At 65.1% G+C, this 115,343-nt stretch carries 94 protein-coding genes (2 of these 94 running past the window's edge); 58 read left to right on the forward strand and 36 right to left on the reverse strand.

Annotated elements, in window-relative coordinates; genetic code table 11:
- The 9 genes from GWQ44_RS18355 to GWQ44_RS18395 all read left to right on the forward strand — a co-directional run.
- On the forward strand, positions 1-657 hold the 3' portion of the coding sequence (locus GWQ44_RS18355; RefSeq protein WP_016962798.1) for a serralysin family metalloprotease. It extends 792 nt beyond the left edge of the window; the window shows 657 of its 1,449 coding nt (coding positions 793-1,449); its start codon lies off the left edge, out of view; the stop codon is at positions 655-657.
- 93 nt (positions 658-750) lie between these two features.
- The gene (locus GWQ44_RS18360; RefSeq protein WP_016962797.1) at positions 751-1,134 is read left to right on the forward strand and encodes an AprI/Inh family metalloprotease inhibitor; all 384 of its coding nucleotides are present in this window, start codon (positions 751-753) and stop codon (positions 1,132-1,134) included.
- Between the two features lie 211 nt (positions 1,135-1,345).
- Complete coding sequence (locus GWQ44_RS18365; protein ID WP_275927970.1) at positions 1,346-3,127, forward strand: type I secretion system permease/ATPase; 1,782 nt, start codon at positions 1,346-1,348, stop codon at positions 3,125-3,127.
- Positions 3,124-4,458: an HlyD family type I secretion periplasmic adaptor subunit gene (locus GWQ44_RS18370; protein WP_275927971.1), complete on the forward strand. Its 1,335-nt coding sequence runs from the start codon at positions 3,124-3,126 to the stop codon at positions 4,456-4,458. Before GWQ44_RS18365 ends, GWQ44_RS18370 begins: the two co-directional genes overlap by 4 nt.
- 2 nt (positions 4,459-4,460) lie before the next feature.
- Positions 4,461-5,822, forward strand: coding sequence for a TolC family outer membrane protein (locus GWQ44_RS18375; RefSeq protein WP_016962795.1), 1,362 nt, complete (start codon positions 4,461-4,463; stop codon positions 5,820-5,822).
- Between the two features lie 30 nt (positions 5,823-5,852).
- On the forward strand, positions 5,853-7,535 hold the full coding sequence (locus tag GWQ44_RS18380) for a polyurethanase (RefSeq protein WP_179596170.1): 1,683 nt from the start codon (positions 5,853-5,855) through the stop codon (positions 7,533-7,535).
- A 522-nt stretch (positions 7,536-8,057) separates the two neighbouring features.
- A complete protein-coding gene (locus GWQ44_RS18385; RefSeq protein WP_275927972.1) occupies positions 8,058-11,150 on the forward strand; it encodes an autotransporter serine protease in 3,093 nt (1,030 codons plus the stop codon).
- 108 nt (positions 11,151-11,258) lie between these two features.
- Complete coding sequence (locus GWQ44_RS18390; RefSeq protein WP_275927973.1) at positions 11,259-13,112, forward strand: polyurethanase; 1,854 nt, start codon at positions 11,259-11,261, stop codon at positions 13,110-13,112.
- A 188-nt stretch (positions 13,113-13,300) separates the two neighbouring features.
- Positions 13,301-13,684: a hypothetical protein gene (locus tag GWQ44_RS18395; RefSeq protein WP_042941242.1), complete on the forward strand. Its 384-nt coding sequence runs from the start codon at positions 13,301-13,303 to the stop codon at positions 13,682-13,684.
- A gap of 14 nt (positions 13,685-13,698) precedes the next feature.
- On the opposite strand, the gene GWQ44_RS18400 is transcribed toward GWQ44_RS18395, so the two are convergent.
- Entirely contained in the window at positions 13,699-13,923 is a 225-nt protein-coding gene (locus GWQ44_RS18400) for a YgdI/YgdR family lipoprotein (protein WP_047304259.1), read from the reverse strand.
- A 202-nt stretch (positions 13,924-14,125) separates the two neighbouring features.
- Here GWQ44_RS18400 and GWQ44_RS18405 point away from each other — a divergent pair, with 202 nt between their 5' ends.
- Both GWQ44_RS18405 and GWQ44_RS18410 read left to right on the forward strand, forming a co-directional pair.
- Entirely contained in the window at positions 14,126-15,778 is a 1,653-nt protein-coding gene (locus tag GWQ44_RS18405; protein WP_103740203.1) for a VRR-NUC domain-containing protein, read from the forward strand.
- Positions 15,775-18,087, forward strand: coding sequence for an ATP-dependent DNA helicase (locus GWQ44_RS18410; protein ID WP_275927974.1), 2,313 nt, complete (start codon positions 15,775-15,777; stop codon positions 18,085-18,087). Before GWQ44_RS18405 ends, GWQ44_RS18410 begins: the two co-directional genes overlap by 4 nt.
- Before the next feature lie 46 nt (positions 18,088-18,133).
- On the opposite strand, the gene GWQ44_RS18415 is transcribed toward GWQ44_RS18410, so the two are convergent.
- The 6 genes from GWQ44_RS18415 to GWQ44_RS18440 form a co-directional block, all read right to left on the reverse strand.
- The gene (locus GWQ44_RS18415) at positions 18,134-18,547 is read right to left on the reverse strand and encodes a TIGR03067 domain-containing protein (RefSeq protein WP_103740201.1); all 414 of its coding nucleotides are present in this window, start codon (positions 18,545-18,547) and stop codon (positions 18,134-18,136) included.
- A 23-nt stretch (positions 18,548-18,570) separates the two neighbouring features.
- A complete protein-coding gene (locus GWQ44_RS18420) occupies positions 18,571-19,218 on the reverse strand; it encodes a response regulator (protein ID WP_275927975.1) in 648 nt (215 codons plus the stop codon).
- Positions 19,219-19,292: 74 nt separating this feature from the next.
- A complete protein-coding gene (locus GWQ44_RS18425; protein ID WP_275927976.1) occupies positions 19,293-22,502 on the reverse strand; it encodes a hybrid sensor histidine kinase/response regulator in 3,210 nt (1,069 codons plus the stop codon).
- A 109-nt stretch (positions 22,503-22,611) separates the two neighbouring features.
- A complete protein-coding gene (locus GWQ44_RS18430; RefSeq protein ID WP_016965604.1) occupies positions 22,612-23,802 on the reverse strand; it encodes an EAL domain-containing protein in 1,191 nt (396 codons plus the stop codon).
- Positions 23,789-26,623, reverse strand: a complete 2,835-nt coding sequence (locus GWQ44_RS18435) for an ATP-binding protein (protein WP_016965605.1) — start codon at positions 26,621-26,623, stop codon at positions 23,789-23,791. Before GWQ44_RS18435 ends, GWQ44_RS18430 begins: the two co-directional genes overlap by 14 nt.
- A 203-nt stretch (positions 26,624-26,826) precedes the next feature.
- Entirely contained in the window at positions 26,827-27,648 is an 822-nt protein-coding gene (locus GWQ44_RS18440; protein ID WP_016965606.1) for an aldo/keto reductase, read from the reverse strand.
- A gap of 245 nt (positions 27,649-27,893) precedes the next feature.
- Between GWQ44_RS18440 and GWQ44_RS18445 the strand changes: the two genes are divergently transcribed.
- The 5 genes from GWQ44_RS18445 to GWQ44_RS18465 are packed head-to-tail and all read left to right on the forward strand — an operon-like array spanning position 27,894 to position 31,671.
- Complete coding sequence (locus tag GWQ44_RS18445; protein ID WP_275927977.1) at positions 27,894-28,109, forward strand: TOBE domain-containing protein; 216 nt, start codon at positions 27,894-27,896, stop codon at positions 28,107-28,109.
- Between the two features lie 42 nt (positions 28,110-28,151).
- Positions 28,152-29,189: an isopenicillin N synthase family oxygenase gene (locus tag GWQ44_RS18450; protein WP_275927978.1), complete on the forward strand. Its 1,038-nt coding sequence runs from the start codon at positions 28,152-28,154 to the stop codon at positions 29,187-29,189.
- A gap of 30 nt (positions 29,190-29,219) precedes the next feature.
- Positions 29,220-30,029, forward strand: a complete 810-nt coding sequence (locus GWQ44_RS18455) for a MetQ/NlpA family ABC transporter substrate-binding protein (protein ID WP_275927979.1) — start codon at positions 29,220-29,222, stop codon at positions 30,027-30,029.
- Positions 30,026-31,003 carry a methionine ABC transporter ATP-binding protein gene (locus GWQ44_RS18460; protein ID WP_275927980.1) on the forward strand — a complete coding sequence of 326 codons (978 nt, stop codon included), beginning with the start codon at positions 30,026-30,028 and terminating at the stop codon, positions 31,001-31,003. The genes GWQ44_RS18455 and GWQ44_RS18460 overlap by 4 nt, the downstream gene beginning before the upstream one ends.
- Complete coding sequence (locus GWQ44_RS18465) at positions 31,000-31,671, forward strand: methionine ABC transporter permease (RefSeq protein WP_345894547.1); 672 nt, start codon at positions 31,000-31,002, stop codon at positions 31,669-31,671. The genes GWQ44_RS18460 and GWQ44_RS18465 overlap by 4 nt, the downstream gene beginning before the upstream one ends.
- A gap of 18 nt (positions 31,672-31,689) precedes the next feature.
- Here GWQ44_RS18465 and GWQ44_RS18470 read toward each other — a convergent pair whose 3' ends face one another.
- The gene (locus tag GWQ44_RS18470; RefSeq protein ID WP_199009278.1) at positions 31,690-32,601 is read right to left on the reverse strand and encodes an AraC family transcriptional regulator; all 912 of its coding nucleotides are present in this window, start codon (positions 32,599-32,601) and stop codon (positions 31,690-31,692) included.
- Between the two features lie 104 nt (positions 32,602-32,705).
- On the opposite strand from GWQ44_RS18470, the gene GWQ44_RS18475 reads away from it, so the two are divergent.
- From GWQ44_RS18475 to GWQ44_RS18495, 5 genes are read left to right on the forward strand one after another with little or no spacing between them, the layout of a single operon-like run.
- A complete protein-coding gene (locus GWQ44_RS18475; protein ID WP_047304281.1) occupies positions 32,706-33,266 on the forward strand; it encodes a carboxymuconolactone decarboxylase family protein in 561 nt (186 codons plus the stop codon).
- 48 nt (positions 33,267-33,314) lie between these two features.
- The gene (locus GWQ44_RS18480; RefSeq protein WP_275927981.1) at positions 33,315-34,391 is read left to right on the forward strand and encodes an acyl-CoA dehydrogenase family protein; all 1,077 of its coding nucleotides are present in this window, start codon (positions 33,315-33,317) and stop codon (positions 34,389-34,391) included.
- Complete coding sequence (locus tag GWQ44_RS18485; protein ID WP_016965219.1) at positions 34,388-35,227, forward strand: ABC transporter ATP-binding protein; 840 nt, start codon at positions 34,388-34,390, stop codon at positions 35,225-35,227. The genes GWQ44_RS18480 and GWQ44_RS18485 overlap by 4 nt, the downstream gene beginning before the upstream one ends.
- On the forward strand, positions 35,193-36,392 hold the full coding sequence (locus tag GWQ44_RS18490) for an ABC transporter substrate-binding protein (RefSeq protein WP_275927982.1): 1,200 nt from the start codon (positions 35,193-35,195) through the stop codon (positions 36,390-36,392). Before GWQ44_RS18485 ends, GWQ44_RS18490 begins: the two co-directional genes overlap by 35 nt.
- Complete coding sequence (locus tag GWQ44_RS18495) at positions 36,392-37,156, forward strand: ABC transporter permease (protein WP_275927983.1); 765 nt, start codon at positions 36,392-36,394, stop codon at positions 37,154-37,156. The genes GWQ44_RS18490 and GWQ44_RS18495 overlap by 1 nt, the downstream gene beginning before the upstream one ends.
- 69 nt (positions 37,157-37,225) lie before the next feature.
- On the opposite strand, the gene GWQ44_RS18500 is transcribed toward GWQ44_RS18495, so the two are convergent.
- Positions 37,226-38,005 carry a type 1 glutamine amidotransferase domain-containing protein gene (locus GWQ44_RS18500; protein WP_275927984.1) on the reverse strand — a complete coding sequence of 260 codons (780 nt, stop codon included), beginning with the start codon at positions 38,003-38,005 and terminating at the stop codon, positions 37,226-37,228.
- 36 nt (positions 38,006-38,041) lie between these two features.
- Positions 38,042-38,440, reverse strand: a complete 399-nt coding sequence (locus GWQ44_RS18505; RefSeq protein ID WP_179596139.1) for a DUF3224 domain-containing protein — start codon at positions 38,438-38,440, stop codon at positions 38,042-38,044.
- A gap of 151 nt (positions 38,441-38,591) precedes the next feature.
- Between GWQ44_RS18505 and GWQ44_RS18510 the strand changes: the two genes are divergently transcribed.
- Complete coding sequence (locus tag GWQ44_RS18510; RefSeq protein WP_275927985.1) at positions 38,592-39,365, forward strand: helix-turn-helix domain-containing protein; 774 nt, start codon at positions 38,592-38,594, stop codon at positions 39,363-39,365.
- A 31-nt stretch (positions 39,366-39,396) separates the two neighbouring features.
- On the opposite strand, the gene GWQ44_RS18515 is transcribed toward GWQ44_RS18510, so the two are convergent.
- From GWQ44_RS18515 to GWQ44_RS18525, 3 genes are read right to left on the reverse strand one after another with little or no spacing between them, the layout of a single operon-like run.
- Entirely contained in the window at positions 39,397-40,236 is an 840-nt protein-coding gene (locus tag GWQ44_RS18515; protein ID WP_275927986.1) for a metal-dependent hydrolase, read from the reverse strand.
- 42 nt (positions 40,237-40,278) lie between these two features.
- A complete protein-coding gene (locus GWQ44_RS18520) occupies positions 40,279-41,178 on the reverse strand; it encodes an SDR family NAD(P)-dependent oxidoreductase (protein ID WP_199009269.1) in 900 nt (299 codons plus the stop codon).
- Positions 41,175-42,731 (reverse strand): NAD(P)/FAD-dependent oxidoreductase, encoded by a 1,557-nt coding sequence (locus GWQ44_RS18525; RefSeq protein ID WP_275927987.1) that lies wholly within the window; start codon positions 42,729-42,731, stop codon positions 41,175-41,177. The genes GWQ44_RS18520 and GWQ44_RS18525 overlap by 4 nt, the downstream gene beginning before the upstream one ends.
- Before the next feature lie 267 nt (positions 42,732-42,998).
- Here GWQ44_RS18525 and GWQ44_RS18530 point away from each other — a divergent pair, with 267 nt between their 5' ends.
- From GWQ44_RS18530 to GWQ44_RS18575, 10 genes are all read left to right on the forward strand, one after another.
- A complete protein-coding gene (locus GWQ44_RS18530) occupies positions 42,999-43,994 on the forward strand; it encodes an alpha/beta hydrolase (protein ID WP_275927988.1) in 996 nt (331 codons plus the stop codon).
- Between the two features lie 293 nt (positions 43,995-44,287).
- Complete coding sequence (locus GWQ44_RS18535; RefSeq protein WP_275927989.1) at positions 44,288-45,580, forward strand: alkane 1-monooxygenase; 1,293 nt, start codon at positions 44,288-44,290, stop codon at positions 45,578-45,580.
- A 130-nt stretch (positions 45,581-45,710) separates the two neighbouring features.
- Positions 45,711-46,202, forward strand: coding sequence for an alkane oxidation protein activator PraA (gene praA, locus GWQ44_RS18540; protein WP_016964026.1), 492 nt, complete (start codon positions 45,711-45,713; stop codon positions 46,200-46,202).
- A 205-nt stretch (positions 46,203-46,407) separates the two neighbouring features.
- Positions 46,408-46,899, forward strand: a complete 492-nt coding sequence (praB, locus tag GWQ44_RS18545; RefSeq protein WP_016964025.1) for an alkane oxidation protein activator PraB — start codon at positions 46,408-46,410, stop codon at positions 46,897-46,899.
- Positions 46,900-47,022: 123 nt separating this feature from the next.
- Positions 47,023-48,465 (forward strand): outer membrane protein transport protein, encoded by a 1,443-nt coding sequence (locus tag GWQ44_RS18550; protein WP_016964024.1) that lies wholly within the window; start codon positions 47,023-47,025, stop codon positions 48,463-48,465.
- Between the two features lie 265 nt (positions 48,466-48,730).
- Complete coding sequence (locus GWQ44_RS18555) at positions 48,731-51,280, forward strand: acyl-CoA dehydrogenase (protein ID WP_275927990.1); 2,550 nt, start codon at positions 48,731-48,733, stop codon at positions 51,278-51,280.
- A gap of 30 nt (positions 51,281-51,310) precedes the next feature.
- Positions 51,311-52,663 carry a 3-oxoacyl-ACP reductase gene (locus GWQ44_RS18560; RefSeq protein WP_275927991.1) on the forward strand — a complete coding sequence of 451 codons (1,353 nt, stop codon included), beginning with the start codon at positions 51,311-51,313 and terminating at the stop codon, positions 52,661-52,663.
- Between the two features lie 3 nt (positions 52,664-52,666).
- A complete protein-coding gene (locus tag GWQ44_RS18565) occupies positions 52,667-53,560 on the forward strand; it encodes a MaoC/PaaZ C-terminal domain-containing protein (protein ID WP_047304316.1) in 894 nt (297 codons plus the stop codon).
- Positions 53,557-54,855 (forward strand): acetyl-CoA C-acetyltransferase, encoded by a 1,299-nt coding sequence (locus tag GWQ44_RS18570; protein ID WP_275927992.1) that lies wholly within the window; start codon positions 53,557-53,559, stop codon positions 54,853-54,855. Before GWQ44_RS18565 ends, GWQ44_RS18570 begins: the two co-directional genes overlap by 4 nt.
- Positions 54,856-54,874: 19 nt before the next feature.
- Entirely contained in the window at positions 54,875-56,578 is a 1,704-nt protein-coding gene (locus tag GWQ44_RS18575; protein WP_047304320.1) for an AMP-binding protein, read from the forward strand.
- A gap of 176 nt (positions 56,579-56,754) precedes the next feature.
- On the opposite strand, the gene GWQ44_RS18580 is transcribed toward GWQ44_RS18575, so the two are convergent.
- The 4 genes from GWQ44_RS18580 to GWQ44_RS18595 form a co-directional block, all read right to left on the reverse strand.
- Positions 56,755-58,005, reverse strand: a complete 1,251-nt coding sequence (locus GWQ44_RS18580; protein ID WP_275928037.1) for an HlyD family efflux transporter periplasmic adaptor subunit — start codon at positions 58,003-58,005, stop codon at positions 56,755-56,757.
- Positions 58,006-58,030: 25 nt separating this feature from the next.
- Entirely contained in the window at positions 58,031-59,455 is a 1,425-nt protein-coding gene (locus GWQ44_RS18585; protein WP_235436994.1) for a TolC family protein, read from the reverse strand.
- A 67-nt stretch (positions 59,456-59,522) separates the two neighbouring features.
- The gene (locus GWQ44_RS18590) at positions 59,523-60,722 is read right to left on the reverse strand and encodes an ABC transporter permease (RefSeq protein ID WP_275927993.1); all 1,200 of its coding nucleotides are present in this window, start codon (positions 60,720-60,722) and stop codon (positions 59,523-59,525) included.
- Positions 60,719-61,423 (reverse strand): ABC transporter ATP-binding protein, encoded by a 705-nt coding sequence (locus GWQ44_RS18595; RefSeq protein ID WP_047304326.1) that lies wholly within the window; start codon positions 61,421-61,423, stop codon positions 60,719-60,721. The genes GWQ44_RS18590 and GWQ44_RS18595 overlap by 4 nt, the downstream gene beginning before the upstream one ends.
- A 353-nt stretch (positions 61,424-61,776) precedes the next feature.
- Here GWQ44_RS18595 and GWQ44_RS18600 point away from each other — a divergent pair, with 353 nt between their 5' ends.
- Positions 61,777-62,532: a TetR/AcrR family transcriptional regulator gene (locus GWQ44_RS18600; RefSeq protein ID WP_103739449.1), complete on the forward strand. Its 756-nt coding sequence runs from the start codon at positions 61,777-61,779 to the stop codon at positions 62,530-62,532.
- A 133-nt stretch (positions 62,533-62,665) separates the two neighbouring features.
- Positions 62,666-63,613: an alpha/beta hydrolase gene (locus tag GWQ44_RS18605; RefSeq protein ID WP_275927994.1), complete on the forward strand. Its 948-nt coding sequence runs from the start codon at positions 62,666-62,668 to the stop codon at positions 63,611-63,613.
- Positions 63,614-63,721: 108 nt separating this feature from the next.
- On the opposite strand, the gene GWQ44_RS18610 is transcribed toward GWQ44_RS18605, so the two are convergent.
- The 3 genes from GWQ44_RS18610 to GWQ44_RS18620 are packed head-to-tail and all read right to left on the reverse strand — an operon-like array spanning position 63,722 to position 67,527.
- Positions 63,722-65,035, reverse strand: coding sequence for an FAD-binding oxidoreductase (locus tag GWQ44_RS18610; protein WP_275927995.1), 1,314 nt, complete (start codon positions 65,033-65,035; stop codon positions 63,722-63,724).
- Positions 65,032-66,120 (reverse strand): polyamine ABC transporter substrate-binding protein, encoded by a 1,089-nt coding sequence (locus GWQ44_RS18615; RefSeq protein ID WP_275927996.1) that lies wholly within the window; start codon positions 66,118-66,120, stop codon positions 65,032-65,034. The genes GWQ44_RS18610 and GWQ44_RS18615 overlap by 4 nt, the downstream gene beginning before the upstream one ends.
- A 48-nt stretch (positions 66,121-66,168) precedes the next feature.
- Entirely contained in the window at positions 66,169-67,527 is a 1,359-nt protein-coding gene (locus tag GWQ44_RS18620; RefSeq protein WP_047304335.1) for a glutamine synthetase family protein, read from the reverse strand.
- 164 nt (positions 67,528-67,691) lie between these two features.
- Here GWQ44_RS18620 and GWQ44_RS18625 point away from each other — a divergent pair, with 164 nt between their 5' ends.
- The 3 genes from GWQ44_RS18625 (at position 67,692) to GWQ44_RS18635 (ending at position 71,020) form a co-directional block, all read left to right on the forward strand.
- A complete protein-coding gene (locus GWQ44_RS18625) occupies positions 67,692-68,597 on the forward strand; it encodes a helix-turn-helix domain-containing protein (RefSeq protein WP_275927997.1) in 906 nt (301 codons plus the stop codon).
- A 137-nt stretch (positions 68,598-68,734) separates the two neighbouring features.
- Positions 68,735-69,973 (forward strand): DUF4010 domain-containing protein, encoded by a 1,239-nt coding sequence (locus tag GWQ44_RS18630; protein ID WP_047304337.1) that lies wholly within the window; start codon positions 68,735-68,737, stop codon positions 69,971-69,973.
- 123 nt (positions 69,974-70,096) lie between these two features.
- Positions 70,097-71,020: a universal stress protein gene (locus GWQ44_RS18635; RefSeq protein ID WP_275927998.1), complete on the forward strand. Its 924-nt coding sequence runs from the start codon at positions 70,097-70,099 to the stop codon at positions 71,018-71,020.
- A 45-nt stretch (positions 71,021-71,065) separates the two neighbouring features.
- Here the strand turns inward: GWQ44_RS18635 and GWQ44_RS18640 are convergent, their stop codons facing one another.
- Positions 71,066-71,629 (reverse strand): GNAT family N-acetyltransferase, encoded by a 564-nt coding sequence (locus GWQ44_RS18640; RefSeq protein ID WP_016964050.1) that lies wholly within the window; start codon positions 71,627-71,629, stop codon positions 71,066-71,068.
- A 257-nt stretch (positions 71,630-71,886) separates the two neighbouring features.
- On the opposite strand from GWQ44_RS18640, the gene GWQ44_RS18645 reads away from it, so the two are divergent.
- Both GWQ44_RS18645 and GWQ44_RS18650 read left to right on the forward strand, forming a co-directional pair.
- A complete protein-coding gene (locus GWQ44_RS18645) occupies positions 71,887-72,798 on the forward strand; it encodes a universal stress protein (RefSeq protein ID WP_047304341.1) in 912 nt (303 codons plus the stop codon).
- A 46-nt stretch (positions 72,799-72,844) separates the two neighbouring features.
- Positions 72,845-74,218 carry an MBL fold metallo-hydrolase gene (locus GWQ44_RS18650; protein ID WP_275927999.1) on the forward strand — a complete coding sequence of 458 codons (1,374 nt, stop codon included), beginning with the start codon at positions 72,845-72,847 and terminating at the stop codon, positions 74,216-74,218.
- Here GWQ44_RS18650 and fnr read toward each other — a convergent pair.
- Positions 74,215-74,967: a fumarate/nitrate reduction transcriptional regulator Fnr gene (fnr, locus tag GWQ44_RS18655; protein WP_275928000.1), complete on the reverse strand. Its 753-nt coding sequence runs from the start codon at positions 74,965-74,967 to the stop codon at positions 74,215-74,217. The genes GWQ44_RS18650 and fnr overlap by 4 nt on opposite strands.
- A 181-nt stretch (positions 74,968-75,148) precedes the next feature.
- Between fnr and GWQ44_RS18660 the strand changes: the two genes are divergently transcribed.
- Both GWQ44_RS18660 and GWQ44_RS18665 read left to right on the forward strand, forming a co-directional pair.
- Positions 75,149-76,558 (forward strand): hypothetical protein, encoded by a 1,410-nt coding sequence (locus GWQ44_RS18660; protein ID WP_275928001.1) that lies wholly within the window; start codon positions 75,149-75,151, stop codon positions 76,556-76,558.
- A 12-nt stretch (positions 76,559-76,570) separates the two neighbouring features.
- The gene (locus GWQ44_RS18665) at positions 76,571-78,850 is read left to right on the forward strand and encodes a P-loop NTPase fold protein (RefSeq protein WP_275928002.1); all 2,280 of its coding nucleotides are present in this window, start codon (positions 76,571-76,573) and stop codon (positions 78,848-78,850) included.
- 81 nt (positions 78,851-78,931) lie between these two features.
- Here GWQ44_RS18665 and GWQ44_RS18670 read toward each other — a convergent pair whose 3' ends face one another.
- The 3 genes from GWQ44_RS18670 to GWQ44_RS18680 form a co-directional block, all read right to left on the reverse strand.
- Positions 78,932-79,642 carry a peptidoglycan DD-metalloendopeptidase family protein gene (locus tag GWQ44_RS18670; RefSeq protein WP_275928003.1) on the reverse strand — a complete coding sequence of 237 codons (711 nt, stop codon included), beginning with the start codon at positions 79,640-79,642 and terminating at the stop codon, positions 78,932-78,934.
- A 176-nt stretch (positions 79,643-79,818) separates the two neighbouring features.
- Positions 79,819-80,355, reverse strand: a complete 537-nt coding sequence (locus tag GWQ44_RS18675) for a histidine phosphatase family protein (RefSeq protein WP_275928038.1) — start codon at positions 80,353-80,355, stop codon at positions 79,819-79,821.
- A gap of 17 nt (positions 80,356-80,372) precedes the next feature.
- Positions 80,373-81,440: an SDR family oxidoreductase gene (locus tag GWQ44_RS18680; protein ID WP_275928039.1), complete on the reverse strand. Its 1,068-nt coding sequence runs from the start codon at positions 81,438-81,440 to the stop codon at positions 80,373-80,375.
- A 180-nt stretch (positions 81,441-81,620) separates the two neighbouring features.
- Between GWQ44_RS18680 and GWQ44_RS18685 the strand changes: the two genes are divergently transcribed.
- Positions 81,621-82,502 carry a LysR family transcriptional regulator gene (locus GWQ44_RS18685; RefSeq protein ID WP_275928004.1) on the forward strand — a complete coding sequence of 294 codons (882 nt, stop codon included), beginning with the start codon at positions 81,621-81,623 and terminating at the stop codon, positions 82,500-82,502.
- Positions 82,503-82,520: 18 nt separating this feature from the next.
- On the opposite strand, the gene GWQ44_RS18690 is transcribed toward GWQ44_RS18685, so the two are convergent.
- Together GWQ44_RS18690 and GWQ44_RS18695 are read right to left on the reverse strand one after the other, a co-directional pair.
- Positions 82,521-84,524 carry a U32 family peptidase gene (locus GWQ44_RS18690; protein WP_047304354.1) on the reverse strand — a complete coding sequence of 668 codons (2,004 nt, stop codon included), beginning with the start codon at positions 84,522-84,524 and terminating at the stop codon, positions 82,521-82,523.
- A gap of 123 nt (positions 84,525-84,647) precedes the next feature.
- Positions 84,648-85,028, reverse strand: coding sequence for a RidA family protein (locus GWQ44_RS18695; RefSeq protein WP_103739437.1), 381 nt, complete (start codon positions 85,026-85,028; stop codon positions 84,648-84,650).
- 241 nt (positions 85,029-85,269) lie between these two features.
- Here GWQ44_RS18695 and GWQ44_RS18700 point away from each other — a divergent pair, with 241 nt between their 5' ends.
- A complete protein-coding gene (locus GWQ44_RS18700) occupies positions 85,270-88,698 on the forward strand; it encodes a hypothetical protein (RefSeq protein ID WP_275928005.1) in 3,429 nt (1,142 codons plus the stop codon).
- Positions 88,699-88,725: 27 nt separating this feature from the next.
- On the opposite strand, the gene GWQ44_RS18705 is transcribed toward GWQ44_RS18700, so the two are convergent.
- Complete coding sequence (locus GWQ44_RS18705) at positions 88,726-88,989, reverse strand: hypothetical protein (protein WP_275928006.1); 264 nt, start codon at positions 88,987-88,989, stop codon at positions 88,726-88,728.
- Positions 88,990-89,189: 200 nt separating this feature from the next.
- On the opposite strand from GWQ44_RS18705, the gene GWQ44_RS18710 reads away from it, so the two are divergent.
- Positions 89,190-89,531 (forward strand): hypothetical protein, encoded by a 342-nt coding sequence (locus GWQ44_RS18710; protein WP_275928007.1) that lies wholly within the window; start codon positions 89,190-89,192, stop codon positions 89,529-89,531.
- 11 nt (positions 89,532-89,542) lie between these two features.
- Here GWQ44_RS18710 and GWQ44_RS18715 read toward each other — a convergent pair whose 3' ends face one another.
- From GWQ44_RS18715 to gltS, 4 genes are all read right to left on the reverse strand, one after another.
- Positions 89,543-89,686 carry a DUF2256 domain-containing protein gene (locus GWQ44_RS18715; RefSeq protein WP_016964061.1) on the reverse strand — a complete coding sequence of 48 codons (144 nt, stop codon included), beginning with the start codon at positions 89,684-89,686 and terminating at the stop codon, positions 89,543-89,545.
- Positions 89,683-91,230 (reverse strand): cryptochrome/photolyase family protein, encoded by a 1,548-nt coding sequence (locus GWQ44_RS18720; RefSeq protein ID WP_275928008.1) that lies wholly within the window; start codon positions 91,228-91,230, stop codon positions 89,683-89,685. The genes GWQ44_RS18715 and GWQ44_RS18720 overlap by 4 nt, the downstream gene beginning before the upstream one ends.
- Positions 91,224-91,934 (reverse strand): SDR family oxidoreductase, encoded by a 711-nt coding sequence (locus tag GWQ44_RS18725; RefSeq protein ID WP_275928009.1) that lies wholly within the window; start codon positions 91,932-91,934, stop codon positions 91,224-91,226. The genes GWQ44_RS18720 and GWQ44_RS18725 overlap by 7 nt, the downstream gene beginning before the upstream one ends.
- A gap of 421 nt (positions 91,935-92,355) precedes the next feature.
- Positions 92,356-93,567: a sodium/glutamate symporter gene (gene gltS, locus GWQ44_RS18730; protein WP_275928010.1), complete on the reverse strand. Its 1,212-nt coding sequence runs from the start codon at positions 93,565-93,567 to the stop codon at positions 92,356-92,358.
- Between the two features lie 503 nt (positions 93,568-94,070).
- On the opposite strand from gltS, the gene GWQ44_RS18735 reads away from it, so the two are divergent.
- Positions 94,071-94,454 carry a DUF2946 domain-containing protein gene (locus tag GWQ44_RS18735; protein ID WP_042940846.1) on the forward strand — a complete coding sequence of 128 codons (384 nt, stop codon included), beginning with the start codon at positions 94,071-94,073 and terminating at the stop codon, positions 94,452-94,454.
- Positions 94,455-94,872: 418 nt separating this feature from the next.
- On the forward strand, positions 94,873-95,454 hold the full coding sequence (locus GWQ44_RS18740; protein WP_275928011.1) for a putative natural product biosynthesis protein: 582 nt from the start codon (positions 94,873-94,875) through the stop codon (positions 95,452-95,454).
- A 120-nt stretch (positions 95,455-95,574) separates the two neighbouring features.
- On the opposite strand, the gene GWQ44_RS18745 is transcribed toward GWQ44_RS18740, so the two are convergent.
- Both GWQ44_RS18745 and GWQ44_RS18750 read right to left on the reverse strand, forming a co-directional pair.
- Positions 95,575-96,138 carry a fasciclin domain-containing protein gene (locus GWQ44_RS18745; RefSeq protein WP_275928012.1) on the reverse strand — a complete coding sequence of 188 codons (564 nt, stop codon included), beginning with the start codon at positions 96,136-96,138 and terminating at the stop codon, positions 95,575-95,577.
- 173 nt (positions 96,139-96,311) lie between these two features.
- The gene (locus GWQ44_RS18750) at positions 96,312-96,599 is read right to left on the reverse strand and encodes a c-type cytochrome (protein WP_047304380.1); all 288 of its coding nucleotides are present in this window, start codon (positions 96,597-96,599) and stop codon (positions 96,312-96,314) included.
- 404 nt (positions 96,600-97,003) lie between these two features.
- On the opposite strand from GWQ44_RS18750, the gene GWQ44_RS18755 reads away from it, so the two are divergent.
- The 8 genes from GWQ44_RS18755 (at position 97,004) to mbnM (ending at position 104,719) form a co-directional block, all read left to right on the forward strand.
- Positions 97,004-97,429, forward strand: a complete 426-nt coding sequence (locus GWQ44_RS18755) for a DUF2946 family protein (RefSeq protein ID WP_275928013.1) — start codon at positions 97,004-97,006, stop codon at positions 97,427-97,429.
- Positions 97,430-97,501: 72 nt separating this feature from the next.
- Complete coding sequence (locus GWQ44_RS18760) at positions 97,502-99,631, forward strand: TonB-dependent hemoglobin/transferrin/lactoferrin family receptor (RefSeq protein WP_275928014.1); 2,130 nt, start codon at positions 97,502-97,504, stop codon at positions 99,629-99,631.
- Positions 99,632-99,647: 16 nt separating this feature from the next.
- A complete protein-coding gene (locus GWQ44_RS18765) occupies positions 99,648-100,535 on the forward strand; it encodes an MbnP family copper-binding protein (RefSeq protein WP_275928015.1) in 888 nt (295 codons plus the stop codon).
- Positions 100,532-101,668: a methanobactin export MATE transporter MbnM gene (locus GWQ44_RS18770; protein WP_275928016.1), complete on the forward strand. Its 1,137-nt coding sequence runs from the start codon at positions 100,532-100,534 to the stop codon at positions 101,666-101,668. Before GWQ44_RS18765 ends, GWQ44_RS18770 begins: the two co-directional genes overlap by 4 nt.
- 145 nt (positions 101,669-101,813) lie before the next feature.
- Positions 101,814-101,909, forward strand: a complete 96-nt coding sequence (gene mbnA, locus GWQ44_RS18775; RefSeq protein ID WP_016963189.1) for a methanobactin — start codon at positions 101,814-101,816, stop codon at positions 101,907-101,909.
- A gap of 62 nt (positions 101,910-101,971) precedes the next feature.
- Positions 101,972-102,784 (forward strand): methanobactin biosynthesis protein MbnB, encoded by an 813-nt coding sequence (gene mbnB / locus GWQ44_RS18780; RefSeq protein WP_275928017.1) that lies wholly within the window; start codon positions 101,972-101,974, stop codon positions 102,782-102,784.
- The gene (gene mbnC / locus GWQ44_RS18785; RefSeq protein ID WP_275928018.1) at positions 102,781-103,359 is read left to right on the forward strand and encodes a methanobactin biosynthesis protein MbnC; all 579 of its coding nucleotides are present in this window, start codon (positions 102,781-102,783) and stop codon (positions 103,357-103,359) included. The genes mbnB and mbnC overlap by 4 nt, the downstream gene beginning before the upstream one ends.
- Complete coding sequence (gene mbnM, locus GWQ44_RS18790) at positions 103,346-104,719, forward strand: hypothetical protein (protein WP_275928019.1); 1,374 nt, start codon at positions 103,346-103,348, stop codon at positions 104,717-104,719. The genes mbnC and mbnM overlap by 14 nt, the downstream gene beginning before the upstream one ends.
- On the opposite strand, the gene copC is transcribed toward mbnM, so the two are convergent.
- Positions 104,695-105,069 carry a copper homeostasis periplasmic binding protein CopC gene (gene copC, locus GWQ44_RS18795; protein WP_275928020.1) on the reverse strand — a complete coding sequence of 125 codons (375 nt, stop codon included), beginning with the start codon at positions 105,067-105,069 and terminating at the stop codon, positions 104,695-104,697. The two genes, mbnM and copC, sit on opposite strands and share 25 nt — an antisense overlap.
- 78 nt (positions 105,070-105,147) lie before the next feature.
- Positions 105,148-107,238 (reverse strand): TonB-dependent receptor, encoded by a 2,091-nt coding sequence (locus GWQ44_RS18800; protein ID WP_275928021.1) that lies wholly within the window; start codon positions 107,236-107,238, stop codon positions 105,148-105,150.
- Positions 107,239-107,842: 604 nt separating this feature from the next.
- On the opposite strand from GWQ44_RS18800, the gene GWQ44_RS18805 reads away from it, so the two are divergent.
- The 4 genes from GWQ44_RS18805 to GWQ44_RS18820 all read left to right on the forward strand — a co-directional run.
- Positions 107,843-108,775, forward strand: a complete 933-nt coding sequence (locus GWQ44_RS18805) for an NAD-dependent epimerase/dehydratase family protein (protein WP_275928022.1) — start codon at positions 107,843-107,845, stop codon at positions 108,773-108,775.
- 79 nt (positions 108,776-108,854) lie between these two features.
- Positions 108,855-111,665: a bifunctional glycoside hydrolase 114/ polysaccharide deacetylase family protein gene (locus tag GWQ44_RS18810; protein ID WP_275928023.1), complete on the forward strand. Its 2,811-nt coding sequence runs from the start codon at positions 108,855-108,857 to the stop codon at positions 111,663-111,665.
- Positions 111,643-115,236, forward strand: coding sequence for a tetratricopeptide repeat protein (locus GWQ44_RS18815; RefSeq protein WP_275928024.1), 3,594 nt, complete (start codon positions 111,643-111,645; stop codon positions 115,234-115,236). Before GWQ44_RS18810 ends, GWQ44_RS18815 begins: the two co-directional genes overlap by 23 nt.
- A gap of 28 nt (positions 115,237-115,264) precedes the next feature.
- A protein-coding gene (locus GWQ44_RS18820; RefSeq protein ID WP_016963198.1) for a hypothetical protein crosses the window boundary here: on the forward strand, positions 115,265-115,343 show its start. The gene runs 443 nt beyond the window's last position; the window shows 79 of its 522 coding nt (coding positions 1-79); its start codon is at positions 115,265-115,267; its stop codon lies off the right edge, out of view.

A 115,343-nucleotide genomic window follows, 5' to 3' on the forward strand; every position in this document is an offset into this window, starting at 1 on the left:
GGGGCCAACTACAGCACCCGTGCCGGTGATACCACCTACGGTTTCAACTCCAATACCGGGCGCGATTTCTACAGCGCCAGCTCCTCCGCCGACAAGCTGGTGTTCTCGGTGTGGGACGGTGGCGGCAACGACACCCTGGATTTCTCCGGCTTTACCCAAAACCAGAAGATCAACCTCAATGCCGGGTCGTTCTCCGACGTTGGCGGCATGGTGGGCAACGTCTCCATCGCCCAGGGCGTGACCGTGGAAAACGCCTTCGGCGGCTCGGGCAACGACCTGCTGATCGGTAACGACGCGGCCAACGTGCTCAAGGGCGGTGCCGGCAACGACATCATCTACGGCGCCGGTGGCGCGGATCAGCTGTGGGGCGGCGCCGGCGCGGACACCTTCGTGTTCGGCGCCAGCAGCGATTCCAAGCCGGGTGCGGCCGATCAGATCATGGATTTTGTCAGCGGCCTGGACAAGATCGACCTGACCGGGATCACCAAGGGCGCGGGCCTGCACTTCGTCAACGCCTTCACCGGCGCGGCGGGTGACGCGATCCTCAGCACCTCCGGTGGCGTGAGCACCCTGTCGGTGGACTTCTCCGGGCATGGCGTGGCGGACTTCCTGGTCAGCACCGTGGGCCAGGCAGCGGTCAGCGATATCGTTGCCTGATTGAAACCGGCGGAGGGCAGCGCCCAGGCGCTGCTCTCCGCTGTTGCATTGGCCCCGAGGCTGAGCGAGTCTACCGGGCGGACGGAGCACCCCATGACCCCACACACCTTGCGTTGCAAGGCGGCCACCTGGCTGCTGGCGACGCTGACGATCTTCTACGGAGCAATAACCATGGCAAGCAGCCTGCGCTTGGCGGACCCCTCGGAACTGGTTGGACACTGGCAGTTGCAGCAACAGAGCGAGCCTGGCGCCGCCTGCGCCCTGGACCTGCTGCAAAACGCCGCCCTGGGAGACGGCGCCGAGTGCCTGTCGAAGTGGATCGGCGAGGCGGCGGTGGGCTGGTTCCCGGAGCCCGACGGTATTGCCATTACCGGGCGCGAAGGTTCAAGAATCATCTTTTTCAGTCGACAGAAAGAAGGCCTGTACGAAGCGCGCCTCAAAGGCGACGGTTTGATTGTGTTGCAGCGTGCCGGCTAATTAACGCGGCAGGTTGTTCGTTTAATCTTGAGCGGCTTTAATCTCGCCACTCTTTTAATCGACAGGTCTATAACCGGAGGACTGTAAACGACAGTTGTCCGGTTCGGGTGTGTCCGCAGACTTTGAGACTAAGGGACGCACATCTTTAGTTGCGCCGTATATGAGGTACTCGCGTTCGGCGCGCAGGGTCGACTCAGGGAAAATGTTGAAGATGCTGAACAATAGTCATCCTGCACCACTGTTTAAGGCATTGGGCGAATATAAGGGCATCCTGATCAGTGTCGGTTGTTTTACCGCCTTGATTAATGTGCTGATGCTGGTGCCTTCCATCTATATGTTGCAGGTCTACGACCGGGTGCTGTCGTCACAGAATGAAACCACCCTGGTGATGCTGTCGCTGATGGTGGTGGGCTTCTTCCTGTTTATCGGGCTCCTGGAAGTGGTGCGCAGCTTTGTCGTGATCCGCATTGGCAGCCAGCTGGAGCGGCGTTTCAACCTGCGGGTCTATCAGGCCGCCTTCGAACGCAACCTGGCCCGCGGCGAAGGCCATGCCGGGCAGTCCCTGGGGGACCTGACCCACATTCGCCAGTTCCTCACCGGCCCGGCCCTGTTCGCCTTCTTCGATGCGCCCTGGTTTCCCATCTATCTGCTGGTGATCTTTGCCTTCAACGTCTGGCTCGGCGTGTTCGCCAGCGCCGGCGCCTTGTTGCTGATCGCGCTGGCCTGCTTCAACGAGGCCATGACCAAAAAGCCCCTGGCCGAGGCCAGCGGGTATTCGCAGCAATCCACCCAACTGGCCACCAGTCATCTGCACAACGCTGAAACCATCCAGGCCATGGGCATGCTCGGGGCCTTGCGCAAACGCTGGTTCATGGTGCATTCGCGGTTTCTCGGCCGGCAGAACCAGGCCAGCGACACCGGCTCGGTGATCAGTTCCCTGAGCAAGACCCTGCGCCTGTGCCTGCAATCGCTGGTGCTGGGCCTGGGCGCGTTGCTGGTGATCAAGGGCGACATGACCGCGGGGATGATGATCGCCGGGTCGATCCTCATGGGCCGGGTGCTGAGCCCCATCGACCAGTTGATCGCGGTGTGGAAGCAGTGGAGTGCCGCCAAGCTGGCCTACAGGCGCCTGGATGCGCTGCTGCGCGAGTTCCCGCCCAGCGACAGCGCCATGTCGCTGCCGCCGCCCAAGGGCCAGGTGAGTTTCGAGCAGGTCAGCGCCGGGCCGCCCGGGCGGCGGATGGCAAGCCTGCAGCAAGTGAGCTTCAACCTCAACGCCGGTGAAGTGCTGGGCGTGCTGGGGGCTTCCGGTTCCGGCAAGTCGACCCTGGCCCGGGTCCTGGTGGGCGTCTGGCCGACCCTGGGCGGCACGGTGCGCCTGGACGGTGCCGACATTCACCGCTGGAATCGCGATGAGCTGGGGCCCTACATCGGTTACTTGCCCCAGGACATCGAGCTGTTCAGCGGCAGCATCGCCGAGAACATCGCGCGCTTTCGTGAGGCCGACCCGCAGCGGGTGGTCCAGGCCGCCCAGCTGGCCGGGGTGCATGAACTGATCCTGCGCCTGCCCCAGGGCTACGACACCCTGCTCGGGGACGACGGCAGCGGCCTGTCCGGCGGGCAGAAACAGCGCGTGGCCCTGGCCCGGGCGCTGTATGGCAACCCGAGCCTGGTGGTGCTCGACGAACCCAATTCCAACCTCGACACCGTGGGCGAAAGCGCCCTGGCGGCGGCCATTGCCCAGCTCAAGGCCCGGGGCGCCAGCGTGGTGCTGGTGACCCATCGCTCGTCGGTGCTGGCCCTGGCCGACAAGCTGCTGGTGCTCAACGAAGGGCGCCTGCAGGCCTTCGGCCCCAGCCAGGAGGTGCTCAAGGCGCTGTCCGCCGGCCAGTCGCCCGCCGCCCAGGAAAGCCCCAAGCCGGCCGCGTCCGCCCCCGCAGGCTTGAGCATGAGCCGTCAGTATCAGGCTCCGACACGGAATAAAGGCGCATGAGCAAGGACCGCGAGATGATGATCGAACAGGATTACGCACCCGAACGCGTGGAGCGCGACGCTGGCTTTTTCGTGCGCCTGGGCTGGCTGCTGGCCCTGGTGGGGGCCGGCAGTTTCTTTGTCTGGGCCGCCCTGGCGCCCCTGGACCAGGGCATCCCGGTGCAAGGCACGGTGGTGGTGTCCGGCAAGCGCAAGGCGGTGCAATCCATGAGCAGCGGGGTGGTCAGCCGCATCCTGGTGCGTGAAGGCGAAAGCGTGAAGCAGGGCCAGCCGCTGTTTCGCCTGGACCAGACTCAGGTGGCGGCGGATGTGCAATCCCTGCAGGCCCAGTACCGCATGGCGGTGGCCAGCCTGGCGCGCTGGCGCAGCGAGCGCGACAACCTCAAGCAAGTGGACTTTCCGGCGCAGTTGAGCAGCAGTGACGACCCGCGCCTGGCCCTGGTGCTGGAAGGCCAGCGCCAGCTGTTCAGCAGTCGGCGCGAGGCGTTCCTGCGTGAGCAGGCGGGCATTCGCGCCAACATCGAAGGCGCCACCGCGCAACTGGCGGGCATGCGTCGCGCACGCACCGACCTGGGCAATCAGGCCGAGTCCCTGCGCCAGCAACTGAGCAACCTGCAACCCTTGGCCGACAACGGCTATATCCCGCGCAACCGCCTGCTGGAATACCAGCGCCAACTGTCCCAGGTGCAGCAGGAACTGGCGCAGAACACCGGCGAAAGCGGACGCATCGAGCAGGGCATTCTCGAATCCCGGCTCAAGCTGCAACAGCACAGCGAGGAATATCAGAAAGAGGTGCGCAGCCAGTTGGCCGAGGCCCAGCTCAAGACCCAGACCCTGGAGCAGCAGCTGACCTCCGCCGGTTTCGACTTGCAGCACAGCGAGATCATCGCCACCGCCGACGGCATCGCGGTCAACCTCGGGGTGCACACCGAAGGCGCGGTGGTGCGCCAGGGCGAAACCCTGCTGGAGATCGTGCCCCAGGGCACGCACCTGGAAGTGGAAGGGCGGCTGCCGGTCAACCTGGTGGACAAGGTCGGCCCCCATCTGCCGGTGGACATCCTCTTCACGGCCTTCAACCAGAGCCGCACGCCAAGGGTGTCCGGCGAGGTCAGCCTGGTTTCCGCCGACCAGATGGTCGACGAGAAAACCGGCATGCCCTACTACGTGCTGCGCAGCAGCGTCAGCGACCAGGCCATGGAGAAGCTCAACGGGCTGGTGATCAAGCCGGGGATGCCGGCGGAGATGTTTGTCCGCACCGGCGAGCGCTCGCTGCTCAACTACCTGTTCAAGCCACTGCTCGACCGGGCCGGCTCCGCACTGACCGAAGAATAAGGATGTCGCGTCGTATGAGTAAGCTTTCCATCCTCGCCGCGGCCTTGTCCTTGCTGGTGTGCCAGGGAGCCCAGGCCATGGGTCCGTTCCAGATCTACGAACAGGCGCTGCGCAATGACCCGGTGTTCCTCGGCGCCATCAAGGAGCGCGACGCCGGCCTGGAAAACCGCGCCATCGGCCGCGCCGGTCTGCTGCCCAAGGTGGGCTACAGCTACAACAAGGGCCACAACAACTCCAAGGTCACCTACCTGGACACGGTGCGCGGCAGCGTCAGCGAAAAACGCAACTACGACAGCTACGGCTCGTCCCTGACCCTGCAGCAGCCGCTGATCGACTACGAGGCCTACGCCAACTACCGCAAGGGCGTGGCCCAGGCCCTGTTTGCCGACGAGAACTTTCGCGGCAAGAGCCAGGAGCTGCTGGTGCGGGTGCTCAGCTACTACACCAAGGCCCTGTTCGCCCAGGACCAGATCGACATTGCCCTGGCCAAGAAAAAGGCCTTCGAGCAACAGTTCCAGCAAAACCGGCACATGTTCCAGCAGGGCGAGGGCACCCGTACCGACATCCTTGAAGCCGAGTCGCGCTACGAGCTGGCCACCGCCGAGGAGATCGAGGCCCGGGACGAACAGGACGCAGCCTTGCGGGAACTGGGGGCGCTGATTGGCGTGCCCGACCTCGACGTGCGCGACCTCGACCCCTTGCAGGAAAACTTCCAGTCCTTTGCCCTGAGCCCGGCCAATTACGACACCTGGCATGAGATGGCCCTGAGCAACAACCCGGTGCTGGCCTCCCAGCGGCAACGGGTCGAGGTGGCGCGTTATGAAGTGGAGCGCAACCGCGCCGGGCACCTGCCCAAGCTCAGCGCCTACGCCAGCGTGCGGCAGAACGAATCGGAAAGCGGCAACACCTACAACCAGCGCTACGACACCAACACCATCGGCATCGAAGTCAGCCTGCCGCTGTACGCCGGTGGCGGGGTGTCGGCCTCCACCCGCCAGGCCAGCCGCGCCATGGAGCAGGCCGAATACGAACTGGACGGCAAGACTCGGGAAACCCTGATTGAACTGCGCCGGCAATTCAGTGCCTGTTTATCGGGGGTGAGCAAATTGCGCGCCTACCAGAAGGCCCTGACCTCGGCCGAGGCCCTGGTGGTGTCCACCAGGCAGAGCATTCTGGGCGGTGAACGGGTCAACCTGGATGCGCTCAATGCCGAGCAGCAGCTCTACACCACCCGACGTGACCTGGCCCAGGCCCGTTATGACTACCTGATGGCCTGGACCAAGTTGCATTACTACGCCGGAACCTTGCGTGAAGAAGATCTGGCCCGGGTCGATGAGGCCTTCGGTCAGCGCACCGGTCCCTGACGGGCCGCAGGATAAAAAGGAGAAACGCACATGAGCATCTTCGACTACAAAAACGCCGTGGGCGGTGCTGGCAAGGCCCAGTACAGCGAGGCCATCACCCTGGCCTTGTATGCAGGCAATCCCACCGGCGAGGCCTTGCCGGGCACGTCCTGGCGCCCCATCAGCGCCTCGCAGTTGGGCTATCAGGGCCACGTCAGCGCCCAGGGCACCATTTCCGGCGAACAGGCGGTGGTCAGCGACGCCCAGGTCGAGATCCTCGGCAAGTACGACGGCGCCGGGCAGTTGCTGTCCATCGGCATCAGCTTTCGTGGCACCGACAGCCTCAAGGACGGCCTCAACGACCTGCAGGCGGCCTTTGTCTCCGGCTTTGCCGACAACTACAGCCGCCTGGCCTTCGACAACCTGCTGGGCAAGGTCGCCGCCTTCGCCGCGGCCCAGGGCCTGAGCGGCAGCGATGTGCTGGTCACCGGGCACAGCCTGGGCGGGTTGGCGGTCAACAGCCTGGCGACCCTGAGCACGGAGCACTGGGGCGGCTTCTACCAGGACGCCAGCTATGTGGCCTTCGCCTCGCCGACCCAGAGCGCCAGCGACAAGGTGCTGAACATCGGCTATGAAAACGACCCGGTGTTCCGTGCCCTGGACGGCACCGACTTCAACGCATCGTCCCTGGGCACCCACGACAAGCCCCAGGAGTCGGCGACCAACAATATCGTCAGCTTTACCGATCACTATGCGTCGTTGTTCGGCAAGCTGGTGCCCCAGAGCATCCTCAACCCCTGGTCCTGGTCGGCCCATAGCGCGGTGGACTATGCCGGCGGACTCAATCGCCTGATCGATTCGGATTTCTATGACCTGACCAGCCGTGATTCGACCGTGGTGGTGTCCAACCTGTCCGAGGGCCAGCGCGACAAGGTGTGGGTCAAGGACCTCAACCTGTACGCGGAGCAACACAGCGGCAGCACCTTTATCATCGGCACCCAGAGCAACGACCTGCTGCACGGCGGCAAGGGCAACGATTACCTCGATGGCGGTGCCGGTGATGACCGTTTCCGCGACGACGGCGGCTACAACATCATCCATGGCGGCTCGGGTCATAACGTTCTGGAGCTGCAGCAGCCGCTGAAGAACTTCTCCATTGCCAATGACGGCGACGGCACTTTGTACATCCGCGATGCCTACGGCGGCATCAGCATGACCCGGGATATCGGCGCCCTGGTCAGTCACGAGGCCGGGAGCTGGTGGCAACTGCTCGGCAAGGACGTCAGCTACAGCGTGACCGCCGACGGCTTGCAGAACGGCAACCAGTGGACCGCCTACAACCACTCCCTCAATGGCGATGCCTATGGCAATGCGCTGGTGGCCAGCGTCAACGGCGACTGGCTGTTCGGCCACGGTGGCGATGACTTGCTGAGCAGCGACAAGGCCAACGTGACCTTCGTCGGTGGCGCCGGCAACGACGTCATGCATTCCACCGGGGGCGGGGCCAATACCTTCCTGTTCAGCGGCAACTTCGGTTTCGACCTGATCCACGGCTACCAGAGCAGCGACAAGCTGGTGTTCATGGGCGTGCCCGGCATCGATGCCCATTACGACTACAGCCAGCACCTGTCCCAGAGCGGCAACGACACCTTGCTCAAGGTGGGCGACTACTCGGTGACCCTGGTGGGCATCGGTATGGAGGGGCTCAACGGTTCAGGCATCGTGTTCGCCTGATTCAGCCTCGGCCGGGGGAGCGCAGGATTCGCTCCCCCGGGCTTTGCGGACCTTGAACCCAGAGAGAGTCGGGGTGGCTCCCCTGAAGTCGCCGGCAATATCCTGATCCGTCCCGGATGGACGATCGAACAACAACAAAAAACGAGAAGTCATCAACATGGATGTGAGATGTCATCAGCTCAACAGGCTGGCGGGCACCCTGTTCCTGGCGTTTGCCGCAAGCCTGCCATCGACGGCCGCCCAACGCCGCTCGGAACACCGGCCAGTGGGGCGTTCCCGCCCCCATGCCATCGGCGCTCTGGCGCTCGCCATGGAACCTTCCCCTTATCTGGACAACCAGCAAGCCCAGCAGGTGCTGCCAAGCCCCCGTGCGCCTGTGCTGATGCGTTGGCGCGCCTGGGGTGTTGGTGAGCGACACAAGGGGGGCGGAGTCAATCTGCAATGGCGTTTCCACGACGTCATTCGAGCGGCAGGCAGGGAGCCTGCCGGGGCCATTTCGCAACACAACTAAGGAAGGTCGTAGTGAAGCAAGTCAAACGCAAGGATGGCGCTGTGCTGGGGCAGGAACGGGGTTGGTTGACCCTGGCTCCGGCACTGTTGGGTTGGCTGGCGCTGCTGGGCACGGCCCAGGCGGCGCCCTATGTGGAAGCCGGTCGCCGGGGCGATGCAGCAAGCTGGCGCAGCAGCGAGTTCAAGGCCGATTGGGGCCTGGGGGCGATTCATGCCGACAGTGCCTATGCCGCCGGTTACAGCGGCAAGGGCGTCAAGCTGGGAATCTTCGACCAGCCGGTGTATGCCCAGCATCCGGAGTTCGCCAGCCCGGGCAAGGTGCTGACCCTGGTCACCAGCGGCATTCGCCAATACACCGATCCCTATATCCCGGTGAAGGCCGGCGATGCCTTCGTCTATGACGGCCGACCTTCGGTGGGCTCGGACGGCAAGCTGGGGTCCCACGGCACCCACGTCGGCGGGATCGCCGCCGGCAACCGCGATGGCGGGGCGATGCACGGGGTGGCCTTCGATGCCCAGATCATCAGCGCCGACAACGGCGATCCGGGCCCGGAGGACGGCATCATCCTCGGTAACGATGGCGCGGTGTACAAGGCCGGCTGGGACGGCCTGGTGGCCAGCGGCGCGCGGATCATCAACAACAGCTGGGGCATCGGCATCACCGATCGCTTCAGCAAGGGCGGACGCGATCCGGCGTTCCCGCACTTCACCCTGGACGATGCCCGGGCGCAGTTCGCGCAGATCCAGCCGTTGCTGGGCAGCTTGCCGGGCGGCGCCTACGACGGGGCGATCGCCGCCGCCCGCAGTGGGGTGCTGACGATTTTCGCCGCCGGCAACGATTACAACCTGAACAACCCCGACGCGATCGCCGGGCTGGCCTATTTCGTGCCGCAGATTGCCCCCAACTGGTTGACCGTGGCGGCCTTGCAGCAGAACCCCGATACCGCCAGTGCCGACCCCTATGTCATCAGTACCTTTTCTTCCCGCTGCGGCTACACCGCGAGCTTTTGCGTGTCGGCCCCCGGCACCCGGATCTACAGTTCGGTGATCGGTGGCACCAGCCTGGAGAACATGACCCTGGGCTACGCCAACAAGAACGGCACGTCCATGGCCGCGCCCCATGCGGCTGGCGCCGCGGCGGTACTGATGGAGCGTTTCCCCTACCTGAGCGCGGCGCAGGTGGCGAGCGTCCTGCGCACCACGGCCACCGATCTGGGCGCACCGGGCATCGATGAGCTGTATGGCTGGGGGATGATCAATCTGGACAAGGGCATTCGCGGGCCGGGGATGCTGGTGACCGAGGCGGATATCCCCGAGGCGCTGCGTATCCAGGGCGGCTACGGCTCGACCCAGTTCGTCGCCGATTTGCCGGGCTATGGCGCGCTGCTGGATGCCGGCAAGCCGACCCAGCGGCACTGCAATGACATCAGCTGTGTGCTGGATATCTGGAGCAACGACATCAGTGGTCACGGCGGCCTGACCAAGCAGGGCGTCGGCACCCTGGTGCTCAGCGGCGCCAACACCTACGCCGGGCCGACCCTGGTCAATCAGGGGCGGCTGGCGGTCAACGGCTCGCTGCTGTCGGCGGTGACGGTGAACGCTGGTGGCATCCTCGGCGGCACGGGCCGCGTGGGGGCGCTGACCGCCAACGCGGGCGCGATTGTGGCTCCCGGCAATTCCATCGGCACCTTGCATGTCAGTTCCGATGTGAACTTTCTCCCGGGTTCGACCTACGCGGTGGAGCTGTCCCCCAGCGGCAGCGACCGGATTGTCAGCGATGGCCAGGCAACCCTCGGCGGGGCCAGCCTGGCTCTGGAACTGGAAAACCCGGGTTTGTCCCTCAATGCACAACGGGTCCCGAGCCTGGTGGGGCGGCAGCTGGATATCCTCCAGGCCGCTAATGGCGTACAGGGCAGCTTTGGCCCGGTGCTGTCCAACTCGCTGTTTCTGGGGGGCAACCTCAACTACAGCGCCGGCGGTGTACAGCTGGCGGTGGCGCGCAATGCCACCTCGTTCAGCAGCATCGGCCTGAGCCCCAACCAGCGTTCGGTGGCCGATGCTGCCGAGCAACTGGGGGCGGGCAACCCGGTGTATGAAAGCCTGCTGCTGGCCGCCAGCGCGGCCAGTGCACAACAGGCCTTCGAGCAACTGTCCGGGGAGATTCATCCGGCCGTTGGCAGTCAGTTGCTCAATGACAACCGCTACCTGCGTGAGGCGATGGGTGAGCGCCTACGCCAGCAGGGCGGGGACGCGCTGCCTACCGTCGAGGGCGGCGAGCAGGGGCTGTGGCTCAAGACCCTGGGCGCCTGGGGCAAGGCCGACGGCGGCCAGGATCGAGCCGGCTATACCAGCTCCATCGGCGGCCTGCTGGCCGGTGTCGACGGGCAAGTGGACCCGAGCACCCGCCTGGGCGTGTTCACCGGCTATAGCGACAGCTCGCTGAGCATGGGCGATGGCCGGCATTCTTCGGCCAGCATCGACAGCTACCACCTGGGTGCCTACGCCGGACGCGAGCTTGCGCAAGTGCGCCTGAGCCTGGGCGGTTCCTACAGCTGGCACCGGATCGCCACTCGGCGCGAGCTGCAATACGACGAGGTTGCCGATCGCCAGAAGAGCCAGCGTGATGCCCGCAGCCTGCAGCTGTTCGGCGAGGCGGCGTGGCACCTGGATCTGCAGCCCATGGCCCTGGAACCCTTTGCCAGCCTGGCCTATGTGCATGTGGACAGCGAGCGTTTCAAGGAACACGGCGGCGCCACGGCACTCAAGGGCGATCGCGACAATCGCGAGGCCTGGCTCTCGACCCTGGGCATGCGTGCCGGCAAGCAGCTGCAATTGGCTTCCGGGCAGACTGTGGAACTGTCCGCTACCCTCGGCTGGCAGCACAATCTGAGCGCCACCGGCGCCGATCAGCATCTGGCGTTTGCCGACGGTGGCCAAAGCTACAAGGTGCAGAGCCTGTCACTGGACCGCGATGCCGCGGTCGTCGGTGCACGGGCGGGCATGGCCCTGGGTCGACAGACCCGGGTCAATCTGGATTACAACGGGTTACTGGGCAGCCGTGACCGGAACCACGGGGTCGGCTTGACCCTGGACTGGACTTTCTAAGACCCAGGCAACGGATGTGCAAGGTGTTGTACAGGTCCTCCGGACCCGAAAACGGGCTTGGGGGGCCTGAGCTTTCTCTGACAATTCCAACAAAAGAGAGGCAATACCATGGGTGTGTTTGACTACAAGAACTTCACCGCAGCCGACTCAAAAGCGCTGTTTTCCGATGCGCTGGCGATCACGCTGTATTCCTATCACAACCTCGACAACGGCTTTGCCGTGGGTTACCAGCACAACGGCTTCGGCCTGGGCCTGCCGGCGACCCTGGTCAGCGCATTGATCGGCAGCAGCGATTCCCAGGGGGTGATCCCCGGCATTCCCTGGAACCCGGATTCGGAGCAGGCCGCCAAGGACGCGTTGCACCAGGCCGGGTGGTCCACCCTCAGTGCCCAGCAACTGGGCTACAGCGGCAAGGTGGATGCCCGGGGCACCTTCTTCGGCGAGAAGGACGGCTACGGCACGGCCCAGGTGGAGATCCTCGGCAAGTACGATGCCCAGGGCCACCTGAGTTCCATCGGCATCGCCTTTCGCGGCACCAGCGGGCCACGGGAGTCGGTGATCGGCGACACCCTGGGCGATGTGATCAACGACCTGCTGGCGGCCCTCGGGCCCAAGGACTATGCCAAGAACTACGCCGGCGAGGCGTTCGGCCAGTTGCTGGGCAAGGTAGCGGCCTTTGCCCAGGCCAATGGCCTGTCCGGCAAGGACATCCTGGTCAGTGGCCACAGCCTGGGCGGGCTCGCGGTCAACAGCCTGGCGGACCTGAGCAGCGAACGCTGGTCCGGGTTCTACAAGGACTCCAACTACATCGCCTACGCCTCGCCGACCCAGAGCGCCAGCGACAAGGTGCTGAACATCGGCTATGAGAACGACCCGGTGTTCCGCGCCCTGGACGGCTCCAGTTTCAACCTGTCGTCCCTGGGCGTGCACGATGCCCATCAGGATTCGGCCACCAACAACATCGTCAACTTCAACGACCACTACGCCTCGGCGCTGTGGAACGTATTGCCGTTTTCGATCCTCAACATCCCCACCTGGATCTCCCACCTGCCCACCGGCTACGGCGACGGCCTGACCCGGGTCCTGCAATCGCAGTTCTACGAGTTCACCAGCAAGGACTCGACCATTGTCGTGGCCAACCTGTCGGACCCGGCCCGGGCCAGCACCTGGGTCCAGGACCTGAACCGCAATGCCGAAACCCACAAGGGCAGCACCTTCATCATCGGCAGCGACGGCAACGACCTGATCCAGGGCGGCCGCGGCAACGATTACCTGGAGGGCCGCGACGGCAATGACACCTTCCGCGACGATGGCGGCTACAACATCATCCTCGGCGGCAAGGGCAGCAACATTCTGGACTTGCAGCATTCGATCAGCGACTACAGCTTCGCCAGCGATGGCGCCGGGACCCTGTACGTGCGCGATGCCAACGGCGGGATCAGCATCACCCGCGACATCGGCGCGATCCAGAGCAAGGAGCCAGGGTTTCTCTGGGGCCTGTTCAAGGACGACGTGCTGCATCAGGTGACCGCCCAGGGCTTGCAGGTGGGCGGTCAACTGACTCACTACGCCTCGTCGGTGAAGGGCGATGCCGGGGACAACCTGCTCAAGGCCGGCGCAGGCGGTGACTGGCTGTTCGGCCTGGACGGCAACGATCACCTGATCGGCGGCCGGGGCAATGACGTGTTTGTCGGCGGCGCCGGCAATGACCTGATGGAGTCGGGAGGGGGCAACGACACCTTCCTGTTCAACGGTCATTTCGGCCAGGACCGCATCATCGGCTATCAGAGCGGCGACAAGCTGGTGTTCATGGGCGTCAGCGGGGTGGTGCCGGGCCAGGATTACCGGGCCCATGCCAGCAGCAATGGCCACGACACGCTGCTGACCTTTGGCCAGGATTCGGTGACCCTGGTGGGCGTCAGTCTTGAGCAGGTCAACGGCTCGGGCATCACCATCGCCTGATGCATCTGCGGCGCGGGGTCCGGCATGGGCTCCGCGCTGTCCAGGCGCGATAAAAGTGACCCACAGGTCAGGCAACGACTCCAATACCCTTTAAAGCTGCCGCCGGCTGAACCGTTATTACAGCAACCCAAGGTTGCTGGCGGGCCGGCCAGCAACGCATTCAAGGCAATGGCAGGAGAGTTTTGACCGTGAGCAACACCAAGAGATGGGCGAGTGCCGGGGTGCTGATGGCCCTGTGGACGGGGCTGGTCGCCGCCGAGGAGTTGCCTCGCAGCTCGATTCTGCAACGTTATGGGGTGAGCGTGGATCAGTTGCCGGCCGGTCAGCCGGCGCCTGCCCAGTCGCAGCCGGCGCCCGCCAGCCGCTTCAACCTGCAGCCAGAGTCACCTCTGGTCAATCTGCGCCTGGGGGACGGCAGTGCGCCGCCGAGCACCGGCAACATCAGCATCGATAACGCCGAGGCGCGCGAGCGCGAACGCTGCCAGCAAGTGCGCGACGAGTTGTCCAGGCGGGGCAAGCCCCTGGGGATTTCCTGCGCGCCAGGGCAGGGCCCGTTGCCCTGGATGCCTTAAAGCGCGGGCTTGCATCACTTTTCCTGGCGGACCGTGGCCACATCGTCCGCCTTGACCCGCACGGTCTTGCCGGAGATGTCCTGGAACTCATAGAAACCATCGGCGGTCTTGGTCTTGGGCTGGTCGCGGGTCAGGTACTGGGTACCGTTCTGCAAGGTCACCACCGTGGGCGAGGCGCAGCCGGCCAGGTTCAGGGCGCCGACGGCGATCAATAGCAATCCCAGGTACTTCACATTCATACAGACCTCTCATAGGGGGGCGTCCCCGTTGCGGCGGACACTATAGTCATGGCCCCTTGGTGTAGTGAAGACGACGAAAGTTCGCCGGGTCATTGGAAAAATCTTCGTCCCGCCATTTATCCAATAGTGTTTGCCAGAGCGGGGCGTCGGCTGTTATCTGTACGCATAACCAGTATCGATCCAGCCGTGGCGTGTTTGTTCTGTGACTTCCAACCCCCTCGAAAACCCCCTCTATTACCTGTGCAACTTCCAGCAAGTGCTGAGCTGGCTTGAGCTGCGCTATGCCGACGTGCTGAGCCCCGAGGAGCAGCGCTTCATCAGCGATTTCGCCGTCCTGGCCGAGCCGTCCCAGGCCTTGCTGGTGCGCATGGTGATGCGCAAGGGCCGGCATTTTCGCCTGAGCAAGCTGAGCTACCCGGAAATCGCCGACAGCGCCGAGGCCCTGTTGCCGTTGCTGGCGCTGGGCTGGGTCGACGAGCAGGCGCCGTTGACCCTGGATGAGCTGTTCGGCCTGCTGCAGAAGGCCGAGATCCTGCAGTGCTTCAGCGACCAGGGCTTGCCGGCCAAGGCCAAGAAGAACCAGTGGCTGGAGGCGTTGCAGGCGCTGGATGCGCAACCGCAGGCTTTTGGCCAATGGTGCCCGGCGCTGGCGGACCGGCTCCTGAGCCTGACGGTCATGCCCCTGTGCGATCGGCTGCGGCTGATGTTCTTCGGCAACCTTCACCAGGACTGGTCGGAGTTCGTGCTCGCGGACCTGGGGATCTACAGCTACGAGACCGTCGAGATCAGCGCGGATGCCCGGGGCCTGCGCAGTCGCGACGACGTTGACGGTTACATCTACCTGCAGCAATGCCAGGAGGCCTTCGAGGCCGGCGAGCCGGTGCCGGCGGTGCTGCAGCGCATCGTCGCCTTCAGCAGCGCCAACGCCTGGCTGCAGAAGCGGCGCGCCAAGCTGCTGTTCCAGCTGGGCCAGCATTGCGAACGCCTGGTCGACTGGCCGCTGGCCCGGCAGATCTATGAGCAGTGCAGCTACCCCGGGGCGCGCTTGCGGCTGATCCGGGTTCTGGAGCTCAGCGCCGAGTACCAGGCGGCCCTGACCCTGGCCGAACAAGCCGCGGCGGCGCCGCAGAGCGCCGCCGAGGCCCAGCAGTTGCTGCGGGTGATGCCGCGCTTGCGGCGCAAGCTGGGCGGGCCACCGGCGTCGCGGGTGGTCAGCCGCGAGGTGGCGCGACTGGACCTGAGCCTGCCTCGGGACGCCAGCGGGCTGACGGTGGAGCTGCAGGTCCAGGCTCATCTGCATCAGCCCCAGGCGCCGGTGCATTACGTGGAGAACAGCCTGATCAACTCGCTGTTCGGGCTGCTGTGCTGGCCGGCGATCTTTGCGCCCTTGCCGGGGGCGTTCTTCCACCCGTTCCAGCGCGGGCCGGTGGATCTGTTGAGCGAGGACTTTCATCCGCGGCGCAGCGAGCTGTTCCAGGCGTGCCTGGAGGAGCTGGAGGATGGCCGCTACCGGGACAGCATTCGTCAGCGCTTCGTCGCCAAGTGGGGCCTGCAATCGCCTTTCGTGTTCTGGGGCGCCTTGAGCCAGGAACTGCTGGAACTGGCCCTGGACTGCCTGCCGGCCGAGCATCTGAAGCACTGGTTCCAGCGGCTGCTGCTGGACATCCGGGCCAACCGCGCCGGCATGCCGGACCTGATCCAGTTCTGGCCCGAGGAAAAGCGCTACCGGATGATCGAGGTCAAGGGCCCGGGGGATCGCCTGCAGGACAACCAGTTGCGCTGGCTGGACTTCTGCCAGGAGCACCAGATGCCGGTGGCGGTGTGTTACGTGCAGTGGCAGGACCGCTCCTCGTGAGCTATCGCGTCGCGGTGCGCGCCCTGTGTGAATTCAGCGCCAAGACCGGCGACCTGGATCTGCGCTTCACCCCGTCGCCCAGCGCCCTGGAGGGCATGCTCGGGCACCGCACCGTGGCGGCCCGGCGCAATCCCGACTACCAGAGCGAAGTGCCCCTGGAGGGCCGCTACGGCGACCTGCTGGTCAGGGGGCGGGCGGACGGTTACGACCCGGCGCAGAACCTGCTGGAAGAGATCAAGACCTACCGCGGCGATCTGGCGCGCATGCCGGACAACCACCGGCAGCTGCATTGGGCCCAGGCCAGGGTCTATGGCTGGCTGCTGTGCCAGAGCCTGCAACTGCCGAGCCTGCGGGTGTCGCTGGTGTATTTCGACGTGGCCAGCGAACAGGAAACCGCCCTGGTGGAGGAGCACAGTGCCGAGGCACTGGAGGCGTTCTTCAAGCGCCAATGCGCGGTGTTCCTGCAGTGGGCGCAGCAGGAGCTGGCTCACCGCCAGGCCCGGGATCAGGCGACCCGGGCCCTGAACTTTCCCCACGCGACGTTCCGCCAGGGTCAGCGGCACCTGGCCGAATCGGTGTACAAGGCGGTCAGCACCGGTCGCTGCCTGTTGGCCCAGGCTCCCACCGGCATCGGCAAGACCCTGGGCACGATTTTCCCCATGCTCAAGGCCATGGCCCCGCAGCAGCTGGACAAGCTGCTGTTCCTCACCGCCAAGACCCCGGGGCGGCAACTGGCCCTGGATGCGGCCCGGGTGCTGTTCGCCGGGCACGCCGGGCTGCCGTTGCGGGTCCTGGAACTGGTGGCCCGGGACAAGGCCTGCGAACACCCGGACAAAGCCTGTCACGGTGACTCCTGTCCCTTGGCCAAGGGCTTCTACCAGCGCCTGCCGGCGGCGCGCCAGGCGGCCAGCCGGGTGCCGATGCTTGACCGCCAGGCGCTGCGCCAGGTGGCCCTGGAGCATCAGGTGTGCCCGTATTACCTGAGTCAGGAAATGGCCCGCTGGAGCGATTTGCTGGTGGCCGACTACAACTACTACTTCGACTTCAGCGCCTTGCTGTTCGGCCTGGCCCAGGCCAATCAGTGGCAGTTGGCGGTGCTGGTGGACGAAGCGCACAACCTGGTGGAACGCGGACGCGGCATGTACAGCGCGAGCCTGGATCAGCAACAGCTGGCCAGCGTGCGCCAGACGGCGCCCCAGGCACTGAAGAGCGCCCTGCAACGCCTGAATCGAGAATGGAATGCCCTGCACAAGGAGCAGCTTGCGCCCTATCAGGCCTATGCCCAGCTGCCCACGGCGCTGCTCAGGGCCCTGGCCCTGTGTGTCGCAGCCCTGGGCGACTACTTCAACGAGCACCCCCAGGGCCTGGACGCCGGCCTGCAGGGGCTGTACTTCGAGCTGCTGCACTTTGCCCGGGTGGCGGAGCTGTTCGATGAACGCCAGTTCATCTTCGACATCAGCAAGCGTGCCCTGAGCGCCAAGCGCAGCCTGTCACGGCTGTGCCTGCGCAATGTGGTGCCGGCAGCGTTGCTTGGCCCGCGCTTGAGCGCGGCCCGCAGCACGGTGCTGTTTTCCGCCACCCTCAATCCCGAGCGTTACTACCGTGACCTGCTGGGGCTGCCGGACAACGCGGTGTGGCTGGAGGTGGAGTCACCCTTTGCCGCCGCGCAGTTGCAGGTGCAGATCATCAGCCGCATCTCCACCCGCTATGTGCATCGGCAGGCGTCGCTGGCGCCGATCGTCGAGTTGCTGGCCCGCCAGTTCGCGGCGCGACCGGGCAACTACCTAGCGTTCTTCAGCAGTTTCGATTATCTGCAGCAGGTGGCCGAGCTGCTGGCCCGGGAACATCGGCACATTCCCCTGTGGTTGCAGTCCCGGGGCATGGATGAAGCCTCGCGCGAGGACTTTCTCCAGCAGTTTCGTGCCGAGGGGCAGGGCATCGGCTTTGCCGTCCTCGGCGGGGCGTTCGGTGAAGGCATCGACCTGCCCGGGACGAAGCTGATCGGCGCCTTTGTCGCCACCCTGGGGCTGCCCCAGCTCAACCCGCTGAACGAGCAGATGAAACAGCGCATGGCGGCGCTGTTCGGTTGCGGCTACGACTACACCTACCTGTATCCCGGCTTGCAGAAGGTGGTGCAGGCGGCGGGGCGGGTGATTCGCAGCCAGACCGATCGTGGCGTGCTGATGCTGATTGACGACCGTTTCGCCGAGTCCCGGGTGCGGCAGTTGTTGCCGGGTTGGTGGGCGATTCAGGCCGAAGCTGGTGGACCGGTTGACCCGGGGCTGCTGGCCGGCGCCGGCGGGGATTGACGCTCAGGGGCGGGGGATGCTGGCGCTTGCGCGCCGGATCGCGGTTTTACTGGCCCTGACGGACGCGGACAAAGCGGCGCAGGGTCTGGCCCGGGCCGGTGCTGAAACGGGTGGGCCGCGGTTGACCCTCGTCGGCGGCGATGAACACGAACTCATCGGCGCTCAGTTGGTAGCTGGCCGGCAAGGGCTTGCCGGCGTCGGCGCCCATGGAGTCGATCCAGGTGATCGACTTGGGCCGGGTGCTGCTGTCGAGGCTGAAGCTCCCCGCCAGCAGGGTGTCCCCGGCCACCGTCACCACGCGAAAGCGGTTGCCTTCGATCAGGGTCAGGGCGCCCGGCGCGCTGTGCTCGTCCGGCGGGTCGAGCACGCCGCTGTCTTCCATCGAGGTCTGTTCCCAGGCGCCTTGCAGCGCCTCGAGCTCCAGCAGGTCGGCGTGCTTCAAGGCTGACGAACTATCCATTTTCGGCGGTTTCCTTGTGATGCTCAGTTGAAGATGTTGCGGCCAATGCAGTAGGTCAGCAGGTCCTGGTCGCTCTGCACGTCCAGCTTGCGCATGGCGGAGATCTTCTGGGCACTGATGGTTTTGGAGCTGCGGTTCTGGCTGCGGGCGATGTCGCTGACGCTCTTGCCGGAAACGAACAGGCGCAGGATTTCAAATTCCTTGGGCGACAGGGTGGAGATCCGCTCGTCGATCGCCACATTCGATTCCATCACCGAATGGGCGGCCGGCTCCGGACTGCGGTACACGCCTTTTTGCGCAATGGCCTTGAGGGCGGTCTGGATCTCCTCGTGCAACTGGCTTTTCTGGATCACGCCCACCACCCCCAACTCGCGCAGGCGGGTGAGGATCAGTTGATTGGAAATCATGGTCAGGATCAGGATCTGCAAGTGCGGGAAGTTGCGCTTGAGGTACTCCACCAGCTTCAGGCCATCGCCAAAAGGCGAGTCTCCGGGCATGTTGTAGTCGGTAATGACAATGTCCACTGGCTGGGATTCCAGCTGCTGGATCAGGCCTTTGGAACATACGGCTTCACCGACAATTTCGAAGCGGTCGTCGCGCTCCATGAGCTCGCGCACACCGAGCAAAACAATAGGGTGATCGTCAGCAATGACTACTTTCAGTTTTTCCATGGCAAACACACCCGTGTAATACGCAATTTAATAAAGAAACATGAGACTGACGGTACATTAAACGCTGCCACCCATTATTCAAGGGGCAGCAGAAGTTCCGACAAGCGCTGCATCAGTTGCCTGACTTGGCTCTCCAGAATCGGGTTCAACGTGTTTTCCAGCAATTGGCACTCCAGTTCGGCGCAGGCCTTGGCCAGGATACCGGCCTGCACCGCGCCCATGGCCCCGGCAATGCTGTGCAGGCGCTCGGCGGCGGTCTGGCCCGAACCGGCTTCCAGCGCCTTGGCCAAGCGTTGCAGATCGTCGCGCATGGTGCTCAGGAACAGCGGTCGCATCTTCTCCGACACCTGTATCCGCTGCTCGGCCAGAGCCGGCTCCTGAGGCTGGGGCGGTGGCGCCGGTCCGATGGCCACGGGCGCCGCGGTATTGTTATCGGGCACCGGGCAGAGTTTCTCCAGTTGCCCGCGCAGAATCTGCAGGGTCATGGGCTTGACGATCCAGGCACTCATGCCGGCGGCCAGGCAGCGGCTGCCTTCCTCGCGCAGGGCGTTGGCGGTGACGCCGATGATCGGCAGCGCCGGTTCCCGTCGACGCAGTTCCCGGGCCAGGTCGTAGCCGTTCATGAGCGGCATGTTGACGTCGGTGACGGCAATGTCGAACAGCTGGGGCTGCCATTGTTCCAGGGCCTGTTCGCCGTTGGACGCCAGGGTCACCGTGCACCCCAGGGCCTCGAGTTGTTCCTTGATGATGGTCCGGTTCAGCGGGTTGTCTTCCGCCACCAGGACATTGAGCTCCAGGCGGCGCAAGGTGCCGGGGGCGCGCTGCAGCAGATCCAGGGGGTGTCCCTGGCGGGCCAGCGCCGCGGCCTGGGCGATGGCGCGGATATCGTGGGCATCGACCGCCCATTGCGCTTGCGGGTGGTCGCGGTGACCCGCTGCCAGGGCGGTGACACAGGGGCCGGGCCAGCCGGGCTGACTGTCACGGGGCAGCATGTCGATCAGCACCGTGTTGCGCGGTTTATCGTCCACGCACAGGGGCAGCGGATAGGCCTGCAGGCCGAGGCGGTTGAGCCATTCGCAGGTGCTTTTCTGCAGCTCCGGGACCGGCGCCCGGACATACACCGGCGGTCCTTCGGGCAGCGACACGGCGCCAGGCAGGGCTGCCGCCAGGCATTGCAGGCTCAGGCGCAGGGAAAAACTGCTGCCCAGCCCCGGTTCACTGATCACCTGTATGTGTCCGCCCATCATTTCGCTCAGACGCTGACAGATCGCCAGCCCAAGCCCGGCACCGGCCTCATTGGAGGCATCGCGGACCTGATAGAAGGGGGCGAACAACTGCGGCTGCTGCGACGGCGAGATGCCGATCCCGGTGTCGGTGACTTGCCATTCGACGCTGGCCTCGCGGTCCTGCTGCGCCAGCACCCGGACGCGCAGCACCACCCGGCCGCTGTCGGTGAACTTGATAGCGTTGCTCAACAGGTTGTTGAGAATCTGCCGGATGCGCCCGGCATCCCCCAGCATCAGGTTCGGCAGGCTCGGGTCGATGCAGGCGTAGAGCAGCAATCCGCGGCGCTCGGCAAAGGTCGCGTAGCTGCGCAGCGCCTCTTCCACCATGTCCAGTGGACAGAACTCCATGGGGTCGATGCTCATCTGGCCGGACTCGATCTTGGACACATCGAGCACATCGCTGATCAGTTGGAACAGGTTGCTGGAGGAGCGCTGGATGGTGTTCAGGTACTCGCTCTGGCGCGCGTCGAGCGGGGTCAGGCCCAGCAGTTCCAGGGTGCCGAGCACGCCGTACAGCGGGGTGCGGATCTCGTGGCTCATGGTGGCCAGGAACAGGGTCTTGGCCTGGTTGGCCGCGTCTGCCGCGACCCGGGCCTGTTCCAGCAGTTGTGCGTCCTGCACGTGCGCGGTGATGTCATTGAAGCTGCACAGCAGGACCTCCTGTCCCTGGTAGCGGGTCGCGACCAGGCCCACCTGCAAGTTTCGACCCTCGATCTCGAGGCAGGTTGTGCCGCTGTCGCTCAAGGGCGGGTCGCGCTGCAGCAAGCTCAGCAACTGGGGCGTGCCTGGCCATTGCGCGGCCTGGCGATTCTCCATTAGCACCTGGAAGTCCTCATGGCGTACCACGCACAGCCCGGTGGGCGCGGTATCCAGTACCACGCGGCTGAAGGCCTCGCTCTCGGCAATGCTCTGGTGCGCCAGCTGCGCCGGTGCCACCACCCGGTCGCGGTACCAGCGGCTGGCGATCCAGCCACAGGTGATCGCGCCCAAGGCCAGCGCCGGGAGACTCAGCAGCAGCCACAGGGCATAACCGAGATAACTTTTGTAGCTGATGCTGTAGAGCCCGGTCCAGAGCGCCGGAGTGGGGCTGGTGACCTTGAACACCATGCCCCGCAAGCCGAAGTTCGGGCCTTCGCGCAATGCCTTGGCCGCAGGCGCGGAGCCGCTGAGTACGCTGCCGGAAGGTGCGATGAGGGTGAAGTCGTCATAGATCGACCAGTCCATGAGCCGCTCAATATCGTTGATCTTGTCCAGGTTGAGCAGCGACGCCACCATCATCCAACTGTTGGCGCCATGCAGCTGCAACTGCTGCGGCCCGAGGGGCAGATGGATGTAGGCCAGCAGCTTGGGCGCGACGTCCAGCGCTGCCGGGAGCGGGTAGGTTTCCCAGTGGACCTGTTGGTCCCGCGAGCCGTTGTTCTTGGTCCTCAGTTGCAGCAGCACCCGTTCCAGCTCGCTGTCATGGGCGCCGTTGCCATTCCACGGATCGCCCCGGGCCTGGCGCGCCGCCGGCAGGCTGATGTCGTAGTGGCCGAAGCGGTTGAACAGGAAGGTGCGTGGCGCGTGATAGTGCGACGTGGACCAGAAGGCGTTGTAGAAGCTCGACAGCTGCAGGCCCAGGGCGAAGACCTTGGGCAGTTCCTCGGCGGCCTGGGGGGGCGGGCTGAAGCTCAATCCGAAGGGCGTCAAGACCAGGTGCGGGTAGGCCTGGGAGGCTTCACCGGCGTCGCCGGGCGGGGGCTGTTCGGCAGCCAGCAGCGCCTCGGTCGATTGACGGAAGGCCAGTTGCTGCAGAAACAGTTCCTGCTCCTGGATGTTTTCCATCAGCCGCGCGAAATGCAGCCTGACGCTGTTGTGCTGCTCCTCGATCAGGCGCTGAGTGGTCCAGAACAGCGTGGCGAACAGCAGCAGCGCGACGCCCGCCAGCGTCAACAGGCCCTTGTTCAGACGGATCGAACTGCGAGTCAGGTTCTCCATGAAGGTATTGCTGTATTTCATCACTGAATTCCCAGATACGTAGAAGGGCCCTGCTTTCGAGATTCCTCTCTCTGAAGCAAGGCGGTCAGCGATGAGTGGCTGTTGCGGAGCAGGGCAATGGATTCATCGGCTAGTACACCGTCGCCGGTCCATCTTGGGCCAGCAGTTGCTGAAACTGTTGCGAGGACACGGCATGGGATATCAGGAAGCCCTGCACCTGGGTGCAGTCGATCTTTCTCAGCAAGGCCAGTTCCTGGGCGCTTTCCACGCCTTCGGCGACCACCGTCAGGCCCAGCTGCCGACCCAGCGCGATGATGCTGGTCAGGGCCTGGGCCAGTTCTTCGTTGGCGTGGCAGCCCTGGACCAGGGCCCGGTCGATCTTCAGTTCGGTGAAGGGCGTGGACACCAGGTTCATGTAGGAGCTGTAGCCTTTGCCGAAATCGTCCTGGGACAGGCCGAAACCCTTGATGCGCAGACGGCAGGCGCCCGCGTAGAAGTTGCTGATGTGCTCCGGGGTCGAGCACTCCATGAGTTCGAAGCAGATCTTGCCCGGTATGCCGTTGCGCTGGATCACAAAGTCATACAGGCGGTCGGCCAGGTCGGCGCTGTTGAGCAGATGGGTCGGCAGATTGATCGAGACCGGGATGTCATAACCGTCCTCGCGCCAGCTCACCTGGGCGGCCAGGGCCTGCTCGAGGATCAGCCACAGCAGCTCTTCCTCCAGACCGGCATCGGTGAGCTCCGGCAGAAAGTCGCAGGGCAGCAACATGCCGTGCTGCGGGTGCATCCAGCGCACCAGGGCCTCGGCCGCTACGATGCGCCCGTTGTTCAGGGCCTTCTTGGGTTGAAACCAGGCTTGGATCTGCGCATTGCGCAGGGCGTGCTGGAGGGTTTCGCGGCTGCACTCGACCCAGACCGCCGGCGTCGGTTCGCTGCTGGCCAGCCCCGGCAGCTGCGCGGTGATGCTGCGCAGGGCGGCCAGATTGACCGGTTTGGAGATCAGCCCGATCACCCGCAGGCCCAGGTTGCGGGCCACCAGGCTGGCGCCCATCAGCATGCGCCGCGAAGAGGCGCTCATGATTGCCAGGGCCGGGCGCACGCGATGGGTGGCCAGGCCCTGGATGAACTGCACACCGTCCATGCCCGGCATCAGCAGGTCCGTCAGAACCAGATCGAAATGCCGCTGCTTGAGACGCTCCAGGGCCTCCCTGCCGTTGCTTGCGACCTCCAGCTGGTAGGGGCCCAGCTCGTTGAACAAGTGTTGCAGGTACATGTACTGAAACGGCTGATCTTCAACGATCAAAATGCTACAGGACTTCATGAGGGGCTCTTTCATAGGGCGCCAGATAGTTGAACAACGCTCTTAATGCAAACGGCTTGACCAGGCAGTGGTTCATCCCGGCTGCAAGACAGAGCTCTTCTTCTCCGCGCATTGCATTGGCCGTCGCCCCGATGATCGGGATCGAACAGCCCTGACGCCGAAGCTCTTTGGCCAGTTCATAGCCGTTGAGCTTGGGCATGTTGACATCGGTCAGGATCACGTCGAAGTGCCCGGCTCTCCAGATGCAGAGGGCCTCTTCGCCGTTTGACGCCAATTCCACGCTGCAACCCAGCTCTTCCAGTTGATCCTTGAGGATCAACTGGTTGATCACGTTGTCCTCGGCCACCAGGACATGCAGGCTGAGTTTTTTCAGTTCACGGCTGTCGGGGTGCTCCTCGCTCGCGACCACCCAGACGCCCTGGGCCTGGCTGACCGCCTGGTGAATGGCTCGCAGGTTGTTGGTGTTGACATGCCAGCAGCCACCGCGAACCCGTGGTTCGTTGTGGCCATCGCCGCTGGCCAGCACCAGGGGGCCTTGCCAGTCCGGTTCCAGGCGCTGCTCCACGGTGCCGGGGTGCAACTCGATCAGCACATGGCCGCGATTGCGGTCCGCTTGGGTCGGCAGGCTGAACTGGGCCCGGGCCCCCCAGCGGCGCAGCCAGCCGGCCACGGATTCCGCCAGTTCACGCACTGGCGACACCACGTAGATCATCTCCGGCAGCAACGGGCTCATGAGCGGCGCGCTGGCCCCCAGGGAGGAGGCTTCCAGCGGCAGGGTCAGGGTGAAACTGCTGCCCAGGCCCAGTTCGCTGACCATGCGGATGTTGCCGTTCATCAACTGCGTCAGGCGCTGGCAGATCGGCAGGCCCAGCCCGGTGCCGGCGATCACGTTGGTGTTGCCCTCGGTCTGGTAGAAGGGTTCGAAGATCAGGGTCTGATCGTCCTGAGCGATACCGCGCCCGGTGTCGGAAACCTGCCAGAGGATGTTGCTGCGTTCACCGTCACGGCTTTCCACCCGGACCCGCAGGACGATGCGCCCGGAGTCGGTGAACTTGACCGCGTTGTTCAGCAGGTTGCTGAGGATCTGGCGGATGCGCGTGACGTCGCCGAGCAGCACTTCGGGCAAATGCGGGTCCACGCAGGCGTAGAACTGCAAGCCCTTGGCCTGGGCCGCGGCGGCGTAGCCCTGGATGATCTCGTGCACCAGATCCAGGGAGGAGAATTCGCTGAGTTCCAGGGCCAGTTGGCCCGCCTCGATCTTGGACACATCCAGCACGTCGCAAATCAATTGCAGCAGGGTGCCGGACGAGCCCTCGATGGCCCGCAGGTAGTCTTTCTGCTGGTTGTCCAGTTGGGTACGCGAGAGCAGCTCCAGGGTGCCGAGCACGCCGTACAGCGGGGTGCGGATTTCATGGCTCATGGTGGCCAGGAACAGGGTCTTGGCTTCGTTGGCGGTATCGGCCAAACGTTTGGCTTCCTCCAGGGCCGCTTCGATCTGCTTGCGCGCGCTGATGTCGCTGAAGGCACAGAACAGCACGTCTTCGCCGTTGTAGCGAGTCGGTGCCGAACTGAGGTAAAGATGGCGCCCGTCGGCGGTTTCGAAGTAGTCCGAGCTGTTGGGGCGATTGGGATCGAAGGCCTGCTCGATCCAGCCGGCGCACAGCTGGTCGCGCTCGGTGCCGTTGCCCAGCCACTGCTGGGACAGGGTGTTTTCCAGCACCACCCGGCCATCGCTGCGGCGCAGCACGCAGAGCGCCACCGGGGCGATCTGGATCACGTCCCGGCTGAACGCCTCGCTTTCGATCAGGGCCTGGATCCGGTGCAGCGCCGGAGCGATCAGGCGCACCTCGACCCAGTGGCTCAGGAAGCCGATCAAGGCCATGCCGAACAGACTGATCAGCAAGGCCGCAAGCAATTGCGGCCAAAGGCTCTTGAGCAGATTGTGCAGATCGAAGGCGTAGACCAGTTGCCAGTCCGACGAGCCCAGCTGCTTGCGGATCACCAGGTGATCGGGCCACCAGCGGCCGCCGAGAAACCCGAAGAAGCTGCCGCCCTGGACTTGCCGGACCTCCTCGCTCAGTTGGGCGCTGGGCGTGCTGCTGAAGATCAGTCCGCCCTGGGAGTTGAACATCATGAAGTCGCCGGCGCTCTGATCGCTGAGGGCGGCGGACACACTGCTGCCTTCCATCTCCAGGCCCAGCCAGCCGGAGTTGAGGTAGCGTTCGTCGAGGCGAGTGAAGATGTACAGACGCGCGGTGTTCGAGGAGTGGTCCATCAGCCATAGCTGCTGGCCCGGCGGGATCTGCGCGGGGTTCAGGCTGGCCAGCTTGGCCAGCATCAGTGAGGGCAGGTAGGCGGCCTCCGGCTGGGTACTGAACAGGCGTTGTACATGGGGTTGCTCGCCGTCGTGGACGTACAGCAGGTTCAGCTGTTTGCTTTTCAGGTAGTCGCGCATGCGCTGGGTGAGCCAGACCCCCCATTGATGCTCCCCCGGGGGGCCCAGTTGCAGGTGGATTTCCTCGTTGGGGTCGCTGCTGGATTCATAGTTGGGGTTTTGCCGCGACTTGTGCACGGCCGACAGGCTCAAGCTTTCCAACAAGGCTTCGCGACTGGTGAAGAATGTTTGTGCTTCGGCTATGGCGCTGCTCATGTAGCTGCGCCGTTGTGAGAGTTCGTTATTGATGCTCGAACGCAGGAAGTTGTAGACGGCGCCGAGCAGGCCGATCAAGAAAATCAGCGCGACGACACGAAGCAGCCTACGGGCTGCTTCGGGACTGGAAAAAAGGGGATTGATCTGATGCAGGTAGCTTTTTAATCTCATCCGCCAACTGTAATTGGGGGGCATGCCAAGCAGGGATCAGACAATTCTTAAATAACCAGACGTAAAGGATTTTTAAAGTGTTGATATTCCCTCAAGCACTTAGTTAATTGTCTGAAAGAGCAACTTTGCTTGCTGTTACTTTCTTACAATTAATTCCTTGTAACTTCTCCTGGAATCGAAAACTTCTTATTCCTCTATAACGTTTAAACCATCTCCAGGCGCTGCTTGCGCCGCGGCGGGGTGAACACCTGATCCAGTGCCTGCAGGTCTTGGGGCCGCAGTTGCAGTTCGCCGGCCTGGGCATTGAGGCGAACGTGTTCCGGACGTACCGCCTTGGGAATCGCCAGCACCCCGTCCTGACGCAACAGCCAGGCCAGGGCCACCTGCGCCGGGGTCACCCCGTGTTCCCGGGCAATGTGCTGCAACTGCGGTTCGGCCAGCAGGGCGCCAGCCTGGCCGATCGGGCAATAGGCCATGATCGGCATCCGGCGCTGCTGGCAGGCGGGCAGCAGGTCGAACTCGATGCCCCGGGACTCCAAGTTGTACAGCACCTGATTGGTGGCGCAGGCCGGCGCGTCGAGTTCATCGAGGTCCGCCAGATCGAAGTTGGACACCCCCCAGCGGCGAATCTTGCCGGCCTCCCGCAGGCGCTCGAAGGCCTCGACGGTTTCCGCCAGGGGGTAGTGTCCGCGCCAGTGCAGCAGGTACAGGTCGATGACCTCGGTGCCCAGGCGCCGCAGGCTGCGCTCGCAGGCCAGGGGCAGGCCTTGGCGACCGGCATTGTGCGGATAGACCTTGCTCACCAGGAACACCTGATCGCGGCGCCCGGCAATGGCCTGGCCGACCACCTCCTCGGCGCCGCCTTCGCCGTACATCTCCGCGGTGTCGATCAGGGTCATGCCCAGCTCGATTCCGCTGCGCAGCGCGGCGATTTCCTGATCCCGCAGCCGAGGATCCTCACCCATGCGCCAGGTGCCCTGGCCAATGACCGGAACCTGAGTGTCCGCGAGCTCGAGCGTGCGCATGCTGCCTCCTGGGATCTGTAGCGAGTCGGATGGGGAGGGCACAGGGAAACAAAGCCATGGGCGGCGGTCAAGGCCCGCTGGACGGCCCTCAGAGCCGCCAAGCCCAAGGCGAGGGACGGGAATTCTATATTTCCAAAAGACATAAAATACAAATTATTTATTCCTTTGAAGGGTTTGGCCGAAGGTGCATGTTTGTCACCAGCCGCTCAATTCCTGAGTCCGGTGCCCGCAGAGGATTTGCCAGCATGACCATTCAAGCCATCAACGTGCGCAACCAGTTCAAAGGCGTGATCAAGGAGATCCACGAAGGCCAGGTGGTGTCGGAAATCGACGTGCAGACCGTATCGGGCATCGTCACCTCGGTGATCACCACCCGCTCGGTACGCGACCTGGAACTGAAGGTCGGCAGCGAAGTGATCGCCTTCGTCAAATCCACCGAAGTGTCCATCGCCAAGCTCTGAGCCACGTACCTCGGACGTCGTCAATTCACAGGGGAGTGAAACATGCCGCACTCGCTGGATATCACCGCGTTACCCGTGCTCGACCTGAGCCAGTTGGAGGGGCGCCCGGAGCAGCGCCAGGCCTTTCTCCAGAGCCTGCGCCAGGCCGCGCGGGACGTCGGTTTCTTCTACCTCACCGGGCATGGCATCGACAGCGATCTGCTGCGTCGGGTGCAGGAGCAGGCCCGGGCCTTCTTCGCCTTGCCCGAGGCCGACAAGGCGGCCGTGGGCATGATCCACTCGCCGCATTTTCGCGGCTACAACCGCGCGGCCTCGGAGATTACCCGCGGCCAGCCGGACCTGCGCGAGCAGTTCGATCTGGGGGCCGAACGCCAGGCCCTGCCGCTGACCTCCGACAGCCCGCCCTGGACGCGCCTGCAAGGGCCCAACCAGTGGCCGGTGCAGTTGCCGCAACTCAAGCCGCTGCTGCTGGAGTGGCAGCAGGCAATGACCCGCATGTCCCTGCGTCTGCTGCGCGCTTTCGCCCAGGCCCTGTCCCTGCCGGAGCACGCCTTCGATCCCTTGTACGGCGAGCGGCCCAACGAACACATCAAGCTGATCCGCTATCCCGGCCGCGCTGCGGGGCAAAGCAACCAGGGCGTCGGTGCCCACAAGGACTCCGGGTTTCTCAGCTTTCTGCTGCAGGACCAGCAGGCCGGCCTGCAAGTGGAAGTGGAAGAGGGCCGCTGGATCGATGCGCCACCGCGGGACAACACCCTGGTGGTGAACATCGGCGAGCTGCTGGAGCTGGCTACCCACGGCTACTTGCGCGCCACGGTGCACCGGGTGCTGTCGCCGCCGGCGGATCGCGAGCGGCTGTCGATCGCCTTCTTTCTGGGGGCCCAACTGGACGCCCGGGTGCCGCTGTATCCCTTGCCCGACGCGCTGCGACAAGAGGCCCGGGGCCCGGCCAGCGATCCGCACAACCCGCTGTTTCGCGACGTCGGCTGGAACTACCTCAAGGGCCGCCTGCGCTCGCACCCCGACGTGGCCCGGCGTTTCTACGCCGATGTGCTGATACCCAAGGCCCTGAGCGCCTGACCCTCATTCGCCGAACCAAGGATGCTTGCCATGCTCAAGACCCCCCTGTTTACCCTGGCGCTGCTGGCCAGCCTGGGGCACGCCCTGCCGGCCAGCGCCGCAGAACCCTTGCGGGTGGCCGCCGACCCGGTGCCCCACGCCGAGATCCTCGCTTATGTGCAGAAGCTCGACCCGCAACTGCAACTGAAGATCATCGAGATCCCCAACGGCGTGAACTCCAACGAACTGCTGGCCCATGGCGACGTGGACGCCAACTACTTCCAGCACCTGCCGTATCTCAAGTCCCAGGAACAGGCCCTGGGCCAGCCGTTTGCTGTGGTCGCCAGCGTGCACATCGAACCGCTGGGGATCTACTCCAAGCGCTACCAGGGCTTCGATCAGGTGCCTCAGGGCGCCAGCGTGGCGGTGCCCAACAATGTCACCAACCTCAGCCGCGCCCTGTACCTGCTGCAGAGCTACCAACTGATCCGCCTCAAGCCCGGCTTCAGCGACCCGGCCCGGGATCAGGCGACTGCCAAGGACATCGCCGACAACCCGAAACAGCTGAAAATCCTCGAAATCGAATCGCCGCAGATTCCCCGGGCCCTGGAGGACGTGGACCTGGCGGTGATCAACGGCAACTACGCCCTGGAAGCCGGGCTGGTGCCGGCCAAGGACGCCCTGGGCCTGGAGAAGGCCGAGCACAACCCTTACGCCAACATCCTGGTGACCACCCCCAAACTGCAGGACGACCCGCGTATCCGCCAGTTGGCCAAGGACCTCGGTTCAGCGCAAGTGGCCCGATACATCAGCGAAACCTACTCGGGCTCGGTGATCCCGGTCGCGGACCGCCAGCCATGATCCAGGTGCAGCAGGTTAGCAAAGTCTATGGCGAGGGCCAGCCACCGGCCTTGGATCGGGTTTCACTGACGGTGCCCGACGGCGCGGTGTACGGCATTCTCGGCCGCAGCGGGGCCGGCAAGTCGACCCTGTTGCGCTGCCTGAACCTGCTGGAACGACCCAGCTCCGGGCGCATCCTGATCGACGGCCAGGACCTCGGCGCCTTGTCCGCGAGCGAGCTGCGCCGCCAGCGCCAGGGCATCGGCATGATCTTCCAGGGCTTCAACCTGCTGCATTCGCGCACGGTCGAGGACAACGTCGCGGTGCCCCTGGAAATTGCCGGCCTGGATAAAAAACCGCGCCGCGCGCGGGTTCTGGAACTGCTGGACCTGGTGGGCCTGAGCGACAAGGCGCAGGCCTTTCCCTCGCAATTGTCCGGTGGCCAGAAGCAGCGGGTGGGCATCGCCCGGGCCCTGGCCGCCGGTCCGCGTTACCTGCTGTCGGATGAAGCCACCAGCGCCCTGGACCCGGAAACCACCGCCTCGATCCTGCAACTGCTGACGCACATCAACCGCGAGCTGGGGCTGACCATCGTGCTGATCACCCACGAACTGGCGGTGGTCAAAGCTCTTTGCAGCCACGCCGCTTCCCTGGCCCAGGGCCGCTTGCTGGAGAGCGGCCCGGTCGGCCAGTTGCTCGCGGACCCGCAATCGGCCCTGGGCCGCGCCTTGCTGCCGGACTACAACCTGCCGTTCAACGGCAGCCAGCCCGAGGCCGAACTGACCTTTTTCGATAACCAGCGCGCGGCGCCACTGTTGCAGCAACTGAGTCAGCAGCAGGGGCTGCCCCTCAAGGTGCTGGCCGCAGGTGTCGAAACCGTAGGCGGCCAGCGGGTAGGGCGCCTGCGCATCGCTGCCGCCGGCGCCGACGCCGGTAAATTCCAGCAACTGCTGAGCGCCCTGACTCGGCGTGGCATTCGGAGTGAACGCCTGTGAACCGCAGCCTCGATTGGCAGGAACTGGCGCAGCTGCTGCTGACCGCCACCGCTGAAACCTTGTACATGGTGCTGCTGGCCTCGCTGTTCACCCTGCTGATCGGCCTGCCCCTGGGGGTGTTGCTGTTCGTCAGCCGCCCCGCTGGGCTGCGACCCATGCCCCGGCTCAATCGCTTGCTGGGCGCCCTGGTCAATCTGGGACGCTCCCTGCCTTTCGTGGTGCTGCTGATTGCCCTGATTCCGCTGACCCGGCTGGTGGTGGGCACCACCTTGGGCAGCACCGCGGCGGTGGTGCCGATCACCATCGGCGCCTTTCCGTTCTTTGCGCGGATCGTCGAGAACGCCCTGGATGAAGTGGACAAGGGCCGCATCGAAGCGATCCTGGCCATGGGCGGGCATATCGGTCACGTGATCTTCAAGGCCCTTCTGCCGGAAGCCTTGCCGGCGCTGCTGGCGGGATTGACCCTGACCCTGGTGATGCTGATCGGCTTTTCCTCCATGGCCGGGGTGATCGGCGGCGGAGGCCTGGGGGACCTGGCGATCCGCTACGGCTATCAGCGTTTCAACAACCAGATCATGGTCGCCACGGTGCTGATCCTGGTGCTGCTGGTGCAGGGGGTGCAGAGCGCTGGCGATCGCCTGGTGCGCGGGTTGGCCCATCGCCGCTGAAATCCCCCGGGGCGCGCTTCAGCGCCCCTCATGCTGCTTGCGATAGGCCCCGGGCTGCAGGCCCACCGCCTTGGTGAAGGCCCGGGTGAAGGCGGCGATCGACTGATAGCCCACGGCCGTCGCCGCTTGCTCGACGGTCTGGTTGGCCTTGAGCAACTGGCAGGCGTGGCGCATGCGCAAGGCCAGCAACACCTGTCCCGGCGACTGCCCGGCCAATTCATTGAAACGCTTGAAGAACGCCGAGCGCGACAGCCCGGTCAGCGCCGCCATGTGCTCCAGGGGCCAGGCCTGGCCGGGGTGCTGGATCAGTTGCTCGAGCAGCGGTGCAAACCCCGGATGACGGGCCAGCGCCACCAGCCCGCCAAGGCCCTGATTGGCATTGACCTGCTGGCGCAGCACATACAGGAACAGCAGATGGCTCAGGCGTTCGAGCAGTGCCGAGGAGGGCTGCGGCGTTCGCTGGCACTCATCGAGAATCAGCTGGAACAGCGCCCGGGCAGCACTCAGTGAAGGGTCGCCGGCGCGCAGGATGATCCAGCCCGGCAGGCTGTCGATGATCAGCGAAGACAACCCTGGCTTGAAATGGAAAAAACCGCAGACCAGCCCCACGCCTTCCTGGGCACTGGGGTCCAGCGGAGTCATGGGCGTGCGCGGCAGTTGTTGCGCCAGGTCTGGCTGCTGGGCGCTGGACAGCCGATAACTCAGGTCCTGCAGCAGGAAGGCCGCATCCCCGGCCTCCAGGCGCAGGGCTTGCGGCAAGCCGTCGATATGTAGCCAGCAATGGCCCTGGACAATCAGGTGGAAGCTGGCCCTGGCCAGGCCCTGGGTGCTGGCGTGCCAGCCCCCGCAGTAGCGTCCGACGTGAAACAGGCTGGCATCGAGTTCCAGGCCTTCTAATAACCAATCAACCAGTGGGCTTGAAGAAATCATCTAAGGGAAACACTCAGGAGCAAGTAATCGCTACTTTAGAATATGGATCGAAATTCTTATAACCAACAGACTTGACGCACACCCACACAGCAGGAGGCTACTCCATGTCCCGCGTCACTCTACACACCTTGCACACCGCTCCAGAAGCGGCCCGACCGTTTCTGGAAAATGCCCTGAAGAACTCGGGCTTCATTCCTAACCTGCTGGGTATCCTGGCCAATGCCCCGGCGGCCCTGGAAACCTACGTCACGGTGTCCGCGCTCAACGGCAAGGCCGAGCTGAGCCTGGCGGAGCGCGAAGTGGTGCAGTTGGTGGCCGCCACCACCCATGGCTGCGATTTCTGTGTCGCAGGTCATACCGCGGTGGCCCTGAACAAGGCCAAACTCTCCGACCCGGTGGTCAGCGCGCTGCGTGAGCAGAGCACCTTGCCCGAAGCCCGGCTGCAAGCCCTGGCGGCGTTCGCCCGGGAAGTGATCGCCACTCGGGGCAAGGTCAGCGATGCGGGCTATGCACAGTTCAAGGCCGCAGGGTACAGCGAAGGCAACGCCCTGGAAGTGATCCTGGGCATCAGCCTGGCGACGCTGTGCAACTTCGCCAACGTCTTTGCCGGCACTGAACTGAACCCCGAACTGGCCAAGTATCGCTGGTCAGTGCAAGGTCAATGAGTCAGGGCGCCGATGCTTGTGCGGCGCCCCCTTCAAGGAGAAAACGACATGCTCGATGCGCAATTGAGTGAATGGCTGGATGCCCAGGCCCAGGCACTCGACCAGGGCCAGTGCGACCCGCAGCAGGTGCTCGCCCGGCTGGCCGACGCCCAGGTGCTGCGGGTCGGTATCGACCCGGCACAGGGCGGCAGCGGCGGCGACCTGACCGACGCCCTGGAAATCATGGCCAGCGTGGCCAGCCATTCCCTGGCGGCGGCCTTTGTCTGCTGGGGCCAGCGAGCCTTTATCGAATACCTGTTGCACAGCCCCAATGCCGGTTTGCGCCAGCGCCTGCTGCCGTCGCTGCTCAGTGGCGAACTGGCCGGGGCCACCGGGCTGTCCAATGCCATGAAGTTTCTCTCGGGGATCGAGGCCCTGCAGGTCAAGGCGCAGGAGCAGGAGCAGGACCACGGCTGGTGCCTCAACGGCCGCTTGCACTGGGTCACCAACCTGCGCAAGAGCGGTTTCGTGGTCGCGGCGGCCATCGAGCGCGAGGAGGGCGGCGCGCCGTTCATCCTGGCGATCCCCGATGCCTTGCCCGGGTTGCAGCGCTCCGACGACCTGCAACTGATGGGCCTGCAGTCGAGCAACACCGCCGCCCTGGAGCTGAGCCAGGTGGCGGTGGCCCGCGACTGGCTGCTGCACGAGGACGCCCGGACGTTCCTGCCGGCGGTGCGCCCGGCCTTTCTCGGCCTGCAATGCGCCCTGGCCATAGGCTTGGCGCGCCGGGCCCTGAGCGAGGTGGAGCAGCACGTCGAGGGCGCCCGTTCGATCCTCCAGGAGCCCTTGCAGGAACAACGCCAGCACCTGGAACAGACCGTCGACGAACTCAAGAGCGGCCTGTTAGACGGGCGCTTCCTGGGCCAGCCCGGCGCCTTGTTCCGAGTGCGCATCGCCCTCGCCGAAGCCACCGCCAACGCCGTGCAGCTGGAATTGCAGGCCAGCGGCGGCAAGGCCTACCTCAACGAGTTCGGCAGCGGCTTTGCCCGGCGCTGGCGCGAGTCGGCGTTCGTGCCCATCGTCACCCCGAGCCTGGTGCAACTGCGTGCCGAACTGCAGCGCCAGGCGCGGAACGCAGCAGCATGAGCGGCCTGTTGAACGCACGGGCAATCAGCCTCGGCTACCCGGCGGCGCAGGGCTGGCACAGCGTGCTGGAAGACTTCGAGTTGCACCTGCAAGCCGGCGAAGTGGTGTCCATCCTCGGTCCCAGTGGGGTCGGCAAGTCCAGCCTGCTGCGGGTCCTGGCCGGCCTGCAGAAGCCCCACGCCGGGCAGGTCAGCCTGTTGGGCGAGCCCCTCGACGGCCCCCACCCGCGGGTCGCGGTGGCCTTCCAGGACCCCAGCCTGCTGCCCTGGCTGAACCTGGAGCACAACGTCGCCTTCGGCCTGGATTTTGCCCGCCAGCCGCACCTGAGCCCGCAGCAGCGCAAGGAACGCATCGACCAGGCGATTGCCGCGGTGGGCCTGGAACATGCCCGCCAGCGCTATCCGGCGCAACTGTCTGGCGGCATGGCCCAGCGCACCGCGCTGGCCCGCTGCCTGGCGCGCCAGCCCCAGGTGTTGCTGCTGGACGAACCCTTCGGTGCCCTGGACGAAGTGACACGGGCCGACATGCAGCAATTGCTGCTCCAGGTGATCGGCCAGCACCGCACCGCGGCGTTGCTGATTACCCATGACATCGACGAAGCCCTGCTGCTGTCCGATCGGGTCCTGCTACTGGGTAACAGCCCGGCGCGCACCCTCGGCCAGTGGCATATCGACCTGCCGGCGCCGCGCGCCGAACGGATCGAGGAACTGGGCGCCCTGCGCATCGAGATTCTCAAGACCCTTCGGCGGGCGAGCCGCAATCCTTCAACTTCCCCTTTGCCTGCACCGTCGGAGATTGACCATGTGCCTGGACGACTTCACTCACACGCGTCGTGATTTTCTCAAACTCAGCGCGCTGCTGACCGCCGGCGGCGCCTTGCCGCTGCTCAATAGCCTGCAGGCCCGCGCCGCCCAGGAGCCGGATGCGCCGGTGCGCATCGGCTACCTGCCGATCACCGACGCCACACCGTTGCTGGTGGCCCACAACAACGGCCTGTTCGAGGCCGAGGGCATCCAGGCCGAGCGCCCGGTGCTGCTGCGCAGTTGGGCCCAGGTGATCGAGGCGTTCATTTCCGGGCAGGTCAACGTGATCCACCTGCTGTCGCCGATGACCGTCTGGGCCCGCTACGGCAGCCGGGTGCCGGCCAAGGTGGTGGCTTGGAACCACGTCGGCGGCTCCGGCCTGACCGTGGCCCCGGGCATAACCGAGATCAAGCAACTGGCGGGAAAGTCGGTGGCGATTCCGTTCTGGTACTCGATCCACAACGTGGTGGTGCAGCAACTGTTTCGCGACAACGGCCTGGTGCCGGTGAGCAAGGCCGCCGGCAGCGCCCTGGGGGCCAACGAGGTCAACCTGCTGGTGCTGCCGCCGTCGGACATGCCGCCGGCCCTGGCCAGCCAGCGGATTGCCGGCTACATCGTCGCCGAGCCGTTCAACGCCCTGGCCGAGGAGCTCAAGGTGGGGCGGGTGCAGCGCTTTACCGGGGATGTCTGGCGCAACCACGCCTGCTGCGTGGTGTTCATGCACGAGCACGACCTGAACAACCGCCCCGAGTGGTCGCAGAAAGTGGTCAACGCCATCGTCAAGGCTCAGCTCTGGACCCGTGACCACCGCGCCGAGGCCGCCCAGTTGCTGTCCAAGGACGGCACCAACCGCTACACGCCCCATGCGCCGCAGGTGCTCAATCGGGTGCTGGCGCCAGCGTCCAGCGACCGTGAGGCTTATCTGGCCAGCGGCGCGATCCAGCACAGCCACTGGGACGAGTCGCGCATCGACTTCCAGCCGTATCCGTTTCCCAGCTACACCGAGGAATTGGTCAAACGCCTCAAGGACACCCTGATCGAAGGCGACAAGGGCTTTCTCGCCAACCTCGACCCGGCGCACACCGCCCAGGATCTGGTGGATGAGCGCTTCGTGCGCAACGCCATCGCCGCCGTCGGCGGACTCAAGGCCTTCGGCCTGGCGGACAGCTTCGAACGCAGCGAGGAGTTCGGTCTTTGATGGGCAAGCAACCTTCCTCCCTGAACCACTGGCTCCTGGGGCTGGCTGGGCTACTGAGCCTGCTGCTGGGCTGGTGGCTGGGGGTGCACCTGCTGGGCAGCGGCGACGGCCTGGCGGCGCGTTTCTCCCCCGAAGCCACCTTCGCCAGCCTGGTCGAATTGCTGGGGCGTGGCGAGCTGTATGAGCACGTGCTGGTGAGCCTCAAGCGGATCCTGATCGGGCTGTTTCTGGCGTTGCTGATCGGCGTGCCCCTGGGCCTGCTGGTGGGCAGCTACCGGCACCTGGAGGCGGCCACCACCCCGGCGTTCCAGTTCCTGCGGATGATCTCGCCGCTGTCCTGGATGCCGGTGGTGGTGATGCTGATGGGCGTGGGCGACCAGCCGATCTACTTCCTCCTGGCATTTGCCGCGCTGTGGCCGATCCTGCTCAACACCGCGGCCGGCGTGCGCCAACTGGACCCGCGCTGGCTGCAACTGAGCCGCAGCCTCAGCGCCACCCGCTGGGAAACCCTGCGCAAGATCATCCTGCCGGGGATAGTGGGGCACGTGCTGACCGGGGTCCGCCTGTCCATCGGCATCCTGTGGATCGTCCTGGTGCCTTGCGAAATGCTCGGGGTCAGCGCCGGCCTGGGCTACTTCATCCTCGACACCCGTGACCGCCTGGCCTACTCGGAACTGATGGCCATGGTCCTGCTGATCGGCGTTCTGGGTTTTGCCCTCGACGCCCTGGCCCGCGGCCTGCACCGCCGCTGGTCCCACGCCTGAGCCCTGCGGCAGGTGCAAGCGGACTGGCGAAGAGGTCCACTTGAAGCGGCAGCGCTCGCGCTCAGGCCTTCAAACCCGGTTTTGTTCAGGCTGAGCCTGCCGGGCCTGTTGCAGCAGAGTCACCCATTCATTGGCGAAACGGTGACAGTCCCCCGGCCAGCGCGCGGTCAGCAGATTGCGGTCGCGCACCACAAAGCCGCGCTCGGGGTGCTGCGCCGAATCCCGGCGCGGCAGCCAAGGCCCGGAAAGGAAATCCGCCGGGCTGGCCAGTACCTGCTTGATCTCTTGCTCGACGCTGCAGTCGTAGGTGCGGTAGTAGCGCCCGAGCCACGGCGCGGTGACGATCCAGGCCGCCAGTTCCATGGGCCCGGCCAGTAGCGCGGTGACCTTGCGTCCATAGAGCACGGAGCGACCGGTGTCGGGATCGATGCAGCGGGCCAGGGCCAGGGGGCCGTGACACACCGCGGCCACCGGTTTGTCGGCCTTGAAGAACGCCAGGATGATCCGTCTCACGTCCGCAGACTCCAGCAGGCTGCGCATGCCCCGGGCATGGCCGCCGGGAATCAGCAGGCCCTCGAAGGCCTGGGGATCGACCTCGGCGTACTTCAACGGGCGACGAAAGGCCGAGTCGCGGGTCATGCCGTGGTAGCGCTCAAGGTCCGCCGCCGGGGTCATCAACAGCGGATTGAGCGGGCCGAAGCCCAGGCTTACCAGGCGTGAATCGGCATAGGCCGGCATCCCTTGCGGCGTGGCGAATTGCGCTTCGAACCCGGCGTCCCGGGCGGCCTGCCAGGGCAGGCTGCTTTCAGTGGGGTCGTAGTCGGCGTGGGGCAGCAGGATCAGGATCATGGCGCGCGCTCGCGGCAAAAAAGGGTGCGCTGCAGATTAGCAGTCGTCGGGCAGGCTGTAGTCGAACTCGTAGTAGTGCTGGCCGTCCTGGATGCGGATCTGCATCCGGCCGGTGAGGCCCAGCAGTTCGCCGCTGGTGGAGTCGGGCAGCACCTGGATGTGCAGGGTCGACTGGCCGCGGTCCATGACCCCGTAGTGCATCAGGACGAAGCTGCCATGGCGGCCGGCCAGGCGGCCTTCGAAGCGTTCCAGCGCCACATAGCCTGCCGAGCCCGCCACCGTGCCGATGCTGCTGAGCATTTCGCCGAGGCTGGTTCCCTGCAGGTCGCCTTCGAAGGTCTTGTGAATGGCCTTGCGCCCCAGTTGGGCCGCTTCGGTATCCGGGGCGACGGGGTGGGCGGGCAGTGTGACGCTGAATGGTCCTGTGGCGAGCATGGTGTTCTCCGGTATCGGCTGGGTGATAATGCGCGGCGGACCCTGGGGCGTTGGGCCCTGGCCCCTGGACAAGGATGAAAACACACGCATCATGCAGCGCATTGGAAAAACGCGACCGCCATCAGCCGGCGTTCTCGGGCCGGCTCGGGGCGTGCTCAATCAGCGTCTGGCGGCCCATCACTTCGAGCATCTGCGGCAGGCTCCGCCGCCCGCTCTGGGGCCCTGGCTGGAGCACTTCTGGTACGTAGGCTGGGCGCTGCCCGAATCGCTGGTCGAGCGCCAGCAAACCTTGCCCCATCCCAACGTGCATCTGGTGCTGGAGGGCAATCAGGCGCAGCTCTGGGGACCGCATCGGCAGCGCTTCAGCAAGACCCTGGCCGGTCACGGCTGGGTGTTCGGCATCAAGTTTCGTGCGGCGGCGTTTCAGCCGTTCTGGGGGCGCTCCATGGAGCTGTTGCGCGACCGCTCGCTCGCTGCGGCCGAGGTCTTGGGGACGGCCGATAGCCTGCTTGACTCCGGCCCCTGGCCGGGAATGGCCGCGATGTGCGAGCGGGCCACGGCCTGGCTGCAGGCCCAACTGCCCGCGGTCGATGAACGAGTGGAGTGGCTCAACCAACTGGTGGAGCGGGCCGCCGCAGACCCGCAACTGACCCGGGCGCAGGATCTGGCGCAACTGGCCGGCGTGAGTCCGCGCCAGTTGCAGCGGCTGTTTGCCCATTACGTGGGGGTGAGCCCGAAATGGATCATTGCCCGTTACCGCCTGCACGAGGCCCTGGCCCTGCTGCAACGCGGTGAGGCCCAACCGGATGCCGAGCTGGCCCTGCGCCTGGGCTACTTCGACCAGGCGCATTTCATCAGGGATTTCCAGCGCATGGTGGGCCAGCCGCCAGCGGCCTACGTGCGTAGCCAGGTGACGCCGGACTGAGCCCGGGCCGGCGTTGGCGGCTGGCGCCTTGTCACTTGGCCACGGCGGCGCGGGTGCGTTCGATCTCTTGCACCAGGCCGTCGATGCGTCGCAGCAACTCGCGGTTGTCGTGGTCCCAGGGATGAAAGCCCGGCTTGAAGAATTGCAGCCAGGGCAGGGCGATGCGCGGGAACACGCCCTTGGGGCCGTAGAGGTACTTGATCACCTGCCACAGGCCGCGCCAGTGGCCACCGCGACGCCTGTCGGCGATGAGCATGCGCACATGGAAGTCGAACACCACCAGCCAGAAGGTCAGGGTGGTGAAGAGCATGGTCCCGGTGCGGATCAGGTAGCGCTTGGGCCCGGGCTTGAGCACGCTGTTGAAGACGTCGTAGGACACCGATTTGTGTTCGGTTTCCTCCAGGGCGTGCCACAGCCACATCTGCCGGTAGCCTTCCACCGAATCGCCGAAACGGCTGGGGTCGCGCAGCAGCAGGTCGGCAAGGATCGCCGTGTAGTGTTCCAGGGCTACGGTGATGGCCAGGTTGAAGGCCGCGGGGAAGTGTTTCTTCTGGAAGTCGAGGATCATCCGCAACCGCCGGTCCAGCAGGTGGGCCGGCAGCCCGGCGTCCTGCAGCAAGTCGTTGTAGCGCACGTGCTCGCGGCTGTGCATGGCTTCCTGGCCGATGAAGCCCTGGATCTGGCGCTTGAGTTCGGGGTCGTGAATCTGCTCGCGGTAGTGGCGCACGCTGTCCATGAAGAACAGCTCGCCGGCCGGGAACAGCAGGGACAGAGCGTTGAAAAAGTGGCTGACGTGGCTGCCTTGTTCGTGCCAGTCGCAGGCGCGTTCGGCAGGCAGTTCAACCTTGATGTCACGGCGGATGGGCAGCATGGCTGGCGCTCCTCTAGACACTCGGATATGAAGGTGGCGGCCTCAGAGGCCGCGTTCGTCCTGGGCCTGGTACAGCGGCGGCTGCTGCCGTCCCGGCTTGGGCGCCAGGCGTCGGCTGAGCCACACCACCAGTCCCTGGTAGGCACTGGGCAGCAGGCGCACGAACAGGTCGAGCAGGTGCGCGTCGCGACCGATCAGCACCCGTCGCTTGTTCTTGCGCACCCCTTGCAGGATCACCTTGGCGGCGGTTTCGGCGCTGGTGATGAAGAGTTTTTCGAAGTCGTCCCGGGCCTGCTGTTCGTTGTCGATCAAAAAGCCTTTGACGTTGTCGCTGATGCGGCTGGTGCGGGCGATGTCGGTGCGGATGCCCCCCGGGTGCACGCAGGTGGCGGAGACTCCGTGGCCTTGCATGTCCAGCTCCTGGCGCAGGGATTCGGTAAAGCCGCGCACGGCGAACTTGGTGGCGTTGTAGCCGCTCATGCCCGGCTGGGAGAACAGCCCGAACACGCTGGAGGTGTTGATGATGTGTCCCTCGCCAGCCTGCTTGAGGTAGGGCAGGAAGGCCTGGGTGCCGTGGACCACGCCCCAGAAGTTGACGTCGACGATCCATTCCAGGTCCGCCAGGCTGGAGCCTTCCACGGTGCTGGACAGGGCGACCCCGGCGTTGTTGAAGATCAGGTGGATCTGGCCGTGCTCGGCGGCGCTGGCCGCGGCCCAGGCGAACATCGCCTCGCGATCGCCGACGTCCAGTTCCTGGCTGCTGATGCGCAGCGGTAACAGGGTGGCGGCCCGGGCCTGGGCCACGGTCTGGGCCAGCCCCTGGGGGTTCTTGTCGGCCAGGGCCAGGTGGCAACCCTCGCGGGCCAGGGCGATGGCCAGGGCCCGGCCCATGCCGGAGGCGGCGCCGGTGATGGCGGCGACTTTACCGTTAAAGTTTTTCATCGGACGGCCTCTTCAAGGTTCAGCGGGCGCGCCGCGGCTTCGGCGGCGACGATTCCGGGCTGGGGCAAGGGGGTGCTCAGGTAGTCCTGGAGCCGGAAGTGCTGCAAGGTCCGGCGAAAACTCCAGGTGGAACCGGGCCAGAGGGTGGTGTTCTTGCCGCTGCGCGGGTCCAGGTACCAGCTGCGACACCCGCCGACGCTCCAGATGGCCCCGGCCAGACGCTGCTGCAGGCGCAGGTTGTACTGGTGTTCGACAGCGGGACGCACTTCGAGACTGGCGAGGCCGTCCTGGCGCATCCGTTCCAGGGCCTTGAGGATGTAGTCCACCTGGGCCTCGATCATCAGGATCATCGAGTTGTGGCCCAGGCCGGTGTTGGGGCCGACGATCATGAACAGGTTGGGAAAGCCCGGCAGGCAGGTGCCGAGGTAGGCATGGGCGCCTTGCGACCAGCTGTCCACCAGGTCCTGGCCCTGGCGACCGAACAGCAGGCCCCGGGGCAGCGGGTCGGTGGCCTGGAAGCCGGTGCCGAAGATGATGCAGTCCACCGCATGGCGGCTGCCGTCGGCGGTGATCACGGCGTCGCCGTCGATGCGCAGGATGGGCTCGCTGATGACCCCGACATTGCCCCGGGACAGGGCCGGGTAGTAGTCGTTGGAGATCAGGATGCGCTTGCAGCCGATGCTGTAGTCAGGGGTCAGTTTGTGGCGCAACAGCGGATCGGGCACTTGCTTGCGCAGGTGACGCAGGGCCACGCGTTGCACCAGCTTCATCAGTTGCGGCCGCCGGGCAAAGGCGATGACCCGGCTTTCCAGGGCCCAGTACAGGGCTGAACGCACCAGTTTCTGGGTGAACGGCAGGTGCCTGAAGGCCCAGCGCTCCAGGGCGCTGAGTTCACGGTCGGGCTTGGGCATGATCCACGGCGGGGTGCGCTGGAACAGTTTGAGCTGGGCCACCTGCGGGGCGATTTTCGGTACGAACTGGATGGCACTGGCGCCGGTGCCGATCACCGCCACCCGTTTGCCTTGCAGGGCATAGCGATGGTCCCAGTGCTGGGAGTGGAAACGCTTGCCGGTGAAGCTGTCCAGCCCGGGAATCTCCGGCAGCGCGGGGCGCGACAGGCCGCCCATGCCGGACACCAGCACCCGGGCGCTGACCTGGCGGCCGTTGCTGAAGCGCAACTGCCAGCGCTCGCTGGCTTCATCGAACCGCGCCTGTTCCAGGCCCATGTTGAAGCGCAGCCAGGGCGCCAGGGCGAAATCCCGGGCGCAGTTTTCCAGGTATTCGCGGATTTCCGCCTGGGGCGCGAACTGTCGGGTCCAGTGCGGGTTGGGCGCAAAGGAGAAGGAATAGACATGGGATTGCACGTCGCAGGCGCAGCCGGGGTAGTGATTGTCGCGCCAGGTGCCCCCCAGGGACGCGGCTTGTTCGGCGACAAAGAAATCCACTAGCCCGGCTTCTTTAAGCTTGATCGCCATGCACAGCCCGGCAAAGCCGGCGCCGATGATGGCGATGTCTACGACCTCGGGGTCGTCGGGTGGCGAGTACGCATTCATGGTGTGTACCTCGATTGTAGGGTGATGCTTGGGTGACTTTCGTCGGTGAGTGAAATCTCAGGATTGCACAATTTAAAATAATGTTTTAAAAATTAATTTAAATAAATCACCTGGAAATGTCACCTACGCCATCGGCTTGTGGATTTTTACCGGGCGCCTGCGCACTGCGCCGGCGACGCCACAGGCGGCACCAGGCCAAGGCGACAGCCATGCAGCCGGATCATCCTGGTCCTGGCATGCGGCGCAGGGAAGCTCAGGGGGCGGGTTATGGAGTGGCTAGTGGCGGCGGCGGTGTTCCTGGTGGTCAGCGTGCTGCTCTGGGGCGTGAGCGTTCGCATCAACCGCAGGATTGAACGCCAGGTTCCGATCAACGGGCGCTTTCTGGAGGTCGGTGGCGAGCGCATTCACTACACCGACGAGGGCCGCGGTCCGGCTTTGCTGATGATCCATGGCCTGTCCGGCTGTGGTCGCAACCTGACCCACTCCCTGGCTCCGGCATTGCGCGAGCGGTTCCGGGTCATCACCCTCGATCGCCCCGGCTCCGGCTATTCCACCCGGGCCCGGGGGGCGGCGGCGGATCTGCCGGCCCAGGCCGCCCTGGTGGCCCAATTCATTCGCGCGCTGGATCTGCGGCAGCCGCTGGTACTGGGGCATTCCCTGGGGGGCGCGGTGGCGCTGTCGCTGGCGCTGGATCATCCGCAGTCGGTGTCCGGGCTGATCCTCGTGGCGCCGCTGACCCATCCGCAACGCATGCTGCCACTGGTGTTCCTGTCCCTTGGAGTACGTCCGGCCTTGCTGCGGCGCTGGATGGCCCTGACCCTGGCGGCGCCCATGGCCATGCTTGGCCGGCGAGGGCTGGTCAAGGCGATATTCGCCCCGGACCCGGTCCCCGAGGATTTCGCCGAACGTGGCGGGGGCTTGCTGGGCATGCGCTCGCAGAACTTCTACAACGCCTCCAGCGAGATCGCCGTGGTCAATCGTTTCTTGTCGGAGATGGTCAAGCGCTACCCCAGCCTGAAGCTGCCGGTCGGGCTGATCTATGGCTCGGCGGACTCGATACTCAATTACCGCAAGCATGGGCAGGCGATGGTCGGCAAGGTGCCGGGGCTGTCCCTGGAGATCGTTCAGGGCAGGGGGCACATGCTGCCCATCAGCGCCGTCGAACCGGTGGTGGCCCTGGTTGAGCAGGTCGCCGCCCAGGCGACGCCGCCACGCAGCGCCACGGTGCTGCGCCCGCCGTTCGCGGCATCACGAGCAAGCTAGAGGGGATGTGGGGGGCGGTTTCGAACGTCACGCAACCACTCTGCAAGCCGCTGTAAATGCGTCACGGGCGACATTCAAGACAGGCCGAAAAAATAGTTGACGAGCTAACGAACCCGAGCTATTTTTTTAAAAAAATGTTTTGAATGTTTTTTTTGAAAGTGCAATTGAGCGATTAAAATAATGAAAATAACGCCATTTCACGCTTTTGTTTTTTCATCCAATCACGCGCCATACAGCGCTACCGCGCTGTCCTTTATAGCATCCCTGCCAACTGCCCTCGTGCGGAGGCTGCCATGACTGTCTCCGTGGCGGCACCCGGCGTCTGGACCGATGGCAAGCGTCACCTCTGGTGGCTCGGCACCTTGCCGATGATCACTCCCTTGCTGGCCGGTCTCTTTGCCCTCACCACCGGTGTCCAGGTGTTCTGGTGGAGCGGGGTGGTGGTGATTTTCGGCCTGATTCCGCTGATCGACGGCCTGCTGGGGGAAGACGCCAGCAACCCGCCGGAATCCGCGGTTCCCGACCTGGAAAAACAGCCTTACTACCGCTTTATCGTCTACAGCTGCGCCGTGCTTTCGGTGCTGTCCCTGGTGGTCACTGCCTGGATGGCGGTCAGCGGGGTGGACTGGATCATCGCTGGCGGCCTGCTGCAGTTGAGCCAGCAGCTACACCTGCAAGGCGGCCTGGCGAACTTCGCCGCGTTCCTGACCGAGCGTGCGCAGCTGCACGGCAGCGTCGGCTGGTTCACCTACCTGGGCATGGCCATGTCCACCGGTGCCGCCACCGGCATCGCCATCAACATCGCCCATGAACTGGGGCACAAGAGCCGCGGAATGGCCAAGTTCCTGGCCAAACTGGCCTTGGCCTCGACGTTCTACGGGCACTTCTTCGTCGAGCACAACCGTGGCCATCACGTTCGCGTGGCGACCCCGGAAGATCCTGCCAGCTCGCGGCTGGGCGAGTCGTTCTGGAGCTTCCTGCCGCGCACCGTCTGGTTCAGTCTGCGTTCGGCCTGGCATCTGGAAAGCGAGCGCCTGCACAAGCTCGGGCTGCCGACCCTGCACTGGAAGAACGGCGTACTCAGCGCCTGGCTCTACAGCGTGGTGCTCTGGGGCGTGCTGATCGCCTGGCTGGGGGCGGCGGTGATTCCCTTCCTGGTGATCCAGGGCATCTACGGGTTCTCGCTGCTGGAGGTGGTGAACTACGTCGAGCATTACGGCCTGCTGCGCCAGAAACAGCCCAACGGCCGCTATGAACGCTGCTCGCCACGCCACTCCTGGAACAGCAACCGCATCGTCACCAACATCTTCCTGTTCCAACTGCAACGGCACTCCGACCACCACGCCAACCCGACCCGTTCCTACCAGGCCCTGCGCCACTTCGACGAGTCGCCACAGCTGCCTTATGGCTACGCCACCATGATCGTTTGGGCCTATGTGCCAGTGCTCTGGCGGCGGCTGATGGATCACCGGGTCCTGGCGCATTACTCCGGGGACGTGCGGCTGGCCAACCTGCATCCGGCCAAGCGTGCCGAACTGCTCCGGCAATACGGTTTTACCGACACCGATCCAGACACCGCTGTTTAGCTGTAGCGCTCGCCTTCAAGCGCCGGTGGCCCGTCCGGGTACACCCGCTTGAAGGGGCAGCGAGGCAACACCGAAGTCCTTACGCCAAGTTGACCGACAACAACAATAAGCAACTGCAAGGAAGTCACGGATGTCTACTTCACCTCTGTTCGCCGCCCGTCTGTTCGTGGTCCTGGTGGGCGTGTCACTGCTGAACGCCGCCGAAGCCGCGCGCATCGAACCGGCCAACACCGAGTTCAGCGCCAAGGGCCCCATCAGCTTTGCCAAAAGCATCATCAATGCCGACTGCACCATCCAGGTCAGCGGCAAGGTCAGCCCCGACGGCAGTTTTGCCAGCGTCGACAAGGTCGACTTCAGCGGCGGCCTCAAGTGCGGCCAGGTGGAGGCCACGCACCTGCCCTGGAAGCTGGTCGCCAGGGACGAAACCAGCGGCGCCATGTCCGGCATCCGGGTCACGGTGCACGCGCCCCTGGTGGGCGGCGAATGCGGGCCGAGCACCGCCGAGGGCCGCTGGAACAACAGCACCGGAAAACTCGAGGCAACCCAGGTCAGCCTCGACGGCGGCTGCACCATCAAGACCGTATCGATCCAGATGCCACCCACGTTCCGGGTGGCCCCCTGAAGCCAAAACAGAATCCATGGAGGGACGCTGATGACACTGCGATTGAGTCCGGAAGTACCGGTTGTTCAAGCCGGGTCGGTATCGCCCTAGCGCGCTCCAGTACCGAATTCGGTCGAGCCCGAGAGCCGATGGCGTCATCGACCCCCTGGCAAGGCTGATAACCCCCTGGCAACTGCCTGTTGCCTAAATCTTGAGGAAAACAACAATGCAAAGCATCAAGACTCTGGTATCCGTAGCTTCCTTCGCCATCTGCCTCGGCGCCGCGTCGATGGCCAACGCTGCGACCATTGCGCCCGCCGGCGCGACCTTCTCGGCACCGGGCACCATTTCGGTGACTTCGCCGGCGTCGCTGGGCATTCCGGTCAACTGCAACATCAACTTCACCGGCACCGTGGCCGCCAACGGCTCCAATGCTTCGATCACCGGTGCCACCGTCAGCGGCAGCAACTCGCTGTGCGGCGTGCCTTCGTTGCTGGGGCTGCCTTGGACCCTGACCGCGTCCAGCGCCACTGCGGGCACCGTGGCCGGGGTCAACTTCAAGATTCTCTCCAACTGCAGCAGCGCTCCAGTGACCATCAACGTCACCTGGAACAACGCCACCAACACCCTGAGCATTCCTTCGGCGCAAACCGTCGGCAGCTGCAAGATCACGGCTCTGAGCGTCAATCCAAGCCCGGCGTTCACCGTCACTCCGTGAAGTTGATCTGACTTCAGCCTGTTGATCACTTGCTGAAAAAACAGGCGCCTCGCCAGGGGCGCCTGTTGCTGCACCCTGGATCGGTGGTGACCGATCGCGGTCGATAATAATAAGGAGTGGGGCATGAATAATAAGAAACACAAGATCCAGGCAGTCATCGGCCTGGCAGTACTGGGTGGCTTGATCAGTTCCGGTCCGGTGCAGGCGGGGGGCTTCTCTACTCCGACCTACGGCGCTCCCGGCTGGGGACGGGCCTTCGGTGGTGGTTCGCTGTTCAAGAATGATCCCAGTGCGGCTTACAACAACCCGGCCGCCATGGCTTTCATTGATCAGAACATCGCGCAGATGACCGTGGATTACGCACGGATCAAGATGAAATACAAAGGCAATGCCACCGATTATCAGGGGCAGCCGGCTTCCACCATTCCAGTGGACAGCGATGGCATACCCAGCGGCCCGGCCGAGGAACTGACTGGCAATGGCGGGCAGGGCGGTTTCACCGCCTGGCTGCCCACAGGCTTCCTGGTCATGCCGCTCAACGACCGCTTCGCGTTCGGCCTCAGCCAGGTCGTGCCCCAAGGGATGCGCAGTACCTGGGACGATGGCTGGAAAGGCCGCGACTTCGCCGTCGATACCAAGATCGAGACGGTGGGGGTGACCGGTTCGCTCTCGTTCAAGGTCAATGACCAGTTCTCGCTAGGCGCCGGGCTGATCGTTCAGCACAGCACCGGTTTCGTCAGCCAGAACCTCAACCTCACCGGGGCCGCGGCGCTGTCCCCAAACATTGGTATTCCATTTCCGTCCGGAGTGGGTTCCAACCTGATGCGGGTCAAGGTCGACAACACCTCGGTGGGCTGGTTCACCGGCGTAGTCTGGAAACCCACCGAACAGGACACCCTGGGCCTGAACTATCACGCCAAGATCAAGAACAAGATGGAGGGTAAATACAACATCTACGCAGATGCTCTGGGCCGCACTTACATGACTCAGCCGGCGGGCCCGAATGGCGAGACCCTGGTGGAGCTGGCCTATCCCGGCCTCAAGCTGAACCCAGACGGTGCCAATGCCACCACCCAATTGGATATTCCGGCCACCTTGGGCCTGGACTGGGTACACGTGTTCAACGACCGTTTCACCCTGGGGGCCAGCGCCACCTGGACGCAGTGGTCGTCGTTCAAGGACCTGACACTCAAGTCCGACGGCAACACCATCGTTTCCATTCCGTACCGCTACAAGGATTCGATGATGTACTCCCTAGGTGGCGACTATAAGCTCACCGACCAGTTGACCCTGCGTGCCGGGGTGGCGTTCGACGAGACGCCGACCCGCGATTCGACCCGCGACCCGCGGATTCCGGACAATGACCGCTGGTTCACCTCCCTGGGTTTTGGCTATGACATCAAGGCCATTCCCGGGTTGACCATCGATGGGGCGTACTCGCGGCAGTTCGTCAAGGAAGCCAAGCTCAAGACGGTCAATCAGGATCGCCTCGGTGGCTCCAGCCTCGACGGTAAGGTTGACGCCAAGGGCGAGGTAGTCAGTCTTTCAGCGACTTACCACTTCTGATCCGTGGTGTGCTGGCCTGACGGCAGTACCAAAGGATTGCGCTACTGCCGTTGACCGGACGGGTCGGTTCCAGACCCGTCTTGAACCTGTTTTTTCCACCCCGGGCTGACGCTGTTCAGCCGTTATGCATTGGTCAATTCGCTCAAAACAATATTTAAAAATAAAATTTGAAACATGCTTCTTTCCTTTGTAGGGTGATCTGCGAGGGGCCGGCACAACGCCCAGGTTCCCAGTGGTCGTCTCGTTAGAACAAGAGAGGTATTCCATGATTGTCTGGTTATTGGTGGGACTTGCCGCAGCGCTCGCGCTGGCTTATCGACAGGCGACAGCCGCCCTGTGGCTGGGCGCCGCAGTGGTGTGGCTGGCGGCCGCGTATCTGTTCAGCCTGGTGGGCACCCTGGGATTGACCTTCGGCGTGCTGCTGGTGCTGGCGCCGGCCGCGTTGTTGAGCATCAAGCCCTTGCGCCGGGCCTTGCTCACTCGCCGCGCCCTGGCGATGTTTCGCAAGATCATGCCGGCCATGTCCGACACCGAGCGCGCGGCCATCGAGTCCGGCACGGTCTGGTGGGACGCCGAGCTGTTCAGCGGCAAGCCGGATTGGCCGCGTCTGTTGCAGAGCGCTCCGGCCAGCTTGAGCGCCGAAGAGCAGGCGTTCATGGACAACGAAGTGGAAACCCTGTGCGACATGGCCAACGACTGGGAAACCACCCAGGTCTGGCAGGACCTGTCGCCCAAGGCCTGGCAATACACCAAGGACGCGGGCTTTCTGGGGATGATCATTCCCAAGCAGTACGGCGGCAAAGGCTTCTCCCATTACGCCCATTCCCAGGTGGTGATGAAGCTCTCGACCCGCTGCTCCGCGGCGGCGATCTCGGTGATGGTGCCCAACTCCCTGGGCCCGGCCGAGCTGCTGCTGCACTACGGCACCGAGGCCCAGCGCCAGCATTACCTGCCGCGCCTGGCTCGCGGCGAAGACATTCCCTGCTTTGCCCTGACCAGCCCCTATGCCGGTTCCGATGCCGGGGCCATTCCCGATGTCGGGGTGGTGTGCAAAGGCCAGTTCGAAGGCCAGGAAGTGCTGGGCTTTCGCGTCACCTGGGACAAGCGCTACATCACCCTGGGCCCGATCGCCACGGTGCTGGGGCTGGCCTTTCGCGCCGAAGACCCGGACGGCCTGCTGGGCAGCAAGGGCAGCCTGGGGATCACCTGCGCACTGATTCCCACCACCCATCCGGGGGTCAATACCGGGCGTCGTCACTGGCCGCTGAACGCGGTGTTCCAGAACGGCCCGACCACCGGCAAGGATGTGTTCATTCCCCTGGAGTGGGTGATCGGCGGCGCCGCCCAGGTGGGCAATGGCTGGCGCATGCTGATGGAATGCCTGGCCGCCGGGCGCGCCATCTCCCTGCCGTCGGCCAACGTCGGCCTGGGCAAGGTGGCGGTGCGCGGCACCACCGCCTATGCGGCGATGCGCAAGCAGTTCGGCCTGCCGATCGGCAAGTTCGAAGGGGTGCAGGCGCCGTTGGCGCGCATGGCCGGGCATCTGTATGCCTGTGACGCGGTGCGCAAGGTGTCGGTGGCGTCCCTGGATGCCGGGGAGAAGCCTTCGGTGATCTCGGCGATTGCCAAGTACCACGTCACCGAGCGTGCCCGGGCCATGGTCAACGACGGCATGGACATCGTCGCCGGCAAGGGCATCTGCATGGGCCCCAACAACTTCCTGGCCCGGGCCTACCAGCAAAGCCCGATCGCCATCACCGTGGAAGGCGCGAACATCATGACCCGCTGCCTGATCATCTACGGCCAGGGGCTGATCCGCTGCCATCCTTACGTGTTCCGCGAAATGGAAGCGGCCCGGGACAGCGGACGCAAAGGCCTGGAAGACTTCGACAGCGCAATGTTCGGCCATATCAGCTTTGTCTTCGCCAACACCGTGCGTGCCGCGGTGCACGCGGTCACCGGCGGGCGCCTGATCAAGGCTCCGGGCAACACCGACAAGGCCCTGGCCGCCTATTACCGGCAGATCCAGCGCCTGTCGGTGGTGCTGGCTTTGGCTTCGGACATTTCCATGGGCGTGCTGGGCGGTGCCCTCAAGCGCAAGGAAAGCATCACCGGGCGCCTGGGCGACATCCTCTCCCAGCTGTACATCCTGTCTTGCGTATTGAAGCGCTTCGAGGACGACGGCCGACCGCAAGCCGACCTGCCGCTGGTGCACTGGGCCGCCCAGGACTGCCTGCTGCGGGCCCATGAAGCCCTGGCCGAAGTGCTGGACAACTATCCGTCCAAGGTCGCCGCGCGGATCATCCGTGGCCTGAGCTTTCCCCTGGGCATTCCCCAGCGCAAACCCTCGGATCGCTTGCTGGCGCAAGTCGCCGAGCTGGTGCAGACCCCGGGCCCGACCCGCGACCGCCTGCTGGCCGACTCCTACATTCCGCAGCCGGACATCGACAAGCTGGCCTATGGCGAACTGGCGTTCCGCCTGCAACCGCAAGTGGAACTGATCGAAGCCCGGCTCAAGCCGGCGATCAAGCAGGGCCTGCTGGCGCCGTTGCCGATTTCTCGCGAGGCCTTCGCCGTCTGGCGGGTCAAGGCCCTGGAGCAGCAGCTGATCAGCCAGGACGAAGACGAGCTGCTCGGTCGTTACGTGGAGTACGGCGATCACGCGATCCAGGTCGACGACTTCCCTCAGGACTTCGGTCTGCTGGAAGCCCTGCAACAGCGTCAGGCGCACTTCGAACAAAGCGCCCGGCCGGCCTCGCGCAAACGCGCGGCCAGCAGCGAAGACGCGGTGGTCGCCAGCGATTCGGCCTATTGACCTTCTACTGGATTGGATCGGGATCTCTTTATGTCTGACGGTTATCTTTCGTTCGTCAATTCCGGGTGGGGCCGCTGGCTGGCCCAGCGTACCGGCCTGCCGCAACCGGTGCCGCTGCAACGCCACCGCGAGGGGCAGGGCGGCAACCTGATCAACCCGGTGATCCTCGCCGCGGCGCCCGAAGGGCGCCTGCTGGGCGAGCTGCAACGGATCTTCGCCGCCACCGACACCGTGGCGGCCCAGGCCGCGAGTATCAATGCACCCTCGACGGTGAAGGTCCAGGGCCTGGTGTTCGACGCCAGCGGCCTGGCGGACATCGCCCAGCTCGATGAGCTGTACCGCTGCTTTCACACCAATGTCCGGCGCCTGAGCGCCCACGCCCGGGTGCTGGTGCTGGGCACGCCGCCGGAACAGTGCAAGGCGCTGGAGCAGGCGGTGGCGCAGCGGGCCCTGGAAGGCTTTGTGCGCTCCCTGGGCAAGGAACTGCGCCGGGCCATCACCGTGCAGTTGCTGTATGTCGAGCCCGGCGCCGAAGCCGAGCTGGACAGCAGCCTGCGCTTCTTCCTGTCCCGGCGTTCGGCCTATGTCTCGGGTCAGGTGGTGCGCATCGGCGAGCCGGTGGACGTGCCCCGGCACATCGATTGGGAGCGGCCCTTGAGCGGACGGCGGGCCCTGGTCACCGGTGCCTGCCGCGGCATCGGCCTGGCGATTGCCAAGGTCCTGGCCCGGGACGGCGCCCAGGTGGTGTGCCTGGACATTCCCCAGGTCGAGGCCGAGTTGCAACAGGCCGCGGCGGGCCTCAAGGGGGACGCCCTGGCCCTGGACATCACCGCCGCCGAGGCCGGGCAACGCTTGCTGGAGTTCGTCGGTGAGCACGGCGCGTTCGATATCGTCGTGCACAACGCCGGCATCACCCAGGACAAGACCCTGGCCAAGATGACCGAAGCCGCGTGGCGCAAGGTCATGGCGGTCAACCTGGAAGCGCCGCTGTTGCTCAGTCAGGCGCTGCTTGCGGGCCAGGGCCTCAATCCCGGCGGGCGGATCGTCTGTGTGTCATCGATTTCCGGAATCGCCGGCAACCTCGGGCAGAGCAACTACGCCACCTCCAAGGCCGGGGTCATAGGGCTGGTGCAGAACCTGGCGCCCCTGGCGGCGCGCCAGCAGATCACCGTCAACGGCGTGGCCCCGGGGTTCATCGAAACCCAGATGACCGCGAAGATCCCGCTGCTGATCCGCGAGGCGGGGCGGCGCATGAACTCCATGAACCAGGGCGGACAAGCCGTGGACGTGGCGGAAACCATCGCCTGGCTGGCCCATCCGGGTTCCGGCGGGATCAATGGGCAGGTGGTCCGCGTCTGCGGGCAAAGCCTGCTGGGGGCCTGAAGCATGAATGCCGACTCTGCTATTCGCATCATCGAACCGCCTCCGTCCCAGGGCCAGTTGCTTTACGACGGCATCCGCAGCCTGCGCAAGCCCAAACTGGATGCCGCCCCCAAGCTGCCCAGCGAGCGCCTGGTGCGCCCGGCGGTGGAGCTCAAGGCCGGCGAAATCGCCCGCTATGCCCAGGCCTGCGGCTTTCGCCGGGAACACGGGGTGCCGCTGGCGTTTCCCCATACCCTGGCGTTTCCCTTGCACCTGTTGCTGCTGACCAACCGCAGCTTTCCCTATCCGGCCAGCGGCATGGTTCACCTGGCCAACCGCATTCGCCAGTACCAGCCGTTGGCGGAGGGCCAGGCCCTGCGCCTGGAAGTGTTCGCCGAACGCTGGCTGGCCCATCCCAAGGGCCAGGCGCTGTCGATTGCCACCCGGGCCCACAGTGGCGGCAGCCTGGTCTGGGAAAGCGCCAGCCTGTACCTGCGTCGTGGCGTGTCCAGTCCCATCGGCGAGCCCTGGGAGGGCGCGCTGAAGGAGGATGAAGCGCCGCTGATTCGCACCCAGCGCTGGAACCTGGGGGGCGACCTGGGGCGGCGTTTCGCCCAGGTCAGCGGCGACTTCAACCCGATCCACACCTCCTGGCTCGGCGCCCGCTTGTTCGGTTTCCGCCGACCCATCGCCCACGGCATGTGGACCCTGGGCCGGGCCCTGGCGGCCCAGCAACCGCCGCATCCGCTGGCAGTGGCGGAGCTGGACTGCGAGTTCAAGCTGCCGATCTTCCTGCCGGCGGCGGTGACCCTGTGGAACCGTCTGCCCGACGGTCCGCGCCATGAGTTCGAAGTGCGCAACAACGCGGGGGACAAGCCCCACATGCGCGGCCTATTTATCTGGGGAGCTGGGCAATGACTGAGTACAGTTTCAATCCGGCGCCGGTGCGCCGGGTGGCGATCATCGGCGGCAACCGGATTCCGTTCGCCCGCTCCAACACGGTGTATGCCAACGACAGCAACCAGGACCTGCTGGTGGCGGCCTTGCAGGGGCTGGTGGATCGCTATGGCCTGTCCGGCCAGCGCCTGGGGGAATTCGCCGCGGGGGCGGTGATCAAGCATTCCCGGGATTTCAACCTGGCCCGGGAAAGCCTGCTGTCCACTACCTTGTCGCCACAGACCCCGGCCTACGACGTGCAGCAGGCCTGTGGCACCGGGCTTGAGGCCGCGTTGCTGGTGGCCAACAAGATCGCCCTGGGGCAGATCGAGGTGGGCATTGCCGGTGGCGCCGACACCACCTCCGACGCGCCGATCGGCATCAATGAAGGACTGCGCCGGATCCTGCTCCAGGCCAACCGCGCCAAGGGCAGCGGCAACAAGCTGCGCAGCCTGCTCAAGGTGCGCCCGGGGATGTTGTTCAAGCCGCTGCTGCCGCGCAACGGCGAGCCGCGTACCGGCCTGTCCATGGGCGAGCACTGTGAAGAAATGGCCAAGCGCTGGCACATCAAGCGCCTGGCCCAGGATGAACTGGCCCTGGCCAGCCACCAGCAACTGCAGGCCGCCTATCAGCGCGGCTTTTTCGACGACCTGATCACCCCGTATCGCGGCCTGACCCGGGACAACAACCTGCGGGCCGATGCCAGCCTGGAAAAACTCGCCGGCCTGGGCCCGGCCTACGACCGTCACAACGGCACCCTGACCGCCGGCAACTCGACCCCGCTCACCGACGGCGCCTCGGTGGTGCTCTTGGCCAGCGAAGACTGGGCCGCGGCCAACAACCTGCCGGTGCTGGCCTACCTGCGTACCGGGGAAACCGCGGCGGTGAACTTTGTCGATGGCAGTGAAGGGCTGCTGATGGCCCCGGCCTACGCCGTGCCGCGCATGCTCGCCCGGGAGGGCCTGAGCCTGCAGGATTTCGACTTCTACGAGATTCATGAAGCCTTCGCCGCCCAGGTGCTGTGCACCCTCAAGGCCTGGGAAGACGCGGATTACTGCCGGGAAAAGCTCGGCCTCGAAAGGCCGCTGGGCAGCATCGAGCGCAGCAAGCTCAACGTCAACGGCGGCTCCCTGGGTTGCGGGCATCCCTTTGCCGCCACCGGCGGACGCTTGCTGGCGACCCTGGCCAAGGCGATCCACCAGCGCGGCTCCGGTCGGGGACTGATTTCCGTCTGTGCCGCAGGCGGGCTGGGCATCACCGCCATCGTCGAAAAATAAAATAACCAGGAGACTGCCAATGAGTGTCGTGAGCCTGCAACCCGCCGAGCGTATCTGGCTGAACGCCTACCTGCCGGGGGTGCCCAGCGATATCGAAGCCGACATCGACCGCTACCCGTCGCTGCGGGAAGTGTTTCTCGAACACGTGGACAAGTACCGCCATAGAGTGGCCTACGTCAGCATCGGCACCGAGATGGGCTACGACCTGTGGGAGAAGCGGGTATTCGCCTTCGCCGCCTGGTTGCAATCCAAGGGGGTGAAGAAGGGCGACCGGGTGGCCCTGATGATGCCCAACTGCCTGCAATACCCGATCTGCCTGTTCGGCACCCTGCTGGTGGGGGCGGTGGTGGTCAACGTCAACCCGCTGTACACCGCTCACGAACTGCGGCATCTGCTCAAGGACAGCGGCGCCGAGACCGTGGTGATCTTCGAGAACTTCGCCCACACCCTGGAACAGGCGATGCCGGGCAGCCGACTGAAGAACATCGTGGTGGCGGCCATCGGCGACCTGCTGGGGACCTTCAAGGGCGCGGCGCTGAACTTCGCCCTGCGCCACGTGCAGAAGCAGGTGCCCAAGTTCAACTTGCCGGGCTCGATCCGCTTTCCGGCGCTGATGAAGCTGGCCAGCGTGCTGGAACACCGCCCGGTGGAACTCAAGCAGGACGACATCGCCTTCCTGCAATACACCGGCGGCACCACCGGCGATGCCAAGGGCGCCATGCTCACGCACCGCAACATCCTCGCCAACCTGATGCAGGCCAAGGCCTGGGTCGGCGATCAGCTGGACGAGAATCAGCAGGAAACCAACGTCACCCTGCTGCCGCTGTACCACGTGCTGTCGCTGACGGTGAACTGCCTGATGTTCATGTGCCTGGGCGGGCGCAACATCCTCATCGCCAACCCGCGGGACGTGAAGCGGGTGCAGATGATCCTGCGCAAGGAAAAGTTCAGCGGCATCGTCGGGGTCAACACCCTGTTCAACGGCCTGCTGGAAAACGAAGAGTTTCGTGGCCGGGACTTCTCCGACCTGAAACTGGCCATCGCCGGCGGCATGGCCACCCACACCGCCGTGGCCCGGCGCTGGAAGGAGGTCACCGGGGTGCCGATCATCGAAGGCTACGGCCTGACCGAGTGCTCGCCGGTGGTTAGCATCAGCCCGATCGACATTGCACGCATGCGCGAGGGCGACTTCACCGGGACCATCGGCGTGCCGTTGCCGTCGACCTGGGTGCGTTTCGTGCGTGAGGACGGCGAGCTGGCGGAACTGGGCGAGGAGGGCGAGTTGCAGGTAAGGGGGCCCCAGGTGATGAAGGGCTACTGGCAGCGCCCGGAAGAAACCGCCAAGGTCCTGGACCGCCATGGCTGGCTGTCCACCGGGGACATCGGGGTGATGAACGAACAGGGCTTCATCCGCCTGGTGGACCGCAAGAAGGACATGATCCTGGTGTCCGGTTTCAACGTGTACCCCAACGAGATCGAGGACGTGGTGGCCCTGCATCCGGGGGTGGCGGAAGTGGCGGCGATCGGCGTCGAGGATGGGGTGACCGGGGAGAAGGTGAAGATCTTCGTGGTGCGCAAGGACCCGAACCTGACCCAGGACCAGTTGCTGGCCCACTGCCGCGAGTACCTGACCGGCTACAAGGTGCCGCGCTACGTCGAGTTCCGCACCGAAGAGCTGCCCAAGACCACCGTGGGCAAGGTCCTGCGCCGCGCCCTGCGCTGAACCCCTGAGCGGCCTCGTCGCGGCCGCTGGCGCCGACAGGCCGGCGGTCGTTCCGTAGGAGCCGGCTTGCCGGCGAAGAGGCCGTTGGATAAGGCGTTGCTCTTGAGTACGTCTTCGCTGGCAAGCCAGCTCCTACGACGATGTTGCTGTCGGTGTTGCTGTTGGTGTTACTGGGCTCAGGGGGCGCCAGGGAGGCGCACCTGGCCCGGCTGCAGGCCGAACACTTCGACCCCCTCAGCCGTCGATTGGCCGACGCTCACCGGCAGGCGCTTGGCCGGTTGCTCGGCGCTCGCCCGATATTCCACGCTCATGCCATCGGCGCCGCGCTGGATCGCCGTCGGCGGGATGACGATGGCCTGATCGTTGCGGTAGGTGATGATGGTCAGGCGGGCACTCATGCCCAGGCGCACCCGCTGCAGTTGCTCGCGGGTCAGCTTGGGCACCGCCAGGGTCACCGGGAACTGCGCGCTGGCGCCGCTGGCATCCCCCGGCAGCGCCAGACTGCTGACGATGTCGACCTGGCCCTCAAGGCGTTCGCCGTCAAAGCCGTCACCGAGAATTTCCACGCTCTGGCCCTGGCGCAGCTGGTTGATGTCCAGCTCCGAGACCTTGCTGACGATCTTCAGTTGCTCGATGTTGGCCAGGCCGAACAGCACCTGGCCCTGGCCGACCTTGCTCCCGGTCTGTACCGGGCCCGAGTTCGCCGCCGAAGCGATGGCCGTCAGGTTGACCCCCGGCGCCGGGACCACGATGCCGGCAAACGGGGCGATCACGTCCTTGCCCGCCAGCAGGGCCTGCAGGGCTTGGTACTTGACCGTGGCATTGGTCAGTTCCATCTCGGCAATCTGCCGGTATTCACCCTTGCCCTGATCCAGCGCCTGTTGCAGCTCACCCTGGGCCGCCGTCAGGTCCAGGCGCTGGCTCTGCAGCTGTTGCTTGAGATCGTCCAGCTCGTTGCGTGGAATGATGCCCCGGGCAAACAGGCTCTGGCTTTCGCTGAGCTTGCGCTCGGAATTGCTCACCGCCATCTGCGAGGCACGCAAGCTGCGCCGGGCCCGGGTCACCAGGGCGCTGCTGTCCCAGTTCTGCAGTTCCCCAACGCTGCGCCGGGCCTTGAGCTGGGCCGACAAGGCTTCGCGCAACTGGATCTCGATCAGGCTGGGGTCCATTTTCAGCAACGTCTGGCCGGCCTCCACCCGCTGGCCCTGTTCCACCAGGTTGGCCAGGACGTTGCCGTCGAACGGCGCCGTCAGGCTGATGGTGCGCTGGGGCTCGATCTTGCCCACCAGGCCGATCTGATGAATCAGCGGCGCGGGGCTGACGTCTATCCAGCGGCCGGTTTGCGCCGCCGAGTCGGCCGGGGCGCGGTAACCGGTGAAGGCCACGCCGGCCACCGCCAGCACCAGCAGGGCCGTGCCGCCTTGCAGGCAGCGCTTGCGCCAGTTGTTCTGCTCAGAAGTCGTTGAGCGCAATGTCCCAGGTCTCCAAGGTCGTGCCCAGGGTCAGATCCAGCTGGGTCTGGGCGTTGAGGTAGGCAATCAGTGCATTGAGGCGGGCGTTTTCACTGGTGCGCAAATCGCTTTCGTAACTCAGCACCTGGAAGTTACTGGAGCGCCCGGCGCTGAGCTTTTCCCGCTCGATCTCCAGCTTGCGCCGGGACAGGTCCACGGCGCGCTGGGCGATCTCGTACTGGCGCCAGCGGGTGCCCAGGTCGCGCACCACGTCACTGACGCTACGCTCCAGGGCCTGGCGCGCATCGGCCAGCACCAGGGCCTGGTTTTCCACGTCGACCCGGGCATGCACCTCGGCCTGACGGGTGCTCAAGTCGCCGATGGGAATCTGCACCTGGACGCCGGCATAGCTATCCCAGGTCCGTCCCGCGCCGTTGCCGCCGTCGTTGTCGTAGCGGTTGCGCACCTGATTGGCGCCGGCCACCAGGGACACATCCCAGCGGCTCTGGTCCTTGGCGATGATCAGGTTGAGGTCGGCCTGCTGGCTGCCCAGCAAGGTCGCCAGGTAGGTGGGTTGCTGGATCTGCGCCAGACGCAGGGCGTCCTGCTGGTCGATGCTGACTTTCGCCGCTTGCAGGCCGTCGCTGGCGCGGATCCGGGTCGACAGGTCCAGGGCCAGCAGGCGCAGCAGCGACAGGCGGTTGATGTCCACCTGGTTGCGGGCCTCTTCCACCCCCAGTTCCTGGGTGGCGATGTCGGCTTCGGTCTGCACGATCTCGAACTCGGCCATGCGCCCGGCGGCGATCAGCGCCTTGTTCACCTGGAGCAGGGCATTGGCGCGCTTGAGGGCGTCCTCGACGATCGCCAGCTGTTGCTGGGCCCGCAGCAGTTCGCGGTAGGCGCCGATGATGTCGCTGATGGTCTGCGCCACGTTGGCCTTGAGGTTGAGGCGGTAGGCTTGTTCGTTGATCCGCGCCAGACGCAGCGGCGCGGTGGTCACGTCCCAGCCGGCGCCCTTGAGCAGCGGCTGGATGATCGACAGGTCGAGGCCGTCGCGGCGGTAGTAGCCGGCCCGATTGGCCTGGCTCAGTTCCTGGTGCCAGGCCATGTTCAGCCGTGTGCCGTATTCCCCCAGCAGGCTGGAGCTGGGGGTGAGGGTGGTGTTGCGCACCCCGTCGTTGCTGCCCTTGTTGGCCCGGTAGGTGCCGCTGAGTAGCAGCTTGGGGTTGAAGGCGTCCTCCGACACCCGCAGGTCGAACTTCTGCGCCACCCGCTGCAGGTAGGCGCTGCGGATGCCGCGGTTGTTGCGCAGGCCCAGGTAGACCGCATCGGCCAGGGTCAGCTCGGTCTGCTGCTGGCTCAGCAGCGCGCTGCGCTCGTAGGCGCTGCGCAGGGTCGGGGCCGATGCCTGGCGGGCCACGTCCATGTCCCGGGAGCCGGCCTGGCCCAGGGGGCTGAGCAGGCACAGCAGCAAGAGCGCGACGCGTTGGCGATCATTCATCTCGCAGCGCCTCCACCGGTTGCAGGCGCGAGGCCGCGACGGCCGGGTACAGGCCGAAGAACAAGCCGATCAGCAGGGTGCTGCCGATGCCCAGGGGCAGGGAGGCGCCGGCCAGGGAAAACTGCCAGCCGGAGAGGCGGGCATAGAGGTAGGCGGCGCTCATGCCCAGCACCGCACCGGACAGCGCACCGACGGCGGTCAGGGTCACCGCCTCAAGCAGGAACAGATTGCGGATGTCCCGGCGCCGGGCGCCCAGGGCCATGCGGATGCCGATTTCCCGGCGCCGCTCGGAGACGTTCATCAGCATCACGTTCATCACCCCGACGCCGCCGCCCACCAGGGAGATGCCGCCCAGGGCCATCAGCAGGTAACCGAAGGTGCGGCTTTGCCGGGTCATGCCGTCGATGATCTTTTGCGGCACCTGCACCTCGACGCTGCGCCCGGGCAACTGTTGCTTCAAGGCGTCGCCCAGGGCCACGGCCAGCCGGTTCATGTCCTGGGCCGGTGCCGCGCGGGCGATCAGGTTGCTGATCTGCGGGCTTGAGGAAATCCGCCGCATGCCTTCCAGGGGGATGAACAGGGATTCGTTGGTCTGCACCGGGATCAGCACCGCCGCCGGTTGCCGGGCGAGGATGCCGATCACCTGGAACAGGTAGTCGTTGATGCGAATCCGCTCGCCCAGGCGCAGCGGGTCGTGGGGCGTGCTCAGGGCTTCGGCGACCTGTGCCCCGACCACCGCGTAGGTTTGCCCGCTGTCGAACTCCGAGAGGAAGCGCCCTTGCAGCACCTGCAGGCGCATGGCGCTGGCCAGGGATGGGGTGCTGCCCACCAGGTTGGCGTTGCTGGAGCGTCCGCGGTACACCACCGGCCCGCTGAACAGCGCCACCGGAGCGATGTCCAGCAACTGCGGCAGGGCCTGGTGCAAGGCCGCCAGGTCGAGGAGCGGCGGCATCGGCGCGCGACTGGCCGAGGAATCGGGAAACTGCACCGCCAGGGTATCGGTGCCCATGTCCTGGAAGATCGCCGCGGCGTCCTCGGCGGCGTTGTGGCCGATGTTGATCAGGGCCACCACCGATGAGCTGCCGATGACGATGCCCAGCAGGGCCAGGATCGAACGCTTGCCCAGGGTGCGCAGGCTGATGAAGGCCTCGTGCAGCAGCTGGCTGGCGCTCTGTTCGACCTGAAGGCTCATGCCGGGCAGACCTCCTGCACCACGCCGTTGGTGACGCGGATCTGCCGCTCCAGGCGCTGGGCGATGCCCGGGTCGTGGGTGACGATGATCAGGGTCACCTGGCGTTCGCGGTTCAGCGCCAGCAGCAGGTCCATGATGTCCTGGGCGGTGTGGCTGTCGAGGTTGCCGGTGGGTTCGTCGGCGAGGATCACCGACGGCTCGCCCACCAGGGCCCGGGCGATCGCCACCCGCTGGCGCTGGCCGCCGGAGAGGTCGGCGGGACGGTGCGCGGCGCGTTGCCCGAGGCCCACCTGGTCGAGCATGTGCTGGGCGCGCTCCAGGGATTCGCGCCGGGCCACGCCGCGATAGCTCAGGGGCAGGGCGACGTTGTCCAGGGCGCTGAGGCGCGGCAGCAGGTTGAAGCTCTGGAACACGAAGCCGATCTGCCGGTTGCGGATGGCCGCCAGTTGGTCGGGACTGGCGCGGAAGATATCGTGGCCGGCGAAGCGGTATTCGCCGCAGTCGGGCAGGTCCAGCAGACCGAGGATATTGAGCAGGGTGCTCTTGCCGGAGCCCGAGGCGCCGAGAATGGCGCAGCTTTCGCCGGTGTCGATGGACAGGGAAACGTTCTTGAGAATGTGGAGCGGTTGCTCCGCCAGCCGATAGCTCTTGCCTATGCCTTGCAGGGAGATAAAACCTGGGTCGATTATAGTCGCTGTCATCGCTTACCGCGCCGGCTGGCTCGACTGCATGCTTGAACATCCACGGTACACAGGCGTCCCGTAGCGCGGGGTCCAGGGGCAAGGCCAAGCTCTGGTTTTTATTTATTGTTTTAAAAAATTGTTTGAATAGTAACTGCGTTCATCTTGCCGCGCCAGCTGTCTGAACCGGGTAATTGCGGGCTTTTTTCGGGACTTTTCCGCCAGGAACCCGCGGGTCACAAAACGGCCTCGGGCCGCTGGGGACGTCCCTCGGGCGCTTGCTTTTAGGGCTTCTCGCGGGTATAAAAAATCAAATTTTTTTTTAAAACACTGTTCGAACGGTCAGTTTTTCACCCAGCAAAGGTTAGTCCTACATGGTCGCCAAGAAACTCAGTGCCCCCAATGTCACCAAGACCCGACTGCTGGAAGCGACCGAGGCATTGTTCATCAAGTACGGCTACGACGCCGTGCTGCTGCGTCAGATCACCGAGCGCGCCAAGGTCAACCTGGCGGCGGTGAACTACCACTTCGGCGACAAGGACTCGCTGATGAAGGCCCTGTTGATGCAACGCCTGGGGCCGCTCAACGATCAGCGCCTGGAACTGCTGGCCAAGTGCGAGGAGCAGGCCGAGGGCCCGCTGGATTGCGAAACCCTGCTGGGGGTGCTGTTCGCCCCGGCCATGGGCCTGGAACGCAGTGATGCAAGCGGTGGCCTGGAAGGCCGCTCGTTCATTCGTTTCCTGGGGCGGGTGTACAGCGATACCTCGCCCTTCATTCAGGAATACCTCAAGGAACACTACCAGCCGGTGTTCGAGCGCTTCTTCAAGGCCTTTGCCCTGGCGCTGCCGGACCTGCCGCGCAACGAACTGGGGGTGCGCCTGCAGTTCGCCCTCAAGGCGATTTCCGGGGTCATGGCCGGCACCGAACTGCGCCTGCTGATGCAGGCGATGAGCCTGGGGCGTCCGGCCACCGACGCCGAAGTCATGGCCAAGCTGATCAGCTTGGTGTCGGCGGCGATTCGCGCGCCCATGCAGGACCCCGACTCCGAGCAGGCCCTGCAGAAGGTCTTGAACACCCAGCGCCTGATTCGTCAGCACAGCCAGTCCCAGGTCGGCATGGTCCCCGCCTGAGGGACCGCCGCTCCTGCCAGCAGCGCACAGTGCCGGCAGGAGTGGCAGCGTCATTCGAACCATCAATATTGCTCAAGGCCGCCGCCGCCATCTGCTAGGTTCTGCTCCTCGCATCGACCCTGGAGCGCCCGGCATGACTTCCTATCAACAGCATCTTCTGGCCGTCAACGGAATCGAACTCAGTGTCCAGGTCGCCGGACCCGAGCACGGAGTCCCGGTGTGGCTGCTGCATGGCTTTCCCGAGTGCTGGTACTCCTGGCGCCATCAGGTGCCGGCCCTGGTGCAGGCCGGGTTTCGCGTGTTCGTGCCGGAGATGCGCGGTTACGGCCGCAGTTCGGCGCCGCAGGCGCTGGAGGCCTACGATCTGTTGACCCTGTGCGCGGACATCCAGCAGGCCATGGACGCCTTTGGTCATCAGCGGGTGTGCATGGTCGGTCACGACTGGGGCGCCCCGGTGGCCTGGCACCTGGCGCTGTTGGAGCCGCAGCGGGTGGCGGCGCTGGTGACCCTTTCGGTGCCCTTTGCCGGACGCCCGAAACGCCCGGCCAGCGAGATCATGCGCGAGGTGCATGGCGGCCACTTCAACTACATCCTCTACTTTCAGCAGCCCGGGGTGGCCGAGGCGGAACTGGACGCCGACATCGACGCCAGCCTGCGGTTGTTCATGGGCAATGTGCAGGCCTTGCTCGAGCCCAAGCCGGCCGACGCCCGCCTGTTCGACGGGGTGACGCTGCCAACGGGGCTGCCGCAGTGGTGTAGCGAGGAGGACTTCCAGGTCTATCGCCAGACCTTCGCCGGGCGCGGCTTTCGCGGTGCCCTGAACTGGTACCGCAACTTCGAACGCACTTGGCAGCGCACCGAGTTCCTGGCTCAGGCCCGGGTGCAGCAGCCGACCCTGTTCCTGCTCGGCGACCGTGATCCGGTGGGCGTGCTCGAAGCCCATACCCTCAAGCGCATGCCCGGCCAGGTGGCCGACCTTGAACAGCACCTGCTGAGCGACTGCGGACACTGGATCCAGAATGAGCAGCCGCAGCGGGTCAATGCCCTGTTGCTGGATTTTCTGCAGCGACGGTTGACCTAGAGAACCCGCCCGCCAGGCGCTGGCTGGCCAGCGAGTGCAAGGCGGCGATCCCTGTTCGCCGGCAAGTCGGCTCCCACGGCGCCGGATGCTGCCGCTGAAGGAGGCTGGTCAACCGAGCATTTCGCGCATCCGGTGCCAGAGCATGCCCAGGGCCAGCAGCGGTGCGCGCAGCGCGGGGCCGCCGGGGAAGGTCAGGTGCGGTACTGCGCCGAACACGTCCAGGCCGCGGCTGTGGCCAGCCTGGATCGCCTCGGCCAGCAACCGGGCAGTCCAGTGGGTAACGTTCAGGCCATGCCCGGAGTAGCCCTGGGCGTAATACACATTGGGGTACTGCGGCAGGCGCCCGACCTGGGGGAAGCGGTTGGCGGTGATGCCGATCTTGCCGCCCCACTGGAAGTCGATGGCCACATCCCCCAACTGCGGGAACACCTTGAGCATTTTCGGCCGCATGTAGGCGGCGATATCCGCCGGGTCGCGCCCGGAGTAATGGCAGGCACCGCCGAACAGCAGGCGCCGGTCCGCCGTGAGTCGGTAGTAGTCCAGGCCGACTTTCTGGTCGCACAGCGCCAGGTTCTGCGGGATCAGCGCGGCGGCGCGCTCTTCGCCCAAGGGCTCGGTGGCGATGATGTAGCTACCCGCCGGCAGGACCTTGCCACTCAGGCGCGGTTCCAGTCGCTCCAGGTGGGCGTTGCAGCCGAGCACCAGGCTGGCGGCGCGCACGGTGCCGGTGGCGCAACGCACCTCGACCCGCTGGCCGTGAACCAGCTCCAGCACCGGGCTGTGTTCGAAGATCCGCACCCCCAGGGAGGCGGCGACTCGCGCTTCGCCCAGTACCAGCTTGAGCGGATGCAAATGCCCCGAGCCCATGTCCACCAGGCCCCCGGCATACACCGAGGAGGCCACCACCTGTGCCATGTCCTGGGGCGCCACCAGGCGGGTCGGGTGGCGGTAGCCCAGGCTTGCCAGGTGATCCTGCTCGGCCTGGAACGCGGCGAACTGGGCCCGGGTATTGGCCAGCTCGCAGAAGCCCCAGCGCAGGTCGCAGTCGATGCCGTGTTCGGCGATGCGCTGGCGCACCAGCTCCACCGAGTCGATCCCGGCGCGTTCCAGGTATCTGACCCCATCCTGGCCGACGTAGCGGGCAAAGCCGCTGACGTCATGGCCAATGCCGCGGATCAGTTGGCCGCCGTTGCGCCCACTGGCGCCCCAGCCGATGCGCCGGGCCTCCAGGAGGATCACCGACAGCCCGCGCTGGGCCAGCTCGATGGCGGTGTTGACCCCGGTGAAACCACCGCCGATGACACACACATCGGCCTCCAGCTCAGCATTGAGGGCCGGGTAGCCGGGCAGCGGCCCGGCCGAGGCGGCGTAGTAGGAGTGGGCATGCTCGCTGGCGCTGCCCGAAAGGTTTGGCTGAATCATTTGTTGGACTTCACTTTGCTCCAGGAACGGGTCATCAAGCGCATGATGGCCGGCGACTGGGTGCTGGAGATGTACAGCTTGTCGAGGACTTCCTGAGGTGGATAGACCTCGGGGTTATGCACCAGCTCGGCGTCCATGTACGGCTGCGAGGCCGGGTTGGGGTTGGCGTAGCCGACGTAGGCGCTGACCTTGGCGATCACTTGCGGGTCCAGCAGGTAGTTGATGAAGGCGTGGGCCTCCTTGACGTTGCCGGCATCGGCGGGAATCGCGAGCAGGTCGAACCACAGGTTGCTGCCTTCCTTGGGGATCGAGTAGGCGATGTTCACCCCGTTCTTGGCTTCCTTGGCCCGGTTGGCGGCCTGGAACACGTCCCCGGAGTAACCGAAGGCGATGCAGATATCACCGTTGGCCAGGTCCGAGACGTACTTGGAGGAGTGGAAGTAGGTGATGTACGGGCGCAGGGTCAGCAGCTTGGCCTCGGCTTTTTTGTAGTCCTCGGGTTTTTCGCTGCGCGGGTCCAGGCCCAGGTAGTTGAGCACCGCCGGGAACACCTCATCCGGCGAGTCCATCATCGACACCCCGCATTGCTGCAGTTTCTTCAGGTTTTCCGGCTCCAGCAGCACCGCCCAGGAGTCGATGTGGTCGATGCCCAGCACCTGCTTGACCTTGTCGACGTTGTAGCCAATGCCGTTGGTGCCCCACAGGTAGGGCACCGAATACTGGTTGCCGGGGTCGTTCTGCTCCAGCAGGGCCAGCAGCTTGGGGTCCAGGTTCTGCCAGTTGGGCAGTTGCGAGCGGTCCAGCTTGAGGAACGCGCCGGCTTTGACCTGGCGCGCCAGGAAATGGTTGGAGGGCACCACCACGTCGTAGCCGGTGCGCCCGGCCAGCAACTTGCCCTCCAGGGTTTCGTTGGAGTCGAACACGTCGTAGATCACCTTGACCCCGGTCTTGCCCTGGAAGTCGGCGAGGGTGGTCTGGCCGATGTAGTCGGTCCAGTTGTACACGCTGACACTGGGTTGTGCCTGGACGGCGGTGCTCATCAAGGCCGCCAGTGCTGCCGGGATCACTGCTTGCAAAAGACGCATATCGACACCTCTTCGGGTTGTTTTTATTGATTGCAGACGCTGGGGAAATCAGACGCTGAGCAGCAGGAACTCGCGTTCCCAGGAGCTGATCACGCGCTTGAAGTTCTCGTGTTCGGCGCGCTTGACCGCCACATAGCCACGGACGAACTTGCGCCCCAGGTACTGCTCGATGGTCGGGCAGTCCTCCATGTGCGCCAGGGCGTCCTCGATGGTGATCGGCAGGCGCAGGTTGCGGCGTTCATAGGCCCGGCCTTCCACCGCGGCGCTGGGCTCGATGCCCTCGACCATGCCCAGGTAGCCACACAGCAGGCTGGCGGCGATGGCCAGGTAAGGGTTGGCATCGGCGCCGGGGAGGCGGTTTTCCACGCGCATGGCTTCCGGGCTGGCAGTCGGCACGCGCAGGCCGACGGTGCGGTTTTCCTCGCCCCATTCGACGTTCACCGGGGCCGAGGTGTCTGGCAAAAAGCGGCGGAACGAGTTGACGTTGGGGGCGAACATCGGCAGCAGCTTGGGGATGTACTTCTGCAGGCCGCCGATGTGGTGCAGGAACAGCTGGCTCTTGTTCCCCTGTTCATCGACGAAGATCGGCTTGCCGGTGGCGATGTCGACCACGCTCTGGTGCAGGTGCATGGCGCTGCCGGGCTCGTCGGCCACAGGCTTGGCCATGAAGGTGGCGGTGACGTTGTGCTTGAGCGCCGCCTCGCGCAGGGTGCGCTTGAACACGGTGATCTGGTCTGCCAGGTCCAGGGCGTCGCCGTGGCGGAAGTTGATTTCCATCTGCGCCGGGCCGTCTTCGTGGATCAGCGTGTCCAGGTCCAGGCCCTGGGCTTCGCACCAGTCATAGACGTCTTCGAACAGCGGATCGAACTCGTTGGCGGCGTCGATGGAGAACGACTGGCGACCGCTTTCGGCGCGACCGGAGCGGCCCAGCGGGGCCTTGAGCGGCAGGTCCGGGTCTTCGCAGCGCTGGGTCAGGTAGAACTCCATTTCCGGGGCGACGATCGGCTGCCAGCCCTTGTCGGTGTACAGCTGCAAGACCTTTTTCAGCACGTTGCGCGGCGACAGCTCGATGGGGTTGCCGAACTTGTCGAAGGTGTCGTGGATGACGATGGCCGTGGGCTCGATGGCCCAGGGCACCAGGTAGATCGATGACGAGTCGGGGCGGCAGACCATGTCGATGTCCGCCGGGTCCAGCAGTTCGTAGTACAGGTCGTCGTCGACAAAATCCCCGGTTACCGTTTGCAGCAGGACACTTTCCGGCAGGCGCATGCCGCGCTCATGCAGGAACTTGTTGGTGGGCGCGATCTTGCCGCGGGCAATGCCGGTCAGGTCGCTGACCACGCACTCGACTTCGGTAATCTTGTGATCTTTCAGCCAGGAGGACAGCTGATCGAAAGGGGCGTTCATAAAGACCTCGATGATTGTTCTTGTCTGCTCCGAGGTGAGCGGGAGTATCCCGGCAAGGCTTCCCCTGCGGCGCATTGGCGACTATCTTGGGCGAGCCTTGTTGTTCCATCTATCCACTTTAAGCAGCACCAAAGCGCACCAAAAGAGTGCGCAAGGTCCCCCCGATGACAGCGTCCAATCCGCTTCAGGTTCAAGCGTTCAACACCTTCGATGTCGCCGAGCAGATCCGTGCCACCCCGGGTTGGGTGCAGCACTACCAGCAGATGTCCCCCGGGCATTTCAATGGCCTGGTGCGCTACCTCGACCTGCAGGGCGTGGAGATCTACGAGGAGCGCATGAACACCCGGGTCGAGCAGAATTTCAGCGCCCCGCAAGGCGCCCTGGCGTTCTGTTTCGATCGCAGCGACAACGCCCTGTACGTGCTCAACGGCGAGAGCCGCAACATCTGGATCACCCCGGAGAACTACCAGGAAGTGGCGGTGGTGTTCGGCCCCGAGTTTGTAAAGGGCCAGGGCCTGGGGCTGGAACGCCTCGACGGCCTGTTCATGGCGCCGCTGGGCAGCCAGCAGAACGCGCTGTTCTGCCGCTGGCTGAGCGCCACCTTGACCCGCCTGTCCCAGGCCCTCGATCCCCCCAGCCGCGAGGCCTTGACCCAGCAATTGCTCGACGATTGCCTGTACATCCTCGACAACGCCTGCGCGCGCCTGGACCCCGGAGGCCTGCAACGGCGCAGCGAGGAGCGGGTGATCATGCAGCGGGTGGCGCAATGGGCGGCCGACATGCCCGAGGAAACCCTCAATCTGCTGGAGCTGTCCCAGGTGGCCGGGGTTTCCCTGCGCCAGTTGCAGAGCGCGTTCAAGGCCTTTGCCGGCATGGCGCCGAGCCAGTGGCTGCGCCTGCGCCGGCTCAACAGCGCCCATCGCGAACTGCTTGGCCGCCAGCCCTCGGAAACCACCGTGGCCGAAGTGGCGATGCGCTGGTCGTTCTGGCACCTGGGGCGGTTTTCCAGCAGCTACCGGGCGCTGTTTAAGGAGCTGCCCAGCGAAACCCTGAAGCGTCGCCCGAGCTGATCGGCCCCCTGGCCGAAGGCGCTGGCTGGCCTGAGCCTTCGTCTGCACCGGCCAAGCGACGCCTGCGGGTGCTGGGTTCGCGAAAGCGCGGGCAGCGCTCTATGCTCGCGGGGAGCTGTCTGCCGGGTGGGCGCGTCATGATTGAAACCATCGATCTGAGCAACGCCGCCGCAGCCTTGGGCGTCGGCATGCTGGTGGGCCTGGAGCGCGAGCGGCGCAAAGGCCAGGGCCCCCAGCGCAACTGTGCCGGGTTGCGCACCTTTGCCATCACCGCGCTGCTGGGGTTCATCGGCCAGCGGGTGGGCGGCACGCTGTTGCTGGCCACGCTGGCCGTGGCGGTGGCCGCCCTGGTAACCGTGGCCTATTGGCGCACCGAAGAAGAGGACCCGGGGGTCACCAGCGAAGTGGCGCTGCTGGCGGTGCTGGTCCTCGGGGCCTTGTGCGGCTCGGCCCCGGAGCTGGCACTGGCGATTGCCGTGGTCATGACCGCGTTGTTGGCCTATCGGCAGACGCTGCATGATTTCGTGCGCAGTCAGTTGAGCGACCGGGAAATCGCCGATGGCCTGACGCTGCTGGTGGCGGCGCTGGTGATCCTGCCCCTGACGCCGGATCGTTTCATCGGCCCCTATGCGGCGTTCAACCTGCGCACCATCGGCACCCTGACCGTGTTGCTGATGGCGGTGGGGGCCCTGGGCCACGTCGCGGTGCGCACCCTGGGCGCCCACTACGGCTACGCCCTCAGTGCCGTGGCCTCGGGATTCGTCTCCAGCACCCTGACCATCGCCTCCATGGGCCAGCGGGTCGCCAGGGCGCCCCGGCAGGTCAGGGTGCTGGCCGCCGCGGCGCTGCTGTCCAACCTGGCCACGGTGACCCAGATCGGTCTGATCCTGGCGACGGTCGATCACGCACTGCTGCAGGCCATGTGGCTGCCCCTGGTGCTGGGGGGCGTCAGCACCGCGTTGTATGCCGCTGGCCTGGTGTTTCCCCGCGGCGAACCCGGCAGCGTCGAGCCGCTCGCCGACAAGGGCGCGTTCAATCCCAAGCTGGTCTTGATCGTGGCCCTGAGCATGAGCGCCATTACCTTCGCGTGCTCGCTGATGCTCAATTACTTCGGGCAGCCGGGGCTGATGTTGAGCGCTTTGATCAGCGGCTTTGCCGATGCCCATGCGTCCACCGCGTCGATTGCTGCACTGGTCAAGTCCGGGCAACTGCCCGGCAGTGCCATCGGCAGCGCGGTGATGCTGGCGGTCAGCAGCAACTCCCTGAGCAAGTGCGTGCTGGCGGCCCTCAGCGGCGGCTGGCGCTTTGCGCTGTACGTCGTGCCCGGACAAGCGCTGCTGACCCTGGCGATGTGGGTCGGTGTCTGGCTGCAATAAGCGGCTGCAAGGTGCGAAAAAATGCCGCGACGCCTGATAAAGATCAACTCGTCCCGGGCCATGGCGCGCAGTCTTGAATGACCCCCCTTGCGGTTTCTTCAAGCTTCAGTGCCGAGGTGATCCATGTCGCAAACCCCGCGTTTACTCTTGATCGCGCCCCAGCAGATGCAGCGCACGCCGGCTTTCGAGCGCACCGAGCAGCTGGCCCTGGCCATGCAACTGCCGGTGCATATCGTCGCCCTGGATCATTTGCAGGCCCTGACGCTGGCCGGGCTGTTCCAGAGCCATGAGGCCGAGCAGTTGCAGGCGGCCTACCTGGAACAACACCGGCAATGGCTGGAGCAGCAGGCGCAAGGGATGCGCGAGCGAGGCCTGCAGGTGACCTGCGAAGCGCGCTGGGTCAGCCAGGCGTATCAGGAGATCTTGCTGTTCGCCAATGAAATGCCCCTGGCCCTGATCATCAAGGACGCCCATGCCGAGTCGGCGATGCGGCGGATCTTCTATACCCCGCTGGACTGGCAGCTGCTGCGCGATTTTGCCCTGCCGGTGCATCTGGTGACCGAAGCCCGGCACCCACGGCCACACCGGGTGCTGGCCATCATCGATGTGCTGCGCAGCGAAGAGCAGGACCTGCAGTTCAACGATCAGATCGTCGACGCGGCGGTCCAGCTGGCCGAGCAGTGCGAGGCCGAGCTGGACCTGTTGCACGTGTATGACTGGGTGGCGGTCTACGCCAAGGACACCGGCGTTGGCGCGCTGTCCCTGGCCAGCGGTTTGTATGAAGCCCTGGGGACGGCGCAACGCGACGTCTATCGCTCCCTGGCCGAGCGCCACGGCGTGCCCCCGGAACGCAGTCACTTCATGGAGGGCATGCCGTTGCAGCAAATCTGCCGCTTCGCCGAGGAGCATCAGAGTGACGTGATCGTCATGGGCACCACCCAGCACCGCGGCCTGCACAAGCGCCTGGGCAGCACCGCCGAACACCTGCTGTTGCAGGCCCCCTGCAGTATCTGGGCGGTCAAGCCGCCGCGTGACCCCCAGCCATGAGCCGCACCTGGCCACGCCGGTTGCGGGCCGGCGTGGCGCCAAGGTTCAGAGGAGCAGGCGATGCACCACCTGATGGGGATCATCCGGGTCGGTGTGGGTGGTGAAACCTAGGTGCGCGGCCAGCTCGCGCATGGGCTGGTTGTTCACGCTGTCCACCGAGTACATCTGCACGAACCCATGCTGGCGGGCCGCGCGGATCAGATGCGTCATCAGCAATGATCCCAGGCCCAGATGCTGCCATTGATCGGCCACGGTAATGGCGCACTCGCATTCATCGCTGGAGGTGGCGGCGTAGCGGCTGACACCGATTTCGATCAACTGGCCCTGTTCATGCACCAGGGCGATGTAGGCCAGGCGATGCTTGCCGTCGACATCCATCAACTGGTCGAGCATGGCGGCGTCGGGCTCCTTGACCTGCGCCAGAAACCGCATGTGTCGCGATTGCGGGGACAAGCGCTTGATAAAGTTGTACTCGCGCTCGCGGTCTTTCTCGGCCAGGGGCCGTATCAGCACATGGCGGCCGTCATTGAGCGCCTCGATCCAGTGCAGGCCGGTCACGGCGCCATAGGCCGCAGCGGCCTGATCGTTGTGTTCCTTGATGCTGAACATGGGGCGATCCTCTGGGGATGATGAAGGGGGAGGCCGCGGCCCGGGGTCGCGCGGTCACTATCCTTTACCGCGGTTGCCCGGTGCAGGATCTGATCTGGATCAGATGCGCTTCACCGGCTCGGCGAGTGACTGCCGGCGCGGCCTTAACCCGAGGCTTTGTGATTTTTGTCAAATCGGCGGCCCGCGCGGCGCGCATCATCGGCGCATCGGCTCGGGTATCCCGTGTCGTTGCCCAGTGCGCCGCCCGGGAGGTGCCCATGTCCACACTGCAACGCGTGTTGTTGATCGCACCCACCGCCCTGTCGCGCACACCGGCGTTCGACCGGGCCAGTGCCCTGGCCCGGGCCATGGGCGCCAGTTTGCACATCGTCGCCTTCGACTTCATCGAAGTGTTGGAGGTCGCCGGGCTGTTCGATCACCAGGCCATGGCCCAGGCCCGGGAAGGCTACCTGCAGGTGCATCGGCAGTGGCTGGAACAGCAGGCCCGCTTCGAGCGGGCCAACGGCCTGCGGGTGACCACCGAAGTGCTGTGGGCCAAGGCCCGGCTGCAGGACATCCTCGATTACGTGAGCGACTACCACCCGGACCTGGTGGTCAAGGATGCCCAGCCCGTGCCCACCCTGCGGCGCATTTTCTACAAGCCCCTGGACTGGTTGCTGCTGCGCGACCTGCGCCAGCCGCTGCACCTGGTGACCGACAGCCGGCATCCCTTGCCGTTGAAGGTGCTGGCCGCCCTGGATCTGTCTCACCTGGAATACCTGACCCAGGGCCTGAACCAGCGCATTCTGCAGATGGGCGCGACCCTGGCCAGCACCTGCGGCGCCCGGGTGCACCTGCTGAACGTGGCGGACTGGGCCACGGAAAATGCCACCGGCCTGCCCATCTACAGTCCTGACAACGACCTCAGCATGCGCGAGGCGGTGAACGACGCGCAGCAAGAAGCGTTCGAGACGCTGGCCGAGCGCTACGCCATCGCCCCGGAGCTCTGTCATCGCCTGGAAGGCGTGCCGCACCAGGTCATCGCGCGCTTTGCCGCCGACCACGACTTCGACCTGATAGTCCTCGGACGCGTGCATCGCCGGGGCCTGCAACGCTTTGTCGGCGGCAGCGCCGAGCAACTGCTGTACCACACCCCCTGCAGCCTGATGCTGGTGGAGCCCCAGGAATGAGGGCCGGCCATGCCCCGGGACCTTGCCCGACACGAGGGAGATGGATATGCGCCTGAGCTTTCTCGGTGCCGCCGGCACCGTCACCGGCAGCAAATACCTGGTGCAGCACGAGGGCCGGCATGTGCTGGTGGATTGCGGGCTGTTCCAGGGCTACAAGCAGCTGCGCCAGCACAACTGGGAAGCCTTCGGCCTGCCGCTGCGCGAGTTGGACGCCATCGTGCTGACCCATGCTCACCTGGATCACAGCGGCTACCTGCCGCTGCTGGTGCGCAACGGCTACCGCGGACCGGTGTATGCCACCGCCGCCACCTGCGAGCTGGCCAAGATACTGCTGCGCGACAGCGCAAGACTGCAGGAAGAGGAGGCGGCCTACGCCAACCGCCACGGTTTCTCCAAACATGCCCCGGCGTTGCCGCTGTACACCGAGCGCGATGCCGAGCAGGCCCTGAAACTCCTGCATCCGCTGCAATTGCAGCATCGGGTGGAAGTGGTGCCGGGGCTGCATGTCCAATTACGCGGCGCCGGGCACATTCTCGGCGCCGCCTCGGTCCAGGTGGACGCCGCGGGCACCAGTGTGGTGTTTTCCGGTGATCTGGGCCGCATGCAGGACCCGCTGATGTTCGCCCCCGAAAGCATCGAGCAGGCCGACTACCTGCTGGTGGAGTCGACCTACGGCGACCGTCTGCATCCCCGGGACGACCCGGAGCAGCAGCTGGCCGATGTCATCAACCGTACCGCCGCGCGTGGCGGCATCACCCTGGTGCCGTCCTTTGCCGTGGGGCGCGCGCAGTTGCTGATGTATCACCTGTATCGCCTGCGCCAGCGCCAGGCAATTCCCGATCTGCCGATCTACCTCAACAGCCCCATGGCCACCGACACCACCCATCTGTACCAGCGTTTTCGCAGTGAGCACCGATTGTCCCGGGAGGAATGCGAAGGCATGTGCCATGTCGCGCGCATCGTGCGCAGCACCCAGGAGTCCATGGCCCTGGACCAACTCAACAGTCCGGCGGTGATCATCGCCGCCAGCGGCATGGCCACCGGCGGCCGGGTGCTCTATCACCTGAAGGTGCTGGCGCCCGATCCGGCCAACAGCCTGCTGTTTCCCGGGTTCCAGGCCGGTGGCACCCGTGGCGCGCAGATCATCGCCGGTGCCGAGTCGGTGCGCATCCATGGCCGGGAAGTGCTGATCCGCGCCGAAGTCACGGCCATGCAGAGCCTTTCGGCCCACGCCGACGCCGACGAGATCATGCAATGGCTGCGGGGCTTCAAGCGTGCGCCGAAGCACACCTATGTGATCCACGGCGAGGCCAATGCCGCCGACACCTTGCGCCGGCGTATCAGCCTGGAACTGGGCTGGTCGGTGTCGGTGCCGGAATACCGCGACAGCGTGGAGCTGGAGCCTGGCTCGGCGGCCTAATCCCTGGCCGGGTTCTGGCAGCCCGCGACCCGTCGCTTCAGGCCTTCCAGATCGAGGATCTGGACCTGCTTGCCGTTGATCGTCACCAGGCCCTGGTCGCGCAGATGGGCAATGCCCCGGCAGATGGTTTCCAGGCGCAGGCCCAGGTAGGAGCCAATTTCCTCGCGGCGCATGCGCAGGACAAACGCCCGAGACGAATAGCCGCGCAGGCTCAGGCGCTGGGACAGATTGAGCAGAAAGGCCGCCAGGCGCTCGTCGGAGTTCATGTTGCCCATCAGCAGCAACATGCTGTGATCACGCACGATCTCCCGGCTGAGGATCTTGTTCAGGTTGTGCTGCAGCGAAGGCAGGGCCTGGGACAGGTGTTCCAGCTGGGCGAAGGGAATCGGGCACACCTCGCAATCCTCCAGGGCAAAGGCGCTGCAGGCATGCTGGTTGGTGCTGATGGCATCGAGCCCGAGAATCTCCCCGGCCATCTGGAACCCGGTGACCTGCTCGCGGCCGTCCACCGACAACACGCAAGTCTTGAAGAACCCCAGGCGCACGGCGTACAGCGAATGCAAGGGGTCACCCGCGTGATACAGCGCATGGCCTTTCTTCACCTTCACCCGCTGCAGGATCAAGGTGTCCAGGCGTTGCACCTCCTGGTGATTGAGGCCGATGGGCAAGCACAACTCCAGCACGCTGCAATTTGAGCAGGCGGTTTTGAGGTGCTGCACCTGAATGGGGCGTGTCTCGAGTGGCGGCATGGGGTGCTCGCATCCGTTGGGCCGGCTTGGGCGAAGGGGGCAGGGCAAGCCTGGTGGTTAACTGTAGACCGGTGCGCCCTGTGGCGCCTGGCCCTGATACGAAGTGATGAGAGAAGGGGGATGGCAATAGGCCACAAAGCATTTACAGTGAGCGCCCCTCACCCTCGTTCAAGGATTGACGATGCGCCCGACCGGATTCTGGACCCGCTGCTACACCTCCTTGCTGACCAGCTGCCTGCTGGGCCTGCCGTTGGCCGCGCTCAGCCTTGAGACCCAGGCCGCGGAGCCTGATTTCATCACCCTGGTGATCGAGAACGAAGGCGATTACCCGGTTACCTTCGAGCCGCCGTTCAACGTCGACTCCTCGGATTTCGAGCGCAAGTACCCGGTGGATGTGCCCAAATACGCCACCGCGAAGGGCCTGGAGTCCGGTCCCGTGGTAATCGGCGCACGTCAGCAGGGCATGCTGGTGATGGCCTTGAGCAAGCCGATGTTCAACATCCTCGACATCTTCAGCAAGGACTGGGGCTTCAACCTCAAGTTCTGCCAGGAGCGTGGCGCCTGCGACGAGGCCCGGCTCAACGGGACCATCCGCTCCACCACCAGCTTCAACTGGAAGCAGTCGAACAACTTCAGCCAAGCCCAAGTCAGCAACATGACCAACGACGAGCTGGAGGCCTACGCCAAGACCAAGGCCGTGATCTCCGGCATTCTGACCACCCTGGGCAGCGTCCTCGGCCTGCCGTTCGGTGCGGGCGGCATGATCGGCGGCCTGCCGGATGCGCAGAACTTCAAGGTGACCTTGAAGCAGCAGTGCAACGCCCGCTTCTCGATCAACCTGGAGCCCTCGCTGGCGGCCAATGGCGATTTTCTCGTCGACTTGCGGGTCAACCGCGTGCTGCCCAGCGACATGAGCAATTTCAACGGTTTTGTCATCGACGACAACGCGGTGCTCAGCCAGGGTCTGCGCCTGGTGGAAAACGCCTGCCGCGACGGCCGGCAAGCCCAGTGCCTGATCCGGCTCAACGGCGGCACCGACATGAAGAACCTCAACACCACCGAGTTCAGCGTCACCGATCGCGCCGGCTGCAAGGCCGGTGACAAGCTGGCCTATTCCCAGGGCGCGTTCATGCTCAGCAACAAGGTCGGTTTCCCGGTGCGCTACACCCTGTTCATCAAGGACCGCATGGTCGACAACGGCGAAGTCTGGCCGGACCAGAACAAGGACCTGCGCCAGTTGGTGGGTCAGGTCATGGCCACCGTCGGCGACCAGGAATGTCCGCAGGCCCAGGATCCCTGGATGGGCGGTCGGCGCATGGGCGTCTGCCCGTTGCGCCTGGAAGTCCAGGGCGATGGTGGCCCCGGGCTCAAGGGCAGCCTGCGTTGCAGCCTGTCCATGCGCCAGGGCACCGTGGGCGATCCGAATGCCGACCACATGAACCTCTACAGCCTCACCGGTTGCACCCCGGCCATGCCGGCGTCCATCAGCCCGGTGGCCGGTTTCTACCAGATGGACATCAAGCGCATGGTGCCGCTCAGCGGCATGTACAAGATGATCTCCATCGATCTGCTCAAGCCGCAGCAGCAATAAGGACGTAGACAGATGTCGGTCACACAGGCTTTTACCGCCCCCGGCGGGCACGACGCGGCGCTGACCCGCCGCGACGACGACCTTCTGGATCGCTGGCCGGTGGCCAGGCTGGTGTATCGCATGATCACCGCGACGCCCCTGGGCTGGTCGACCCGGATCGGTCTGTACGGCCCGTGGGGTAGCGGCAAGACCAGCGTGCTGAATTTTTTGCAGCAGATTGCTGAGGAGAAAGACGACATTGTCATCCGGCTTCCCGCGTGGCGCACCACCGGGGAGCAGGAGTTCATCGTCCAGTTCTATTTGCAACTGGCCCAAGTGCTGGGACGCTTGGGCTATTCAGAGCCCTTCCGGAACTGGACGAAACGCCAATCGAAAAAAGGTGCGGATCTGGTTGGAGCATTGGCAAAAAAAATCGCTGAAACGGAAATTCCAGAGTCAGTCAACGCCAGTTACTTCGTCACCGCCTGGGCCACTGCCGCCGGTGTCGCCGCCGAGAAATTGAGCGACATATTGCAGCTCGACAGCAGCGACATAGAGGCCCTACGCCAGGAACTGGGTCATAGACGAGTCATCGTCTTCATCGACGACCTTGACCGTGCCGATCCGCAAATACTCCCGCAGACGCTTCTAGCCCTGCGCGAGCTTCTGGACTGGCCGGGATTTGTCTTTGTCCTGGCCTTCGACAAGGACGTGGTGGGCAAGGCACTTCGCTCCTATTCCGATGCCTTCGGCGAGTCGGCCCAGCACTTCCTGGACAAGATCATCGATGTGCCGGTGACCCTGCCCGAGCCCAGCCCGAAGCAGGTGCAGCGAATGGTCGCCAGGAACCTGAAATACTGCTGCCCATTCCTGCCGGACTCGGCCGTCGCGCAGACCGCCGAATGGTTTCCCGCCAACCCGCGTCAGGCCAAGCGCATCTGTCGCAGCTTGTCGGTATTCGGCGCGGCGGCTGATCGGCATGCCGAGGGCCAACTGGACTGGCGCGGGATCATCCTGCAAACCGTCTTGCGTGAGACCGAACCCAAGGTGGCCCAGGTGGTTGAAGAGCACCTGCTGGGTTTCCACTCGGCCTTCAGTGCCAGCATGTTCGGCAATGCCAATAGCAAGGAGCAGGAGCAACACAAGCAGGCAGTAGTCAATGCCGCGCAATGTCCCCAGGACGCACTCAAAAACAAGCGTCTGGTGAAGTTGGTCGAAGAACTGGGCCATGCCAGAAGCCAACTGTCTCTGGAAAAAATTCATTATGAGATGAGTCTTGCGGTCCGCGAGGTGGAGTTCACCATCCCCGAGTTCTCCCGGTTAGTGAAATCCTGGGGGGAATTTCAGAGCGCCCAGACCCTCAACGACTTCATTCGTGAGGCGGCCACTCGCAGCGATGAAGGTGAGGTCGCAGTGGCCAGTGCGATGCTTAACATGGCGAATTTTCAGTATGGCGAGCAGTTGGGCAGAGCCGGCGCCTTTTACTCACGGGAAGTGTTCGAGCGAGCGATGCGCAGCGCCGCAGAGCTCCTGAGATTGATCGAGTTCTGCTACTCGGCCGAGATTGAAGGGGGCATGTCCACGGCGCGCGGCGACTATGAAGTATGCATTGGCTTCATCAGGAGCTTTTATGGGAGCGCCTCCAAAGACGCTAGCGCACCTGAAAGGGCGCTCCGTGCGCGTGAGCTGCGACTGGCGGCGATTATTGCCGCTCAGTGCGATGATCCTCAGCGCTTGTATCTAGATGCCGAGCCTGTTCAGGGCACGTTGCGTGTTCCTGCGTGGGAAGTCTCCCGTGTGCATGAGCACTATGTGACGGCGCTACAGGAGGTGCTCGCGCCTCGTTTGATACACAGCGCCATCCACGTGTTCAGCGTACCCAATGGCGTCATGAATGCACTGATCCAGGATGATGCGCGACTGAAGTGGGTGCTGACTGAAGGGCGCTCACCCCTGTATACGCAGGCATGTAAAGACCTGGGATGTGCAGCCCTGAGGAGTCAGATCGAGAGCGCTCATGACCTGGGTGCCAGGGAGATACTGGCGAAGAATGCGTTGTCCTATCTTGGCGCATGTATTGCTCGCTGGGAGTCTGCCCCCATCGGCGCCGAGCAGACCAAGCCCTATCTGGACTATATCCAGTTGGCTTGGCAGGCCCTCTGCCAGTTGGAACCGACCATACAGACGCGGGTGTACCTGAAGAAACTGAAGCCGCAGCTTGAACAGCAGGTGGCGATCCCAGGGTTTCTGAATACACCCGCCTGGTGGAGTGGTGAACCCGATGACATCGAGTACGAACTGCAAAGTATTTGACTGCGCGAGGTCGTTGTTCAATGTCGCGAGACGTCATCGCCACGGGTGTCGATGACTTGCCTGCTAGCGGTGTTGTTGCACTTAGCCCGGCGGCAACAACCGCAACGGGTCCACCGGTACGCCGTTGGCGCGGATCTCGAAGTACAGCTGGGCCCGGTCGGTGTCCTGGGAGCCGGCTTCGGCGATCTTCTGGCCTTTGATCACCATCTGGCCTTCCTTGACCAGCAGCTTGCTGTTGTAGGCATAGGTGCTGGTGTAGGAAGGGCCGTGCTGCAGGATCATCAGGTTGCCGTAGCCGCGCATGTAACCGGCGAACGCCACCTTGCCGCCCAGGGTGGCCTGGATCGGCTGGCCTTCGGTGGTGGCGATGCGGATGCCCTGGTTGAGCTTGCCAGTGGGCGAGAAACGGCCGATCAGCACGCCGCGCAGCGGCCAGCTCCAGCCCTGCAGGGTGACCTTGGGCATCGGCGGGGCAGGCGGCGGGGCCTTGGCCTTGGCCTTGCTCTTGCTGGCGCTGCTGCGCGAGCTGCTGACCACCCGGGTGGTCTTGGCCGCGCCGCCCACCCGCAGCACCTGGCCGACTTCCACGGTATAGGGCGCCTTGAGGCCGTTGAGCCGCGCCACTTCCTTCCAGCTGGTGCCGTTGCGGCTGGCGATCGAATACAGCGTGTCACCACGCTTGACCCGGTATTCACCGGCCTTGAGCGGCGCATTGCCGCCAGGGCTGGAGGAATTGGAGCTGCAGGCCGATAGCGCCAGCAGCAGTGCAATCAATAGAAGTCTTACCAACACGCGGCAACCATTAAGTCCTGACCAAGTCCTGTAGCCCAAGCGGCCTGTGGCACACCGGGCAAGCCGGCAACTATACCCGTTTGCCGGGCAACCGGCGCGCACTAGACAGTGTCCGGCGCGGTTAAATTCAGTCAGGACTCAGGGCACGGAGGATTTCCCGGTCCGCCCCGGGCGGGCTATTGCCGTCGATAGACTGTCGCACTCCAGTAGCGACAGCCGTCGCTGTGTTGGCGTTTCCAGCCGGCGGCGGCCAACTGCTTGCCGATCAGACGGTTCATCCAGCCATGGCCGAGCAACAGCACCGGCTGTTTTCCGGCCAGGGACTGCAGTCGGCGGGCGGCGACTGCGGCGCGCTGCCTGGCCCCAGCGGCCGATTCGACCTGTCCTGAATAACCGCACAACCAGAGGACTCTCAGGATCGCGGCCCAGGTAAAGGGCGACAGGCGTGGTCGTCTCCAGCGCCCGTAGGGCAGTTGCGCCTCGCTGAATACCGGGTCCACCAGGGCAGGTTCCCGTCCGAGCGCCTGGACAGATGCCAGGGCCCGTGGCGCGTTACTGGAGACAATCACCCCAGCGCTGGCGGCCAGTTGCAGGCTGGAGGGTGGGGCGGGCTGGCCGTCGATGGCGGAGCGTTCGTAGTCGTGTATCCAGCCCTGCATGTCGAGGGCGGATATTCTCCGGGTGGCAATACCCTGGGGTCGACCGTGACGCATGAGAATGATGGTGTTGTTCAACGGGTTTTTACGTCCTGATTGGTGCTGCTTGAGGTGGCGGCGGGGGCAGCCTGGGTGATCCAGCCGTGATCCCGGTACCAGGCCAGGGTGTCGCCGATGGTGCGTTCCAGGGAGCGCAAGCTCAGGTCGAGTTCCCGCTCGCTCTTGCTGGGGTCGAAGTGGCTGCGGTCCGCTTCCCGGAGCATCAGCCTCACGGTCGCCAGGCTCAGCAACACCGGCTTGCCGGTCAAGCGTGCATAGACCTCCTGTGCCGCCGCCAGGGTATAGAGCAAGGGCACCGGCAGTGGCCGGGTCGGCGTGCTGACTCCGGCGATCCGCCCGATGATCGGCACCAGCTGGGCCATGGTCATGTGCCGACCCGCCGCCAGGTAGCGTTGGCCGCGGCGTCCGTAGCGGGCGGCGGCAATTTGCGCCAGGGCCACATCCCGGGCGTCGACCAGCGAGAAGCTGCCGGGAACCAGTCCCGGCAGGCGACCGTGTACCACGTCGATGAGCAGTTGCCCGGCAGAGGTCGGTCCGATATCGCCGGGGCCCCACATCCAGCCGGGCAGGACCATGCAGCCCTGCATCTGTGGGTGGCTGTCGAGAAAGGCCAGCAGGACGCGATCGGCGAGGATCTTGCTGCGGTAGTAGGGGTCCGCGCCCGCCGGGTCGCGCAGGCAGGTTTCATCGATCAGGCTGCCGGGCTCGCCGTTGAGCACGGCAATCGACGAGGTATGCACGACGCGGCGGATGCCGGCATCGTAGGCCCGCTCCAGCAAACGCTGAGTGCCCAGGACGTTGATCGTGTGCAACTGCTGCCAGTGGCTGCCGCCCTTGTAATTGTCGCGAAAGAACGCCGCGGCATGAAACAGCGTGTCGCAGTCCCGCAACGCGGCGGCGAAGCCGTCGACATCGGCCAGGTCGCCGACCACCAGCTCCAGGCCGCGCAGGGAACCGAACTGCTGTTCGCCCCTGGCCCTGGAGCGCACCAGGGCCTTGACCTTGCAGCCTCGGGCCAGCAGCTCGCGGACCAGGTTGTTGCCCAGCAGGCCGGTGGCACCGGTGACGAAGGTGCAGCGCATTTCGGGGATCTGGCCGTTATCGGTGTTCATGTGTGCCGAGTGTTCCAGGGTACTGCTCATTCAATCCGTTCCATGGGGAGGCGAGGGCGCTAGATATACCTTGACCGACACCCCTGAAAAATAGCGGGTGCTGCATAATCGCTTTGCGAATTTGCAAAGCGGACGGCAGGGAGTGGGGTTTTGGAAGCCAATTGGGATGATCTGCGCCTATTGCTGGCGGTCTGGCGCCGGGGCAGCTTTTTGCAGGCCGGCCAGTTGCTGCAGGTGGCGCCGTCGACGGTGTCGCGACGGCTGAGCCAGCTGGAGGCGGCCCTGGGCGAGCCGTTGCTGGAGCGCGGCGTCGAAGGCTGTTGGTTGACCCCGCGGGGCCAGGCGCTGGTGGACGTGGCCCTGGCGGCGGAGGCCGGGCTCAGGCGCCAGCGTGCCCTGGGCAACCCGGGGCCACAGAGCGAGTTGCAGGGCAGCATCCTGGTCAGCGCCGGTGAGGGTTTTGCCTCCAGTGTGCTCGAAGCGGCCCGGCGCCTGACATCGGCCCATCCTGGCTGCTCGGTGGAATTGCAGGTCAGCGCCGAGTTTCACAAGCTGGCTCGCGGCGTGACGGACATCGCCGTGCGCACCGCGCACCTGGGCGAGCCGTCGCTGATCTATCGAGCCCTGGGCAAGCTCGAATACGCGGTGTTCGCCAGCGCGGACCTGCTGCGCCGCTACCCGGCCATCACCCCGGCCACGGCCACTACCATCGGCTTGCTGCCACCCTTGGACAACCTGCCGCCGATACGCGCGGCCAAGGCCGCGGGCCTTGAGGGCAAGCAGATCAGGGTGAATTCGTTCACCGCGCAGCTCGAGGCGGTGCGTCAGGGGATGGGCGTGGCGGTGATGCCGCGGATAGTGGCCGGGGATCTGCTGGAGGTGTTTGCGCCCATGACCTTTACGGCGCTGGAGGTCTATCTGGTGACCCGGCCGCAAGCCTTGAAGCAGCCGCACATCAAGCAGTTTTTCGCCGAGCTGGAGCAGGTGCTGAGTGAGCGGCTGTCGGGCGCAACGCCCGGCGCAGCCGCTTAGGGCTGCGCCGGTCCGCACTCAGTGCGGCGCGCGGGGGATGGTCTTGAGCAGGTCTTCAGGGCTGATATGGCCGACCACGGCTTCGGCGGCGGCACTGCCCGGCAGCGGCAGGTCGAGGATGTGGCCCTTGATCTTGCCCACCACGTGCATCTCGCACGGCTTGCAGTCGAACTTCAGGGTCAGCACTTCGTCACCGTGCACCAGTTGCATCGGCGCCACCTTGGTGCGCACCCCGGTCACGCCCTTGGCCTGCTTGGGGCACAGGTTGAAGGAGAAGCGCAGGCAGTGCTTGGTGATCATCACCGGCACTTCGCCGTGTTCTTCGTGGGCCTCGAACGCGGCGTCGATCAGTTGCACGCCGTGGCGGTGGTAGAAGTCCCGGGCCTTCTGGTTGTAGACGTTGGCCAGGAATGACAGGTGCGACTCCGGATACACCGGCGGCGGGTTGCTCTCGGCCTTGCGCGAACCCCGTGGATGGGCAGCGATGCGCGCGGCGTCCAGGGCTTCGATGACTTCCCGGCGCAGCGCCTTGAGCTGGGAATTGGGGATGAAGTAGGCCTGGGGCGCGTCCAGCTTGATGTCGGTGGCGTGGTAGAGGGTGGTGCCCAGTTGGCCGAGCAGGTCCTGCAGTTGGCCCAGGGCCTGCTCCGGCTTGTTGGCCACGCCGAACGGGCCGTCCAGGGCGACGCTGGCGCTGATGCCTTCTTCGCTGGTGGCGGTCAGTTGCAGGCGTTCTTCGCGCAGGGTGGCCAGCCACGACAGGCCGATGCGTCGCTCGGCGGAAGTGCGGGTCAGGGCCTGTTGCCAGTTGTGATCGAGGTTGCGGCTCAGCGGATGGTTGGGCCGCAGGCGCTGCAGGGCTTCAGGCATCTCGTTGGGCTCGACCCGATAGCGGTAGCGTTTCTCGCCGTCTTCTTCGAATTCGCCGCGAGCTTCGGCGATGTTGGCGCGGAAACCCACCACTTCACGCTTGACCAGCAGGTTGAGGCCGTCGCCATTGGACAGCGGTTCGAAGGTCACCACTTGCAGGTCGCGCTTGCCGACTTTTTCCACGGTGCCCACCGGCAGGCCGGTGAAGGTCGGCGAGTCGAAGGCGCCGATGTCGATCTTGCGCTCGCTGACGAAGTAGTCGGTGCTGCCGCGGTGGAAGGTCTTGTCCGGATCGGGGACGAAGAAGTGCGCGGTGCGGCCGCTGGAGGCCCGGGCCAGGTCCGGACGGTCTTCGAGCACGTCGTCCAGGCGCTGGCGGTAATAGGCCGTGATGTTCTTCACATAGGCCATGTCCTTGTAGCGCCCCTCGATCTTGAACGAGCGCACGCCGGCCTCCACCAGGGCGCGGATGTTGGCGCTCTGGTTGTTGTCCTTCATCGACAGCAGGTGCTTCTCGTAGGCGATCACGCCGCCGTGCTCGTCCTTCAGGGTGTAGGGCAGGCGGCAGGCCTGGGAGCAGTCTCCACGGTTGGCACTGCGTCCGGTCTGGGCGTGGGAAATGTTGCACTGGCCGGAAAACGCCACGCACAGCGCGCCATGGATGAAGAACTCGATGGCCGCGTCGGTTTCGGCGGCGATGGCGCTGATTTCCTTGAGGTTCAGCTCACGGGCCAGCACCAGCTGGGAGAAACCGGCCTGATCGAGGAATTTTGCCCGCTCCAGGGTGCGGATATCGGTCTGGGTACTGGCATGCAGCTCGATGGGCGGAATATCCAGCTCCATCACCCCCAGGTCCTGGACGATCAACGCATCGACCCCGGCGTCGTACAACTGGTGGATCAGCTTGCGCGCCGGCTCCAGCTCGTTGTCGTGGAGGATGGTGTTGAGGGTGGTGAACACCCGGGCGTGATAGCGGCGGGCAAACTCCACCAACTGGGCGATCTCGCCCACTTCGTTGCTGGCGTTGTGGCGGGCGCCGAAGCTCGGGCCACCGATGTACACCGCGTCGGCGCCATGCAGGATGGCTTCGCGAGCAATGGCCACATCGCGGGCAGGGCTGAGCAGTTCCAGGTGATGTTTGGGCAAGGACATGTTTTTTTAGTCAGGCTTATCAGGATCAAGGCGCGCATTGTAGCGGCGAAACGCGTGCCCGGCACCCGTGTGCTGCCCGGTGGCGGCCACGCGTTGCGCTCAGCCGCGAATAAACCCGCGGCGTCAGGCCTTGGCGGCCATCGCGGTGACTTCCACACGCATGCCTTCCACCGCCAGAGCGGCCACGCCAACCGCGGCACGCACCGGCCAGGGCTTGGCGAAGAAACGCTGGTAGACCTGGTTGAACGCGGCGCGATCGGCCATGTCGGTGAGGTAGATGGTCAGGTGCATGACCCGGTCCATGGAACTGCCGGCCCGTTCCAGGGCGACTTTCAGCGCCTGCAGGGTGCATTCGCTCTGCAGGGTGATGTCCCCCAGTTCCAGGCTACCGTCGGCGCGGGTGGGGATCTGGGTCGACACCAGGATGCCGTTGAACGCGGCGACGTCGGAGGAGATGGAGTCGGCGTCCGGATCGGGGGTGAAGATGAGGTCTGGCTGGGTCATGGCAAGCTCGGGTGTCCAAGGGTTCAAAAAGTCACGAAGTATAGGGGCGGCGCTCGGCCCTTGTCAGCGCCGATGCGCGACCTGCCGGGATCGCGGCGCTGCACCTTGCGCGTTTGATCGGGTTGCATCCCGGCGACTTGCCGTTACTCTTTGCAACCCCGCCGCAGGCTGGCCAGTACGGCGTTCACCGTCAGGCCCGGCGGAGCGCGTGGCGCTCATTTATCCAGGTAAGGAACAGGCTTTGACTGATCGCATGGTGTTGACGGCTGATGGCCGCGTTGCTGCGTTTTCCACCTTTCAAGGCGCGACCTGCCTGGTGTTGCTGGGGGACCCCGGAGCCGGCAAGAGTCATCTGTTCGATCACTGGGCTGGGCAGGCGGGTGGTCGGGCCATGTCGCTGCGCGGCTTTCTGCTGCGCGATCCAGCGCTGATCGCCGAGGGCAGCACTTTGTTCATCGATGCCCTGGACGAGCATCGTGCGCAGTATGGCGAGCGGCCTGCCTTCGACGACCTGATTCGCCACCTCGGGCGCTTGCCGCCGTGCCGGGTGCGCATCGCCTGTCGCAGTGCCGACTGGGCGGGGCTCAATGACCTGAAGCTGCTGTCCAGCTGCTTTCCAGGCAAGGACCAGGTGCAGGAGCTGCGCTTGCTGGCGCTCAGTGACGAGGAGCAGCAGCAGGTACTGGAGCAGCACGGCCGGACGCCAGAGGACTTTCTGCACCAGGCGCGGCAACGCGGTCTGGGAGAGATGCTCGGCAATCCGCTGACCTTGCTGATGCTGGCCCAGGTGGTTGCCCAGGATCACTGGCCCTTGACCCGCAGGGAGCTGTTCGAGCGTTCCAGCATCCTGCTGCTGGACGAGCTCAATGCGGCGCACCGTGATGATCGCCAGCCCCATGCACAACTCTCGGAGCCGCAGATGCTGGAGGCGGCAGGCCTGTTGTGCGCCTTGCGCCTGTTGGCCGATATCGACGGTTTCAGCACTGACGAGCGCTACGACCGGCGCTATCCGGCGCTGCGCAAGTTGCATGCATTCGGCACCGCCGCGCTGCGTGCGGCCCTGGCCAGCCGGGTCTTTACCTCGACCCGCGAGCCCGGGGTGTTCGACTACGGCCACAAGGCCAGCGCCGAGTACCTGGCGGCGCGTTATCTCGCCGGGCAGTTCCACGCCGGGTTGCCGTTGAGCAGAATTCGCCTGTTGCTCGGTGTCGAGGGCAAGCCGGCGTCGTACCTGCGCGGTGTGCATGCCTGGCTGGCGGTGTTTCTCGGCGCGCAGGTCGGCCCGTTCATCGAGGCGGACCCTTACGGCGTCCTGGTCTATGGCGACGCCGCCTCGCTGAGCACCCAGAGCAAGATCCAGTTGCTGCAGGCGCTGGCCAGCCTGGCGTTGGCCGATCCCTGGTTCCGCGGCCAGGAGCCTCCTGACTTGAACCTGGCGGGCTTCACCGAGTCGGGGCTGGTGCCTTGTTTTCAACACCTGTTGTCCGCCTCGGGCCTGCCCCATGAACTGCGTTTGCTGCTCTTGGACCTGTTGCGCGCCGGCCAGCCGCTACCGGCGATGTTGCAGCCGCTGACGCAACTGCTGGCCGATCCGGGCACCCATCTGAATGAACGCGCCTACGCCGCCCAGGCGTTGTCGCGCTTGGGGGAACCGGGAACGCAGGCCGTGCGGCAGGTCTATCGAAACCTGCTGGACGAAAAGCACGCCAGAAGCCTGTGTGGCTACATCCTCCGTCACCGCCTGGCAGGCCAGACCCACTATGGCGAGCTGCTGGAGCTGTACCGACGGGGTGGCAACGCCCCCAGAACCGCCGATGACTCGCTGATGCGCTGGGGCTTGCATGAGGCGGTGGCCGAGTCCGAGATGGCCGATTGCCTGGATGGCATGGCCGGGCTGTGGCAACAAACCGCTGATGAACACGCCAAGGGCGAGCTGCTCAGGTTCGTCCTGCGCTTGCTGGTGCGTTATCTCCACACCGTGGTCGAGCTGGACGAGCCGCGACTGTTGCAATGGCTGGCGTTTATCAATGCCGGCGTCGTCGACCCGCATCCGTGGTTGTTCAATGGGCTGCGCGCGGCGCTGCGGCAACGCCCGGAGACGGCCCTGGGCCTGTTGGACCGGGCCGCCAGCCATCCCGGGCTGGTGGGCTGTGGTTTTCTTGAGGACGAGCCGCCAAGCGAGGAGGCGCCGCAGGCCGAGGCGCCCGAGAGCGATTATCCGTGCCCCGAGGAATATCAACCCGCGGTGGCAGCGCTGTACCAGCAGCTGCAAGGCGCCAAGGCACCGCTCAGCTGTGACGCTTTACTGCTGGGGTTCGTGATCTTCGGCTGTATCGAACAGCAGACCCTGGCCGGGCAGCCCTGGTTCTCGGCCTTGCGCCAAGCGCAGTACGCGGACTACATCGACTGCATCGTCCTGCACTTTCTGCTGCTGCCGGACAGCGTCAGGCAGCGCAGTTGCCTGTCATGGAAAGCCAGCAGGCAGATTGCCTTGGCGGACAAGCTCGATGTGGTGTTCAAGGTCCTCAACGGCGCGGAGTTGCTGGACAAGACGGCTCTGTACGATGTGGTTCGGCCGTTGTGCCGCGACCTCGACCCGCCACGCTTTGTCCCCTGCATCAGGCAATTGCTGAGCAGCGACGCCGGTCTGGAGCATCGGGCGTTCCTCATTACCCTGGGGCTGCTGCTGTCGTTGGAGGAGTTCGCGGCTGTGCTGCACGCCAGCGACACCGCCACCCGCAATGAGGTGGTCTGGTACCTGCGTGACCTGACCGGGCTGGTGCGCGGGTTTGAAGGTCCCATGGAGCTGTCCGCCGACCAGGCGTTCTGTTTCTGTCGCCTGCTGGCCGATCAATACCCGGCCACGCCGCTGGCTTTCGATTGGTTTGCCCCCAGCAATACCAGGTCCGAGGACGCCGATGAGTTCATGGCCGGACTGATCAGTTATCTGGCGAGCAAGGGGTGTGACGACTCCCGGCGCCATCTGCGCAGCTTGCAGGGGCATTCGCGACTGGCCTCGTGGGCCCCTTACCTGAACCACGCGCTGCTGCTCAACGATGCACGGCGGCGTGACGCCCGGCATATCCGGCATGGCTGGGAGGCGGTGGCGCAGGTCCTGAGCAACGGTTTGCCCGGCACTATCGAGCACATGCAGGCGCTGGTGCTGGACGAGCTGCAAGGGATTGCCGGCCTGCTGCGCAGCAACCTCGACGTGCACAAGTTTTTCTGGAACGAGATCAAGGGCCGGATCAGCACGCCCAAATGGGAGGAAAGCTGCCGCGACGTGCTGTTGAGCCTGCTGCGTCCGCGACTGGAGGCGCGCCACATCACGGCCGAGCCCGAGGCGCACATGGCCCATGACAAACGCGTGGACATCGCGGTGCAAAGCGGCCCCATCAAGCTGGTGATCGAGCTCAAGCGCAGTTCACACAAGGACGTCTGGAGCGCGATCCAGGATCAGTTGATGGCGCTCTACACGCCCGATCCCGGAGCCCGTGGTCACGGCATCTATGGGGTGTTCTGGCATGGACCGCGGGCCAAGGTCCGCGCCGACCCCGGGGGCGTGGTGCCGCAGAGCGCGGCGCAGATGCTAAGCCTGCTCGAGGCCAGCATCCCCGAGCCGCAGCGCCCGTACATCAAGGTCTTCGTGCTGGATGTCTCGGGGAACTGAGGGCTGGGCGGGGCGGTGGTGCGGCTGTCAATCGGCTTCGTCAGCGTCCTGGGCCGGGCTCAACCAGGTCGCCAGCACCCGTCGGTCCAGCTCCTCCCACTCGGCCATGCCCAGCACCCGGGTGGTATTCAGGCCGCGCAGGTAGCCGCGCAGCTGGTAAGCCACGGCCTGCAGCAAGTGCGGATCGGCGCCGGGATCGCCCAGCACGTTTTCGTACTCGATCAGGTAGTCGGCCACCCGGTCGCGAAATTCGGGCAGGACGGCATCGCGGATAAGATCAAAAGTTCGCACGCAAGAATCCTTTTCTAGTTGTCGTTGGACTGCCGGGCAGTCTGCCCGCAGGGCAACTATTGGTTCAAGTAATAGTGACAATCAAAAAACAGCTATTTTGCTGGACGCGCTAACCGTGGAAAATCGCCGCCCTCGATAGCGCCCGCAAGGTTCAACCCGTGGCGCCCTGTACCCGCGTTCTTGACTTCAGGATGTGTCCGATGCGCCTTTTACCCCTGTTTGCCATGACTTTCGCCGCTGTGATGCTGGCCGGCTGTGCCTCCGCGCCCAACGATCCGAGCCTGGTCATGCAGACCCGCAAAACCCCCGCCCAATACGCCGATTGCGTGATCCCCAAGCTGCAGAGCAGCGACCAGACCGCAACCGTATCGCAGTCGCAGCGTGGCTACCGGATCGTGGTCACCAGCAAGGTGGCCGCGGACAACGTACTGGAAGCCTACAAAGCCCCCAACGGCGGCAAGGTGTTCCTCTATGAGCGGCATTTGCTGGCCTCCAGCTTTGCTCCGTCCCATTTCGAAAAGGCCGCGCAAGACTGCCTGTAAGCCGCCCGGGCTCATGGCTTGCTGGCGCGGGCGCTGCGGCGACAGCGTTCGGAACACCAGCGCACCTCATCCCAGCAACGCGCCCAGCGCTTGCGCCAGGTGAAGGGCCGGCCGCAGGCGGCACAGTCCTTGCGCGGCAGGTCGGACTTCTTCACAAGGCTTCTCCGGCGTCCAGGCGCGCCAGCAACTCCTCGCCCCGTTGCCAGATGGCTTCACGGCGCAAAGCGTCCATGCGCTGCAGGTTGCGATAGGTCAGGGCCAGCCGTGGGTTGGCGCCCAGTTGCTCCTGGTGGCGCATCAGGAACTGCCAGTACAGGGCATTGAACGGGCAGGCATCGCTGCCGGTGGCCTGGTCTACCCGGTAACGGCAGCCGCCGCAGTAGTTGGACATCCGCTGGATATAACGACCGCTGGCGCAATAGGGCTTGGAGCCCAGGTAGCCACCGTCGGCATGCATCACCATGCCCAGGGTATTGGGCAACTCGACCCAATCGAAAGCATCCAGGTAGACCGCCAGGTACCAGTCACAGATGGCCTTGGGGGCGATGCCGGCCAGCAGGGCAAAGTTGCCGGTGACCATCAGCCGCTGGATATGGTGGGCATAGCCCAGCTCCAGGGTCTGGCCGATGGCCTGGGCCATGCAGCGCATCTCGGTGGCGCCGCTCCAGTAGAACTCCGGCAGGGCCCGGGTATTGCCCAGGCCGTTGAGCTCGGCGTATTCCGGCATGCGCAGCCAGTAGATCCCGCGGACATATTCACGCCAGCCGATCAGTTGGCGGATAAAGCCCTCTGCGGCATTCAGCGCCACCCGGTTCTCGCGGTAGGCCTGCTCGACATCGGCGCAGAGCTGGCGCACATCCAGCAGGCCGATATTCAGTGCGGCGCTGATCCGCGCATGGAACAGAAAGGGCTCGCCCTCGGCCATGGCGTCCTGGTAATCGCCGAAGGCGGCCAGGGAAAAGTCGAGGAAGTGCTGCCACAACGCCTGCGCCTGCTCGTGGGTCACCGGATAGTCGAAGCGCTCCAGGTCACCGTAGTGATCGCTGAAGCGCTGGCCCACCAGCTGCAGCACTTCGCGGGTAATGGCGTCGTGGTCGAAGCGCGCCGCGAAGGGCCCGCGCAGGCCCCGGGGCAGGGCCTTGCGGTTGTCGGCGTCAAGGTTCCAGGTGCCACCGCAGGGGCGGCCATCGGGCTCCAGCAACAGGCCGCTTTGCTTGCGCATCTCGCGGTAGAAATATTCCATGCGCAACGACGTCCGCCCGGCCGCCCACTGGCGGAACGCCTCGCGCGAACACAGGAACCGCCGGTCCACATGCACGGTCAGGGGCAGTCCGGCATCGCGCAGGGCCTGCTCCAGCCGCCATTCCCCGCATTCGGTGACATGCAACTGCGTCGCGCCGAGGGCCGCCTGCCAGCGCCGCAGCTCGCCAGGAAGGCTGCCGCTGTTGTCAGGGTCGTCCAGCTTGACGTAGATCACCCGCCAGCCTTGCTCGCGCAGGCGCTCGGCAAAGTGGCGCATGGCGCTGAAGATCAGCAGGATTTTCTGCGGATGATGGCGGACATACCGCGCTTCGCTGTCGACTTCGGCCATCAGCAAGGTGTCGTGGGCCGGGTCCAGGACCTTGAGCAACTCCAGGTCGAACGACAACTGGTCGCCCAGCACCAGCCCCAGTCGGCCGCCAGGACCGGCGCTTACCATGGCAGGCGCTCGCCGTCGTAGGCAAAGAACTGGCCGCTGTCGGCCGCGCTCAGGCGGTCGATCAGCGTCAGCAGCTCCCAGGCCGCCACGCTGGCCGGACGCGCCGCCGCGGAGCCGCGAAACGGTTGCGACAATTGCGACACCACGGTGCCGGGATGCAGGCTGAGCAGGCGGGCCCCGGGCCGGGTTCGCGCCAGTTCGATGGCCGCGGTTTTAACCAGCATGTTCAGCGCGGCCTTGGAGGCGCGGTAGGCGTACCAGCCGCCGAGGCGGTTGTCACCGATGCTGCCGACCTTGGCCGACATCAGGGCCATGGCGCCCTGGGGCGCCAGCAGGGGCAGAAAGTGCCGCAGGACCAGGGCCGGGCCCACGGCATTGACCTGGAACACCGCCTTGAGCGCTGCGTCTTCAAGGGCGGCGTAGGTTTTTTCCGGCTTGATGTCGGCGCGATGCAGCAGGCCGGCGGCATGCACGATCAACTGGTAGGGCGCCTCATCCGCCAATTCGGCGGCGGCCCGGGCAATGCTGTCGGGCTGTTCAAGGTCGAGCCCGGGAAGCGTGCTGCGGGACAGGGCGCGGACCGCCGCGCAGTGCGGGTCCTCTTCGAGCCACTGGCAGAAGGCCGAACCCAGGGCGCCGCTGGCGCCAATCACCAGGGCCCGGTAGCCCGCGCCCAGGGATTGCATGTTCAAGGTAGTGCTCATTGTGTTTTACCCACCGATTGACGTGGCAGCGAGCCCGACTCCCTGCTCGCACCCTGGATATCCATGGGTAATATTTGTACATAAATTTTGATTTTGTACAGGTTATTTGCAGCATGACCTGCTAAAAATCTTCAGGCTGAAGCCGCAGTCGGCTTCGCCAAGCGAAGGAGACGGCTATGTGGGGGATGTGCCTGCTGTTGGCTCTGCTATCGGCCATGGTGCTGTTGTTGTGGCGCCGACGACGCCAGCCAAGGGGGCGGGACCGGAGGCACAGGGCCAGTGCCTGCCTGGGCGGCGAGGAGTCGTACCCGGGCGATTAGGTTGTACGTGGTCGATGGGTTGTACAGCTTTGCCCGGCGGCTGGGCTCAGGAATCGCCCGCCGGCCCGCCCATCCGAAGGACCGGCGGGTGGACGGTGCGGTCAAGCGGCCAGGCCGAGCCAGGGCAGCGCCAGGTACAGCTTGATCACGACGGCGTTGCTGATGTCGATGAAGAAGGCGCCGACCATCGGCACCACCAGGAATGCCATTGGCGACGGCCCGTAGCGCTGGGTCACCGCCTGCATGTTGGCGATGGCCGTCGGAGTCGCGCCCAGGCCGAAGCCGCAATGACCAGCCGCCAGGACGGCCGCATCATAGTTGCGGCCCATGACGCGGAAGGTGACGAAGATCGCAAACAGCGCCATCACCAGGGTCTGCACGGCCAGCAGAATCAGGATCGGCAGGGCCAGGCTGGCCAGGTCCCAGAGCCGCAGCGACATCAAGGCAATCGCCAGGAACAGCGACAGGCTGACATTGCCCAGCAGCGACACCTCCTGATCGACGACCTGGTGCCAGCCCAGCGCCGACAGGCCGTTGCGCAACACCACCCCGACGAACAGCACGCAGACGAAGGTCGGCAGTTCCAGCGCCGTGCCCTGGATCAAGCCACTGAGAAAGTTGCCGGCCTGCAGGCTGATGGCGACCAGGGCCAGAGTCTCGATGAAACTCAGCGCGGTGATCTGCCGCTCCTTGTAGGGCTGCTCATAGCCCCGGGGCCGGCGCGCTTCGGCTTGGGCAAGCCCAGGCGTCGACACCCGCTTGACTAGCAGGCGGGCGACCGGTCCGCCGATCAAGCCCCCCAGCACCAGGCCGAAGGTGGCCGAGGCCATGGCAATTTCCGGGGCCGAGGCCAGGCCATACTGCTCCTTGAACACCGCACCCCAGGCCCCGCCCGTGCCGTGACCGCCGGACAGGGTCACCGAGCCGGCCAGCAGCCCCATCAACGGATCAAGCCCCAGCGCCTTGGCCAGGCCGATGCCCATGGCGTTCTGCAGCAGCAGAAAGGCGGTCACCACCAGCAGGAAGATCGCCAGCTTGCGTCCGCCTTTTTTCAGGCTGGCAAAATCCGCGCTCAGGCCGATGGTGGCGAAGAAGGCCAGCATCAAGGGCGCCTGGAGCGAGGTGTCTATTCTGACTTCCATGTCCCCCATCCCCCGTAGCAGCAGAAGCAGCAAGGCCACCACCAGGCCGCCCGCCACCGGTTCGGGGATGTTGTAGGCCCGCAGGAAACCGACTCGGGTGACAAGGCCACGTCCCAGCAACAGCACCAATGATGCGGCCACCAGGGTTCCATAGAAGTCCAGTTGGACCATTCGCACACTCCTCAGTCTGGGATTCAGGACGCACTGCCAGCCAGTTGCGTCGGCAAAAAGGGTTGAGAAGCCTCAACCTGTTTAATCGCGGGGGTAGGGGCGGCCTCACGGGCTTGCCAGAGTCATTGGCGCGTCAGTGCCGCAAATCACCAACCAGGGCGCGGCGCCGGAACGGGGCCATGACAGGGGGCCGCCATGCTTGTGTCGTGGTGGGTTGAGTGCGGGATGCGGGGTTGCTCAAGGGGGGGATACACCCGAGTCTTTCACCAGCGTCATGACGCGCGAACTTCATCGCAGCAGGGTTAAGAACCGATTAACGCGCTGGATCAGGACTTATTGGCGGCGGTCTTTTAAGAAATGTCTTATGAAACATGGCCCTTAGGGGCAGTTCGTCCAGCCCCCAAGCGGGACGTTCAATCACCGTTGACCCTGCCCGTGGTCGAATGGTCGCCAGCCAGTTCCTGCTTCATCCGCCAAGTTATTCGGTGTTAAAGTCGCCGCCCATGAAACTGTCCCGCCCCGACCGCTCGCTGATTGCCTGGACCCTGTACTTTTGCGTCCTGTTCAATGTGTTCGCCTGCGGTTTGGGGCACGGCCAGATGATGGGCCTTGCCCTCAATGGTGTAGGCGGGCAGTTCTGCTCCACCCAGGGCAGCCAGGCGCCGGTGCAGAAGTCCGATTTCAGCGATCAGGCCGCCAGTGCCTGGGTCGGCAGTTTTTCCTGCCCGGTCTGCTCGGGAGCCGCGCTGAATCTGGTCCTGCTGTTCTGCCTGAGCTGGCTGCTGCGCATCGGCCAGGTCCGGCGCCGCTGTCTTGAACCGCGCTGCAAGGCGCCCCCACGCTACTCCTGGCCCTCGGCCAACCCTCGTGCCTCCCCGCTGATCTGAGCCCGCAGGCGGGCAGCCGCATTCGCCGCTGACCGCCGCCTGGCCTGTGTCCTTCACCTCTGTGGCCGCCGCCGGCGGCCGCTGCGTGGCTGAATCCGGGCCATTCGATCCTCATGATTGTGAGTGTGTGGCATGAACGGTTTGCAACCTGTGCCCGCGAGTCCGGGTGCTTGCCGCTGCGGGTCCGCTGCGGCCTGCGCCAGGCCAGCCGGCACAACGCCTGGCCGCGGCGTTCCTGTCCTCAGGCTCGCACATGACCCTTGTTATCCGCGCGTTTCCACGGCCACTGGGCCGAGGGCGTGTTCATGGTTATGGCTGAGATGCAAAGGAGCACGACATGGCTCGAATCATTCAAGGTTGGCGACAGCCAGCGCGGCCCGTTGCCGCCAACGCGAGTACGGGGGCGCCGCAGGCTGAGATGCGCACACTGGCGATCCCCTCTGGGGTCAGCCGCCTGCTGAGCAAGAGCCCCCGGGGACAGAACCACGGCGATTTTCTGCTGCCGTTTCCCGATTACCCGAGCAACGCCCGCAGCTTCGTGCACCTGGATGCGCGCCTGCTGCCTTACTGGCACACCTTGTTCGATGTTTGTCCGGGGCTGCTCAAGCTCGATCCGCCGGATGGCTTGAACATCTTCCGTGGCTTCATGACCTGGGCCTACCGCAATCATCCGCCGCTGAACTGGACCTATTACCTGAGCCTGTGCCGCTGGCTCCTGGGCTCACGCTACGGGGCGCGGATCAATGCCGAGCATATCGAGGCGTTCATGACCGCCGCGGCCGCGCGCTGGATCAACACTGACGACAGTCAGGCCCGTGGGCTGGTGCTGGCCTGGCGCGAATCGCCGGACTGGGTGTTCGACTGGAAGGTGGCGCCGCGTCTGGTGCCACAGGTTGATGGCGAGCCGGAGGAGTATCCGCCGGTGCCCTGGGACTTTGCCTGGTGCCCGTTGAGCGCCAAGGGCGGTTCGGGATTTCGCCGCTGGTTGCCGATTCCCTGAGCCCGCTATCGGGCCAAGGCCCCGCGGCGAAGGCCGTGGGAGCCTGGTCGCAGGGGGCTGGTCACAGGGCCGATGCCCGGTCGATGCCCGGCAGAGGCAAGGTCGGCCGGGCACCTTGGGTTACTGCGGCAGCAGCACGCTGTCGACCACGTGAATCACCCCATTGGACTGCATGACATCGGCGATGCTGATCGCCGACTTGCCGCCTTTGGCATCGATCACCCAGAGCTTGCCTTCATAGGGTTTGACGGTCAGCGCTTCGCCCTGGACGGTCTTGAGCATGACCTGGCCGCCATGCTGCTTGGCCTCGGCCATCAACTGCCCGGCGGTGTGGGTTCCGGGCACCACGTGGTAGGTCAGGATCTTGGTCAGGTCGGCCTTGTGTTCAGGCTTGACCAGGGTTTCCACGGTGCCGGCCGGCAGCTTGGCGAACGCCTCGTTGGTCGGGGCAAACACGGTGAACGGGCCTTTGCTGTTGAGGGTGTCCACCAGCCCCGCGGCCTTGACCGCCGTGACCAGGGTGGTGTGGTCCTTGGAGTTGACCGCGTTTTCCACGATGGTTTTGCTGGGGTACATCGCAGCGCCACCGACCATCACGCTATCGGCGGCGAAACCGCTGAGGGGGGCAGTAACGGAGAAGACGGCGAAGCAGACAGCGGCCAGGCGTTTGGTAAAGGTTTGCATGATGCAGCTCCTCGATTATTCGGCCCTCCTGATGAGGGTGCTGAATGTACGGTGCGCATCGGCCAACGGATGCAGCGCTGGCGAAGTTTTTCCCACAGCACAGGCTCACTCGACCCTGAACGGCCTGCCCAGCCTGCGCTGCAAGCGCAGAACAGGGCAGGGCAGGCCGCGCCTTACTTGGACATCCAGTCGATCACCGCCTGGTAATCCTCGGCGCTGCAGTCCATGCACAGGCCGCGTGGCGGCATGGCGTTGAAGCCTTCGGTCACGTGCTTGACCAGCACCGCGGAGCCTTGCGCCAGGCGCGGCTTCCAGGCCTCTTGATCGCCTTTTTTCGGCGCCATGGGCAACTGGCCGCTGTGGCAGGCGGTGCAGGCGCGATTGAACACCGCCTCCGGGTCCTGGGCGGCGTGGGCGCTGGTGAATGCGAGTAAACAGGCGGCGGCCAGTAGCGTCTTCATGATGGTCCTCATCGTGTTCTTATCATCAGGTTGTCGCGCATCGGCGCGGTCGACGCAGTGTAGGGAGGGGTTTTTTACGCACCCACTGCGACAGCCTGCCGCAGTCGCCGGCGACCAGCGCACCCTTGGCCGATCCGCGAGGAATCGAAGGCCGACCTGTGGCAGGTTGTCGCACGTCAGGCCGGCAAAGCCTGCGTGCTACATTGCCGGCCGGCGGGATGCTTTCTCTAGGCAGGGTTACATCACGTCACTGAGTGCCGGTGTTCCACGAAGAGCCCGGCACTCTTTTAGCGATTTCACGAGGCGGGCCCTACAGGCCTCGCCCCGAACGATCAGGCATTCAAGCACGGAACTTGCCCCTTCACCGGGCATCGCTGATACACCCAAACGGCAGGGACTCTTGCATGATCTATAACCGGCACCGGCGACACGCTCGGCCCAGGCTCGACCTGCTGGTGTGCCTGCTGGCCATGGTCTTGCAGGCGGTGACCTGGGCCAGCATGCCGATGCCCGTCTCGGGCTCCGGCGCCACCGATGAGTGGCTGCTGGTGTGCACCGCACAGGGCATGCAGCGGGTGTCTCTTGCCGAGTTCCAGGCCCGCGCCGGCCAGAATCAGGATCAGGATCAAGACGACAGCCAGGGGCAGGGGGCTGCCCAAGGCTGCGCCCTGTGCCCCTTTGTCGGCGGTGTGGCGCTGCAGCCGGCCTGGCCCTGGTTGTCGACAGCCAGCGTCGGCCGTGAGGTCCCTGGCGCCCCCGAAAATACCCGTCCCCCCGTCAGTAATCGCGACGACACGCCCCAGGCCAGGGCGCCGCCGGCCATCGGCTGAACGCCAGTCATCACGCCAGCCCTGAAGTTCTGGGCCTGGTGCACTTTCGTGATCACCTTTGGACGTCCTGTCATGTCTGCTATGACCCGGGTCGCGGCCGCCTTGCGCGTTGCCGAACCTTTTGCCGTGCATTCTTTTCATCACACTGGCGCCGCCCATGGCGGGCCGGGCCGGCGCCGCTGGCCACTGTCGCTGCTGACGATTGCCTGCGCGCTGGCAATCAACACCGCGCATGGACAGGCCGCGGAAGAGGCCGCGTCGCCTTTCGCCCTGGACACCACCACCGTCACCGCCACCCGTACCGCCAACAGCAGCTTTGAACTGCCGGCCTCGGTGTCCACTGTTGAGCGTCAGCAGCTGGATGAGGTCCAGGCCAATACCCTGTCCACGGCGCTGCGCACCCTGCCCAACGTGAACTACGGCGGAGGCCCCCGGGCCGCCGCGCAAAGCCCGGCGATCCGCGGCCTGCAGGGACCGCGGATCATCCTCACGGTGGATGGCGCGCGACGCAACAATGATGGCGGGGTCAACACCCCATTGCTGATCGATCCGGACCTGATCCGGCAGATCGACGTGGTCCGCGGACCGATGTCCGCCGCCTATGGCAGCGGCGGGCTGGGCGGGGTGATGGCCATCGAGACGCTCAATGCCGACGACATGCTTGACCCGGGCCAGAGCAGCGGCGGCCGGATCAAGGCCGGCTATCGCAGCGCCAACCGCGAGTCGTCGAGCAACCTGACCCTGGCCGCGCGGGGCGAGCGTGCGGACATTCTGGCCAGCGGCACCTACCGCGACTACGGCACCATTCACACCGGGGCCAGCGGCAGCGATGCCCAGTACCCCAACGACGGCCATCTGCAGAGCGGCCTGCTCAAGAGTCGTTTTTCGCCCAACGAGCTGAACCATTTCGAGCTGGGCTACCAGCGCTTTGCCGACCAGATGGTCGGCCCGACCAACCCTGGCGGCAACCTGCTGTTTCCGTTCTCGCAGAAGCTCCAGCGCGAACAGGAGCAATACAACGCCAGCTGGGCCTTCGAGGATGCCGAGCAGCGTTTGCTGGACGGCAAGCTGGCGCTGTACCAGACGCGCTTCACCCTCGACGGCGACAGCCGCTCGGTGCCACGTCAACCCACCACCGCCACCCAGACCAAGACCCAGGGTGCCAGCCTGCAGAACACCAGCCGGATCGAGGCTGGAAACGCCGGAACCCACCGTTTGACCTACGGTGTGGACGGCTACCGCGACAGCAACGAAAACGCCTCCGACGGTCAATCCAACAGCGTCCTGCCCAATGGCCACATGCGCGCCCTGGGTGGTTTTGTCCAGGATGAGCTGGCGTTTCTCGACGACTGGACCCTGATTGCCGCCCTGCGCCATGACGACTACCGCCTGACATCCCCCGGCCAGGACGACTCCAGCCACAGCCGGCTGTCGCCCAAGGTGGCGCTCAAGTATCAGCCCTGGGCATTCCTCGGGGTGTTCGTCAGCTACGGCGAGGCGTTCCGCGCGCCGACCATGACCGAGATGTTCGGCAACCTGAACACTCGCCGGGCGCTGTTCAACTTCCGCCCCAATCCCGGCCTCAAGCCGGAAACCAGCAAGACCCGCGAGGTCGGCGCCACGCTGGCGTTCGATGACCTGCTGGCCGGGGGCGACAGCCTGCGGGCCAAGGTCACCTACTTTCGCGAAGACGTCGACGACCTGATCGACCAGCAGGTGGTCGGCCGCTACGCGCGGCAGGCGCCGTTTGCCGGCACCGGGATGATCTTCCAGCGGATCAACGTGGCCCAGGCCGAGCGCCATGGCGGCGAGGCGCAACTGAGCTACCAATGGCAGCGCCTGTCCCTGGGCGCCGGCTATTCGCGGCTGCGTTCACGCAACGCCGACACCGGCGCCCAGTTGTATGCACCGCCGGACAAGTTGGTGCTCGGCGGCCAGTACCGCCTGGATGAGCACTGGTCGCTGAACTACCAGGGCCAGTACGTCTGGGCCCAGGACTACGACGCCACCGAGTTGCGGCGGCGCCAGGGCTACGTGATCCACGACATCGGCGGTGCCTTCGAGTACCGCCAGTACCGCGCCGACCTGGGGGTCAGCAACCTGTTCGACAAGGCCTACAGCACCTATCAGCAGTCCTTGGCCAACACCTTCACCTATGAAGAAGGCCGCAGCGTGAACCTCACGCTGAGCGCGCGTTTCTGACCTCGGGAGCTTCACTATGGGTTATTTGACTTCAGGCCTTGCCCTGATCGCCCTGGCCAGCCTGGCCGGGTGCGCCGCGAAAGAGCCGGTGCCCCCTGCCGAGCAGGCGGTCACCGTGGATTTCGCCCTGGTGGCCGGCGCTCAGCCGGTGAACTGCGGCCAACCCTTTGGCCCTCTGGGCCGCGACCGCCAGAGGCTGGCGCTGCACGATGCGCGCTTCTATGTACAGGACGTGGCGTTGATCGACGCGACGGGCCAGCGGGTGCCGCTGCGCCTGGATATCAATGACTGGCAGGACGCCCAGGTGGCCTTGCTCGACTTCGAAGACGGCAGCGGGCACTGCGCAGGTGGCACGCCAGGCATCAACACCCAGGTATCCGGCCGGGTACCGCCCGGGCACTACCGGGGGCTGAGCCTGACCCTGGGCGTGCCGGAGGCGTTGAACCACAGCAGCACCGAACTGCAGGGCGCGCCGCTGGACCTGGCCGCCATGGGCTGGAGCTGGCAGGCCGGGCGCAAGTTCATCAAGCTTGAGGTCGATCCTGTCGGCGGCGTGACCAAGGCCGACGGCGCCAAGGCCAGCACCTGGTACCTGCACCTGGGCGCTACTGGCTGCAGCGGCAACCCGGTGACCGGCGAAACGGTGGCGTGCCAGCGGGCCAACCGCATTCCCCTGACGCTGCCGGACTTCGACCCGGGCCGACAGCGGGTGGTCCTGGATCTGGCGGCCCTGTTTCAGGACAGCACCCTGGGCCAGGACCGGGGCGCTGCAGTGGGTTGCATGAGCGGCCCCAGCGATCCCGAGTGCGTCACGCTGTTTGCGCGCCTGGGCCTGGACTTGAACAGCGGCCTGCCACTGCAACCGGGACAGTCGCCGGCTTTTGCGGCGCGCGCCAAGCCATGAAGGGCAGGGGTGGATACCGGCTCACAGGGCTGTTGCTGAGTGTGCTGGTGGCCTGGCCGGTGGCCGCGCAGGACTGGAACTGGCAACTGCCGTCCCATGTGCCGGAACCGCGGGTGCCGGCGGACAACCCGATGTCGGCGGCCAAGGTCGAACTGGGTCGGCGGCTGTTCTATGACCCGCGACTGTCGGCCACGGGCAACCGCTCCTGCAGCTCCTGCCACCTGCAAGAGCGAGCCTTCAGCGACGGTCGCGCGCTGTCGGTGGGCGGCACCGGGGAACTGACTCACCGCAATGCCCCTGGGCTGGCCAACAGCGCCTGGAACGCCACTTATAACTGGGCGGCGCCGGCCATCGTCAGCCTGGAGCGGCAGATGGAGGTGCCGCTGTTTGGCGACGACCCGATCGAGATGGGGGTCAATGACGGCAATCGCCAACAGATCCTCGCGCGGCTGGCGGCCGATCCGCTGTACCTGCCGCTGTTCCGCCAGGCCTTTGCCGATCAGCCGCAGCCGTTGAACATGGCCTCGGTGATCCGGGCGATCTCGGCCTTCGAGCGTTCCATCGTCTCGGTGGACAGCCGTTATGACCGCTACCTGCAGGGCCGCGAGCCACTTAGCGACAGCGAGCAGCGGGGCATGGCGCTGTTCTTTGGCGAGCGCGCCGAATGCCATCACTGTCACGGCAGCTTCAATTTCAACGATCAGGTGGTGCATGCCCGCAGCCGGGTGGTGGACACCCCGTTTCACAACACCGGGCTGTACAACATCGACGGCGCCGGCGGCTTTCCCTTCCCCAATCGCGGGCTCTATGAAAGCACCGGCAAGGCCGAGGACATGGGCGCCTTTCGCGCGCCGAGCCTGCGCAACGTCGAGGTCACCGGGCCCTATATGCACGACGGCAGCCTGGCCTCTCTGGAAGCGGTGATTGACTTCTACTCCGAGGGCGGCCGCTTGATCGCCAGCGGCCCGCAGCAGGGCGATGGACGCTTGAACCCGTACAAGAGCGGGCTGATTGCGCGCATCGATTTCACCGCGCAAGAGAAGCGCGACCTGCTGGCCTTTCTCAAGGCCCTGACCGACGACTCGTTGCTCCACGACCCGCGCTGGCAAGACCCGTGGAAGCGCCGGCCTTGATCCGTTCCCCATCACCACACGCGTTCCCGCCGGGAGCAAGGAGGCTGCTCTTAAGAAAACCACCCGCTGCACCGCATTAACTCAATGGCGAATTCGCCAGACCCGGGCGCCTGCGCCCATTCAATCAAGCAAGGAGCAACACCTTATGAGCATCAAGATCGCCAAGAAGCACACCCTGCACATCGCCGGTCGCGCCGGTGCCTGCTGCGCCTCGTGCTGTGCCCCGGTAGGCGTTAACTAAAAGCCTTCCCGCCACGGGCGCCCGGCGCCCGTGGCGGGTCTTGAGCAAGGAGGTGCAAGACCATGCGTATCGGCTTCAACTACACCCTGGGAGACACCGCGCCCCTGGTGCGAAAGCTCCTGGCGGGCGGCCACATCGACTATGTCGAGCTGCTGATCGACAACTTCCTGGCCGTGCCCATCGATGAACTGGAGACAGGTTTTGCCGCGCCGGTGGGTTTTCACATCATGTTTTCCAAGTTCATTGAAAACGACACCCCGGCCCTTGAAAGCCTGGCCCGGCGCCTGCGCGAGCTGATCGAGCGCTTGCGGCCGCTGTATGTGTCCGATCACGTGGCGCGCTTCAGTCACGACGGGCGGCAGCTGTATCACCTGGCGGAGATCGACTATGTCGGCGATTACCCGCAGGTGCGCGAGCGTGTCGACTGGTGGCAGCAGCAACTGGGTTGTCAGCTGCTGCTGGAGAACTACCCGTCGATCATGGACGGTGGCCACGACGCTCCGGCCTTTCATGAGCGGCTCTATCGCGATACCGGCGCCGGGGTGCTGTTCGACGCCTCCAACGCGGTGTGTGCCCATCTCAACTGCGGCGTACCGCTGGAGGCCTGGGAGGGGGTGATTGAACACTCATCGCACTTTCATACCGCCGGCTACAACCTGTCGATCCTGCAACCGCATTTGATTCTCGACACCCACGACCAGGTGCTTTCCGAGGCCACCCTGGGGTTCTTGCAACGCTATCGCGGGCTGTTCGACGGTCCCGAGGCAACCCTGACCTACGAACGCGACGGCCGTTTCGACGAGGCCGAAATCATCGGCGACCTGCAACGGCTGCGGAGCATTTTTCCCTCCTCGCCCATGGAGCCGCGGACATGAAGACCGAGCACCCATTGCCCAGGACCGACAGCCAACTGCTGCATGCCTTGAGCGTGCCGCAACGCCAGGGCGATTACCCCCGTGATTCCCGGGCCTTTGTGCGCATCGACAGCAGCCTGCGGGTCTACTGGCACACCTTGTTCGATATCTGCCCGGGCTTGCTGCAGCTGTCGGGGCCGGACGGGCTGGCGATCTTTCGCCCGTTCATGAGCTGGGCGGCGCAGCAGCGGCTGTCGCTGAACTGGACCTATTACCTGTGGCTGGATGTCTGGCTGCAGCAATCGAGCTTTGCCCGGCACGTGACGCCGGCCTTGCGCTACCAGCTGATGGGCGCCTCGGCGGCGCGCTGGGCCACCGGTGACCGCAGCGAGGCCAACGGCATCTTCCTCGCCGCCGCGGACCTGCCGGATCTGGTCTGCGGCTGGAAAACCCAGACCCTGGAGGGCGCCAGGGACATCGAGCAGATCGAGCTGGCCGAACCCTTGCCGGCGCCGGGGGCGGCCTTTGGCTATTTCACGGTGCACAGTCGGCATCGGCAAGACGGCTTTCCCGGTTGGACCGATGTCCCGCGTTGAACAGCGGGACAGGCCCGCGCTGACGGTGCGCAGCCGGGGGTTCTGGGCCGGTTTTGCAGCCCTGGTGCTGGCCTTCGCGGTGGCGCAGATGCTGGCCCAGATCGACCTCGGCATGCTGGCGCACCAGGCCCCGGGCATGCCGGCGGCCTACGTGATGCTGGCGCGTCTGGCGCTGCTCGATCTGCTGGCCAGCATGGCCCTGGGGTCGGTGGTTTCGGTCCGGGTCGCCCGAGCGCTCCGCGAGGGGCAGCCGGGGCCGGTGATGCGTGGTGCGTTGACGCTGGCGGTAATCCTCGGGCTGCTACTGAGCCTGGTCGGCTTGCTGGCCTATCCGCCGTTGGCGGTCGGCCTCAGCGCTGACGATGCCGCACTGCGAGCCCTGCTGCTCAGCGCCATTCCCTGGTTCGCGGCGTCGGCGCCGTTGCGCCTGCTCAATGGCTGCGCGGCGTTCATCCTGCACGCCTCGCAACAGGGGCCGCTGGTGGTGCGCTGGAAACTCTGCGAGCTGCTGGCCAAGGCTGGGCTCAACCTGCTGTTCATCGAGGGCCTGGGGTTTGGCTTCGCCGGTTGCTTCATGGCATCGCTGCTGCTGCACCTGGGTTCCTGCGCCTGGGTGCTACGGCGCTTGCAGCCGCTGATGGGCCGGGGACGCTGGCTGCCCGCAGCGGACTGGGCCAGGGCGGTGCTGCGCCAGAGCGCCTGGGAAGGGCTGCGACTGCTGTCCATGCAGCTGTTGGGGCTGGTGACCCTGGTGCTGTTCGCGGCGCCGCAGATTGCCCCGGTCGATACCCAGCGTCTGGATGCCTTCGCGGCGGGAACCTTCCTGGCCTTGCTGGTATTTGCGCCGCTGGTGGCGTTGATCCGCTTTCTGGCCATGCGCTTCGCCGGGCTCGCCCAGGACGAGGTGCGCCGGCTGCTCAAGCAGCTGTTGCGCCTGGGCGTGCCGGGCATGGCGTTGCTGGGGGGACTACTGATTCTGCTCGGTCCCTGGCTGGGGCAGTGGGTGTATGCCCAGCAGGGCCGGTGGTGGAGCAGCTTTGTGCTGATGCTGGGGTTGTCGCTGCCGCTGCGTCTGGCCGGCAATGCCATGCGCGCGGCCTTGCAGAGCCTGGGGGAGTTTGTCGCCATCGCCAAGGTGGATGCGTTGCTGGGATGGGCGATTGGCTTGCCGCTCCTGGCGCTCGGGTTGCGCCTGGACCTGCCGCTGGTTGCCTACGGTTATGTGCTGGTGCCGGAAGCGCTGGCCCTGCTGTGGCTGGCCAGGCGTATTCAGTGCATCCGCGCAGCGAGCCCGCAACCTTGCGGGCTCGCTGCAGCCATGGGCGACGCCCAGGCTCAGTTGCCGACGGTGAAACCGTAGGCGCCATCACTCTTGTGGGTGTCGACCGACACCGCATGCCACTGCACCTTGTACTCGCCGGGGGCCAGTGGCTGTTGCGGGGTGACGATCAGGGTTTTTTGATCGCCCGCAGCGTTGGCAATGCTCTTGACCGCCACGTCCGTGTTCCCGGTGCTGATCTTGACCTGGGTGAACTGCGCTTCGACACCTTCGGAAAACACCAGGCGCAATTCCTTCGGCGCGCTGACGGTGGAGTCGGCGGCCGGGGTTTCGCTCTTCAGATGAGCATGGGCGAACGCCGAACCGGCGCTGGTCAGGGAAGCCAGCAGGGCCAGGGTGGTGAGGATTTTTTTCGAACCGTAGGCGGTCATGGGCGGTGCCTCTTATCAAGGGGTGGGTACAAATGCGCGACTTGACCCGGGCGACCCGCGCCCGGGCAGGGTGATTGATCAGAAGTCCAAAGTGATGCCGGTGTAGAGTGCGCGGCCGTCGCCCGGCGAGTGCAGCGAGGCCTTGGCGCCGTCCGGGTCGTACCAGACGTATTCGTAGTAGCGGTTGGTGAGGTTCTTCAACTGCAGGTCGACACTCACCGACTCAGTGACCTTGTAGGTGGCGCCAAGGTTCATCAGCACGTAACCGCCATAGGTGCCCTGGGTGTTTTCCCGCTCCAGGTAGTAGTGGGTCTGGCCGTTCATCCAGGCAGTCAGTTGCAGGGCAGGGGTCAGGTGGTAGCTGACACCGGCGTTGTACAGGTGATGGGGAATGTGGTCGATTTCCTGGCCCTGGCTGTTGGGCAGGGTGGCGCTGGGCTTGAGGATTTTCGAGTACTGCCAGGAGTACGCCAGCCACAGGTCGGTACGTTCGTCGGGGTGCAGGTTCAACTGCAGGTCGTAGCCCCAGCGCCGGGTTTCGCCGACGTTGTCCGACTCGCCGCTGGGGTCGTTGAGCCGGCGGCTGACTTCGCCGCTGGCGTCCTGGCGCCAGTAGGCGACGCGGCCATCTAGCCAGTCCGTGGGGGTGAACTTGATCCCGGTTTCCCAACCTTCGTTGATCGACGGCGCCAGGTCGGTGTCGCGGGGCGGGATCTTGTACGCCGCCGCGCCGGTGCCGACCTGAAAGGTGCGGCCCCAGTTGGCGTACAGACTGGCCACGGTCCAGGGCGAATACACCACGCTGAGCTTGGGTTGCTTGATCAGCCCGTAGTCGTTGATGTCGTAGTCCAGGCCGGTCATTTGGTTGGTGAAGTCGCCCTGGATCTTGTCGACGCGATACGCCGGCACGATCTTCAGCGACTCGAACGGCTTGATCTCGGCCTGCAGGTAAGCGCCGTAGGTGTCGAAGTCGAACTGCTGATCCCGGGTCTGGGCCAGGCGGGCGCGGTTCTGGGTGCGGTAACGCTCGCTGCGGTTCTGCTGCTGTTGCACATCCGCGCCGCCTTCCAGCGCAAAGGCATGGAGCCAGCTGACTTGCGGGCGCCAGGTCAGGGAACTGAGGGCGCCGTACTGGGTTTCGTAGGTGTCGCGCTCCTGCTGCGAGCTGGTGCGCCAGTATTGGGTCCAGCGCCGATCGTCGAAGGTGTTGACGTAGGTCTTGGCCGACCAGGCCAGGGTGTCGGCCAGATCCGTGTCCAGATGCAGGCTGAGCTGGTTCATGCGCCGCGTGCCTTTGTCCGTGGCGTTGTAGCTGTTGCTCATCGTCGGGTGCTGATGGGCATCGCTCTGGCTCAGGTAGCCCGGTTCCTGGGCCTCGGTTTCGTAGTGCCGGGCGATCAGGCCGATGCGGTAGCGGCCGTCGTCCGGTGTGTAGAACCATTTGCCGGACAGGGAGAATTTGTCCGCTTGGGCGTGGTCGCGATAGCCATCGGCCTTCTGGTAGGCGAAGAAGTAGTTCTGGGTCCAGTTGCTGCCTTCGATGCCCTTGGCCAACTGGGTTTCCTGGGTATTGAAGCTGCCGTAGCGCAGTCGTGCCTTGGTGTAGTCGCCGCCGCTGCGGGTGAGCATGTTCACATTGCCGGCGATGTTGTTCAGGCCGTAGCGGGCATCGCTGGTGCCGCGCACCACTTCGATGCTGTCCAGCTCAATGGGGAAGATCATGTCCATGAACGGCATGTTGCCGTCGTTGCTGTTGCTCGGAATCCCGTCGATCAGCAGCTTGACCGCGTTGACCTCGCCCTCGCCGTTGAAGCCGCGAAAGGAGATCTTGCCGGACGTCGTTCCCTGGTTGAACTCGGTGAGCATCACCCCCGGCGCGCGGCTGAACAGCTCCCAGCTGTAGTTGACCGGCATCTTTTCCAGGATGTCGCTGCCCAGGATGTCCACCGAACTGAGCACGCTGCGGGTACTCAAGGGGCCGCTGCCTTCGGCATCGCCGCCCTGGACGGTGACGGTGCCCAGGGTCAGGGCCGAGTTCTCGACCTTGGCCGTTTCAGCCAAGGCGGTGGACAGCGGACTCAGGGCGAGCAAGCCGCAGCTCAGCAGCGGCCACAGGGCAGGGGATGGGCACGGATTCTTTGCCCGGGGCAAAGTGACAAGAACAGGCATAGGCAACTTCCAGACAGCCAGGACTTCCCCCAGGGCCATCGCCGGCCGCACAGGCCAGAGGGGGGGGAAGGCAGATAGGGACGGTAACGGGCCGGTATTTTCCGCAGGCCTGGATCGAAAGTCTTGCCAGGGGCCACCCGGCCTGGGTGCGACAGGCTGACGCATGATGTGACCTGCTTGCAGGGTGCTGGCCTGGAGCCCGCCGATGCGGCAGTGGCCGCGCTGGATCGCGACACAGGCAGTCGCGGGTGCGGCGGACTGTCGCAGGCATGATCCCGCGCGCGCTCAGTGGTCTGGAATGGCTGCCGAGGCTCTACGTCAACATATTGGCTAAAAGTTCATTATTTTTTAACGATCGCGATCATTAGACGTAATATTGACGTAATGGCTTTTTCACCCCAGTATGCGCTCGCTGAGCAGTTGATTTTATTGATGTTTTTTTGACGCCAACATCATCGGATCGGCTCAAGCCAAGGCGCTAGAGCCTTTGGAAGACCACAGCCCCCCCAACACATGACGCTCATGGCAGCTATTGGCCATGGTGTTTTCAATGGGTGTGCTAGCTTGAATCGGCGTAGCGACGATATTTTTCTCGGGATGATCTATGTCTACTGAACGGATACTGGTTACGGGTGGCGCCGGTTTTATTGGCTCGCACTTGGTCGATGCGCTGTTGGCCAAAGGCTATGCCGTTCATGTGCTGGATGATCTGTCCACTGGCAAGACCAGCAATCTGCCGCTGACCCATCAGGGCCTGCAACTCACGGTCGGTGATGTCGCCGATGCCACGCTCCTGGCCACGGCCATGCAAGGCTGTGACGCGGTGGTGCACCTGGCGGCGGTGGCTTCGGTGCAGGCCTCGGTCGAAGACCCGGTGCGCACCCACCAGAGCAACTTCATCGGCACCCTGCGGGTCTGCGAGGCCATGGTCGCGGCGGGTATCCGCCGGGTGGTGTTCGCTTCCAGCGCCGCGGTCTATGGCAATAACGGCGAGGGCACCGCGATCGATGAACAAACGCCCAAGTCGCCCCTCACGCCCTACGCATCTGACAAGCTCGCCAGCGAGTACTACCTGGATTTCTACCGTCGCCAGCATGGCCTGGAGCCGGTAATCCTGCGCTTTTTCAATATTTTCGGTCCGCGCCAGGACCCTTCCTCGCCGTATTCCGGGGTGATCAGCATCTTCAGCGAACGGGCCAGGAGCCAGCGGCCGATCACCCTGTTCGGCGATGGCGGGCAGACCCGGGATTTTGTCTATGTCGCCGACCTGGTGAAGATCCTGATCCAGGGCCTTGAGCAACCTGCACCGGCGATCGATGCCACCAACGTCGGCCTGGGTGGCGTGACCAGCCTCAACGACCTGATCGCGACCCTGCAACAGATCAGCGGCCAGCCGCTGCAGGTGAATCATGCCGCGGCGCGACCCGGTGATATCCGCCATTCGAAGGCCGACAACCGACGTTTGCGCGAGCGCTTCGTCCTGGGGACGCCGACCCGTCTCGGGGAGGGCCTGGCCCAGCTGTACCGCAGTCTCTAGCTTCCTGGCCTTGAGCGTTCCGGCGAGCCGGAGCTCGACAGCCTGATGGTGTGCCGATTGATCTACTGAAGAGTGAGTTATGGACATCGAGTTTCGCAGGGGGCGTGTCTTCAACATGGTTCGGCGCCTGTTTACCGCATTGGCCTTGTGTGTAACCCCTTCGCTGGTACAGGCCGCGCCGCCGGCGCCGGCCAGCGTCGGCTTCTGGTACGCCGAACGACCTCCGCTGGAGGAACTGGCGCAGTTCGAGTGGGCGGTGGTCGAGCCCGGTCATATGAGCACCGCGGATGTCGCCACCTTGCGCAAGCTGGGCAGCCAGCCGTTCGCCTACCTGTCGGTGGGCGAGTTCGACGGCGACCGCGCGGCACTCGACAAACAGGCCCTGACCCAGGGCGCCAGCGCGATCCGCAACAAGGCCTGGGACAGCCAGGTGATGGACATCGCCACCCCGGCCTGGCGCGAACATCTGTTCAAGCGCGCCAAGGCCTTGCAGGAGCAGGGCTATGCCGGTCTGTTCCTCGATACCCTGGACAGTTTCCAGTTGCTCCCCGAAGCCCAGCGCGAAGCGCAACGCCACGCCCTGGCGTCGTTCCTGCGGGAACTGCACAGCCGCTTGCCCAACCTGAAACTGTTTTTCAACCGCGGTTTCGAGGTCTTGGGCGAACTCGACGGCGTCGCCTCGGCGGTGGCCGTGGAATCGATCCATGCCGGCTGGGATGCCGCGGCCAAGCGTTATCGGCCGGTTTCCGAGGCCGACCGCAACTGGCTCGAAGGTGAACTCAAGCCACTGCGGGCAAAAAACATTCCCTTGGTGGCCATCGACTACTTGCCGCCCAGCCGCCGCGAAGAAGCGCGCAAGCTGGCGCGCCAACTGAGTCAGGAAGGCTTTATCCCGGTGGTCACCACCCCGGACCTCAACTCGATCGGCCTGAGCACCGTGGAAGTGCAGCCGCGGCGCATCGCCATGCTCTATGACCCGCGTGAAGGCGAACTCTACGATCACGCCGGGCACCGCATGCTCGGCGGCCTGCTGGAATACCTGGGCTACCGCGTGGACTACCTGCCGGCCGATGACAGCCTGCCGTCCTACAGCTTTGCCGGCTTGTACGCCGGAGTGGTGCTGTGGATGACCAGCGGCCCGCCCCAGGACAGCCGTGCTTTCAGCCGCTGGATCGGCCAGCGCCTGGACGAACAGGTGCCGCTGGCCATCATGGCCGGCCTGCCGATCGAAGACCGCGCGCTGCTCAAGCGCCTGGGGCTGGGCCTGGCGGCGCCTGGAGCACGCGGCGCCCTGCAGATCCTGAGTCAGGACAAGAGCCTGATCGGTGGCTTCGAAGCACCGGTGGTGGCGCGGACCCGCGAACTGACCCGGGTCACGCTGTTGCCCGACGGGCCGAAACCGGCCTTGCTGCTGGGGGACGACAAGGGCGGCAAGTACGCGCCCGTGGTCATCGGTGCCTGGGGCGGCATGGCCCTGGCGCCTTATGTGGTGGAAGCCAATGTCGAGCGCAGCCGCTGGATTCTCGACCCGTTCGCCTTTATCCAGAAGGCCCTGCGCCTGCCGGCGCAACCGCGCCCGGACACCACCACCGAGAACGGCCGGCGGATCGCCACGGTGCACATCGACGGCGACGGCTTTCCGTCCCACGCCGAAGTGCGCGGCACTCCGTATTCCGGGCGTCAGGTGCTGGACGACTACATCCGGCCCAACCCGTACCTGACCTCGGTGTCGATCATCGAAGGGGAGATCGGGCCCAAGGGCATGTCGCCGTTCCTCGCCCCGGAACTGGAGCCGATTGCCCGGGAGATCTTTGCCGATCCCAAGGTCGAGGTGGCCACCCACACCTACAGCCACCCGTTCTACATGCAGCCGGACAAGGCCAAGAAGGACGAGGACTTCCATGCCGAATACGGCCTGCGCCTGAACATTCCGGGGTACAACACCCTGGACTACAAGCGTGAGATCTACGGCTCGCGGGACTACATCAACAGCCGCCTGACCACCGCGCAGAAGCCGGTGAAGCTGATCTTCTGGCCGGGGGACGCGCTGCCCAGCGCTGACACCATCAAGATGGCCTACGCCGCCGGGCTGAAGAACGTCAACGGCGGGCAGACCATCCTGACCAAGGCCAACTCGTCGCTGACCGGCCTGTATCCCTTGCTGCGGCCCACCGAAGGCGGCCTGCAATACTACGCGCCGGTGATCAACGAGAACATGTACACCAACCTCTGGAAGGGCCCGTATTACGGTTTCCGCGACGTGATCGACACCTTCGAGCTGACCGACAGCCCGCGGCGTCTGCGCGGCATTCACCTGTACTACCACTTCTATTCGGGCACCAAGCAGGCCTCGATCAAGGCCATGACCGAGATCTACCAGTTCATGCGCGGCCAGCAGCCGCTGTCCTTGTGGATGAGCGACTATCTGGACCGGGTCCACGGCCTGTACCAGGCCAGTCTGGCGCGTACCGTCGACGGCGACTGGCAGGTGCGCGGCCTGGATGGTTTGCGCACCCTGCGCCTGGACCCGGCGCTCGGCTGGCCGGATCTCGGCCGCTCCCGGGGCGTGGCCGGGGTCCGCGATCTGCCCCAGGGGCGCTATGTGGCCTTGAGCAGCGATCAACCGTTGCTGGCCCTGCGTCCCGAGCGTGACCCGCGTCCGGCCCTGGAACTGGCGAACATCCCTCTGCGCGACTGGCGTTATGTGAATGACCGGCAGGTGACGTTCTCGTTCGCGGGTCAATTCAACCTGGAGTTCTCGGTGCGTTCGGCCAGTGCCTGTCGGGTCGAAGTCCAGGGGCAACGCTACGCCGGCAAGTCGGAACAGGGCCTGTGGCATTTCCAACTTCCTTTGAAGCAGGTGAGTGATGGCCAACTCTTCTGCAACTAACAAGGCCCCGCGGGCGCGGCTGCTCAATCCCTGGGCCTTGCTGCTGGTGGCGATTGCCGTCGGCGTGCTGCTGTGGGCGACCTATCGCAACGAAGACGCCTTCCGGCCCAAGGGTGGCCAACCGGACGAGGTGTCCGCCAGCTATGCCGAAGTGCTGCTGGCCGCCCACCCGGAAAACAGCGAGTTGCGCACCCAGCTGCTGGATCTGCTGATTCAGCTGGGCGACTACCCCAAGGCCGAGAAACACCTGGCCGAGTGGCCGCAACCCGACCCGGCGCTCAAGGCCTACTACCGTCTGCAGCTCGATGCCCTGGCGCTGAACAACAGCACCGACAGCGCCGCGCTGCAGGCCCTGGCCGAGCGTTTCAAGGCCTTCGATTACCGCTCCTTGCCCAGCCCGCAGCTGGAGCGCCTGGCTTCCCTGGCCTTGGCGGCCCAGGCGCCGGGGCTGGCGGCGGATGCCTACGCCGAGCTGGCGCGTCGCGATCCCAAGCAGGCTCAACACTGGCTGCCCGAAGCGGCGCGCTGGTATCAGGCCAGCGAACAGCCGGGGCGCGCCGCCGACCTTTATGTGCAACTGCTCGATGCCGGCCAGACCCCTGAAGTGCGTCGCCAGCTCCTGCAGCAAGCCTTCACCACCCTGGTGGCGGCGGATCGTGGCGATCAGGCCGCCGAGCTGCTGGCCCACGAGCTGGCGGCGCAGCCGCAAGCCGAATTCGATGCCGGGCTGCTGGACCGGGGCGTTGATGTGGCGATTGCCCACAACCGCTCGGACCTGGCCGAGCAGTTCTTCAGCGCCTGGCGCAAGTTGCAGCCCGACAGCCCGGAGGTCCTGGCCAAGGAGTTCAAGCAGCGTTTGGCCTTCGGCGACCTGAACGGCGCCCATGCGGTGGGCGTGCAACTGCTGGAACTGCGCCCGGAGGATCCGGCGCTGCTGGAGCAGATGGCCCATCTCGCCGAGTGGCAGGGCGATTCGGCCTCGGCGCTGGGCTACTGGATCAGCCTGAGCAAGCTGCGTCACGACCCGGCGCAGTTCGAACACACCTGGCGCCTGGCGATGCAGACCTACGACTTCGACCGCGGCATTCCGCTGCTGGCCGGGATCATGGACACCCGCGCCCTGAGCAATGTCGAGCTCGACGCCCTGGTGTACGCCGAAGAATCCCGCGGCACCCCCGAGCAGGCGGAAGTCTGGCTGCGCCGCTACGTCGCCAAGTACCCCAAGCACCGGCTGGCCTGGGTGCGCCTGTTGCAGAACCTGGAAAACACCGAGCAATACCCGGAGCGTCTGGCGGTGTGGACCAATTTCGCCAAGCGTTACCCGCTGACCAGCACCGAGCGGGTGGACTGGGCCAACAACTACCTCAAGCTGTTTGACAGCCAGTCGGCGTGGAAGGTGATCACCGCGGTCGATGGCAACAAGATCGACGACCTCAACTACTGGCAGTCCCGCGCCGCCCTGGCCTGGGATCTGGAACTGGACGATGAGCTGCAGCTGGCCCTAGAGAAGATGCTGGCGATCAAGGGCTCGCTCAACAGCGGTGACGAGAGTCAGCTGATTGCCCTGTATCGTACCCGCGACCCGCGCAAGGCTTTGCAGTTGACCGTCGACAGTTGGCGCCAGGGCCACGATCCGCAGCGCCTGGTCGCCGCCTTGCAACTGGCCCAGGAACTTCAGGACTGGCCGCTGGTGGGCGATCTGCTCAAGGAGGCCGAGCAGTACCCGGATGCCTCCGATCAGTCCCAGGTGCTGGCCGCGCGCGGCGCCCTGGCGGTGCAACAGGGCAACAGCGACGAGGCGTTGCGCCTGTATCGCCTGGGCTTGAGCCGGTTCCCGGATGACAACACCTTCCGCGAACGCCTGTTGTGGCTGTATGTCGACCTGGGCCGCAGTGCCGAGATCAAGCCGCTGTTGCAGCAATGGCGCGCCCTGGCCCGCAGTGACAGCACGCTGTGGCTGCCATTCGCCGCCGCCAGCCAGCTGGTGGGGCGCAATACCGAGGCCCTGGCCTGGTATCGCCTGTACCTGCAAGGCAATTCGCAGGACTGGATGGTCCAGGCTGCCTATGCCGATGCCCTGGAAAGCGCGGGTTATGCCGACTCGGCCCAGCGCCTGCGGCTCAAGCTCGATCGCCAGGTGACCGCGGAGCAGGTCCGCGCCACGCCTCAGGGCTATGCCACCTGGCTGCGCCTGCTGGCCAGCAGCTACTCGTCGCGCAAGGCACAGAACCAGGCCATGCAATGGCAAGACGGTTCCAAACCGATGCTGCAGCTGTGGTTCGATCAATTCCTCGCGCGCCTGGATGACCTCAATCAGTCGGCGCAGAAGGACGAGTGGCTGGCCTGGGCCCGCAGCCGGGGCCTGAAGATCAGCAGCTACGAACAGATCCAGGAAGCCTTGCGCGGCAGTAACCGCCAGGCCCTGGAGCGTCTGGTGGCCGGCGGCAGCCTGGATCCGGCGCAGCAGGTCGAAGCCCTGAACAGCCTCGGGCGCGGCGGTGAAGCCTTGGCCACCGGCCTGTCGGCGCTGGGTGACGACCAGCCGCCAGCGATCCGCGAGCAGTTGCGCCGGCAGGCCATCGAGATGACCGAGCGCACGCCCCAGGGCGTGCAACTGGCCTGGGAGCGCCAGGACTACGGCGGACTGGTGTTCAACGGCCCGCGGCTGACCGCCGCCCGTTACCTCAACGACAACTGGTACGCCAAGCTGGTGCTGGAGCAGGGCCAATACAGCGGCGATACCCTGGACTCGGGGCGCTTGGGCACTGAAACCAATACTGAGCTGACCCTGCAGCGTCAGGTGGAGAACGGCAATTACAAGCTGATCCTCGACAGCAGCCTGCGCAAGGACGATGACCGCAACGGCCTGGGCATCAGTCGTACCTGGCAGGTGGACAGCGGCAACGAACTGGACGCCGGCGCCGACTGGCACCGCAAGAACGAAGACAGCGGACTGATGCGTGCCTTCGGCCAGCAGGATGATCTCTGGGTCGGCGGCCGGCATCGCTACTCGGCCCGCGACCAGCTGTCCTGGAACCTGGCCCAGCGCTGGTTCTCGACCCGCAGCGGCGACGACCTGGGCAGCGGTCAGGCGCTGAAGATCGAGTTCGACCACACCCTGCAGTTCGAAGGTCCGAACTGGGAACTGCGCAGCGGCATCGACTACCAGCAGAACAGCCTGAACAACCGCTCGCTGCCCAACCTGGCCAATACCCTGGGCGGGGGCATCGATCTGGCCGGCATCCAGCTCGACGACCCGAGCCAGATCAACAGCCAGACCCTGCTGCAGAAGCGCTATGGCCAGCTGTTCTTCGGCAGTGCCTGGCGCCGCGGCTTCCCGGGGGCGCTGAACCGCACGCGCGGGCAGTACACCTGGCTGGTGGACGTCAGCTCCGGCTGGCAGTGGACCGACAACACCATCAACTACGCCATCAGTACCGGTATCGGCACCGAGGTGCTAGGGGATGACGAATTGGCAGTGACCTTCGGTTACCAGTCGGCGCCACAAGGCGGAACCGGCAAATCCGGCGGCACTGCAGGTGTCAGCTACAGCGTGCGTTTTGGACGCTGATCATGGAATTCAAAGAGGAGTGAACCTTATGCAATCCCTTCGTTGCGTGAGTCTGGCGATGGCCGCCGTGCTGATGGCCGGGTGCACCAGCTTTACCGGTCAAAGCA

The organism is Pseudomonas sp. 3MA1 (assembly GCF_029237275.1).
Classification (GTDB): Bacteria; Pseudomonadota; Gammaproteobacteria; order Pseudomonadales; family Pseudomonadaceae; genus Aquipseudomonas; species Aquipseudomonas fluorescens_AP.

Excerpts from the sequence above, each read along its gene's own strand:
- GWQ44_RS18735 (WP_042940846.1), top strand. The coding sequence starts at position 94,071 with ATGAAACTGTCCCGCCCCGACCGCTCGCTGATTGCCTGGACCCTGTAC.
- GWQ44_RS18640 (WP_016964050.1), bottom strand. The coding sequence starts at position 71,629 with ATGTTCAGCATCAAGGAACACAACGATCAGGCCGCTGCGGCCTATGGC.
- GWQ44_RS18460 (WP_275927980.1), top strand. The coding sequence starts at position 30,026 with ATGATCCAGGTGCAGCAGGTTAGCAAAGTCTATGGCGAGGGCCAGCCA.
- GWQ44_RS18570 (WP_275927992.1), top strand. The coding sequence starts at position 53,557 with ATGACTGAGTACAGTTTCAATCCGGCGCCGGTGCGCCGGGTGGCGATC.
- GWQ44_RS18560 (WP_275927991.1), top strand. The coding sequence starts at position 51,311 with ATGTCTGACGGTTATCTTTCGTTCGTCAATTCCGGGTGGGGCCGCTGG.
- GWQ44_RS18505 (WP_179596139.1), bottom strand. The coding sequence starts at position 38,440 with ATGCTCGCCACAGGACCATTCAGCGTCACACTGCCCGCCCACCCCGTC.
- GWQ44_RS18770 (WP_275928016.1), top strand. The coding sequence starts at position 100,532 with ATGAAGGGCAGGGGTGGATACCGGCTCACAGGGCTGTTGCTGAGTGTG.
- GWQ44_RS18590 (WP_275927993.1), bottom strand. The coding sequence starts at position 60,722 with ATGAGCCTTCAGGTCGAACAGAGCGCCAGCCAGCTGCTGCACGAGGCC.
- GWQ44_RS18740 (WP_275928011.1), top strand. The coding sequence starts at position 94,873 with ATGCGCACACTGGCGATCCCCTCTGGGGTCAGCCGCCTGCTGAGCAAG.
- GWQ44_RS18595 (WP_047304326.1), bottom strand. The coding sequence starts at position 61,423 with ATGACAGCGACTATAATCGACCCAGGTTTTATCTCCCTGCAAGGCATA.
- GWQ44_RS18810 (WP_275928023.1), top strand. The coding sequence starts at position 108,855 with ATGGACATCGAGTTTCGCAGGGGGCGTGTCTTCAACATGGTTCGGCGC.
- fnr (WP_275928000.1), bottom strand. The coding sequence starts at position 74,967 with ATGCCGCCACTCGAGACACGCCCCATTCAGGTGCAGCACCTCAAAACC.
- GWQ44_RS18495 (WP_275927983.1), top strand. The coding sequence starts at position 36,392 with ATGGGCAAGCAACCTTCCTCCCTGAACCACTGGCTCCTGGGGCTGGCT.
- GWQ44_RS18440 (WP_016965606.1), bottom strand. The coding sequence starts at position 27,648 with ATGCGCACGCTCGAGCTCGCGGACACTCAGGTTCCGGTCATTGGCCAG.
- GWQ44_RS18415 (WP_103740201.1), bottom strand. The coding sequence starts at position 18,547 with ATGGATAGTTCGTCAGCCTTGAAGCACGCCGACCTGCTGGAGCTCGAG.
- GWQ44_RS18725 (WP_275928009.1), bottom strand. The coding sequence starts at position 91,934 with ATGAGCACTACCTTGAACATGCAATCCCTGGGCGCGGGCTACCGGGCC.
- GWQ44_RS18600 (WP_103739449.1), top strand. The coding sequence starts at position 61,777 with ATGGTCGCCAAGAAACTCAGTGCCCCCAATGTCACCAAGACCCGACTG.
- praA (WP_016964026.1), top strand. The coding sequence starts at position 45,711 with ATGTCTACTTCACCTCTGTTCGCCGCCCGTCTGTTCGTGGTCCTGGTG.
- GWQ44_RS18815 (WP_275928024.1), top strand. The coding sequence starts at position 111,643 with ATGGCCAACTCTTCTGCAACTAACAAGGCCCCGCGGGCGCGGCTGCTC.
- GWQ44_RS18615 (WP_275927996.1), bottom strand. The coding sequence starts at position 66,120 with ATGCGTCTTTTGCAAGCAGTGATCCCGGCAGCACTGGCGGCCTTGATG.
- GWQ44_RS18480 (WP_275927981.1), top strand. The coding sequence starts at position 33,315 with ATGCTCGATGCGCAATTGAGTGAATGGCTGGATGCCCAGGCCCAGGCA.
- GWQ44_RS18575 (WP_047304320.1), top strand. The coding sequence starts at position 54,875 with ATGAGTGTCGTGAGCCTGCAACCCGCCGAGCGTATCTGGCTGAACGCC.
- GWQ44_RS18500 (WP_275927984.1), bottom strand. The coding sequence starts at position 38,005 with ATGATCCTGATCCTGCTGCCCCACGCCGACTACGACCCCACTGAAAGC.
- GWQ44_RS18445 (WP_275927977.1), top strand. The coding sequence starts at position 27,894 with ATGACCATTCAAGCCATCAACGTGCGCAACCAGTTCAAAGGCGTGATC.
- GWQ44_RS18515 (WP_275927986.1), bottom strand. The coding sequence starts at position 40,236 with ATGCTGCCCATCCGCCGTGACATCAAGGTTGAACTGCCTGCCGAACGC.
- GWQ44_RS18610 (WP_275927995.1), bottom strand. The coding sequence starts at position 65,035 with ATGATTCAGCCAAACCTTTCGGGCAGCGCCAGCGAGCATGCCCACTCC.
- mbnB (WP_275928017.1), top strand. The coding sequence starts at position 101,972 with ATGCGTATCGGCTTCAACTACACCCTGGGAGACACCGCGCCCCTGGTG.
- GWQ44_RS18800 (WP_275928021.1), bottom strand. The coding sequence starts at position 107,238 with ATGCCTGTTCTTGTCACTTTGCCCCGGGCAAAGAATCCGTGCCCATCC.
- GWQ44_RS18585 (WP_235436994.1), bottom strand. The coding sequence starts at position 59,455 with ATGGACGTGGCCCGCCAGGCATCGGCCCCGACCCTGCGCAGCGCCTAC.
- GWQ44_RS18530 (WP_275927988.1), top strand. The coding sequence starts at position 42,999 with ATGGAGTGGCTAGTGGCGGCGGCGGTGTTCCTGGTGGTCAGCGTGCTG.
- GWQ44_RS18360 (WP_016962797.1), top strand. The coding sequence starts at position 751 with ATGACCCCACACACCTTGCGTTGCAAGGCGGCCACCTGGCTGCTGGCG.
- mbnC (WP_275928018.1), top strand. The coding sequence starts at position 102,781 with ATGAAGACCGAGCACCCATTGCCCAGGACCGACAGCCAACTGCTGCAT.
- GWQ44_RS18630 (WP_047304337.1), top strand. The coding sequence starts at position 68,735 with ATGATTGAAACCATCGATCTGAGCAACGCCGCCGCAGCCTTGGGCGTC.
- GWQ44_RS18690 (WP_047304354.1), bottom strand. The coding sequence starts at position 84,524 with ATGTCCTTGCCCAAACATCACCTGGAACTGCTCAGCCCTGCCCGCGAT.
- mbnA (WP_016963189.1), top strand. The coding sequence starts at position 101,814 with ATGAGCATCAAGATCGCCAAGAAGCACACCCTGCACATCGCCGGTCGC.
- copC (WP_275928020.1), bottom strand. The coding sequence starts at position 105,069 with ATGACCGCCTACGGTTCGAAAAAAATCCTCACCACCCTGGCCCTGCTG.
- GWQ44_RS18625 (WP_275927997.1), top strand. The coding sequence starts at position 67,692 with ATGACAGCGTCCAATCCGCTTCAGGTTCAAGCGTTCAACACCTTCGAT.
- GWQ44_RS18450 (WP_275927978.1), top strand. The coding sequence starts at position 28,152 with ATGCCGCACTCGCTGGATATCACCGCGTTACCCGTGCTCGACCTGAGC.
- GWQ44_RS18680 (WP_275928039.1), bottom strand. The coding sequence starts at position 81,440 with ATGCGCTGCACCTTCGTCACCGGTGCCACCGGCCTGCTGGGCAACAAC.
- GWQ44_RS18425 (WP_275927976.1), bottom strand. The coding sequence starts at position 22,502 with ATGAAATACAGCAATACCTTCATGGAGAACCTGACTCGCAGTTCGATC.
- mbnM (WP_275928019.1), top strand. The coding sequence starts at position 103,346 with ATGTCCCGCGTTGAACAGCGGGACAGGCCCGCGCTGACGGTGCGCAGC.
- GWQ44_RS18525 (WP_275927987.1), bottom strand. The coding sequence starts at position 42,731 with ATGAATGCGTACTCGCCACCCGACGACCCCGAGGTCGTAGACATCGCC.
- GWQ44_RS18435 (WP_016965605.1), bottom strand. The coding sequence starts at position 26,623 with ATGAGATTAAAAAGCTACCTGCATCAGATCAATCCCCTTTTTTCCAGT.
- GWQ44_RS18620 (WP_047304335.1), bottom strand. The coding sequence starts at position 67,527 with ATGAACGCCCCTTTCGATCAGCTGTCCTCCTGGCTGAAAGATCACAAG.
- GWQ44_RS18565 (WP_047304316.1), top strand. The coding sequence starts at position 52,667 with ATGAATGCCGACTCTGCTATTCGCATCATCGAACCGCCTCCGTCCCAG.
- GWQ44_RS18520 (WP_199009269.1), bottom strand. The coding sequence starts at position 41,178 with ATGAAAAACTTTAACGGTAAAGTCGCCGCCATCACCGGCGCCGCCTCC.
- GWQ44_RS18660 (WP_275928001.1), top strand. The coding sequence starts at position 75,149 with ATGCGCCCGACCGGATTCTGGACCCGCTGCTACACCTCCTTGCTGACC.
- GWQ44_RS18710 (WP_275928007.1), top strand. The coding sequence starts at position 89,190 with ATGCGCCTTTTACCCCTGTTTGCCATGACTTTCGCCGCTGTGATGCTG.
- GWQ44_RS18805 (WP_275928022.1), top strand. The coding sequence starts at position 107,843 with ATGTCTACTGAACGGATACTGGTTACGGGTGGCGCCGGTTTTATTGGC.
- GWQ44_RS18420 (WP_275927975.1), bottom strand. The coding sequence starts at position 19,218 with ATGGAAAAACTGAAAGTAGTCATTGCTGACGATCACCCTATTGTTTTG.
- GWQ44_RS18475 (WP_047304281.1), top strand. The coding sequence starts at position 32,706 with ATGTCCCGCGTCACTCTACACACCTTGCACACCGCTCCAGAAGCGGCC.
- GWQ44_RS18645 (WP_047304341.1), top strand. The coding sequence starts at position 71,887 with ATGTCCACACTGCAACGCGTGTTGTTGATCGCACCCACCGCCCTGTCG.
- GWQ44_RS18675 (WP_275928038.1), bottom strand. The coding sequence starts at position 80,355 with ATGCGTCACGGTCGACCCCAGGGTATTGCCACCCGGAGAATATCCGCC.
- GWQ44_RS18365 (WP_275927970.1), top strand. The coding sequence starts at position 1,346 with ATGCTGAACAATAGTCATCCTGCACCACTGTTTAAGGCATTGGGCGAA.
- GWQ44_RS18430 (WP_016965604.1), bottom strand. The coding sequence starts at position 23,802 with ATGAAGTCCTGTAGCATTTTGATCGTTGAAGATCAGCCGTTTCAGTAC.
- GWQ44_RS18400 (WP_047304259.1), bottom strand. The coding sequence starts at position 13,923 with ATGAATGTGAAGTACCTGGGATTGCTATTGATCGCCGTCGGCGCCCTG.
- GWQ44_RS18745 (WP_275928012.1), bottom strand. The coding sequence starts at position 96,138 with ATGCAAACCTTTACCAAACGCCTGGCCGCTGTCTGCTTCGCCGTCTTC.
- GWQ44_RS18555 (WP_275927990.1), top strand. The coding sequence starts at position 48,731 with ATGATTGTCTGGTTATTGGTGGGACTTGCCGCAGCGCTCGCGCTGGCT.
- GWQ44_RS18720 (WP_275928008.1), bottom strand. The coding sequence starts at position 91,230 with ATGGTAAGCGCCGGTCCTGGCGGCCGACTGGGGCTGGTGCTGGGCGAC.
- GWQ44_RS18695 (WP_103739437.1), bottom strand. The coding sequence starts at position 85,028 with ATGACCCAGCCAGACCTCATCTTCACCCCCGATCCGGACGCCGACTCC.
- GWQ44_RS18380 (WP_179596170.1), top strand. The coding sequence starts at position 5,853 with ATGAGCATCTTCGACTACAAAAACGCCGTGGGCGGTGCTGGCAAGGCC.
- GWQ44_RS18650 (WP_275927999.1), top strand. The coding sequence starts at position 72,845 with ATGCGCCTGAGCTTTCTCGGTGCCGCCGGCACCGTCACCGGCAGCAAA.
- GWQ44_RS18535 (WP_275927989.1), top strand. The coding sequence starts at position 44,288 with ATGACTGTCTCCGTGGCGGCACCCGGCGTCTGGACCGATGGCAAGCGT.
- GWQ44_RS18470 (WP_199009278.1), bottom strand. The coding sequence starts at position 32,601 with ATGATTTCTTCAAGCCCACTGGTTGATTGGTTATTAGAAGGCCTGGAA.
- GWQ44_RS18755 (WP_275928013.1), top strand. The coding sequence starts at position 97,004 with ATGATCTATAACCGGCACCGGCGACACGCTCGGCCCAGGCTCGACCTG.
- GWQ44_RS18490 (WP_275927982.1), top strand. The coding sequence starts at position 35,193 with ATGTGCCTGGACGACTTCACTCACACGCGTCGTGATTTTCTCAAACTC.
- GWQ44_RS18750 (WP_047304380.1), bottom strand. The coding sequence starts at position 96,599 with ATGAAGACGCTACTGGCCGCCGCCTGTTTACTCGCATTCACCAGCGCC.
- GWQ44_RS18760 (WP_275928014.1), top strand. The coding sequence starts at position 97,502 with ATGTCTGCTATGACCCGGGTCGCGGCCGCCTTGCGCGTTGCCGAACCT.
- GWQ44_RS18485 (WP_016965219.1), top strand. The coding sequence starts at position 34,388 with ATGAGCGGCCTGTTGAACGCACGGGCAATCAGCCTCGGCTACCCGGCG.
- GWQ44_RS18375 (WP_016962795.1), top strand. The coding sequence starts at position 4,461 with ATGTCGCGTCGTATGAGTAAGCTTTCCATCCTCGCCGCGGCCTTGTCC.
- GWQ44_RS18635 (WP_275927998.1), top strand. The coding sequence starts at position 70,097 with ATGTCGCAAACCCCGCGTTTACTCTTGATCGCGCCCCAGCAGATGCAG.
- GWQ44_RS18665 (WP_275928002.1), top strand. The coding sequence starts at position 76,571 with ATGTCGGTCACACAGGCTTTTACCGCCCCCGGCGGGCACGACGCGGCG.
- GWQ44_RS18550 (WP_016964024.1), top strand. The coding sequence starts at position 47,023 with ATGAATAATAAGAAACACAAGATCCAGGCAGTCATCGGCCTGGCAGTA.
- GWQ44_RS18605 (WP_275927994.1), top strand. The coding sequence starts at position 62,666 with ATGACTTCCTATCAACAGCATCTTCTGGCCGTCAACGGAATCGAACTC.
- praB (WP_016964025.1), top strand. The coding sequence starts at position 46,408 with ATGCAAAGCATCAAGACTCTGGTATCCGTAGCTTCCTTCGCCATCTGC.
- GWQ44_RS18765 (WP_275928015.1), top strand. The coding sequence starts at position 99,648 with ATGGGTTATTTGACTTCAGGCCTTGCCCTGATCGCCCTGGCCAGCCTG.
- GWQ44_RS18370 (WP_275927971.1), top strand. The coding sequence starts at position 3,124 with ATGAGCAAGGACCGCGAGATGATGATCGAACAGGATTACGCACCCGAA.
- GWQ44_RS18390 (WP_275927973.1), top strand. The coding sequence starts at position 11,259 with ATGGGTGTGTTTGACTACAAGAACTTCACCGCAGCCGACTCAAAAGCG.
- GWQ44_RS18455 (WP_275927979.1), top strand. The coding sequence starts at position 29,220 with ATGCTCAAGACCCCCCTGTTTACCCTGGCGCTGCTGGCCAGCCTGGGG.
- gltS (WP_275928010.1), bottom strand. The coding sequence starts at position 93,567 with ATGGTCCAACTGGACTTCTATGGAACCCTGGTGGCCGCATCATTGGTG.